The 115,343-nt window shown below is 71.1% G+C and carries 84 protein-coding genes (2 of these 84 only partly in view); 45 read left to right on the forward strand and 39 right to left on the reverse strand.

Annotated elements, in window-relative coordinates:
- Positions 1–1,241, reverse strand: partial view of a hypothetical protein gene (locus tag ACFVT1_RS14880; protein ID WP_389795201.1) — the 5' portion only. Its footprint begins 61 nt before the window's first position; only the first 1,241 of its 1,302 coding nucleotides appear in the window; the start codon lies at positions 1,239–1,241; the stop codon falls past the left edge of the window.
- Positions 1,242–1,992: 751 nt separating this feature from the next.
- On the opposite strand from ACFVT1_RS14880, the gene ACFVT1_RS14885 reads away from it, so the two are divergent.
- Positions 1,993–2,892, forward strand: a complete 900-nt coding sequence (locus ACFVT1_RS14885; protein ID WP_358856453.1) for a helix-turn-helix domain-containing GNAT family N-acetyltransferase — start codon at positions 1,993–1,995, stop codon at positions 2,890–2,892.
- Between the two features lie 60 nt (positions 2,893–2,952).
- Here the strand turns inward: ACFVT1_RS14885 and ACFVT1_RS14890 are convergent, their stop codons facing one another.
- The 3 genes from ACFVT1_RS14890 to ACFVT1_RS14900 all read right to left on the reverse strand — a co-directional run bounded on the left by ACFVT1_RS14890 (position 2,953) and on the right by ACFVT1_RS14900 (position 5,981).
- Entirely contained in the window at positions 2,953–3,864 is a 912-nt protein-coding gene (locus ACFVT1_RS14890; protein WP_389795203.1) for a hypothetical protein, read from the reverse strand.
- 708 nt (positions 3,865–4,572) lie between these two features.
- On the reverse strand, positions 4,573–4,905 hold the full coding sequence (locus ACFVT1_RS14895; protein WP_358856455.1) for a helix-turn-helix transcriptional regulator: 333 nt from the start codon (positions 4,903–4,905) through the stop codon (positions 4,573–4,575).
- Positions 4,902–5,981 carry a tyrosine-type recombinase/integrase gene (locus tag ACFVT1_RS14900; RefSeq protein ID WP_389795205.1) on the reverse strand — a complete coding sequence of 360 codons (1,080 nt, stop codon included), beginning with the start codon at positions 5,979–5,981 and terminating at the stop codon, positions 4,902–4,904. The genes ACFVT1_RS14895 and ACFVT1_RS14900 overlap by 4 nt, the downstream gene beginning before the upstream one ends.
- Before the next feature lie 619 nt (positions 5,982–6,600).
- Between ACFVT1_RS14900 and ACFVT1_RS14905 the strand changes: the two genes are divergently transcribed.
- The 7 genes from ACFVT1_RS14905 to ACFVT1_RS14935 all read left to right on the forward strand — a co-directional run bounded on the left by ACFVT1_RS14905 (position 6,601) and on the right by ACFVT1_RS14935 (position 17,538).
- Entirely contained in the window at positions 6,601–7,671 is a 1,071-nt protein-coding gene (locus ACFVT1_RS14905) for a LacI family DNA-binding transcriptional regulator (protein WP_389795207.1), read from the forward strand.
- 287 nt (positions 7,672–7,958) lie between these two features.
- On the forward strand, positions 7,959–9,131 hold the full coding sequence (locus tag ACFVT1_RS14910; protein ID WP_389795209.1) for a LacI family DNA-binding transcriptional regulator: 1,173 nt from the start codon (positions 7,959–7,961) through the stop codon (positions 9,129–9,131).
- Between the two features lie 14 nt (positions 9,132–9,145).
- Entirely contained in the window at positions 9,146–10,780 is a 1,635-nt protein-coding gene (locus tag ACFVT1_RS14915; RefSeq protein ID WP_389795211.1) for an FAD-dependent oxidoreductase, read from the forward strand.
- A 97-nt stretch (positions 10,781–10,877) separates the two neighbouring features.
- Positions 10,878–11,987: a Gfo/Idh/MocA family protein gene (locus ACFVT1_RS14920; RefSeq protein ID WP_389795212.1), complete on the forward strand. Its 1,110-nt coding sequence runs from the start codon at positions 10,878–10,880 to the stop codon at positions 11,985–11,987.
- Entirely contained in the window at positions 11,984–12,709 is a 726-nt protein-coding gene (locus ACFVT1_RS14925) for a polysaccharide deacetylase family protein (RefSeq protein WP_389795214.1), read from the forward strand. Before ACFVT1_RS14920 ends, ACFVT1_RS14925 begins: the two co-directional genes overlap by 4 nt.
- Positions 12,710–12,755: 46 nt before the next feature.
- Positions 12,756–15,767: an alpha-mannosidase gene (locus ACFVT1_RS14930; protein ID WP_389795216.1), complete on the forward strand. Its 3,012-nt coding sequence runs from the start codon at positions 12,756–12,758 to the stop codon at positions 15,765–15,767.
- A gap of 52 nt (positions 15,768–15,819) precedes the next feature.
- Positions 15,820–17,538, forward strand: a complete 1,719-nt coding sequence (locus ACFVT1_RS14935; RefSeq protein WP_389795218.1) for a protein kinase — start codon at positions 15,820–15,822, stop codon at positions 17,536–17,538.
- A 12-nt stretch (positions 17,539–17,550) separates the two neighbouring features.
- Here the strand turns inward: ACFVT1_RS14935 and ACFVT1_RS14940 are convergent, their stop codons facing one another.
- From ACFVT1_RS14940 to ACFVT1_RS14970, 7 genes are all read right to left on the reverse strand, one after another.
- A complete protein-coding gene (locus tag ACFVT1_RS14940) occupies positions 17,551–18,180 on the reverse strand; it encodes a hypothetical protein (RefSeq protein ID WP_389795220.1) in 630 nt (209 codons plus the stop codon).
- Positions 18,177–18,860, reverse strand: coding sequence for a hypothetical protein (locus ACFVT1_RS14945; RefSeq protein ID WP_389795222.1), 684 nt, complete (start codon positions 18,858–18,860; stop codon positions 18,177–18,179). The genes ACFVT1_RS14940 and ACFVT1_RS14945 overlap by 4 nt, the downstream gene beginning before the upstream one ends.
- A gap of 139 nt (positions 18,861–18,999) precedes the next feature.
- Positions 19,000–19,974 (reverse strand): acetylxylan esterase, encoded by a 975-nt coding sequence (locus ACFVT1_RS14950; RefSeq protein WP_389795224.1) that lies wholly within the window; start codon positions 19,972–19,974, stop codon positions 19,000–19,002.
- A gap of 114 nt (positions 19,975–20,088) precedes the next feature.
- Positions 20,089–22,884: a hypothetical protein gene (locus tag ACFVT1_RS14955; RefSeq protein ID WP_389795226.1), complete on the reverse strand. Its 2,796-nt coding sequence runs from the start codon at positions 22,882–22,884 to the stop codon at positions 20,089–20,091.
- Positions 22,885–23,053: 169 nt separating this feature from the next.
- A complete protein-coding gene (locus tag ACFVT1_RS14960; protein ID WP_389795228.1) occupies positions 23,054–23,980 on the reverse strand; it encodes a carbohydrate ABC transporter permease in 927 nt (308 codons plus the stop codon).
- On the reverse strand, positions 23,980–25,011 hold the full coding sequence (locus ACFVT1_RS14965; protein ID WP_389795230.1) for a carbohydrate ABC transporter permease: 1,032 nt from the start codon (positions 25,009–25,011) through the stop codon (positions 23,980–23,982). The genes ACFVT1_RS14960 and ACFVT1_RS14965 overlap by 1 nt, the downstream gene beginning before the upstream one ends.
- Positions 25,012–25,067: 56 nt before the next feature.
- Entirely contained in the window at positions 25,068–26,447 is a 1,380-nt protein-coding gene (locus ACFVT1_RS14970) for an extracellular solute-binding protein (protein WP_389795232.1), read from the reverse strand.
- Positions 26,448–26,678: 231 nt separating this feature from the next.
- Here ACFVT1_RS14970 and ACFVT1_RS14975 point away from each other — a divergent pair, with 231 nt between their 5' ends.
- Positions 26,679–28,490, forward strand: coding sequence for a hypothetical protein (locus tag ACFVT1_RS14975; protein WP_389795234.1), 1,812 nt, complete (start codon positions 26,679–26,681; stop codon positions 28,488–28,490).
- Between the two features lie 74 nt (positions 28,491–28,564).
- Here ACFVT1_RS14975 and ACFVT1_RS14980 read toward each other — a convergent pair whose 3' ends face one another.
- Complete coding sequence (locus ACFVT1_RS14980; protein ID WP_389795236.1) at positions 28,565–29,569, reverse strand: alpha/beta fold hydrolase; 1,005 nt, start codon at positions 29,567–29,569, stop codon at positions 28,565–28,567.
- Positions 29,570–29,905: 336 nt separating this feature from the next.
- Between ACFVT1_RS14980 and ACFVT1_RS14985 the strand changes: the two genes are divergently transcribed.
- From ACFVT1_RS14985 to ACFVT1_RS15000, 4 genes are all read left to right on the forward strand, one after another.
- On the forward strand, positions 29,906–30,415 hold the full coding sequence (locus tag ACFVT1_RS14985) for a transposase family protein (RefSeq protein ID WP_389795237.1): 510 nt from the start codon (positions 29,906–29,908) through the stop codon (positions 30,413–30,415).
- A 9-nt stretch (positions 30,416–30,424) separates the two neighbouring features.
- Positions 30,425–30,799, forward strand: a complete 375-nt coding sequence (locus ACFVT1_RS14990; RefSeq protein ID WP_389795239.1) for a transposase — start codon at positions 30,425–30,427, stop codon at positions 30,797–30,799.
- Between the two features lie 93 nt (positions 30,800–30,892).
- The gene (locus tag ACFVT1_RS14995) at positions 30,893–31,684 is read left to right on the forward strand and encodes a class I SAM-dependent methyltransferase (RefSeq protein WP_389795241.1); all 792 of its coding nucleotides are present in this window, start codon (positions 30,893–30,895) and stop codon (positions 31,682–31,684) included.
- A gap of 219 nt (positions 31,685–31,903) precedes the next feature.
- On the forward strand, positions 31,904–33,004 hold the full coding sequence (locus ACFVT1_RS15000; protein WP_389795243.1) for a PP2C family protein-serine/threonine phosphatase: 1,101 nt from the start codon (positions 31,904–31,906) through the stop codon (positions 33,002–33,004).
- Between the two features lie 21 nt (positions 33,005–33,025).
- On the opposite strand, the gene ACFVT1_RS15005 is transcribed toward ACFVT1_RS15000, so the two are convergent.
- The 4 genes from ACFVT1_RS15005 to ACFVT1_RS15020 all read right to left on the reverse strand — a co-directional run bounded on the left by ACFVT1_RS15005 (position 33,026) and on the right by ACFVT1_RS15020 (position 37,435).
- On the reverse strand, positions 33,026–34,237 hold the full coding sequence (locus ACFVT1_RS15005) for an aromatic acid exporter family protein (protein WP_389795244.1): 1,212 nt from the start codon (positions 34,235–34,237) through the stop codon (positions 33,026–33,028).
- 117 nt (positions 34,238–34,354) lie between these two features.
- Positions 34,355–35,506, reverse strand: coding sequence for a glycosyltransferase (locus tag ACFVT1_RS15010; RefSeq protein ID WP_389795246.1), 1,152 nt, complete (start codon positions 35,504–35,506; stop codon positions 34,355–34,357).
- Positions 35,507–35,570: 64 nt separating this feature from the next.
- Positions 35,571–36,530, reverse strand: a complete 960-nt coding sequence (locus ACFVT1_RS15015; RefSeq protein ID WP_389795248.1) for a hypothetical protein — start codon at positions 36,528–36,530, stop codon at positions 35,571–35,573.
- 116 nt (positions 36,531–36,646) lie between these two features.
- Entirely contained in the window at positions 36,647–37,435 is a 789-nt protein-coding gene (locus tag ACFVT1_RS15020; protein ID WP_389795495.1) for an SDR family NAD(P)-dependent oxidoreductase, read from the reverse strand.
- A gap of 480 nt (positions 37,436–37,915) precedes the next feature.
- Between ACFVT1_RS15020 and ACFVT1_RS15025 the strand changes: the two genes are divergently transcribed.
- Positions 37,916–38,158 carry a hypothetical protein gene (locus ACFVT1_RS15025; RefSeq protein WP_389795250.1) on the forward strand — a complete coding sequence of 81 codons (243 nt, stop codon included), beginning with the start codon at positions 37,916–37,918 and terminating at the stop codon, positions 38,156–38,158.
- A 252-nt stretch (positions 38,159–38,410) separates the two neighbouring features.
- A complete protein-coding gene (locus tag ACFVT1_RS15030; protein WP_389795251.1) occupies positions 38,411–39,895 on the forward strand; it encodes a PP2C family protein-serine/threonine phosphatase in 1,485 nt (494 codons plus the stop codon).
- A 63-nt stretch (positions 39,896–39,958) separates the two neighbouring features.
- Here ACFVT1_RS15030 and ACFVT1_RS15035 read toward each other — a convergent pair whose 3' ends face one another.
- Positions 39,959–40,546 carry a TetR/AcrR family transcriptional regulator gene (locus ACFVT1_RS15035; protein WP_389795253.1) on the reverse strand — a complete coding sequence of 196 codons (588 nt, stop codon included), beginning with the start codon at positions 40,544–40,546 and terminating at the stop codon, positions 39,959–39,961.
- A 132-nt stretch (positions 40,547–40,678) separates the two neighbouring features.
- On the opposite strand from ACFVT1_RS15035, the gene ACFVT1_RS15040 reads away from it, so the two are divergent.
- Positions 40,679–41,734, forward strand: coding sequence for an alpha/beta fold hydrolase (locus ACFVT1_RS15040; RefSeq protein WP_389795255.1), 1,056 nt, complete (start codon positions 40,679–40,681; stop codon positions 41,732–41,734).
- A gap of 158 nt (positions 41,735–41,892) precedes the next feature.
- On the opposite strand, the gene ACFVT1_RS15045 is transcribed toward ACFVT1_RS15040, so the two are convergent.
- On the reverse strand, positions 41,893–42,882 hold the full coding sequence (locus ACFVT1_RS15045; RefSeq protein WP_389795257.1) for an Lrp/AsnC family transcriptional regulator: 990 nt from the start codon (positions 42,880–42,882) through the stop codon (positions 41,893–41,895).
- Between the two features lie 251 nt (positions 42,883–43,133).
- Between ACFVT1_RS15045 and ACFVT1_RS15050 the strand changes: the two genes are divergently transcribed.
- From ACFVT1_RS15050 to ACFVT1_RS15060, 3 genes are all read left to right on the forward strand, one after another.
- Positions 43,134–44,534: a UbiD family decarboxylase gene (locus ACFVT1_RS15050; RefSeq protein ID WP_389795259.1), complete on the forward strand. Its 1,401-nt coding sequence runs from the start codon at positions 43,134–43,136 to the stop codon at positions 44,532–44,534.
- Positions 44,535–44,794: 260 nt separating this feature from the next.
- Positions 44,795–45,478, forward strand: coding sequence for a UbiX family flavin prenyltransferase (locus ACFVT1_RS15055; protein WP_389795261.1), 684 nt, complete (start codon positions 44,795–44,797; stop codon positions 45,476–45,478).
- Positions 45,479–45,521: 43 nt separating this feature from the next.
- The gene (locus tag ACFVT1_RS15060) at positions 45,522–46,346 is read left to right on the forward strand and encodes a hypothetical protein (RefSeq protein WP_389795263.1); all 825 of its coding nucleotides are present in this window, start codon (positions 45,522–45,524) and stop codon (positions 46,344–46,346) included.
- 18 nt (positions 46,347–46,364) lie between these two features.
- Here ACFVT1_RS15060 and ACFVT1_RS15065 read toward each other — a convergent pair whose 3' ends face one another.
- A complete protein-coding gene (locus tag ACFVT1_RS15065; protein ID WP_389795264.1) occupies positions 46,365–47,936 on the reverse strand; it encodes a glutamate synthase subunit beta in 1,572 nt (523 codons plus the stop codon).
- A gap of 250 nt (positions 47,937–48,186) precedes the next feature.
- Between ACFVT1_RS15065 and ACFVT1_RS15070 the strand changes: the two genes are divergently transcribed.
- The 3 genes from ACFVT1_RS15070 to ACFVT1_RS15080 all read left to right on the forward strand — a co-directional run bounded on the left by ACFVT1_RS15070 (position 48,187) and on the right by ACFVT1_RS15080 (position 49,339).
- Complete coding sequence (locus ACFVT1_RS15070; RefSeq protein WP_389795266.1) at positions 48,187–48,363, forward strand: CsbD family protein; 177 nt, start codon at positions 48,187–48,189, stop codon at positions 48,361–48,363.
- 135 nt (positions 48,364–48,498) lie between these two features.
- Positions 48,499–48,654, forward strand: a complete 156-nt coding sequence (locus tag ACFVT1_RS15075) for a hypothetical protein (RefSeq protein ID WP_389795268.1) — start codon at positions 48,499–48,501, stop codon at positions 48,652–48,654.
- Between the two features lie 193 nt (positions 48,655–48,847).
- Complete coding sequence (locus ACFVT1_RS15080; RefSeq protein ID WP_389795270.1) at positions 48,848–49,339, forward strand: hypothetical protein; 492 nt, start codon at positions 48,848–48,850, stop codon at positions 49,337–49,339.
- 81 nt (positions 49,340–49,420) lie between these two features.
- On the opposite strand, the gene ACFVT1_RS15085 is transcribed toward ACFVT1_RS15080, so the two are convergent.
- On the reverse strand, positions 49,421–50,350 hold the full coding sequence (locus ACFVT1_RS15085; protein WP_389795272.1) for a TIGR03619 family F420-dependent LLM class oxidoreductase: 930 nt from the start codon (positions 50,348–50,350) through the stop codon (positions 49,421–49,423).
- Positions 50,351–50,918: 568 nt separating this feature from the next.
- Entirely contained in the window at positions 50,919–52,013 is a 1,095-nt protein-coding gene (locus tag ACFVT1_RS15090; RefSeq protein WP_389795274.1) for a glycosyltransferase, read from the reverse strand.
- A gap of 369 nt (positions 52,014–52,382) precedes the next feature.
- Here ACFVT1_RS15090 and ACFVT1_RS15095 point away from each other — a divergent pair, with 369 nt between their 5' ends.
- Genes ACFVT1_RS15095 through ACFVT1_RS15105 form a run of 3 tightly spaced genes read left to right on the forward strand, consistent with a single transcriptional unit; the run spans position 52,383 to position 54,912 of the window.
- Positions 52,383–53,198: an SDR family NAD(P)-dependent oxidoreductase gene (locus ACFVT1_RS15095; RefSeq protein WP_389795276.1), complete on the forward strand. Its 816-nt coding sequence runs from the start codon at positions 52,383–52,385 to the stop codon at positions 53,196–53,198.
- A gap of 8 nt (positions 53,199–53,206) precedes the next feature.
- Positions 53,207–54,160 (forward strand): DMT family transporter, encoded by a 954-nt coding sequence (locus ACFVT1_RS15100; RefSeq protein ID WP_389795278.1) that lies wholly within the window; start codon positions 53,207–53,209, stop codon positions 54,158–54,160.
- Positions 54,157–54,912, forward strand: coding sequence for a polysaccharide deacetylase family protein (locus tag ACFVT1_RS15105; protein WP_389795280.1), 756 nt, complete (start codon positions 54,157–54,159; stop codon positions 54,910–54,912). The genes ACFVT1_RS15100 and ACFVT1_RS15105 overlap by 4 nt, the downstream gene beginning before the upstream one ends.
- Before the next feature lie 200 nt (positions 54,913–55,112).
- On the opposite strand, the gene ACFVT1_RS15110 is transcribed toward ACFVT1_RS15105, so the two are convergent.
- Positions 55,113–55,796 (reverse strand): HAD family hydrolase, encoded by a 684-nt coding sequence (locus ACFVT1_RS15110; RefSeq protein ID WP_389795282.1) that lies wholly within the window; start codon positions 55,794–55,796, stop codon positions 55,113–55,115.
- 569 nt (positions 55,797–56,365) lie between these two features.
- Between ACFVT1_RS15110 and ACFVT1_RS15115 the strand changes: the two genes are divergently transcribed.
- The 6 genes from ACFVT1_RS15115 to ACFVT1_RS15140 all read left to right on the forward strand — a co-directional run bounded on the left by ACFVT1_RS15115 (position 56,366) and on the right by ACFVT1_RS15140 (position 60,309).
- On the forward strand, positions 56,366–57,007 hold the full coding sequence (locus ACFVT1_RS15115) for a ScbR family autoregulator-binding transcription factor (protein WP_389795284.1): 642 nt from the start codon (positions 56,366–56,368) through the stop codon (positions 57,005–57,007).
- 308 nt (positions 57,008–57,315) lie between these two features.
- Positions 57,316–57,471, forward strand: coding sequence for a DUF6131 family protein (locus ACFVT1_RS15120; protein ID WP_389795285.1), 156 nt, complete (start codon positions 57,316–57,318; stop codon positions 57,469–57,471).
- Between the two features lie 156 nt (positions 57,472–57,627).
- The gene (locus ACFVT1_RS15125; protein WP_389795287.1) at positions 57,628–58,176 is read left to right on the forward strand and encodes a hypothetical protein; all 549 of its coding nucleotides are present in this window, start codon (positions 57,628–57,630) and stop codon (positions 58,174–58,176) included.
- A gap of 65 nt (positions 58,177–58,241) precedes the next feature.
- A complete protein-coding gene (locus tag ACFVT1_RS15130; protein ID WP_389795289.1) occupies positions 58,242–58,745 on the forward strand; it encodes a hypothetical protein in 504 nt (167 codons plus the stop codon).
- Between the two features lie 155 nt (positions 58,746–58,900).
- Positions 58,901–59,470 (forward strand): type 1 glutamine amidotransferase domain-containing protein, encoded by a 570-nt coding sequence (locus ACFVT1_RS15135; protein WP_389795291.1) that lies wholly within the window; start codon positions 58,901–58,903, stop codon positions 59,468–59,470.
- A 173-nt stretch (positions 59,471–59,643) separates the two neighbouring features.
- A complete protein-coding gene (locus ACFVT1_RS15140) occupies positions 59,644–60,309 on the forward strand; it encodes a Dps family protein (protein ID WP_389795292.1) in 666 nt (221 codons plus the stop codon).
- A 124-nt stretch (positions 60,310–60,433) separates the two neighbouring features.
- Here the strand turns inward: ACFVT1_RS15140 and ACFVT1_RS15145 are convergent, their stop codons facing one another.
- From ACFVT1_RS15145 to ACFVT1_RS15160, 4 genes are all read right to left on the reverse strand, one after another.
- Positions 60,434–61,105 (reverse strand): dienelactone hydrolase family protein, encoded by a 672-nt coding sequence (locus tag ACFVT1_RS15145; protein ID WP_389795497.1) that lies wholly within the window; start codon positions 61,103–61,105, stop codon positions 60,434–60,436.
- 234 nt (positions 61,106–61,339) lie between these two features.
- A complete protein-coding gene (locus ACFVT1_RS15150; protein WP_389795294.1) occupies positions 61,340–62,677 on the reverse strand; it encodes an MFS transporter in 1,338 nt (445 codons plus the stop codon).
- A gap of 173 nt (positions 62,678–62,850) precedes the next feature.
- Positions 62,851–64,194: a 2-oxo acid dehydrogenase subunit E2 gene (locus tag ACFVT1_RS15155; protein ID WP_389795296.1), complete on the reverse strand. Its 1,344-nt coding sequence runs from the start codon at positions 64,192–64,194 to the stop codon at positions 62,851–62,853.
- A 37-nt stretch (positions 64,195–64,231) separates the two neighbouring features.
- On the reverse strand, positions 64,232–66,430 hold the full coding sequence (locus ACFVT1_RS15160) for a thiamine pyrophosphate-dependent enzyme (protein WP_389795298.1): 2,199 nt from the start codon (positions 66,428–66,430) through the stop codon (positions 64,232–64,234).
- A gap of 138 nt (positions 66,431–66,568) precedes the next feature.
- Between ACFVT1_RS15160 and ACFVT1_RS15165 the strand changes: the two genes are divergently transcribed.
- From ACFVT1_RS15165 to ACFVT1_RS15185, 5 genes are all read left to right on the forward strand, one after another.
- Positions 66,569–67,123: a VOC family protein gene (locus ACFVT1_RS15165; protein ID WP_389795300.1), complete on the forward strand. Its 555-nt coding sequence runs from the start codon at positions 66,569–66,571 to the stop codon at positions 67,121–67,123.
- 33 nt (positions 67,124–67,156) lie between these two features.
- Positions 67,157–67,906 carry a GntR family transcriptional regulator gene (locus ACFVT1_RS15170; RefSeq protein ID WP_389795302.1) on the forward strand — a complete coding sequence of 250 codons (750 nt, stop codon included), beginning with the start codon at positions 67,157–67,159 and terminating at the stop codon, positions 67,904–67,906.
- Positions 67,863–68,645, forward strand: a complete 783-nt coding sequence (locus ACFVT1_RS15175) for an SDR family NAD(P)-dependent oxidoreductase (protein ID WP_389795304.1) — start codon at positions 67,863–67,865, stop codon at positions 68,643–68,645. The genes ACFVT1_RS15170 and ACFVT1_RS15175 overlap by 44 nt, the downstream gene beginning before the upstream one ends.
- A 51-nt stretch (positions 68,646–68,696) precedes the next feature.
- Positions 68,697–69,500: an SDR family NAD(P)-dependent oxidoreductase gene (locus ACFVT1_RS15180; protein ID WP_389795306.1), complete on the forward strand. Its 804-nt coding sequence runs from the start codon at positions 68,697–68,699 to the stop codon at positions 69,498–69,500.
- A 397-nt stretch (positions 69,501–69,897) separates the two neighbouring features.
- Positions 69,898–70,293 carry a cupin domain-containing protein gene (locus tag ACFVT1_RS15185; RefSeq protein ID WP_389795308.1) on the forward strand — a complete coding sequence of 132 codons (396 nt, stop codon included), beginning with the start codon at positions 69,898–69,900 and terminating at the stop codon, positions 70,291–70,293.
- 265 nt (positions 70,294–70,558) lie between these two features.
- On the opposite strand, the gene ACFVT1_RS15190 is transcribed toward ACFVT1_RS15185, so the two are convergent.
- The 4 genes from ACFVT1_RS15190 to ACFVT1_RS15205 are packed head-to-tail and all read right to left on the reverse strand — an operon-like array spanning position 70,559 to position 93,937.
- The gene (locus ACFVT1_RS15190) at positions 70,559–90,589 is read right to left on the reverse strand and encodes an SDR family NAD(P)-dependent oxidoreductase (protein WP_389795310.1); all 20,031 of its coding nucleotides are present in this window, start codon (positions 90,587–90,589) and stop codon (positions 70,559–70,561) included.
- On the reverse strand, positions 90,586–92,631 hold the full coding sequence (asnB, locus tag ACFVT1_RS15195) for an asparagine synthase (glutamine-hydrolyzing) (RefSeq protein WP_389795311.1): 2,046 nt from the start codon (positions 92,629–92,631) through the stop codon (positions 90,586–90,588). Before asnB ends, ACFVT1_RS15190 begins: the two co-directional genes overlap by 4 nt.
- 16 nt (positions 92,632–92,647) lie before the next feature.
- Positions 92,648–92,905 carry a phosphopantetheine-binding protein gene (locus ACFVT1_RS15200; protein ID WP_389795313.1) on the reverse strand — a complete coding sequence of 86 codons (258 nt, stop codon included), beginning with the start codon at positions 92,903–92,905 and terminating at the stop codon, positions 92,648–92,650.
- A 3-nt stretch (positions 92,906–92,908) separates the two neighbouring features.
- Entirely contained in the window at positions 92,909–93,937 is a 1,029-nt protein-coding gene (locus ACFVT1_RS15205; protein WP_389795315.1) for an ACP S-malonyltransferase, read from the reverse strand.
- A gap of 227 nt (positions 93,938–94,164) precedes the next feature.
- Here ACFVT1_RS15205 and ACFVT1_RS15210 point away from each other — a divergent pair, with 227 nt between their 5' ends.
- The 4 genes from ACFVT1_RS15210 (at position 94,165) to ACFVT1_RS15225 (ending at position 99,538) form a co-directional block, all read left to right on the forward strand.
- Positions 94,165–97,425: a BTAD domain-containing putative transcriptional regulator gene (locus ACFVT1_RS15210; protein WP_389795317.1), complete on the forward strand. Its 3,261-nt coding sequence runs from the start codon at positions 94,165–94,167 to the stop codon at positions 97,423–97,425.
- Between the two features lie 402 nt (positions 97,426–97,827).
- Positions 97,828–98,883 (forward strand): sporulation protein, encoded by a 1,056-nt coding sequence (locus ACFVT1_RS15215; protein WP_389795318.1) that lies wholly within the window; start codon positions 97,828–97,830, stop codon positions 98,881–98,883.
- The gene (locus ACFVT1_RS15220; protein ID WP_389795320.1) at positions 98,883–99,137 is read left to right on the forward strand and encodes a twin-arginine translocase TatA/TatE family subunit; all 255 of its coding nucleotides are present in this window, start codon (positions 98,883–98,885) and stop codon (positions 99,135–99,137) included. Before ACFVT1_RS15215 ends, ACFVT1_RS15220 begins: the two co-directional genes overlap by 1 nt.
- A gap of 170 nt (positions 99,138–99,307) precedes the next feature.
- Positions 99,308–99,538, forward strand: coding sequence for a hypothetical protein (locus ACFVT1_RS15225; RefSeq protein ID WP_389795322.1), 231 nt, complete (start codon positions 99,308–99,310; stop codon positions 99,536–99,538).
- 136 nt (positions 99,539–99,674) lie between these two features.
- On the opposite strand, the gene ACFVT1_RS15230 is transcribed toward ACFVT1_RS15225, so the two are convergent.
- Positions 99,675–100,595, reverse strand: coding sequence for a LysR family transcriptional regulator (locus ACFVT1_RS15230; protein ID WP_389795323.1), 921 nt, complete (start codon positions 100,593–100,595; stop codon positions 99,675–99,677).
- 181 nt (positions 100,596–100,776) lie between these two features.
- Between ACFVT1_RS15230 and ACFVT1_RS15235 the strand changes: the two genes are divergently transcribed.
- From ACFVT1_RS15235 to ACFVT1_RS15250, 4 genes are all read left to right on the forward strand, one after another.
- Positions 100,777–101,574, forward strand: a complete 798-nt coding sequence (locus ACFVT1_RS15235; RefSeq protein ID WP_389795325.1) for an enoyl-CoA hydratase/isomerase family protein — start codon at positions 100,777–100,779, stop codon at positions 101,572–101,574.
- A 47-nt stretch (positions 101,575–101,621) separates the two neighbouring features.
- Complete coding sequence (locus ACFVT1_RS15240; RefSeq protein ID WP_389795327.1) at positions 101,622–103,259, forward strand: acyl-CoA synthetase; 1,638 nt, start codon at positions 101,622–101,624, stop codon at positions 103,257–103,259.
- Complete coding sequence (locus tag ACFVT1_RS15245; protein WP_389795329.1) at positions 103,256–104,614, forward strand: MFS transporter; 1,359 nt, start codon at positions 103,256–103,258, stop codon at positions 104,612–104,614. Before ACFVT1_RS15240 ends, ACFVT1_RS15245 begins: the two co-directional genes overlap by 4 nt.
- Positions 104,615–104,903: 289 nt before the next feature.
- Positions 104,904–105,554 carry a class I SAM-dependent methyltransferase gene (locus ACFVT1_RS15250; RefSeq protein WP_389795331.1) on the forward strand — a complete coding sequence of 217 codons (651 nt, stop codon included), beginning with the start codon at positions 104,904–104,906 and terminating at the stop codon, positions 105,552–105,554.
- A gap of 347 nt (positions 105,555–105,901) precedes the next feature.
- Here ACFVT1_RS15250 and ACFVT1_RS15255 read toward each other — a convergent pair whose 3' ends face one another.
- Genes ACFVT1_RS15255 through ACFVT1_RS15290 form a run of 8 tightly spaced genes read right to left on the reverse strand, consistent with a single transcriptional unit; the run spans position 105,902 to position 114,450 of the window.
- Entirely contained in the window at positions 105,902–107,290 is a 1,389-nt protein-coding gene (locus tag ACFVT1_RS15255) for a condensation domain-containing protein (protein WP_389795332.1), read from the reverse strand.
- The gene (locus ACFVT1_RS15260) at positions 107,287–108,375 is read right to left on the reverse strand and encodes a hypothetical protein (RefSeq protein ID WP_389795333.1); all 1,089 of its coding nucleotides are present in this window, start codon (positions 108,373–108,375) and stop codon (positions 107,287–107,289) included. Before ACFVT1_RS15260 ends, ACFVT1_RS15255 begins: the two co-directional genes overlap by 4 nt.
- Complete coding sequence (locus tag ACFVT1_RS15265; RefSeq protein WP_389795335.1) at positions 108,372–109,394, reverse strand: phosphotransferase family protein; 1,023 nt, start codon at positions 109,392–109,394, stop codon at positions 108,372–108,374. The genes ACFVT1_RS15260 and ACFVT1_RS15265 overlap by 4 nt, the downstream gene beginning before the upstream one ends.
- Positions 109,391–110,401: a Gfo/Idh/MocA family protein gene (locus ACFVT1_RS15270; RefSeq protein ID WP_389795336.1), complete on the reverse strand. Its 1,011-nt coding sequence runs from the start codon at positions 110,399–110,401 to the stop codon at positions 109,391–109,393. The genes ACFVT1_RS15265 and ACFVT1_RS15270 overlap by 4 nt, the downstream gene beginning before the upstream one ends.
- The gene (locus ACFVT1_RS15275) at positions 110,398–111,720 is read right to left on the reverse strand and encodes a hypothetical protein (RefSeq protein WP_389795338.1); all 1,323 of its coding nucleotides are present in this window, start codon (positions 111,718–111,720) and stop codon (positions 110,398–110,400) included. The genes ACFVT1_RS15270 and ACFVT1_RS15275 overlap by 4 nt, the downstream gene beginning before the upstream one ends.
- A complete protein-coding gene (locus ACFVT1_RS15280; RefSeq protein ID WP_389795340.1) occupies positions 111,717–112,010 on the reverse strand; it encodes an acyl carrier protein in 294 nt (97 codons plus the stop codon). Before ACFVT1_RS15280 ends, ACFVT1_RS15275 begins: the two co-directional genes overlap by 4 nt.
- Before the next feature lie 3 nt (positions 112,011–112,013).
- Entirely contained in the window at positions 112,014–113,189 is a 1,176-nt protein-coding gene (locus tag ACFVT1_RS15285; RefSeq protein ID WP_389795342.1) for a radical SAM protein, read from the reverse strand.
- Positions 113,190–113,196: 7 nt separating this feature from the next.
- Positions 113,197–114,450 carry an MFS transporter gene (locus ACFVT1_RS15290; RefSeq protein WP_389795344.1) on the reverse strand — a complete coding sequence of 418 codons (1,254 nt, stop codon included), beginning with the start codon at positions 114,448–114,450 and terminating at the stop codon, positions 113,197–113,199.
- Positions 114,451–115,161: 711 nt separating this feature from the next.
- Here ACFVT1_RS15290 and ACFVT1_RS15295 point away from each other — a divergent pair.
- Positions 115,162–115,343: the start of a hypothetical protein gene (locus ACFVT1_RS15295; RefSeq protein WP_389795346.1), read on the forward strand. 526 nt of this gene lie beyond the right edge of the window; the window shows 182 of its 708 coding nt (coding positions 1–182); its start codon is at positions 115,162–115,164; its stop codon lies beyond the right edge, outside the window.

Consider the following 115,343-nt stretch of genomic DNA (forward strand, 5'->3'; position numbering starts at 1 on the left):
CGGGTGACTGTCTTGTCGTGGTAGCCGAGCGCCTTGGCGATGACGGGAGCCGGTGCCTGGAGCACGAGTTGGCGGATCGCGGAGGTCCTGCCGCGTTGCGGCGGGACGCCGATCTCCCGCAGGTGGTCTTGGAGGCTGCCCGGGTTCATCGGCTGTCCGGGCCGGCGGCCGGGGAAGAGCCACTGTGAGCTTCTGCTGCTGGCGTAGGGCAGGTGCTGGCGGGACTGGATGTAGGCCCGCATGAGGTCAGCGACGGGCTCCGGGAGCGGGGATGGCGGATCTCCCAACCGGACGGCGACGGTGGCCCCGTCGTCGAGGACGTCGTCGACCCTAAGGCGGACGATGCGGGTGACGGGTTGCGCGTAGAGGAGAACGAGCGCGGCGGCGACTCGGGCCCGCAGGGGCAGGGAGTCGTCGTTGAGTGCCCGCCGGAGAATGGCGAGTCGGCGATGCTGGTGCAGCGGCGCTTGGTCCTGGTTGATGATCTGGGGTGGCAGGGTGAGGCGGGACATCCGGCTCGTCTTCATGCACCAGCGCAGGAACGTCTGAGCTGGGCGCCGGGTGGCCAGCTTCTGCGTGTGCCAGGCGTCGAGGTCGGCCTGCCGGCAGTGTTCGATGGTGCGGCCTCGGTCGGCAAGCCAGGTGAGGAAGGCGCTGGCCTGGGTGATCTCCTGTTTCGTCTGGTTGGTCTGGGAACGTCCCAACGGCCCTTTCTCCGCATTGCTCCGCAGGCGCCGCATCTGGTGCCAGACGGCGAAGTGCTGAAGATGACGACGGTGTTCGGGGTCCTCGATGACGGCGAGCCGTTCAGTCAGCCAACGCTGATAGAGCATGAGCTGCCGGTCGACGCGCGGCAGGACGTCGCTGTCCATCAGCAGGTCACGCAGGTGAACGACAGTTCGCCAGGGTGTTTCCTGGTGCAGCCCGTCGTGGGTGAGCGGGATGGTGCCGGTGGCCAGGTCCCGCAGGAGGCGGACGACGTTGGGGTTGCGGAGCCGGATCAGGCGGCTCTTGGGCCGGTCCATCTCCAGCAGGGCAGTGACCAGCGGTTGCAGTGAAGGGGTGACGTGGCCGGTGCCGTCATCGAGGAGTCGGCCGAGGGTGTCGGCGAGAGTGCAGCGTTCGCATAGGCGCCCGCCGAGCAAGGGCCCTTCGAAGCCGCAGCGGGTGCAGAAGAAGTCGCGGACGATGCCCGCGCAGTCGCGGCAGACCGGTGCACCAGCGTCGTTTCTGCCTGGCAACAGCCGGTCGGTTCGGCAGCCGGGGCAGCAGCCGCGGCCGCGCATCGCGCGTTCGTAGCAGGTCCGGCAGATCGGACCGTCTGACCACTCGGCGGACTTCGCCGCCCGCCGGCCGCAGCGTGCGCAGGTCTGGACGTGCCACCTTTCGTATTCCTCCGGTGTCACTGCTCATCCCTCGGGTGTCAGGCGGACCCGTGTTGGCCGCCGGGCGGCCAGGTTGATCGGCGCCTCCTCGCCGGCGGCGCGTCGGGCTGAAGGCGAGCTCCACCCTGATCCCTCCCGGGGCCACGGTGCACTGCCGTCAGCCCAACTGCCTCATGCGCCACATGTCGCTGAGACTGAACCACAGGCTCCATGAGACAGAAATGAACAGCGGAAAGAACTCATCAGTCAGAAACTCCACCGGCACGAGCGGACCGTAGCCAGCCCCGGCAGCCGCGCGGCGATCTTTCCGCGAACCCCAGCGGAGCCCCAGCCGGTGTGCTGGCCGACCATGATCAATCTCAGCGCCAACCGCTGTACCGATGTTCCCCGCGGCCGGCGAGCCCCGTGGGTTCAGGGAAACCGAAGCTTCTTCAGCGCGAACCCACGGGTCCGCCAGTGTGCTTCAGGCCGCCGCATCCGTGGGTTCGAGTGAACACGAGGATGCTGAACGATCCTGAGGGCTGTGGCCGTGGCCGGATAGCCGATGGTGCGTGCTGTCGCGCACTGCCTCTGGTCGCGCGCGAGGTTCTCTGACTAGAGTCAGAGAGTGGATGGGACACAGATCGATCAGGTACGGCGGTTCAACCGCACCGTCACCGAACGCGTGGGCGTGCTTCACGGCCACTACCTGGGCCGCGGCCGGCCCGTCGGTGAGGCGCGGCTGCTGTGGGAGATCGGCGAGCAGGGCCAGGACGTACGGCGGTTGCGCGAGCGCCTCGGGCTCGACTCCGGTTACGTCAGCCGGCTATTGCGCTCCCTGGAGGCCGCCGGCCTGGTGACGGTGGAGCCGCGGCCCCGGGACAGACGGGTGCGTACCGTCCGGCTCACCGACGCGGGCCGTGCGGAGCGCGTCGCGCTCGATCGCCGCAGCGACGAGCTGGCCGGCTCCCTCCTGGAGCCGCTCAACACCGCCCAGCGCGCCCGACTGGTCGCCGCCATGGCCGAGGTTGACCGCTTGCTGACCGCCGCGACGGTCGCGCTGGACTGTGTCGACCCGGACCACCCCGACGCCCAGCACTGTTTGCGGTCCTACTTCACCGAGCTGCAGGAGCGCTTCGAGGCCGGTTTCGACCCCGCGCGGAGCCTGCTGCCCGACGCGGGCGAACTCCGGCCGCCGCACGGGCTGTTCTTGGTTGCCCGGCTGCACGGCGAGCCCGTCGGCTGCGCGGGTCTGAAGCTGCCGCCCGGTGCCCCGGCCGAGGTCAAGCGCATGTGGGTTGCGCCTCACACCCGGGGCCTCGGCCTCGGCCGCCGGTTCTTGGCCGAGCTGGAGGCGCGGGCCGCCCGGCACGGCTTTGACGTACTGCGCCTGGACACCAACAAGGCTCTCAGCCGCGCGATCGGCCTGTACTACTCCTATGGCTTCCAGGAGGTCACCGCCTTCAACGACGAACCGTATGCCCATCATTGGTTCGAGAAGCGGATCACCACAGTATCGTCGGAGTGAGGGTTCCGACGAACTTCAGGTCCGCTGCCCTGATTCTGGGGAAGGCCCCGTGGGTCTGCGTCAAGACACGGGACCGGCCTCGGCGGCCTGCTCCAGCAGGGCCCGCGCGGAGTCCGCGTAGCGCATCGCGGTCTTCTCGTCGAGCCCGAAGACCTCCGCGAGGTGGAGTGGGTCGGGGCCTTTGACCATGGCCTCTTCGAGCTGGCGGTCGACTCGGAGTCGCTCCAGGGTCGCTTCCTGGCCGCGCATCGCGGTGCTGATCCAGTGGTTGCTGGCCCTGCCGGTCGTGTTGGCGGTCTGGTTGTTGATCAGCAGGTGGAGGTTCGCGGTGTTCGGCCACCGGCGGCGCCGGTGCTCCAGCCAGTCCAGCAGCAGCTTCAGGGTGAGGTCGTCCAGCGGGCGGACGCGGCCGGCGATGGTCAGCCGGCGGTTGCCGAGGTCGACATCGTCGAGCATGAGGGTGGCGATCTGGGCAACTCGGGCGGCGTGGACCGCTGCGAGGGCGAGGATGAGCCGCGTCGCCGGGGTGGTGGCCGCCGCGACGGACCGGTCGACCTGCTCGGGGATGAGCGGTTGCAGCACGGCGTACTCGTATTGCCCCACCTTGATCCGGCTCGTGGGGTTGCGGAAAATCAGTCCGTTCCGCTTGGCCCAAGTGAACAGCGAGCGCAGGGCGACGAGTTGGTCGTGTCGCTGGCGGCCGTGCAGTGTCTTGATGTAGGCGAGGACGTCGTCGCGGGTCACTTCCCGCAGGTGGTCGTAGCGGTTCGACCATTCCATCAAGGCCGGACGGGCCCGGTTGAGGTAGAGCCAGACGGTGCCCTCCCGTCGCGGGAGGCTGCGCGGACCGCCGTCGCGCAGGACACGGGTCCAGCGCTCGGTCTCCGAGCGGATGCCGGGTGCGAGACCCTCCAGCCTCTCGACGAGCCAGTGTTCGAAGGAGGGTTCGCTGTCGTCTTCGAAGATCCCCATCTCCTCCAGGACCGTGATGGTGTGGCCGACCGGCAGGTCCAGGGCCCGCAGTGGGGTGAAGATCTCCGTGTGCCGGATGACGTCGCCGTGTGCCGGATGACGTCGCCGTCGACGTAGCCGGTGCGGACGATGGCCAGGCCGCGGTTGACGGCGAAGCGGATGCCGCGTCCCCAGCCTCGGGCCTCGGCGAGCCGGTGGGCGAGGTACTTCGCCCAGGCCAGCCAGGGGCTGGCGAGGTCGGAGTCAGCGAGGGCGAGTCGGCTGTAGTCACGGGGGATCTGCTCGAACAGCGGCAACTGCCGCCAGCCGGGATCCGGGCGCCAGGTCGGGGCGGGGGGCGGCTTGCGCGGGGCTCCCCGCCGTCCTCCGCGCCGCCGTGCCGAGGGTGTCGGTCTTCTGCGGTAGTGCAGGCCCATGAAGAACAGCTGGTGGTGCCGGACGGCGGCGAGCCGATCCCGCACGTCCGTCTCGTCCGCCGGCTGGCCGGTGACGGCCCTCGCGTTGAGGCGGGCCTGGCACCAGCATAGGCGGCAGCAGTCCCACTTCAACGGCTGGATTCGGCGGCAGCCGGTGCATGCGGCCGCATCGTGACTGCGACCGAACATGTAGCAGGCGGGGCAGAGGCGGCCGCTGAAGTTTCCCCAGGCCAGGCAGCTTCCGCAGGAGTCGGTGGGCTTGACGTAGCCCTTCGGGAACCGTGCCACCGGCTTACTCCGGCGGCAGCGACCGGCCGTCCCGGCGCTTGGGGACCACCGCTCGTGCGCCGGTCCCCGCGCCAGCCGCGGCTCGCTCCGTCCCCTCCGCCTGCCCCGGGCGGCGGACCTTCTCCGGCTCGGGGATGAGCAGGTCACCGATCTCGCAGCCAAGGACCACGCAGATGACGTCCAGGTCCTCCAGCTTGAGCGAGACCGGCTGGCCGGACCACAGTCCGGACATCTTCCCCGCTGAGATCACCAACCCGTGCTCGGCCAGGCTTCGTTGGAGTTCGGACGCCTTCCAGATACCCTTGTTCGCGGCGGTCAGCCGCAGGTTCCACCTCATCGGATCAGCCCTTCCAGCCGCTTCGCGGCCCGCTCGGTCCCGGCGACCCAGGCGTCCTCGACCCGGGCCTGCTGGACGTGGACATATCGCATCGCCGTGGCGATCCAGGAATGTCCCAAAACCTCCTGAATTGCGAGCAAGTTCAGCCCGTTCTCATAGAGTTGGGACGCACAAAAATGCCGCAGGACATGCGGCGTCAGCTTCTCGCCCCACCCCGGCAGATGTGCCTTGGCCGCGTCCTTGAGCCCGCCGCGCAGGGCGTCGTCGCCCACCCGGCGCGAGGAGCCGTCGGCGTTCTTGCGCTCGGAGGGAAACAGCGGGGCGCCGGGGCGGGTGTGGTCGTCGTCGAACTGGCCCCACACGTCCTCGATGAACCACCGCAGCGTGCGGTCAGCGCCGTTGATCAGCGGCACCATCCGCTCACGCGGGCCCGACCCGCGGGCGCCCTTGCCGTGGCGGACATGGAGCTTGCCGAAGCGCCCCAGGTCCCACTTGATGTCCGTCAGGTCGAGCTTGCACGCCTCACTGACCCGCAGGCCGACCTGGGACATCAGCTTGGAGACGGTGTACTTCCTGGCAGCAGGGGCGAACTTGCGGCAGGTGGCCAGCTCGCCGCCCCAGCCGGTGAACAGCATCCCGACCTCCGGCCCGGTCGACGGGATCCGCAGCTGGGCGTCCTTGGCTCCGCGCGGCCGGTTCATCTCGTCGATCGGGCACTCGACCACCCGGCCGGTCATCCGGTGGAGTTCGACCTTGTGCCGCAGCTCCAGGAACAGGAAGTACGTCGTCAGGGCCTGCGACCGGGCCAGCCGGGTGCCGCTGGGTGAGTTCCGCAGCACCTTCCCGAAGTACGCGTCGGCGTCGGCCGGCTCCATGTCCCACAGCGGTCGGCCGAACCAGGTCCTGACCTGCTCCAGGTGCCCGACGTCCCCGCGGATCGTGCCATCCGCCAGACCCGCCGATGCCCGCGCGAGAACGAACCCGGACAGCACGTCAGTCTCGAACCGCTCCAGCTCCTCCGCCGACGCGGGCGCCCAGTGCTCACGCAGGTCCCGTACGACCGCCAGCCCCGCCAACCCGAGCCTCCTCACCTTCGTTCCGACTGTGGATCGGCCGGACGAAATGAGAACGCTTCAAGAATCCCGAAGTTACGTCATAGAGCCGCAGAGCACCCGAAGGAGAAGGAACCTCCTGGCCACGGGGTTGGGGGCTCAGCCGGGCTCAGGGGAACTCACGGGATGTCGCACACTCGGCCTGTACCTGGAGCTGCCGCTCGACGATTCCGGCCGCGCCCCGCTGCGCGGTCCCGGGTCCGGGCCCGTGTGGTTCGCAGTCCGTCGCACGGCTGCGGCTGCTGTCCGGGGCGCGGGTCCTCATGCCGGGCCGGGGGTCCACCGCCCGGAGGTTCGCCGAACCGCTCGTCCCGTTCGGCTGCCCGGTGTCGCACTTCGCCTGCGGGCCGCCTGCTCGCTCCGCAGGCGGCGGGGCTCGGCATCCGGCTCACTCCGGGGACCGGGCAGCGGTAGTCTTCCGCGACGATGCCGCCCACCGCCGCCCGGCCGCGATGCCGCCCACCGCACCGGGCCGGGCCGGTGGAGCGCGGGCCGACCCGGCGGCGGCACGACAGCGCCGACGGGGCCGGATCCTCTTGCGTACGCAATGGGAAAACGCTTTCAGTGCAGCTATCGTAGCCCTATGCAGAGCCAGGTCAATCGACGTTCCGCCCGTCCCCGCCCACCGTCCGCCGTGACGCTCCAGCAGGTCGCGCAGGACGCCGGGGTCTCTCTCGCCACGGCGTCGCGCGTCCTCAGCGACAGCGACCGCAACGTCACCCGGGAGCTGCAGGAGCGCGTCCTGGAGGCGGCCGCCCGGCTCCGCTACGTCTCCAACGCGCCGGCCCGCGCGCTGGTGCAGTCCACGACGTCCATCGTCGGCCTGATCGTGCACGACGTGAACGACGCCTACTACTCCGCGATCGCGGCCGGGGTCATGGAGGTCGCCCGCGACCACAAGCTCCTCGTGATGCTGGCCGGCACCTTCCACGAGCCGGGGCTCCAGGCGGAGTACGTGGCACGGCTGCGGGCGCAGCGGGCCCGCGCCGTCGTTCTCGCCGGATCGGGTTTCACCGGCGGCAGCCCCGCCCTCACCCAGGAGCTGGAGGCCTTCGCGGCGCAGGGCGGCCGGGTGACCGCGGTCGCGCACCAGGACCTGCCGGTGGACACGATCATGCCGGGAAACCGCGAGGGCGGCCGGGCGGTCGCCGAGCACCTCGCCCTGCTGGGACACACGGAGATCGGCGTGATCTGCGGACCGCTGGCGCTGGTATCCGTCCAGGACCGGCTGCACGGTTTCCTGGAGCGGGCGGCGGAGCTGGGCATCTCCGTGCAGGAACGCCACCGTGTCGAGGCCGACTTCACCCGGGACGGCGGACGGGCCGCGGCGGTGCGGCTGTTCCGCGGCTCCCCCGGCATCACCGCGCTCTTCGCGCTCAACGACGCCATGGCTCTCGGGGCGCTCGCGGCACTCCGTGACGACCTCGGGCGGAGCGTGCCCGCCGATGTCTCCGTCGTCGGCTTCGACGACCTGCCGGTGGCGTGCGACGTCACACCCGCGTTGACCACCGTACGGCTGCCGCTCGAAGAGATCGGACGCCGCGCGCTGCTGCTGGCCCTCGGCGACGCGACGGCTTCGCCGCGCACGCTCGCCGTGCCGTCGCGCCTGGTCGTGCGGGCCAGCACGGCGCCGCCGCCCCGTACGACCGGCTGAGGACGGCACCGGCTCCCGCGCCCGCCTCCCCGGCCGGACGCCGTCCCGTGAGCCGAGGAGCGGCGCCGGCACCGCGTCCGTCACCGCCCGCCCCGCGCCCCGCCTCCCCGGGGCCGGCCGGGATCCCGGTCCGAGTCGCTGGATTGACGCGTTGAAGCCACAAGCCGCCCACTTGACGCACTAATTGCCGATTGTTTCGCTGCAACCCTCTTGAAATGATGCGTTAACCACCACCACACTGAGATCAACGCCGATTGACGCGTCAAATCCGAGAGGGTGGTGGCTGGATGGGTACGTCCGGACCCAAGTACCAGCGAATCAAGGACGAGTTGCGGGCCGAAGTGGCACGTGACGAGTACGAGACCAGCGCTCCGTTCATCACCCAGAACCAGCTGCGCGAGCGTTTCGGCGTCAGTTCCACCACCGCTGTCCGGGCGCTCAACGACCTCGTCGCGGAAGGGTTGTTGGTGCGGCGCCGTGGTCTGGGTACCTTCGTCGCCGATCCCTCGGACCGTACCGCGGAACCTTCCCCGGGCAACAGGTCCGGTGTGGTCGCCTGCATCATCAGCGGCCAGGGCCCGTACCAGTCCGAGGTGCTGCGCGGGGTCGAGTCCGGCTGTTCGGACCGTGGACTGCGGCTGTTCTTCTCCGACTCCGTGATCCACATGACGGAAACGGGGCACGCCGACCACGCTGCGTCCGTGGCCCGTCAGGACCAGGCGCTGCGCCAGGCCGTCGAGGACCGGGTCGACGGGATCATCCTCTACCCCGTCCAGGGGGCACCCGACCTCGATGTGCTGGACGAGATCCGGCGCCTGCACCTCCCCATGGTCCTGGTCGACCGGTATTTCCCCGGCCTCGCCATCGACGCGGTCACCGCCGACAACTACAGCGCCGGCTACCGGCTCACCGAGCACCTGCTGGCCGACGGCCACGAGCGCATAGCGACGCTCTGGGGCGAGACGCAGTGCACCAGCGTCCACGACCGGATGACCGGGCACAAGCAGGCGCTGCGCGCTCATGGCCAGCCCCTGCTCCCCCAGTTGACGGCGTTGCGCTCCTACACGGGGCTGTCCGAGAGCGACCGCCGGCAGCTGCTGTCCGAGCTCCTCGCCGCGCCCGAGCCGCCGACCGCCCTGTTGTGCGCGCATGGCTTCGCCGTCGCCACCGCCGCCTCCGATCTGGCCTCGCTCGGCATCGCCGTGCCCGACGAGATCGTCCTGGCCGGCATGGACGACGTGGGCCCCTACGATCTGCTGCCGCTCACCAGCTTCGCCGCCCGGCTGCCCGCCAGGGAGATCGGCAGCCGGGCGGTCGAGCAACTGGTCACCCGGATCGCGGAGCGCACGGCGGGCGAGGACCCGTACCGCAGCGCCGAGCAGATCGTGCTCCCCGTCCGGATCAGGACGCGCGAGTCCGTGCCGGTCCGGCTCCGTACCGTCGCCGCCCGCCGGCCCTGAGGGAGGAGACTCCTGTGTTCGCCGCCCCCGCACCCCGTACCCGCGAACTCGGGACCGACGTCCTGGTGGTCGGTGCCGGTCTCGGTGGTCTCGCCGCCGCGCTGACCGCTGCCCGGTTCGGACACCGCGTCGTGCTCACCGAGGCGACCGACTGGCCCGGTGGCCTGTTCACCGCCCAGGCGGTCCCGCTCGCCGACGGCCACCGCATCGAACTGGACCCCGTCTCCCCCGGATACCGCGATCTGCGCGAACGGATACGCGACTTCTACCGGCGCAACTACCCGCTGTGCCCGCAGCCGTTCTCCGACCCGCTGCTCGACCCCGGCCTCAGTACCACCGGCCACCTCAGCCACGAGCCGCGCGCCGCGCTCGCCGTCGTCCAGGAGCTGCTCACCCCGCATCTCGCCTCGGGCCGGCTCACCCTGCTGCTCCGCCACCGCCCGGTGGCGGCCCAGGCGGACGGGGACCGGATCGCCGCGGTCACCCTGGAGGCCGCGGACGGCGAGCTGCTGACGGTCAGCGCTCCGTACGTCGTCGACGCGACGGACCTGGGCGAGCTGCTCGACCTCGCGGGTGTCGAACACGTCACCGGCGCCGAGTCCCGCGAGGAGACCAGCGAACCGCACGCGGCCGCCGTCGCCGATCCGCTGGACCAGCAGCCGGTCTCCTGGGTCTTCGCGCTGGACCACCGACCGGGCGAGGACCACACGGTCGACCGGCCGGCCGGCTACGACCGGTGGTCCGACGCCTTCTCCTGGGACACCAGGGAACCGGGCGGCGCCCACGCCCGCTCCGTGCCGCTCTTCCTGCACGAGCCGGACGAGGTCCCGCCGTGGGCCGCACCGCCCAACGACCGCTGGCACCAGCTGCGGGCGCTCGCCCGGAGCCGGTACCTGCCCGGCACCTTCGACAGCGACATCACCCTCGTCAACTGGGAGCAGACGGCCTACACACGGCTGCCGCTCGCCGGGCGCGGGGACGAGGTACGCGCCCGTGCCGAGCAGGAGGCCCGCGAGCAGGCGCTGTCGTTCCTCTACTGGATGCAGACGCGGGCGCCCCGGCACGACGGCGGGCACGGCTACCCCGAGCTGCGCCTGCGGCCGGATGCGACCGGCACCGCCGACGGGTTCGCCAAGACACCGCATGTACGCGAATCACGGCGCATCCGGGCCGAGTTCACCCTGCTGGAGCACCATCTGACCGTTGCCGCACGGGCCGGGACGCCGGGCGCCGAGACCTTCACGGACAGCGTGGGCACCCTGCGTTCCCGGATCACCCTGCACCCGGGCAGCGGTGGCGGCGCGGGCCTGGATCTGGAGTGCCTGCCGTTCCAGCTGCCGCTGGGGGCACTGCTGCCGGTACGGGTGGAGAACCTGCTCCCGGCCGGGCGCAACATCGGCGCGACGCATCTCAGTGCGCCCGCGCTCGGCGAGCACGCGGGCCAGTGGAGCATCGGCGAGGCCGTCGGCTCGCTGGTGTCGTACTGCCTGGAGCACCGGCTGCCGCCCCGCGCGGTCCGCGGGACCGAGCACCGGCTCGCCTCCTTCCAGCGCCGGTTGAGCGATTCGCTCGGCCTCGCCCTCGACTGGCCGGACCGGCTCCGCACCGGACCCGTGACCAGTGCCGGGGCGCTCTACGCCACCCTCTGAGACCCACTGCCCTTCCTTCGGGAAGGGCACTTCCCCGACCTGCTGGAAAACGCTTACCAACCTCGGCGGCTCACGCCCTCAGCCTGGACGGCCCCCTGTGACTGCGACTCCCTACCGTGTCCTGTTCGTCGGCGCGGGCAACATCGCCCGCGCCGTCCATATGCCCGCGTTCCTCGAACTCCCCTCGGACTTCTCGGTGGCCGGCGCCGTCGACGCCGATGCCACCGCGGCCCGCTCCTTCGCCACCGACTTCGAACTCCCCCACCACTCCACCGATCTCGCCGCGTCCCTGAGCGAGGTCCGCCCCGACCTCGCCGTCATCGCCTCGCCGCCCGTCGCCCACCGCGAACAGGTCGTCGCCGCCCTCGGGGCCGGGGCCTGGGTGTGGTGCGAGAAGCCGCCCGCGCTGAGTCTCGCCGAGTACGACGCCATGACCGCGGCCGAGCGCGAGGGGGGACCGTACGCCCCGATCGTCTTCCAGCACCGGTTCGGATCGGGTGCCGAGCACGCCAAGGCCCTCATCGCCGCCGGCGAACTGGGTGCGCCGCTGGTCGCCCACTGCCAGACCACCTGGTACCGCGACGACGCCTACTACGCGGTCCCGTGGCGCGGGAAGTGGGCCACCGAGGGCGCGGGCCCCGCCATGGGGCTCGGCATCCACCAGATCGATCTGCTGCTGGAGCTGCTCGGGGACTGGGCGGAGATCCGGGCCATGGCGGGCCGGCTGGCCCGCGATGTCGAGACCGACGATGTCACCACCGCCACCGTCCGCTTCACCTCGGGCGCCCTCGCCACCGTGGTCAACAGCGCCCTTTCACCGCGTCAGCTGAGCCATCTGCGGATCGACCTGCGGGACGCCACGATCGAGCTCAACCATCTGTACGGGTACGGCAACGGCGACTGGACCTACACCCCGGCGCCGGGGGTAGAACCCGGCCGGGCGGCCGGCTGGGCCTCTCCCGCCGAGGACGTCCGCAGCTCGCACAGCGCGCAGCTGCGTTCGCTCCTGGCCGACATGCGGGCGGGCCAGCGGCCCAGGGCGAGCGCCGGGGACGGCCGCCGTTCCCTGGAGCTGATCACCTCGATGTACAAGGCGGCCCTCACCGGCCGCCCGGTCCTGGCCGGTGAGATCGGGCCGGGCGACCCGTTCTACACGGCACTGCACGGCTCCGTGCCCGGCTGGGCGCCCGAGGAGCCGGGGCGATGACAGACCGCGGGGACCACCGTGTCGACCGCGCCCTGCTGCTCACCTTCGACGACCGGCATGTGCGCGAGTGGGCCGCCGCGGCACCGCTGTTCACGCTCCACGACGCCCGTGTCACCTTCTTCGTCTGCGAGCCCGACCGGCTCGACCGGGACGACGTGCGGTTGCTGCGCCAGCTCGCGGACGACGGCCACACCATCGGCTGCCACGGTCTGCGGCACGAGCGGGCGCCCGAGTTCATCGCCGCGCACGGCGCGGGCGCCTACCTCGACCGGGAGGTGGTGCCCGCCCTGGAGTCGCTGCGCCGCCTCGGCTTCCCTGCCCGGAGCTTCGCCTATCCGTGCAGTGCCCGTGACGAGAGCACCGACCGGCTGCTCCTCGCGCTCTTCGAGCGGCTGCGCGGCGGTGTGTCCGCCGACCGCCGCGCCGATCCGTCCCTCGCCGCCGAACTGCACGTCCCGGCGGCCGACATCCCCGCCCGGCGGGTCCTGCTGGGGTGCTCGGTGGACTCCGGGCGCGGGACCGTCGCGTACGGGGACGATCTGGCCGGCGTGGAGGCGGCCCTGCGCCGGACCGCCGATGCAGGCGGCGTCACCACGCTCTACGCCCACAGCGTCGCCGACGCCCACGAGGCCAACCATGTGACCCCGGCCCGCCTGGAGAAACTCCTGGCCCTGGCCGACGGGATGTCACTGCCCTGCGTGGGCTTCGACGAGCTCCCGTGAACCACCACCCCGTCGCACACATTCATCCAGAGGGGCCCTTTCACCCATGCATGACGACCGCACACTCACCGAGGAACGGCTCGACCGCGCCCTGCGCGAGCGCATCCGCCCCGCCGTCCATCCCCGTACGGCACCCCTGGAGTTCGAGGTCTGGCACGCCCCCGGCGAACCGGTGCCGTTCGCCGAGGCGGTGGCCGGCCCCTACAAGCCCGGCGCGCTCGGCGACGACTGGGGACCGGCCTGGGGCACCAGCTGGTTCCGGGTGACCGGCCGCGTCCCGGCCGACTGGGCCGGTGAGACCGTCGAAGCGGTCATCGACCTCGGTTTCGCCCGGGACCGGCCCGGGTTCTCCGCGGAGGCGCTGGCCCACCGGCCGGACGGCAGCGTGGTCAAGGCGCTCAACCCGCGCAACACCTGGCTGCGCGTCGGCGAACCGGTCGCGGGCGGCGAGGAGTTCACCTACTACCTGGAGGCGGCCGCCAATCCGGAGATCCTGGAAGGCGTCAGTGCGCTCGGCGACCGGGAGACCGCGGGCAGCGAACCGCTGTACCGCGTCGAGCGGATGGATGTCGCGGTCTTCGACCGGCAGGTCTGGGAACTGGTCCAGGACCTGGAGGTGCTCGACCAGCTGATGCGGCAGCTGCCGCTCGGCTCCGCGCGCCGCTGGGAGATCCTGCGCGCGGTGGAAGGCTGTCTGGACTCGCTGGACCTGGACGCCGTGGGCGCGAGCGCGACCGCCGCCCGGGAGCGGCTCCGCCCCGTGCTCTCCTCCCCCGCGCACGCCTCCGCCCACCGTCTGTCGGCGGTGGGTCATGCGCACATCGACTCGGCGTGGCTGTGGCCGCTGCGCGAGACGGTGCGCAAGGTCACCCGCACCACCTCCAATGTCGTCGCGCTGATGGACGACCATCCGGAGTTCGTCTTCGCGATGTCGCAGGCGCAGCAGCTGGACTGGCTGCGGGAGCATCAGCCGGCGCTGTACGCCCGGGTCAAGGAGAAGGTGGCCGCCGGGCAGTTCGTGCCGGTGGGCGGGATGTGGGTGGAGTCGGACACCAACATGCCGGGCTCCGAGGCGCTGGCCAGGCAGTTCGTGTACGGCAAGCGGTTCTTCCTGGAGGAGTTCGGGGTCGAGACCGAGGAGGTGTGGCTGCCCGACTCGTTCGGCTACTCGGCGGCCCTGCCGCAGTTGGTGGCGCTCTCCGGCTCGCGCTGGTTCCTCACCCAGAAGATCTCGTGGAACACGACCAATCCGTTCCCGCACCACTCCTTCCTGTGGGAGGGGCTGGACGGCACCCGGGTCTTCACGCACTTCCCGCCGGTGGACACCTATGTGGCGGAGCTGTCAGGCGAGGAACTCGCGCACGCCGAGAGGAACTTCCGGGACAAGGGGCACGCGACGCGCTCGCTCGTCCCGTTCGGCTGGGGGGACGGGGGCGGTGGCCCCACCCGCGAGATGCTCGCGCGCGCCGGGCGGCTCGCGGATCTGGAGGGATCCCCCCGGGTGACGGTCGAGAGGCCCGCGGACTTCTTCGCCGCCGCCGAGGCCGAGTACGACCGGCCGCCGGTGTGGCTGGGTGAGCTGTATCTGGAGCTGCACCGCGGTACGTACACCTCCCAGGCGCGGACCAAGCAGGGCAACCGGCGCAGCGAGCATCTGCTGCGGGAGGCGGAGCTGTGGGCGGCCACCGCGGCGGTGCGGACCGGATTCCCGTATCCGTACAAGGAGCTGGACCGGATCTGGAAGAGCGTGCTGCTGCACCAGTTCCACGACATCCTGCCCGGCTCGTCCATCGCGTGGGTGCACCGTGAGGCGGAGGAGACGTACGCCCGGATCGCCGGGGAGCTCGAAGCGGTGGTCGACGCCGCGCAGCGGGCCCTGGCCGGTGCGCCGGGCAGCGGTGGCACGGTCGTCTTCAACTCCGCCCCGCACGGGCGCGCCGGCGTGGTGGCGGGGGGCGCGGCGCTCGCGCTGGAGGAGCGGGAGCGGCCGGTGGAGGCGGAGGCGTACGACGGTGGCTTCCGGCTGGACAACGGAGTGCTCCGGGTGACCGTGGACGCGCGGGGTCTGGTGGTCTCGGTCGTCGATCTGGTGGCCGGACGTGAGACGGTCGCCCCGGGCTGCGCAGCGAATCTGCTCCAGGTCCATCCGGATCTGCCGAACCGCTGGGACGCCTGGGACGTCGATGCGTTCTACCGCAACACGGTGACCGACCTGACCGAGGCGGACGTGGTGCGCCGCAGCGGTGACGGCGTCGAAGTGGTGCGTAGCTTCGGTTCGTCCCGCGTCACCCAGCTCCTGACGCTGCGGCCCGGGGCCCGGCGCCTGGACATCGACACCGAGGTCGACTGGCACGAGCAGGAGAAGTTCCTCAAGGCGGCGTTCCCGATCGATGTGCGCGCCGATCACTCCACGGCGGAGACCCAGTTCGGGCACGTCCAGCGGCCGACGCACACCAACACCACCTGGGAGGCCGCGAAGTTCGAGATCTGCGCCCACCGCTTCCTGCACGTCGGCGAGCCGGGCTGGGGCGCGGCACTGATCAACGATTCGACGTACGGGCACGATGTGACCCGTACGGTCCGCGAGGACGGTTCCACCACGACCACCGTGCGGCTGTCGCTGCTGCGGGCGCCCCGCTACCCCGACCCGGCGACCGACCAGGGTGTGCACCGGCTGCGGTACGCGCTGCTGCCGGGGGCGACGATCGGTGACGCGGTGCGTGAGGGCTGGCAGTTCAGCCTCCCCGAGCGCAGGGTGCCGGGCAGTGCCGCGGTGGCCCCGCTGGTCGCGGTGGACGACGACGCGGTGGTCGTGACCGCGGTGAAGCTCGCCGACGACGGCAGCGGGGATGTGGTGGTCCGGCTCCACGAGGCCCACGGCGGACGGGCCTCGGCCCGCCTGACGGCAGGTTTCGGGCTGGCCGGGGCGAGCGTCACGGACCTGTTGGAGCGCCCGCTCGCCGACGAGCCCGCCGAGGTGGCGGGCGACGCGGTGCGGCTGCGGCTGCGGCCGTTCCAGATCGTGACGCTGCGGCTCACGCCGAACGACGACGTGTGAGGCGTGCGGGGCGGGTGCGCACTGCTGCGGACCCGCCCCGTACCCTCTTTCCATGAACGCTGGGGGGCCCGTGCGCCGTGTGATCGACGACCGCTTCGAGCTGGTGAGCAGGCTCGGCAGCGGCGGTATGGGCATGGTGTGGCGGGCCCACGACCTGGCGCTGCACCGCGATGTGGCGCTCAAGGAGGTACGGCCCCCGGACCCGGCGCTCGCCGAGAACGATCCGGCGTCGGCCAGGCAGCTGCGTGAGCGGGTGCTGCGCGAGGCCCGCGCGCTGGCCCGGCTCGACCACCCGGGCGTCGTCACGGTCCACCACATCGTCGACGGCGGCGACCACGCGTACCCGTGGATCGTGATGGAGCTGGTGCCCGGCGCCTCGCTCGCGGAACGCCTCGCCGGGGGAACGCTCACCCCCGTCGAGGCCGCCGAACTGGGCCGCGGGGTGCTGTCCGCGCTGCGCGCCGCCCATGCCGCCGGAATCCTCCACCGCGATGTGAAGCCGGCCAACGTACTGCTGCGGGCCGACGGCAGCCCCGTACTCACCGACTTCGGCATCGCGGCGATCCGTGAGTCCACCAGTCTGACGGCGACCGGTTCCCTCATCGGCTCCCCCGACTACATGGCCCCCGAGCGGATCCGCGGCGCGGAGGGCGACCCGTCGTCGGACCTGTGGTCGCTCGGCATGATGCTGTACGTCGCCGTGGAGGGCGTGCACCCGCTGCGCCGGGCCACCACGCTGGCGACGCTGGCGGCCGTGCTCGACGGGGAGATCCCGCCGCCCCGGCGGGCCGGTCCGCTGGCTCCCGTACTGAACGCGTTGCTGACCCGGGACACCTCGGCGAGGCCCGGTCCCGAGGAACTGGACCGGATGCTGGCGTCGGTGGGCGAACCGGGGAGCGGGCCGGCCGGAACACCCCGGCAGAGCCCGGCGGCCCCGCAGGACGCCGTGCCGCGCGGCCAGGAACCGCCCACCCGGCAGGACGCGGTGCCGCCCGGCCACGGCCCGGTCGGCCCGACCACCGTCCTGCCCACCGCCCCCGTCCGGCGACCGGCCGCCGCGCCCGGGACCGGTCGTCGGCCCGTCGCCGCGCCCGCGACGCTGGGGGCCCAGGAGATCCGCCGCCGGGTCCGGCGGGGCCGTGCCGTCGCGATCACCACCGCTCTCGCGGGGACCGCCCTGACCGGGGTCCTGGTGTGGTCGCTGCTGCCCGCCCCGGACACCGGCGCGTCCGGCGGCAAACCGCCGGCGGCGGGCCGTTCCGCCGACGGCCCGGCGGCCGCCGGGCAGAAGGAGAGCACGCGGAAGGCGGAGGCACCGCCCAAGAATCTCCTGACGCCCGCCGGGGCACGGTCCGTCATCGCCGCGCTCAAGCCGGTGATGGGCGGCACCCGGGTCACCTCGTTCACGCTGCACGAGGAGCGCGCAAGTATCGAGGCCCCGGTCGCGAAGAACAAGAGCCTGTACGACGTCTACGCGTACGAGGACGGGAAGGCCACCCGCGACCGGGCGGGCGGCACCCTCATGTCGGGCGCCAGGTCCGTGGACCTGGAGAAGTTCGACTGGGACGCCCTCCCGGGCCTGATCCGCCGGGCGGACAAGGAGCTCGGCGTCACCGAACCCACCAGCCACTACGTGGACATCGATCCGGCGTCCCCGTTCGACGACTACCAGCCGACCCTCAGCGTCTATGTCTCGGACGAGTACGGCGGCGCCTATCTGCGGACCGACATCAACGGCAAGGTGCTCAAGAAGTATCCGCGCAACGGCTGAACCGGGCGCGGGTCAGCCGAGCAGCCGCACCAGCACCAGCAGCACGGCCGCGAGGACCGCGCCCGTCACCAGCGTCCGGAATCCGGCCGGGAACCCGCCGGCGCGCTTCTTGACCTCGGCCGGCGGGGAGGCGCTGTTCGCGCGGGCCAGCCATTCGCGCGGCGGGTTGGCGGGGATGGCGACCCGCCAGGGCTGCTCGGGGTCGTACTCGACGACGGCCCTGGACCGGTGCAGCAGACCCTGCAGGTCGAGGGGGTGAAGGACCTGGACCCGGTACGCGGGGAGCCCGTCGGGCATCACGGTCAGGTCGAAGGCGAACACCGACTCCACCGACCGCCCGTCGAGGACCGGCCGGCCGGTCTTCTTGTCGACGGTCCTCACCCCGTCGACCACGGCGGGCGCGAAGGCCCGCGGCCCGCCGGAGCGCAGCCCCGACATCGCGATGTTCGTCCGCAACGGCTCGGCCGCACCACCGAGAATCGTCAGGACCAGGGCCGTCGCGGGGACGCCGGTCAGCAGCAGCCAGCGGGGGCCGTCCATGGCGCCCTGGGCCAGCGCGGCGAAGGAGAGTCCGGCAAGGAGGGCGGCCACCAGCCGGAGCGAGGAGAAGAACCTGCGCAGGGTCGGTATCGATCGGTTCATGAGAGGCGCAGCAGCTTTCGGTGGGGAACCGCGACCCGGGTGAGGGCGGGGTCGCCGGGGCGGTCGGCGTCGTACACGGCGAGGACGTCTCGTCGCAGGGCGACGCGTTCCACGACGGCCGGGACCTCATGGCGTACCCCGGCCTCGTCCTCGAACACCACGGTGACCTCGCCGTACTTGCGGCCCACCGGCCGCCAGCCCTCCAGCACGGCGTCGGCCGTGCTGGAGCGGCGGGACAGCCTGCGCAGTCCCGCGGTGCGCCGCAGGCTCACTGCCGCGCCCCACCAGGCGACGAGGCAGCCCACGCCCGCCACGGACCACAGGAAGGTGAGCCATTGGGAGACGGAGAACTGGCCGAGCGGCAGGAAGATGTGGAAGCTGGTGACGGTGCTGTACCCGACCTTGCCGTCCGCCACCGCGTCGTACCAGCCGGCGGCGGCCGCGACGGCGGAGAGTGCGGCCATCGCGCCCGGTGTCGCGCGGTGCAGGTAGCGGGCGGAGAGCAGACCGAGGGCGACGGCACAGACGATTCCGAGCATCGGGGACATGGACGCGAGCTGGTCGCTGGCGCAGCCCCCGGCCAGGTCGCAGGCCCATCGCACGCCTGACGCCTCGTAGCTGGAGATGTACCACAGCGTCCAGACCTGCCACACCATCAGCGCGCAGGCGATGGCACGCATCGCCTGCGCATAGGCTCTCTGCCGCACTGTCCGCCCTCGTCCTCGCACGTCACGGGGTACGACGTGCCCCGGTGGACCATATACATGGTGTCCACACTCTGTCCGTGATCCACACCACCCGGCCGGACCCCGGCACCGCTCAGACGGCGCTCTCCAGCGCCCTCGGAACCCAGCGGAGCTGAGCGGCCTCCTGGAACATGGCGCCGCCTTCGTGCCCGTTGAACCGGTAGACCTCGATCTCCTTCTCGCCGCGGTACGCGTTGTGGGCGGCGAAGACCGTGGACGGCGGGCAGACCTGGTCCATCAGCGCGACGGAGAAGAGCGCGGGGGCACTGCCGCGCGCGGCGAACGAGACCCCGTCGAAGTAGGACAGGGTGCGCAGGACGGCCTCCTCCTTGCCGCGGTGCATCTTGAGGTAGCGGGCGATCTCCGAGTACGGGTCGGCGTCGGTGAGGGTGACGGCCCGTCCGAAGTGGCAGAGGAAGGGCACGTCGGCGGCGATGGCCGCCAGGTCGGGGACGAGTCCGCCGACCGCGAGGGTGAGGCCGCCGCCCTGGCTGCCGCCGAGCGCGACGGTGCGGGCGGGGTCGGCGAGCGGGTGGGAGCGGGCCGCTTCCACGGCGCGTACGGCGTCGGCGTAGACCCGGCGGTAGTAGTACGTTTCCGGGTCCTCGATGCCGCGGGTCATGAAGCCGGCGAGGGAGGGGCCCGAGCCGACCGGGTCGGGGGTGTCGCCGACGTTGCCGCCGCTGCCCTGGCCCCGTACGTCCATGATGAAGTGGGCGAAGCCGGCCAGCGGCCACATGCCCCAGCAGTGCGGGAGGCTGCGGCCGCCGTTGTAGCCGTGGAACTGGACGACGAGCGGCAGCGGGCCCTCGGCGTGCGCGGGGGCGCTGAACCAGCCCTTCACGGGGTGGCCGCCGAAGCCGGCGAAGGTGGTGTCCCAGGTGCGCATCCCGGTCAGTCCGGTCTCGACGGGTTCGAAGGAGACCGCGGGGTCGTGGGCGCGGGTCTCGGCCAGGGTCTTCGACCAGAAGGCGTCGAAGTCCTCCGGCTCGTCGATCTGCGGCCGGTAGTCGCGGAGTTCGTGGAGCGGCAGGTCGAACAGGGCCATGGTGCGGGCCTCCTCGCGGTGGTACGCGCAACGGTGTGGCGTGTTGTGGTGTGGCATGGAGCGGCGGGACCGGGTGCTGTCAGGTGCACCCGGCCCCGCCGGTTCATGGGTGGGTCAGTCGGTCAGTTGGACGGCCCGCAGGCCAGTGGCGCTCTTGGAGTTGTTGGTGATGCCCGAACCCCACTCGGACCAGCCGCGCGCCCGGCCGTCGTTGTCGATGTCGTTGACGGCGATGCCGAGTCCGATGGACGCGGTCGGTTTGCCGCTGAGGCCGAGCGAGGCCCACGGCACCGTCACCGTGTAGCTGGTGGTGGTGCCGTCCCGGGTGATCCGGGCAGTGGCACCCGGGGTCGGCCCGGCGGTCTGGCCGGACGGCGGCCGCCAGGTGTAGACCTGCGGCTTGCCGCCCACCAGCGAGGCGCCGGCCTCGACGTACTGCCGGCTGCGGCCGGGCAGCTGGGGGGTGACGGCGAACTGGATGCTGTCGCCCTGCCACATGTTCTCGGCGGTGGTGGCGGGCTGGGCCAGGACGTTGTCGGTGATCTCGCCCTTCAGTACGAGCCCGGCGTCGGTGTACTGGGGCCGGATGGTGCCGGAGAGGTCGGCCGCGCCCTGGTAGCCGCCCGCGAAGTACACGTTGCCCTGAGCGGCGATGTCGATGGGCGTGGTGGTGTCCGTACCGGCGGGCTGCACGGCGCCCCAGCCGTTCCAGGCGCCCACGGGGGTCCTGGTGCCGTCGGGGGTGCTGATGTAGGCGGCCGTCCAGTAGCGGTTCCAGGGCTTGATGTTGCGCGCGTCCACGGTGTACGAGGTGCTGGACCCGGTGCCGACCTTGATCGGTCCGTCGACGGTGCCCCGGTCCACATAGGCGGTGCCCTCGTTCACCTGCCACTCCAGCTTGGTGAGGTCGAGCGCGGAGCGGGCGCGGTTGTTGGTGACGGTGACCTTGAGCCCGGCGGCGAACGGCGCCGCCTTCTTCACCACCGGGTCGAAGGTGACCTCGGTCGGGGCCACCACCTCGGTGTCGGTGGTGATCCGGCCGAGGGTGAGCGGTCCGAATCCGACCGTGCCGCTGATCGAGCGCGGCCCCGTCAGGGCGGATGTGGGCAGCTCGACGGTCTTGCGGGTGACCTGGCCGGGCTTGGCCGTCAGGCCATAGGTCTTCCCCGCCACGCGGAACTGCAGGGGCCACGGTACCGGGAGGTGCCCCTTCGTACGGTCGACCTTGAGCACCGCCGTGACGGGCTCCTCCGTGTTGGTGCGCCGGGGGAGTTCGAGGGAGTAGGCGGGGGCGGCGACGGACTTGACGCCGGTCACCGTGCCCTTGACGTACAGCACCTTGCCGTCGACCCCGAGCTGCACCTTGCCGCCGGACGGGGTGTAGGTCTTCGCGTGGCCCAGCTGGTCGGTGACGGTGAGCGGGCCGGTGGCCGAGAGCTCCACGGTTCCGGGTGCCGTCGCGGTCGTGTACAGCGCCCGGACGGTGTCGGCGCCGGTGCCGAAGCGGTACGAGCGGACGGCGTCGGAACCGGCGTCGTCACGGCCGGTGTAGGCGCGGCCCGCGATCTGGCGGATCAGGACGCCCTCGGTGACCACGGACGGCTTGGGCTGCCAGGCCTGGACGTCGGCGGTGGGGCGCTTGAACCCGCCGAAGTTGTGTTCCTTGTTGGTGACGTCGGTGCCGTCGTTGGTGAGGTCGTACCAGTAGTAGCGGTTGGCCCCCGAGGCGAACGAGAAGATCTGGGCACGCGGCAGGTACTCGGCCTGCAGGGCCGGGGTGACGCCGTCGCTGTGGGTGGGGTACCCGTTCTCCGTGATCCACAGCGGGAAGTTCTTGCCGCCCGCCGCGTCCAGATCGGCACGCACCTGCGGCAGCTTCGCCAGGGCTTCCTCGGGCGGCCTCGGGTAGCCGTATTCATGGACGCTGAGCGCGTCCATGCAGTCCAGCCCGCCGATCGCGTACAGCCGCTTGAGCCAGTCGGTCTGGAGACCGGCCAGGGCGCCGCCCACGACGGTGGCGTCCGGCACCTTGGCGTGCACCTTGCCGAAGCTCGCCTTGAGCAGCTTGAGGTAGCAGTCGGCGGTGATGCCGCAGGTGCCGTTGTTGAAGCCGGTCGAGTTGTACTCGTTGTAGATCTCGACCTCCTTCGTGGACTGCTGGTACTTCTCCACGATGGCGGCGGTGTACTTCCCGTAGGCCTCCAGCGCCGCGTCGGACGCCGGTGTCCGGTTGTTGTCGTACAGGGGGTTGCGGTAGGCGGAGATGGGCAGGGCGGTCAGCCCCTGCGACTTGGCGTACGGGATGTGCTGGTCGGTGGAGTATCCGCTCCAGGTGTACTCGCCGGCAGTCTTCTCGATGGCGCTCCAGTTGATGTCGGAGCGTATCCCGTGCATGCCCATCAACTTGACCGAACGCAGCAGCTTCTGGTCGTCGCCGCCGTTCCACCCGTAGTGGATGCCGGTGCCGAAGCGGGGGTCGTTCTGCTCGTGGCCGGCCAGTGCGGTCAGCACGCCGAAATTGGCGGTGCGGGTGGTGGCACCCGCGGTCGCCGTGAGCGTGTAGTAGCCGCTGCCGAGCTGCGTGACGTCGACGGTGGCCGTGCCGCCCGAGACCGGTGCGGTGCCCGACGCGACGGTCAGGCCCTGGTCGTCGACGGCCTTCCAGGCCACCGAGGCCTCGTCGGAGGCCAGGGTGATCTTCGCCTGTCCCTTGACGAAGATCAGGTCGGGCGAGGTGACGGTGAGGGTGCCGGCCGCGTGGGCGGCCGGAGCCGTACCGGGCAGCGGCGCCACCACCAGCAGGCAGCCGAGCAGGGCGGCGGCGCTGCCCCATGCTGCGGGCCGTCTGGAGCGGCCCGCTACTCTGGCCGGAACCAGTGGACCTGGCCGGATCATGCCGTTCTTTTCCATCGAGGCATCCTCTCGATCGGATCGGCGCGGTGCGTATCGGTGGTTCCCGGGTGGTGGTGTGCTCCGTCGGCTGTACCCCGGCGGAGCACACCGGTCCGTGTGCCGTCGGCGCGCACCGCTGGCGCCGTCGGCCGCGCGGACCGGGTCCGCGCGTGTGCCCGGGTGGAACTCATCCCTTGAGGCCGGTGAAGCCTCCCCCGCCGCGTACGATCTGCCGCTGGAAGATCAGGAACAGCACGACCGGGGGCAGGATGGCGAGCAGCATCCCGGCGATGAGCAGCGACTGTTCCGCCGTTTCCGCAAGGCGCGGCAGCGCGGCGGAGATGGGCTGCTTCTCGGTGTCCGGGATGACGATCAGGGGCCAGAGGAAGTCCTTCCAGGAGTTCATGACCGTCAGCAGGGTCACCACCGCGAGGATCGGCCGCGACATGGGCAGCACGATCCGGCGGAAGATGATGAACGGGCCCGCGCCGTCCACCTTGGCGGCCTCGAAGAGTTCGCGCGGAATGCCGTCGAAGAACTTCATCACGATCAGCACGGTGAAGGCGCTGGCGGCGTGCGGCAGCCAGACGCCCCACGGGCTGTTGGCGAGCGAGATGCCGAGGCCCGGCAGGTCGAGCACGGTGAGGTAGAGCGCGACCAGGGAGATGGAGCCCGGGATGAAGAGGGTGGCGAGCACCATCCAGCGCACGGGCACCGCCCACTTGGGGCGCAGCACGGACAGGACGTAACCGCCGGTGGTGGCGACGACGAGGTGGGCGACGACCGATCCGGTGACCAGGACCACGGTGTTCCAGAGGTACTGGCCGACCTGGAGTTCGTTCCAGGCGCGGGAGAGGTTGCCCCATTGCGCGTGGTCGGGCCAGAGCGCCAGCGGGTCGCGCAGCAGCTCCTGGGTCGGCGAGACGGCGCCCTTGAACGTCCAGTAGAGGGGGGCTGCGCCGAAGGCGAGCAGCAGCAGGAGCGAGAGGGTCTGCACGGAGCGGAGCGAGAGGCGTACGGAGGTCCGCCGCCGGTCGGCGTCGGATATGAGTCCGCGTCCGCTCTCCTCGGAGCGGTTTTTGCGTCGGGTGCGAAGGGGGGTCTGTACGGCCATCAGTTGCTCCAGCTCCTCGTCGCCCGCAGATAGATCGCCGAGAGCACGCCGAGCACGAGGGCCAGCATCACACTGAGCGCGGTCGCGGCTCCGAAGTCGCCGTTCTGGAAGGCGTAGTTGTAGATCAGCATCAGGACGGTGAGAGTGGAGTCCTCCGGGCCGCCGTCCGTCATCACGAAGGGTTCGGTGAAGATCTGCAGGGTGCCGATGATCTGGAGCAGCAGCATGATCAGGATGACCCCGCGCAGGGACGGCAGGGTGATGTGCCAGACCCGGCGCCAGATGCCCGCCGCGTCGATCTCGGCCGCCTCGTACAGTTCGGTCGGTACGGAGCCGAGCGCCGCCAGATAGATGATCACCGTGGAGCCGAAGCCCGCCCAGGTGGCTTCCAGGACGATCGACAGCATGGCGGTGTCGGTGGACTGCAACCAGGGGTACGGGCCGAGGCCCACCTGGGCCAGCAGCTGGTTGAACAGGCCGGCGTCCGGGTCGTAGAACACCTTCCAGAGCAGGACGGAGACGACCGGGGGAATCGCCACCGGCAGGTAGGCGAGGATACGGAACAGCGTGCCGCCGCGCCGCAGTTCGGCGATGAGCACCGCGAGGAAGAGCGGCACCGGGAAGCCAATCACCAGCGCGAGCAGCGCGAAGAGCGCGGTGTTCTTGACGGCCGTCCACAGCAGCGGGTCGTCCAGCACGTGCTGGAAGTTGTCCAGGCCCACCCAGGTGGCGGGCCCGACCAGATTGGTCTGCTGGAAGCTGAGCTGCACGCTCTGGACGATCGGCCACCAAGAGAAGTAGGCGAAGCACAGCACCATCGGCAGGCCGAACAGGAGGGTGGTGACGCCTCCTTGCCCGACCCAGCGGACGATGCGTTCCACGGGGCCGCCGCGACGCGGGGAGGCGGTGCGCGGCGGCCCGTCCGGTGTCCGCGGCGGGGCCGCGGAGGGGTCGGCGGAACGCAGTTTCTGCGTCCGGTTCTTCTGGGTGCGGTTCCCGGCGGGCGCCGCAGGCGCGTGTGACCTGCTCATTGACGTCTCCTCGCCTCTCCTCGTGCTGTACTCATGCCTGATGTGCCGGACACGCTCTAGTTCTGCGCGCGCTCCACCTGGGACTTGATCTGCGAGGCGGCCTTCTTCAGCTGCTCGGCCGGGTCGGCGTCCTGGCGCGTCAGTACGGCCTGCACCGCGCTGTCGAGGGCCTTGTAGACGTTCTGCGCCTCGATGGGCGGCTCGATGGCCAGCTCGTACTCGTCGAGCGCCTTGGTGTACGGGGCGAAGTGCGCGATCGGCACATTGGCCAGCTTGTCGACCGCGGCCTGGACCGGGTCGTTGACGGCCGGCTTGTAGAACGGAACGGCCGGCGCACCGATGACGGCGCCGTCCTTCTTCTTGGATGCCGCGTCCTGCTCGCCGAGGGCGACGTCGTACTTGGGGGCGAGGTAGTAGAAGTCGATGAACTTGGCTGCTGCCTCGCGCTGTTGCGGGGTGGCCCTGGGGCTGATCACGGCGATGGCGCCGCCGGCCAGGGTGCGCTTGCTGCCGTCCGTGGGCATGGCGGAGAGCCCGATGGTCTCCGGGTCGCCCTTGTACTGCGCGATGTAGTGGCCGATGATGCTGGGCCCGGCGATCGTCATGCCGATCTTTCCGGCGGAGAAGTCCTTCTCCATGTCGGTGAGGTTGCGCAGCTGGTTCTTGCCCATCGACTGATCCGTCCAGCGCATCTCCTTGAGCGCCTTGAGGGACTTCTCTGCGCCGCTGCCGGACCGGTCGAAGGTATTGGCCCACTTGCCGCCGGACTCCTCCTGCATGCTGTCGCCGAAGGAGTAGGCCATGGCGGTGAGCATCCAGCCGCCGGCGTTCTCCTTGGTCATCTGGGCGTAGCCGGTGGCATCGGTCTTCTCGGAGATGGCCTTGGCCGCGGCACGGACCTCGGGCCAGGTGGTCGGCGGCTTGTCGGGGTCGAGTCCGGCCTTCTCGAACAGGTCCCGGTTGTAGACCAGTCCGAGTGCGTACTCCTCGGTGGGTATGCCATAGATCTTCCCGTCCAGGCCCTTCGCGGCGCCGAGCACCACCTGGTTGAAGTCCTCGCTGTGCTTCAGCCCCTTGAAGTCCGTGGTGAGATCTGCGATCTGCTTGCGCTTGATCAGGCTCGACATCTCGGTCAGCGGCACCCGGACGACCGTCTCCAGGCTGCCGCCGCCCACCTTGGTCTGGAAGCTCTGCTGGTCGTACTGGTACTCGTTCGCCTTGATCTTGATCTTGGGATTGGCCTTCTCGAACTCCGCCACCCGTGCGTTGAAGACCTTGAGCGCGGCGGCGTTGGTGGCCGGCGGGCGCCCGGAGACCGTGATGGTCACCGTGCCGTCCCCGGCGGTGTCACTGCCGGAACCGGAACACGAGGCAAGCACGCAGACGAGCGCACCCGCGGTGACGCCCGCCAGGGCGATGCGCAGGGAGGGTCTCATCGGGGACTCCATTCAAGGGCAGACCGGAACGTGGCTGGAAAGCGTTTTCCAGCCGGGGTCACCTTGCACCGCCCGATATCGTCACGTCAATGGGTGCGGGGCGGAGTTCCGACCCGGAGGTTTTCCGTATGCCCCTTGCCGGAGCGGTGACGTCGGCTTAGCCTCTGGAAAACGTTTCCCAAGCATTGCCGAAGATCGTCGGGCCGACGATCGCGAGCTGGAGGACATCCCGTGCACCCTGCCTGGTCGGTCGCCGAGTACGACCGTGCCCTGCTGCGAGCAGCCCTTGCCGGGGGCGACCGCCATTGGGACCCCGAGGCGAACCTGCTGCAGGTCGAAGCCCCGTACAACCCCATCCACACCCGTATCAAGGGCGGTCTCGCGCACCCCACCCGCAACTCCCTGCAGTACGCGCTGCTCCTGCTGGAACGGGGCGGCGCGGGCGACGACGAGCGCGCCCACGACGTGATCCTGCGGATCGCCGAGCTCCATGACCGGTCCACGGACAGTCCCACCTACGGCATCTGGGGCTACTACGCCGAGGAGCCGGCGGCGAAGATGGAACCGGCCGACTGGAACTGGGCGGACTTCCTCGGCATCCATCTGCTGCTGGTGCACGCCCGGCACGGCGACCGCCTGCCGCCCGCGGTGCTGCGTGAACTCCGGGAGTCGGTGCGGCACGCGGCGGCGTCGATCGTCCGCCGGAACGTCCCCATGACGTACACCAACGTCGCCGTGATGGGCACCTTCGTCGCGCTCGCCGCCGGGCGGCTCCTCGACGACGAGGCGCTGTTCGCCTACGGCAAGGACCGCATGGTGCGGCTGTGCGAGGCGATCGACGGCACCGGCAGTTTCACCGAGTTCAACAGCCCGGCCTACTGGGGTGTCGTGCTCCAGACGCTGACCCTGATCAGGGAGCACGTCCGGGACGAGGAGGTGCTGGAACTCAACGGCCGGCTGCACGACCGGCTCTGGCTGCACTTCCTGGCCCGCTGGCACCCGCCGACCCGCCAGCTCTCCGGCCCCATGGCCCGCTGCTACAGCAACGATCTGGGCGTGCCGCCGTTCCTGGTGAAGGCGGTACGGGGGGTGCTGGGCACCCCGGAGATCGGCCCCGTCGGTGGGGAGATGTCGATCGGCGTCCATGCCTGTGTGGACTACCGCGTGCCCGACTGGGTGCTGCCGCGGCTGCTGGAGCTGGACGGTGAGCGCGAGCACCGCGAGCTCTTCGTCGAGGGCCCGTCCCCGGAGACGGGAACGACCTGGCTGGACGCGGTCACCACGCTGGGCAGCGTCAACCACCAGGACACCTGGCTGCAACGGCGTCCGCTGTTCGGCCACTGGGTGCGCCCCGACGGATCCGCCGGGCATCTGCACGTCCATCTGGTGAAGGACGACGGGGCGGAGGACTTCGACTTCGCGTCGGGTGTCCTCTCCACCGTGCAGAGCGGCCCGCACGTGGCCTGGCTGGCGGGCTTCGCCTGCCCGGCGGGCGACCGGCACCACCACCTCGACATGATCGAACCGGGTGACACGTTCCGCGCACGGTCGCTGCGCCTGGTGGTCGACGCGATCGGGGCCCCGCCCGTGGCAAAGACGTCCGCGGTCGACGGCGGTGTCGACCTCGACCTGGGTACGGCGCGGCTGGGCTTCAGGCTGGCCGGGGGCGGCTTCGGCGGCCGTACACCGACGGTCCGGCTGGTTCCGCTCGCCGACGGGGTACGGATCGAGGTCGTCCTCTTCGAGAGCGCGACCCCGGTCGAGCTGGACTGGGCGACACTCGGCGACACGTTCGCGGGGGGTTCGCTCTCCCTCGTCCCGGCCGGTACGGAGCAGGACAGGACGCCGGCGCCGGATCCGGAGGTGGACACCTCCGGCGACTGCGCCGAGGTGCGCTGGACGACCCCGCGGGGGCACCGGCTGACGCTGCGCGGTGGCCGGTCGGTGGTCTCCCGCGAGGAGCACGCCGCGCTGTACGGCGCGACGCTGGACGGCGCGGCAGTGCCCTCGCCCCGCCTGTCGGAGTCCCGGCTGGTTCCGTAGCCCACTGGATCCGTGGATCTCCCGGTGATCGGCCACGGATCCACGGATCCCTGGCCGATCACCGCGGAATCGTGTCAGAGGGCCGTGCCGGTCCCGCCGCCGGTGGCGCGGCGCCTGCGGGCCGCCGCCACGAGGCCCGCGCCGGTCAGGACGGTCACGCCCGCGAGTCCGCCGAGAACGGCCAGGAACAGGGCGTTGGTGCCGGTCGGGGCCATGCGCGAGTTCGCCGGTGACCGGTCTCCGGCGGCCTGCCGGATCAAATCGGCGACGACGTCGGGGTGCGAGATCATCGCGGCGTGGGAGGAGTCGACCTCGACCGTATGCGCGCGGGCGCGCTTTGCCTCGAAGCGTTCGAGATCCGGGGCGATGGCCTTGTCCCGGGTCGCGACCAGCGCCCAGGACGGGATGGCCCTCCAGGCCGCCGCCGTCGCCTTTTCCATGAACGCGGCTCCGCTGATGGGGCGTTGGGAGGCCGCCAGCACGTCCGTGGTCTCCGACGGCACGTCCGCCGCGAAGACGTCGTGGAACTCGGCGGGCCGGATGTACAGGTCGATGCCCTCCGTGCCGTCGGCTTCCCGGAACGGCACCGGCTTCAGCGCCGTGTTGAGGTCGCTGCCCGCGAACTTCGCCCCCAGATCCGCCAGCCTCTCCCCCTTGTCCGGCATGAACGCGGACACGTACACCAGCGACTTCACCTGCGGATTCCCGGCGGCCGCGGTGCCGATCACCGCGCCGCCGTAGGAATGCCCGGCCAGCACGATCGGCCCCCTGATGCTCTTCAGCACGTCGGCCATGTACGCGGAGTCACTGGCCGGCCCGCGCAGGGGATTGGCCGGGGCCATGACCGTGTACCCGTCACGCTGCAGGCGTTCCACCACGCCGCCCCAGCCCGAGGCATCGGCGAACGCGCCGTGTACGAGCACCACCGTGGGCCTGGCATCGGCCGGACCGGCGCCGCCGTCGGCTACGGCGGATACGGGGGCCGCGGCAAGGGCGGCCGCGGTGAGCGCTGCGGCGAGGGCCTGCACGCGACGCCCGCGTATCCGTTTCCGCGGGGCGGGGGAGGTGGAGGGGGGCATGCTGTTCTCTCTTCGTCGTGGGCCGGTTGCTGGGCTCAGCGTCGCCAGGCCCGGCCCGAACAGCGCGACACGCAAAGCAGAGGAGTGAAGACGCCCGACCGTCCGGGTGAGTAGTGCACGACACAGAGTGACGACGCGTGCCGGCCGGGCCGGAAGGGGCGGGCCTGATCAGGCGCATGCCGGCTCTTCGAAATTGGTGGGGGTTTGAGCGCCGGACGGGGTTCCACTGTGGACCCTGACCGATAGATGCCGGCAGCTCTCGTAGATCATGTTGTTGTCGAAGCAAGATGATCACAACAGAAGAGCTACGGACGTGGCGAAGATACGACGCGGTTGTTGGGCCTTGACGGCCTGGCCGTGGTCGGGGTCGCCGACGACACCGACGGGCCGGTGGTACACCTGGTCACCGCTGATGAGCGGGCACGCCACTGCCCAGACTGCGGCACCCGGGCGCGGCGGTCGAAGGGCCGGCGGGTGACCCGGCCGCGCGACCTGCCGGTCGGTGGCCGCCGACCACGGCTGGTGTGGGCCAAGCGCCGCTGGCGCCGCGACGAGCTGACGTGCCGGCGTCGCTCGTTCACCGAGTCGGTCCCGCCAGTACCGCCACGTAAGCGGCTGACCACACGATTACGGGCTGCGGCCGGGGCGGCGGTGGCCGATCAGGGCCGCACGGTCGTCCAGGCGGCCCGCGACTATGCGCTCTGCTGGCCGGTCGTTGCGGCGGCGTTCACCAGTCACGCCCGGGCGGTGCTGCCGGCCCAGCCCGAGCCGGTGCAGGCGCTCGGTATCGACGAGATCCGCCGAAGCCGGCCGAGATGGATCCCCGACGAGGCCACCGGGATCTGACAGACCGCCGTGGACCGTTGGCACGTCGGTTTCGTCGACCTGTCCGGCAAGCAGGGCCTGCTCGGGCAGGTCGAAGGCCGCACGGCCCAGGCGGTCATCGCCTGGCCGGCCGACCGCGACCAAGCCTGGCGCGACGCGGTCCAGTACGTCGCGATCGACATGTGCACGATCTTCAAGTCGGCGATCCGCCGGGTCCTGCCGCAGGCCACCCTGGTCGTGGACCACTTCCACCTGGTGCAGCCGGCGAACCAGACCCTCACCGAGGTCCGCCGCCGGGTCACCGTGACCCACCGCGGCCGGCGCGGCCGCAAGGGCAACCGCGAGTGGGAACTGCGCAACCGGCTCACCCGCTCCGCCGCCCGTGGACACCTCGATGCCCGCTAATTTCGTTGAGCCCGCACCCTGCAATCGTGTTGGCTAGCGGCACCGAACTGTCAGTACCGCAGGTGTCCGCCTGGCTGTAGCAGGGAGTTAAACGTGCAGGACATTGTCGTCGACCCGGTTGCCCACAATCGGGCAGCCTGGGACAGGTATGTCCAAGAGGGCAACGAGTGGTCGAGGCCGGTGAGTGCTGAGGATGTCGAGCGCGCCCGCATGGGCGACTGGTCGATTGTTCTCGTCGGGCGTGAGCCGGTCGACCGCTCCTGGCTGCCGACGGACCTGACCGGCAAGGACGTGTTGTGCCTGGCCTCCGGCGGTGGCCAGCAGGGTCCGATCCTCGCCGCCGCAGGGGCGCGGGTCACCGTATTCGACAACTCACCCCGCCAGCTCGGCCAGGACCAGATGGTGGCGGCGCGCGACGGACTCGAGCTGCGCACCGTCCTGGGCGACATGCGCGACCTCAGCGCCTTCGGCGACGCAACATTCGACGTCGTATTCCATCCGGTCTCCAACCAATTCGTACCCGACTTGGCACCGGTGTGGCGTGAGTGCTTCCGCGCCCTGCGACCGGGCGGAACTCTGCTCGTGGGCTTCCTCAACCCTGATGCGTACTTGTTCGACCACGAGGCGCTCGACGAGCGCGGTGAGCTGATCGTCGTGCACAAGCTGCCCTACAGCGATGTCACGCAGTACTCCGCCGAGGAACGCGCCACGAAGTTCGGCGCGGATGCCGCTCTTGAATACAGCCACACCCTCACCGACCAGATCGGCGGGCAACTCGCCGCGGGGTTCGTCCTCACCGGCTTCACGGAAGCGCCGCACCAATCCAACGCATCCGCTCCATACATGTCGAACTATTTTGCGACGCTGGCGGTCAAGCCGGGCTGACCCAGCCGTGGGGCCGGCCGAGACGGCCGTGTCTCCGAATGGCCAAGTGGAGCACTGTGCCGGCCCGGCCCCCACTGAATTCGCTGAGCCCGTATGCCCCGGTGATCGGTCGTACGAGGGGCGGCGGCGGACCGGGTGAGGTATCCCGGAAGCATGGCTTCCCGGCGATTCCTGCAATCGTTCCGCGAGTCCGGAAGGCGCAGGAACGCACTCGTGGTAATGCCGTTCGCGCTGATCACCCTCGTCACGGTGGTGGACATCAACGTGCCACCGGATGTCCATCTCGGCCCCTTCCTGGTGGCGGCGCCCGCGATGGCGGCCTCGTTCACCGGACCGCGCATGACGGCCTTCGTCGGCGCGGTCGCTGTGCTGGCCCAGGCCCTGGTGGCCGCCGCGCGCACCGATCTCACCGACCTCAACCACACCTACCAGATCATCGCGCTCACCCTCATCTCGGCCTTCGTCACCCTCTTCGCCCACCTGAGAGAGCGGAACGAGAAGGCGGTGACGCAACTGCGTTCGGTGGCCGAGGCGGCGCAGCGCGTGGTGCTGCGGCCGCTGCCCGTCCGAAGCGGCCCGCTGCGCATCGCCTCGGTCTATCTGGCCGCGGAGGCGGAGGCGCAGATCGGGGGCGACCTCTACGCGGCCGCCCGCACCACCGACGGAACCCGCCTGATCATCGGTGACGTACGCGGCAAGGGGCTGGCAGCGATCGGTGAGGCGGCCAGTGTCCTGGGCGCCTTCCACGCCCTTTCCCGCCAGGAGTGGCGACTGCCGGATCTGGTGGCGCATCTGGAGGTGAGCGTCGCACCGGACCAGAACTGCGCCTTTCACGAGGGCGAGGACGGGAACGGCACCGACGCCCAGGAGATCGCGGAGTCGTTCGTCACCGCCGCCGTTCTGGACATCCCCGACGGAACCGCCGAGCTCCGCCTGGTCAGCTGCGGTCATCCGCCACCGCTGCTGCTGCGCGCGGGCGAGGCGATCCCGCTCCGGGTGCGGGCGCCCGCCCCTCCGCTCGGTCTGGCGCACCTGCTGGTGTCCGATCACACGGCGGAGACGTTCGCCTTCGACGTCGGCGACACCCTGCTCCTGTACACGGACGGTGTCATCGAGTCCCGGGACCGGTCGGGGGACTTCTATCCGCTCCCGGAACGGGCCGCCTCGCGATGCGGTCAGGCCCCGGACTCCCTGCTGAAGTCGCTCTGCGCCGACCTGGTCCGCCACGCCGGCGGCCGCCTGGGCGACGACGCGGCACTGGTCGCCGTCGAACGGCTCCCGGCCCCCGGGGGCGACACCCGTGTGACCACCGCCGGGTGACGGCCGCCGGTCCGCGCCGTCTCAGCTCCGGCGTCCTCGCAGACGGCGCGACACGGCACGCAGCCAGGGGTGGCGTTCGTGCACCTGCGTCGAACGCCGGTCGAGTTCCCTGCCCAGGCGTTCCGTGCGCTTGTCGATGTCGAGTTCGTCCAGAATCCGGTCGACTTCGGCGAGCAGGGCTCCGTGCAGCTGCCACTGCCGGGGGTGTTCCTGGACGCCGGTCAGGAGCAGGTCCGCCACCCGGTCCCTGGTCGCGCGGCCGGCGGCGAGTGCGCGGGCCAGCCGGTCCTCCGCCCCCTCGGCATTCTCCGCGACCGGAGTGGTGATCAACTCCGAGAAGCTCTCGATGGCGCCGGCCATCTGTCCGAACAGTTCTTTCAGGGCAGCGGCCACGTCTCCGGGGAACAGGGCCTCCTCGGTACGGGCCTTGGCCAGGTCGGTCAGGGTGCGTGACAGCACCCGCAGCACCACGGCGCAGATCTCCAGAGTGTCCAGGCCGGTACGGAGCACGACCCGGTACAGCAGCCCCTGCCGGACGCGTGGATTGAGCGTGAGTCCCTCCTCGGCCTGCCGGAGCGAGGCATCGACCTCCACGATGTCGTGGTCCAGCCGACGGGCCTCATGGAGCCGGTCGGCCGCCCGCCGGACCGGGATGTGCCCCGTCACGTCCTCCCCCATCGCGCGGAACATGTGGCCCATCGCACGGGCCAGACTGTCGATGGAGGCGCCCGCGGACTGTACCCATACGGGCGGCGCGAAGAGCAGGTTGAACAGCAGTCCCACGCCCGCGCCGATGAGTGTCTCCAGCACGCGGTCCCATGCCGTGGAGGCGACCTGGGAGACGCCCAGGACGAGCATCGCGCTGATCGCCACCTCGGGTACGAACTCGTCGACCCGCACCAGCCGCCCGATGATCAGCGAGGCGAAGATCGTCAGTCCGAGGCTCCACCAGCTGAGGCCGACCAGCGCGCTGAGCGCGGTGGCGATGAGCACCCCGACGACGACCGAGTTCACCCGGCGAATCCCCGTGGTGAGGGTCGCGTAGAGGGTGACCTGTACGACGAGGAGCGCGGTGAGCGGTGCCGTGAGCGGTGCCGGATGCGGCAGGGTCCACACCGCCACGGCATAGGCGATGACGGCGGCCGCCGTGGAGCGCAGGGTCTGCGCCCCGACGGGTTCGGTCGTGCGCCGGACAAGCTTGATCACGGGCTCGGATACGGATACTCCTGGCATCTCTGTCCCATGCCCGCCCGTACGCCGTCACAGCGCCTGGGCGAACCGAACCCCACCGTACGGGCGTGCCGGTGCGCGTCGAATGCGCCGGGGGGCGCGGCGCGCGCGGCCCCGGGTTCAGGAACGCGGATCGAGGGCGTCGATCAGCTCCCCGCACATGGCGGTGGCCCGCACCTCGTCGGCCAGGCACTCGGCCCGTGCCCGGTACGAGGGTTCCTTGAGCACGAGTTCGGCGGCCGACCGGATCCGGGAGACGTCGTCGGTGCCGAGCTCCGGCGCATCGTCCGCCGGACCACCGGTCGGGGTGACGGCGAGTCCCGCACCCGACTCGGTCACCAGCCGGGCGTTCGTCGGCTGGTCGGCGAAGAGGGGGACGCAGACCAGCGGGACGCCCGCCGCCAGGGCTCCGAAGGTCGTTCCCGACCCGCCGTGGCAGACCACGAGCGAGGCGTGGTGCAGCACGTCGGCCTGCGGCACCCATGCCTCCACACGGACGTTGGGCGGAATCGGCCCGAGGCCCGACACATCGGTACCGTGTCCCGCCGTGAGCAGCACCCGTACCGGCAGTCCGCTCAACGCCTCCAGTGCGGCCCGGTACAGGCCGGTGGCCGTCGGCAATGCACCCGCCACGGTGCCGAGGCTGAGGTAGACCAGCGGCTCCTCGGATCCGCCCCACCAGTCCGGCAGCACCCCCGGCTCCGGGGTTTCGTGATAGCGGTGGGTCACGGCGTACGGCGAGGGGTCCAAGGAGGCGGGCAGGCGCGTCAGGTACGGGGACTCCCGGAGCCGTTCCGCGATGCGGGGGCCGTACGGGTCGAGCACGGGGCGCAGCAGCCCGTCGGTGGACCCGGTGAACCGCGCGGCGGAGACCGCGACCCGGGCGTGCGGGATCCCCTGCCGCTCGGCGGCCACCACCGACGCGAACTCGAACGCCTCGTGCAGCACGAGGTCGGGCCGCCACTCGCGGCACGCCTCCTCCATCGCGGGCAGCATCGCGGCGACGCCCAGCCGGCCGAACACCTCCCCGACCATCAGGGCGGCCGCGTCGTCCGGGGGCAGTGCCTGGATGCGTGTCATCACCGGCATCACCTCGTCGTCCTTCGGCTGCCCACCGATGCGGTACGGCTGTTCCCGCGCCGCCAGGGACGCTTCGAGTCTCGGCGGTGCGACGACGAGGACCTCGTCGCCGCGTGCCGTGCACGCGTCGATGAGGGGGACGAGCGGGTGGAAGTGGCCCGAGCCGTTGGTCGAGGCGAAAAGTACGCGCATGGCCCGAGCCTAAGGAGGCCCGCCCTGTTCCCACAGGACCACTTTCCGCCTGTTTTCCGGCACGTCAGCCCGCGAATCCCACGTGCACATGGTCGTGGTGGGTGTCGTCGGTGAAGAACTGATGCTCCGTCGCGCCCCCGGAGAGCTGGATCGGTCCGCCGACGTTGTACGAGCCGGCCGCCGCCGCGTCGCGCATGAACGATTCGGTCAGCCGGCGCGGGGTGGCCGGATCGACGACCTGGTGCCCGTCGATCCGCCATACGTCGAAGGCCCGGCCCGGCGGGTGGTCGCTGGGCCGGTCGGTGCCGAACACGTACAGCGGATGCCCGGAACGGAACACGGTGATGTCCATCCGGTACGTACCGGCCAGCCGCAGCAGGGCCCGCAGCACGGTGGGGTGGATGTGCCCGCTGCGGACGTCGGCCTCCGCCGCGGGCGGCAGGCCGATCCGCGGGCTGGCCAGCACCTGCCGTGCCGCGGCGGGCAACGGTGCGACGGCGGCGCCGGGGCGGCCCGGGTGCAGCGCCGTGACCTCCCAGCGGGGCCGCGCCCGGCTCAGTCGCACGTCGACGGTCGTGCCGCCCGTGTGCCCGGGGGTCCATTGGCGGCACACCACCATCACGCCGGCCGTGTCCGCCAGGATCCCGCCGTACTGCGCCTCGATCACCTGAAGCGCGGCCTCGTCCGCGTCGGGCCGCAGCGGGCCCGCCCGGTCCACCAGTGACGGTTCCGCCCCGAGAGCGGCCACCCGCCTCCTCGCCGCGGCCGTGCTCCCCTGCCCGGCGGGCCACGCGCCGATCGCCTCCACCACCTGTACGGCGCGCAGCTTCACGGCGGGGTCCACATCGCCGCGGCCGGGCCGCCAGGCCGTGGTCGCGGGCAGCGGTGAGGGCCGGGACGGGGCCGGGGATTCTGATGGGGACGGACCGGACGCTGTCCGGGAGGCCGCCGAGCAGGCCGTGGTCCCCACGAGCAGGGCGCCGGCGCCGAGCAGCAGGGAGCGTCGGCCGAGCGGTTGTCGCATGCGCTGCTCCGTTCCCGTTCGGGGTCCACGTCACGGGGCCGGGACCCGCACCTCTTCGATGCCCGTCGTTCTCTGCGCCGCTGGGGTACTCGCACCCCGGCAGCCGTGACGCTTCGTCACAGTGTCGTGACGAGCCCTCCGTCGATGACGAAGTCCGATCCGGTGACGTTTCCGGAGCGGCCGCTCGCCAGCAGCAGCACGAGGTCGGCCACTTCTTCCGGCCGGCTGAACCTCCCGGTGGCCGCCCGGTCCGCGGCCTCCTGGGCGACGGAGTCCGGTGCGGTGGCGCCGCCCGCCGCGAACGTGTCCGCGATGCCTCCCTCCCCCAGCCAGAGGTCGGTGGCCACGGGCCCGGGGCTGACGGTGTTCACCCGTACCCCGTGCGGGCCGACCTCCTTGGACAGGGCTCTGCAGAAGTTGGTCAGGGCGGCCTTGCTCGCGCAGTAGTCGATGACCGAGGGGTCGGGCAGAAAGGCGGTGACCGAACTGACCGTCACGATCGAGCCGGAACCGCCCTCGATCAGGTGCGGCAGCGCGGCGCGGGTGGTGCGGACCGCGGAGAGGAAATTGATCGTCAGCGCCCACATCCAGTCGTCGTCGGCGAGGGACGCGAAGCCGCCCGTTCGCGGACGTACCGCCCCTACGTTGTTGACCAGGACGTCGAGCCCGCCGAACCGGGCGACCGCTTCCTCGACCGGTTCCTCGGAGCCGTCGGGCCCGGCGAGGTCCACCTTGACGAAGTGGACCTCCTGGGCCGCCACCAGCTCGGACAGGGGTTCGGTGAGGGTGCGGGAGGCCGCGACCACACACGCGCCCTCGTCGGCGAGCGCCTGTGTCACGGCGAGGCCGATGCCCCGGCCCGCGCCGGTGACCACGGCCACCTTGCCTTCGAGATGCAGATCCACCACGGTCTCCTAGCGTTGAACGGCGGCGAATGCAGGCCCCCGGACGAGGACGAGCCGCCGTACTCAGCGTTGCCGGGGCCGGCGGTGACGGCGCGGCCCGGACAGCAGCGGAGTGACGCGGCCCGACTGTCCGGGTGAACACCGTGCGCGGTCGGCCGAGCGGGGCTCCGCCACGGAGTTTCCTCACGTCCCGTCAACCGCCGCCGACGGGATCTCCGGACCGGAGCGCACCACCCGGCGCACGGTAGACGCCGAGTACGTCACCGAGGAAGGGGGTGCGGAGCCGGCTGGCCGACGGGCGGCCTGGCGGGCTGGGCCTCCTCGCAGGCGGCCCCCTTCCCCGCGGCGGTGACCCTCTCCGTCGTGGTGGCCGAATCGTGAACCGCTCCCGCCTCCCGGAACCGCACCGCACTGCGGAGGGCCGTCGGCGTGACACAGCTCACGACTGTTCACGAGTTGCGCAACCATTAAAGTATGAGCATGGATGCCGACAACGCCGACACCCGGGCGAACCAGCAGACCGCGATGCTCGACGGCGGCCCCGCACACGGGCTGCGGATGCGGGTCACCAGCCCACCGCCGGTCCTCCAGGTCACCTGGCCGTGCGACGTCGAGGGCCCGCCCGAAGGAATGCGCGTCGACGCGCTGTTCGTGTACCGGCTCGACCCCCGGTCGAAGGGCGAACCGCTGCTGCGCTACGGCTTCGACGGGGCCAGCCCCTGAAGGTCCCGGCCCGAGGCGATCGCCCGCACCACCGGTTCGGGGACCGGGGCGGGGGTGCCGTCCGCCCATCCGACGAGGCCGGCGAAAGCCGCTGCCGCCTCATGGATCCGGGCCGGCCGGGCTTGAGCCGAACGGCGCATGCCCCACCCATGGCCGCGGCGCGGTGGCCGGTCTGTGGTCATATGGCCTGATGCTGGATGTTGACGACAGGCGCTCGCCCCGGGCGCCCGGGGCGAGCGGGAGGGGAGGCCGATGGCGCAGGATCCGCAGGACGCGTCCGCCGATGAACCGGGGAGCGTTCCCTACATGTCGCTGCTCAACCTGACGCTCGGTTCCGATCTGGACCGTATCGGCGAGCAGATGCACACCCTGGCACGCACCCAGCGCAGTCTGCAGGGACTGCTGGAGGCCGTCCTCGGCATCAGCAGTGAACTGGAGCTGCCGACAGTGCTGCGCCGGATCGTGCGCACCGCCATGGACCTGGTCGGCGCCCGCTACGGGGCCCTGGGTGTGCTGGACGACAAGGGCGAACTCCTCGCCGAATTCCTCCCGCTCGGGCTCAGCGCCGAGGAGCTGGCCGCCGTGTCCGGGGTGGAGCCGCCTCGTGGCCGCGGCCTGCTGGGGCACCTGATCCGCCACCCGGAGCCCTTGCGAGTGGAGGACATCGCCGGCCATGCGGAGTCGTCCGGGTTCCCGCTCGGGCATCCGCCGATGCGTTCACTGCTCGGGGTCGCCGTCTCCGTTCGCGGTCGCGTCTACGGCAACCTGTATCTGTCCGACCGCCACGACGGGAAGCCGTTCGACCGGCACGACGAGGGAGTGATCCTCGCGCTCGCCGGTATCGCCGGTGTCGCGATCCAGAACGCGCGCCTGTACAGCCAGGTCCGCAACAACGCCGAGCAGTTCCAGCGACTGCTGCTGCCCCAGTTGCTGGACCTGCACCCGTTCGAGGCACGCACGATCTACCGGCCCGCCAGCGCGCCCGGGCAGCTGGGCGGCGACTGGTACGACGCGGTGAGACTGCCGGACGGCTCCTGCGTCGCGGTCATCGGCGATGTCGTCGGCCACGACACGAAAGCGGCAGCCGCCATGTCCCAGACCCGAGGCATGCTGCGGGCGCTGTCGTTCGACGAGAGCACCCCGCCCAGTTCCTCATTGGCCCAGCTCGATCGCATCATGCACATGACGGGTGGCTACCTCGTCACCACGGCGTGCGTGGCCCGCGTCGAGCCCGCCGGCCCCGGCTGGACATTGCGCTGGAGCAGCGCCGGCCACCCGCCGCCCCTGGTGCTGCTCCCCGACGGCACGGTCCGCTACCTGGACGAGGAGCCCGGACTGCCGCTCGGGGTGGACACCGAACCGCCCCGGCCCGGCCACTCCTTCGCCCTGCCGGCGGGCAGCACCGTCATCCTCTACACGGACGGACTTGTCGAGCACCACGACGAGCCGCTGGACCGGGGTCTGGACTCGCTCGCCACGACCGTCCGCCGGCACGCCGGGGCCTCGCTCGATCAGCTGTGCAGCACCTTGGCCGAGCAGCATCCCGGCGACGGCCGCGACGACATGGCCGTCCTCATCCTCCGCATCCCCACGACCGCGGCCGAATCCCCCTCCGACGGTCGGGCACGGAGCCGGGAGCCGGATCCGGCGACGGGGTACGGCGGTCGGCCGCGGGAGGCGGATCCGATGCGTGCGGCGGGGAAGTGCGCGCATTCCACGCATCGACGGTCGCCCTGACCCCCTTCCTCGCTCGGCGCGGCGAGCCGGGACGGCACCCCCCTCCGCCCTTCCCGTCGGTCGTCACGGGGCCCCGAGACCGTCCATGACCAGGTCGGCCAGGATCCGCGGCAGGTCTTCGCCGAGGGGCTCCCGGGTCAGCAGCACCCTGCTGTGAAGGGGGGCGATCAGGGCTTCGAGGGCCACACGCGGATTCACCCCGGGCCGGAGTTCGCCCCGGTCGATGCCGCGTTCGACCATCGTGGCCGCCAGCTGGATCCTCGACTGCCAGAACGCCTCCCGGGCCGCGGCCAGTTCGGTGTCCTCCACCGTGATCACCGCCGCGCGGGCGAGGGCCCGGCCGAGGGGGCTGTTGAGGTACTCCACCACCGACGCGGCGAAGAGGCACAGGTCCTCACGCACCGAGCCGGTGTCGGGGATCGGTACCTGCCGGTCACTGACGGCGAGCAGCGCGTCGGTGATCAGATTCTCCCGCGTACGCCAACGCCGGTACACGGAGGTCTCGTTCACCTCGGCACGTGCGGCGACGTCGGCAAAGCTGAACCTGGTCACGCCGTTCTCGACCAGCGCGTCCACGGCGGCGTCGAGTACCGCTCGGCGAACCCGCGCGCCCCGGCCTCCGGGGCGGCGCCGGATCTCGTCCTCGGTCATGTGCATCACTCCTCGCACCCATACTAACGCCAAGATTCTTGCTTTTATCGCCAAAATGGTCCATGGTTCCTAACGCAAGGATTCATGCTTTTAGCGTCGCTCGCGGTGACGCTGCCGCGTTAGGAGTTCGATATGTCGTACGTATGGCCGCTGGACCCGCGTGACCTGTTCGCCGAGCGGTATCCGCAGATGCTCGGCTTCGGGCTGCCTGCCGAGGACGTCGACGCGACCCGTGCCGCGATCAGTGACATGTGGCCGGACGCACCGGCCGGCTGGGTCCACGAGTGGTCGCGGCTCGCGGCCCGCTACGCCGACGCGGGCCGGCACGACCTGGCGGCGCTCGCCTACGGCTGGGCAAAGTTCCCCACGCTGGCCGACGAGCCCAAGCGGAGCGCGCTGGCCCGGCAGGCCGAGCACTACGAGCTCGCCTCCCCGGGCTTCCCGGTGGACTTCGAGCGCCGGATCCTCACGGTCCCCCACCGGGGCGGCACGGCCCGGGTCGCGATCCACATCCTGGCCGCGCCCGGCCTGCCCGCCGACGCGCCCGTCACACTCGCGAGCGGAGGAGTGGACTCCTGGAAGATGGATCTCCACCCGCTGTGGGTGGATCTCGCGCTCCGGTCCCGTACCCGGATCGTCGCCTTCGACATCGCGGGCACGGGTGAGACCAGCCACGTCCCGATGACTCACGACGGCGGCACCGAGATCATCGAGGGCCTGATCGCCGAAGCCCGCAGGCTCGGCAACGGCAAGGTGGCGCACTTCGGCGTCTCGATGGGCGGCTACTACGCCGCTCGCACCGGACTCTCCGGCGCGGTGGACGCCGCGGTGGTGCTCGGCGGCCCCGTGGAAGCCTCGTTCGCGCCCGGCCGCGGCTTCGCGTTCGGCATGGAGGGGATCGTGGGCAACGCCCTCGGCTTCGACCGGCCCCCGAACCCGCAGGAGCAGTCCGACGCGTTCGCCCGTTTCAATCTGCGCCCGCTCCTCGACCAGGACGTCCACGCCCCGATGCTCGTCATCAACGGCACCGACGACGTCCATGTCCCCGAGCACGACACCCTCGTCTTCCGGCACCGTCGAGACACCCGTGTCGAGCTCATTCCCGGCACGGGGCACTGCGCCATCTCCAAGCTGCCCGAGGTCCTGCCCGTCGTCGTCGACTGGCTCGGGCAGAGCCTGAGGGCCTGAACCCGTGAGCAGCGAGCGCCCCGGCGGGCGGTGTGCCGGGGCGCTCGTTCCCGCGTCTCGCTGTTGTTCCCGCGATTCCCGCCGTTTCCGCGATTCCCCGTCGTCCCTACGGTTCGCCGTCCGGCGGTGTTCCTACGGTTCACCGTCCGGCGTTGTTCCTACGGTTCGCCGTCCGGCCGGACTCGGCCGGAGACGATGGCTCCGGTGCGTTTGAGGGTGCGGATGATCGGGGCCGTCTCGACCGTGTCGATGCCCGGGAGCGCGCCGATGCGGTCGGCGAGGTAGTCGTAGAGGTGCTCGTCGTCCCGGCACAGGACGGTGGCGAGAAGGTTGGTCCGTCCCGTGGTGGCAGCGGCGTACGCCACCTCGGGGTGCTGGGCCAACGCGGCGCCGGCGGCGGCGAGCCGCGCGGGCCGCACCGACATCCACAGGGCGGTGCCGGCCGGGTTGCCGAGTGTGCGCTCGTCGACGTCCAGGACGAAGAAGAGCGCTCCGGCCGTCCGCAGGTGTGCGATGCGGCGGCGCACCGTCGACTCGTGGCAGCGGGCCTCGACAGCGAGCGCGGCGTGCGAGGTGCGGCCGTCACGGGCCAGCACGGCGAGCAGGACGCGGTCGAGGTCGGTGAGGTCCACCGGCGGCGCCTGGGCGTCGGGCGCCGGGTACGAGGGGGCGAGCGCGTCCTTCTGCTCCTGGCTCAGCACGGACGCGGGGCCGTCCCAGGTGGTCGGTCCGCCCTTGAAGAGCCTCAGCAGCCGGTGGGCGGCCACCGAGGTGACCCCGCGGCTCGCGGGGATCCGGTTCATCAGGAGCGTGTCGCGGTCGTGGTCGCTGCGTACCGCGAGATGGCAGATGACCTCCGTTCCGCCGGAGGCGAGCTTGACCCAGCGGGTGTCCTCCCGCCGGGCCAGCGCCCGAGCGAGACCGAGGGCGGCGCTGGGCACGCACTGGAGCCGCAGCGCCCACACGGACTCCCCGACGGGTCTGGGGTTGAGCCGGCCGACGACGCGTAGACCGGCCGTTTCGCGCAGTCCGGCGTAGCGGCGGGCGACCATCTGGTCCGAGACGCCCAGTACCGAGGCAATCCGGCGCAGCGGCGCACGGCCGTCAATCTTCAGTGCGTGAATGAGCTGCAGATCGATGGATTCCACACATCCGGAGTCTATTCGGCGGGAAAACCGGCATGCGGCAACGGACTCGTTGCGCCCGGTCGGGGCCGATCCGGATCCTCGGTGTCACAGGCCCGCGCGCCCACCGAGGGCGCGGAGCCGCATCCCTGTGGCGCTGCTCCAGGCGCAGCTGCCGCTGTCGACGAAGAGGAGGACGGGAGGCGTCGGCGCAACGCCCGCGCCCCCGACGGCACATGAGCACATTCCGTGACCTTCGGCACTACATCGAAAACATGACCGAGACGCTCGGGAAGGACGAGGTTCTCCGGATCGACGGCGCGGACCGGGATCTGGACATCGGCGGTATCACCGAACTGATGGCGGAGAAGGAAGGTCCCGCCCTGATGTTCGACAACATTCCCGGCTTCCCCGCGGGATACCGGGTGTTCACCAACTTCATGGGGACGGCGGCCCGGACCGCGGTGGCGCTCGGGCTGCCGCCCGGCACCGCGAAGCTGGACATCGTGCGGGCCTGGAAGGACCTGAGCAAGCGGATCGAACCGATCCCGCCGGTCGAGATCTCCACCGGACCGGTCCTGGAGAACGTCCTGACCGGCGACGACGTGGACCTCGGTGTCTTCCCGGCGCCCCGGTGGCACGACGGGGACGGCGGCCGCTACATCGGCACCGCCTGCATGGTCATCGCCCGGGATCCCGACAGCGGCTGGGTCAACGTCGGCACCTACCGGGCCTGCGTCCAGGGCCCGGACCGGCTCTCGCTGTGGATGCTCGGCAACCGGCACGCCAGGGCCATCGCCGAGAAGTACTGGGAGCGCGGCCGGAACTGCCCGATCGCGGTGGTGGTGGGCCAGGACCCGATCCTGTCGACCGCCGCGGCGATCGCCGCACCGTCCGGGATGTCGGAGTACGACCTCGCCGGCGGACTCCGCGGAGAGCCGGTCGAGGTGCTGTACCCCCAGGGCAGCGACCTTCCGGTCCCGGCGCACGCGGAGATCGTGATCGAAGGCGAACTGCCGCCGGTCGAGGAGGAGTCCGTACTGGAGGGGCCCTTCGGGGAGTGGACCGGCTACTACACGCACTCGGGCCAGGAGACGGTGGTCCGGGTGACCCGGATCCTGCACCGGAACGCCCCGATCATCCTGGGCGCCCCGCCGATGCTCCCGACCGTCCCGGCCGGCGACCAGGCCGTACCCCTGTACTCGGCATCAGTGACCTGGGACCACCTGGAGGCCTCCGGCGTCCAGAACATCAAGGGAGTGTGGGCCTATGCCCGCCAGCTCCTGATGGTCGTCTCCATCGAACAGACCGGCGCGGGCGACGCCATGCACGCGCTCCTGGCGGCGGCAGGGCGCAAGCGCACCGGCGGCATGGAGCGGTACTTCGTCGTGGTCGACGAGGACATCGACATCACCGACATCAACCACGTCCTGTGGGCAGTGTTCACCCGCGTCGACCCGTCCGAGTCCCTCCAGGTACTGCGCACGCCCACCACCGCCATCGACCCGCGGCTCTCGCCCGAACGGCGCGCCGCCGGCGACCTGTCGATGGGCATCGTGCTGATCGACGCAACCAAGCCGTTCGCATGGAAGGACCAGTACCCGGCAGCCAACCGCGTCGACGAGACGACTCGCGACGAGCTGCGCAAGCGTTGGGAGGACGTCCTGTCGCTCTGACCCGACACCGCGGGGAGGAGAGGGGAGGCAGCGCCGATCCCCTCTCCCCCCTCGCCACCGGAAGGGAAGCCGGGCCTGATCCCTTCTCCCCCTCGCCACCGGGAGAGAAGCCGGCCCTGATCCCCTCTTCCCCCCTCTCCCCCGTCCCCGGGGGCGGACGCACCGCCGGCCCCTCCGTCTCCCCCGCCTCCGCGCGTGGAGGCGGGGCCGCGTCCCCTCCCGGGTGGTCCGTCCCAGTCCCGCCGCAACAGGAGTCCGCAGTGACCACCACACCTCCCACTCGCCTCGTCGTCGGAGTAACCGGCGCGACAGGGGCACCGATCGCCGTCCGCCTGCTGGAAGTCCTGCGGGAGGTGCCGGGGGTGGAGACCCACCTCGTGCTGAGCACCTGGGCCCGCTCGACCATCGAGGTGGAGACCCCCTACACCGGCAGGCAGTTCGCCGAACTCGCCGATGTGAACCACAAGTTCGGTGAGCTGGGCGCCACGATCTCGTCGGGCTCGTATCCGGCCGCCGGCATGGTCGTCGTCCCGTGCAGCATGAAGACGCTCGCGGCGGTACGGCACGGCATCGCCGACAACCTCATCTCCCGCGCGGCGGACGTCACCCTCAAGGAGCGGCGCCCCCTGGTCCTCGTACCCCGGGAAACGCCGCTCAGCGAGATCCATCTGGAGAACATGCTCGCCCTCTCCCGCATGGGGGCCCGCATCGTCCCGCCGATGCCGTCCTTCTACGACGCCCCGGCCTGCATCGACGACCTCGTGAACCACATCGTGATGCGGATCCTCGACCAGTTCCCTCTCCCGGTCGCCGCCGCGGACATCGCCGAGAGGTGGCCCGGCCTGGCCGATGCCCGAGGCCGAAGGGGCCATCGGGGGGAAGCGGACGAAGCGGGTGAAGCGGGCGAGGTGCGGAACCGCTCAGGAGTGCACGGAAGTTGCTGAGGCGCTCTGGTCAACTGTGCACGCGTGGTCTATTCCTTTCCCCATGGATGGTGTGGTGTGGCTCGTCCTGAGCACGGGCGGACTCCTGGTGCTTCTGAACCTGGGCATCGGCGTCCTCGCTCTGTGGAGTCACCGCGAGTCCCTGCGGGCGACGGAGCGGCTGATCGCGTCGGGCGAGCTGGACGTGTATCACGCGGCGTGGCTGGCCGGGCCCGGATACGAGCGGTCGGCGCCCTGGGGCAGAGAGCGTGAGGCGGCCGAGACGTCCCTGCGGTCGCTGGCCGGGGCGGGGCTCGTACGGCTCGACGAGGGTGACTCACGGTTCGTACCGGTCGCCGAGGCGGACGAGAAGGGCGCCCCGCCTCCGGAGCATCCGCTGACCCTGGAGGCCTGGCAGTTCACCTTCGGTTCGTGGTCCACCGGACACGCTGTGACGGTACGGGCGCTGGCCACCCATCCCGCGTTCCAAGCGGCCTGCGTGGCCCATGCGGAACGGCTGTCCGGCTACCTGCCGCCGCACCGCACGAGCCGTGACGACCGTGCCCGGCGCGCACCGCCGGCCGCGGGACTGATCGCGGCGGGATGGGTCACGCTCAATACCTTCCTGGTGCTGGTGCGGAGCGTTTTCGGCGAGGACGGCACCGGGACCGGATGGGACCCGGAGCGTGTCGTCGGCGTGATCGCGGCAACCCTGGCCACCGCCGCCCTCTCCGTGATCGTCCTGATGTCTTCGCACGTCTTCGTCTGGCAGGGGTGGCAGGACCGGTGGCCCCGACGGCTGCGCGCACACTGCCGGAGCGTGATCGAGCGGGAATCCCGCGGCCGGGTCCCTCCGTCACGCCTCCCACGGGGCGACGACGACCGCTGAGATGTGCGCGGGAGGAGCTCAGGCGACCAGGGGCCTGTCATGGGGGCCGACAGGGGCCGGGAGCACAGTGGAACCGGTCAGACAGCGGTCCGCCGCGGCCGCGGCGGACCGTCCCTCCGCGATGGCCCACACCACGAGGGACTGGCCGCGCCCCGCGTCACCGGCGATGAACACCCTGCCCGTCCTGGCGCGGGCCACCCGCTTCGCCCACGCCTCCGACTCCTCCGGCCCCGCTCCCTCGGCCCCTTCGACCGTTCCAGTCGTGTCGGTCGTTTCGGTCGTTTCAGCGGCGAAGCCGGCATCGCGGGCGAAGTTCCCCCGGTCGTCCAGCGTGAGCCCGAGCTGGCGCATGAGGCCGGTGTCCCGTTCGGGGCCGAAGAAGCCGAGGGCTATCAGGACCAGATCTGCCGGGATCACGTGCTCCGTATCCAGCCGCGGACTTCTGCTCCCGGTCTCCGCTTCCGCCAGGCGCAGCGCGCGCACATGGCCCGTCCGGTCGCCTTCGAAGCTGAGGGTGGTGGAGGAGAACAGTCTCGGGTCCGCGCCGTCCCGCCCCCGGGCCTCCTCATGGGCGTGGGACACGCGATAGACCTTCGGGTACACGGGCCAGGGCTCGGCCTCCCGCCGGGCGGCGCCGGGTTCCGGATTGATGTCGACCTGCACGACGGAGGCGGCTCCCTGGCGCAGGACGGTGCCCAGACAGTCCGAACCGGTGTCCCCGCCGCCGATGATCACCACGTGTCTGCCCTCGGCGCTGACGATCGGCACGTCGCGGTCGCCCTCCGCGACCCGGTTCGCCAGGGTCAGGTAGTCCATGGCCTGGTGGATGCCGTACAGCTCCCGCCCCGGGACGGGCAGTTCCCGGCGTCCTGTGGCTCCGACGGCGATGACGATCGCGTCGTATCGTTCCGCGAGCTCGGCGGCGTCGAGGTCGCCGCCGACGTCCACCCCCGTACGGAACTTGGTGCCCTCCGCCCGCATCTGGTCGATGCGTCGGTCGAGGTGGCACTTCTCCATCTTGAACGCGGGGATGCCGTAGCGCAGCAGGCCGCCGATGCGGTCGGCGCGCTCGAAGACGGCGACGGTGTGCCCGGCGCGGGTGAGCTGTTGCGCCGCCGCCAGTCCGGCGGGGCCGGAACCGACGACGGCGACGGTCTTCCCGCTGAGCCGCTCGGGCGGCTGCGGCGGGGCGTACCCGCGCGCCCAGCTCTGGTCGGCGATCACCTGCTCGACATTCTTGATCGTCACCGGATCGGCATTGATGGTCAGCACACAGGCGTCCTCGCACGGCGCCGGGCACAGCCGCCCGGTGAACTCCGGAAAGTTGTTCGTCGCGTGCAGTCGCTCGGCCGCCGCCCTCCAGTCGCCCTTCCTCGCGTACGCGTTCCACTCGGGGATGAGGTTTCCCAGCGGGCAGCCGCTGTGGCAGAACGGGAGGCCGCAGTCCATGCAACGCCCCGCCTGCTCGGACACGAGCGGAAGCCGGGCCTGCCCGGCGTAGACCTCGTTCCAGTCGCTCAGCCGTTCCTGTACCGGGCGCGCCGGGACGGGCCGGCGGGGGGTTCTGAGGAAGCCGTAGGGGTCGGTCATACGCCGCCTCCGTCGCTCACTCGCGGTGCACAGGCGTTACGGCCAGACTACGCCCGCAGTCAATTGCGACCACCCGCTCCGGGGCCGCTCGGCCACGGAGCGAACGCCGCGCAGGACCGGTCGCCACCGCCGCGAGCGACCCCTGATTTCCTCTCGCCGCTTCTCACGCGAGGCGGCCCGGCCCGAGGTGTCCTGGCTCCCGAGGTGTCCTAGCTTGGGAAGAGAGGTTTCGTCCACCCAGGGAGTCGTAATGGCACACGGAAGCGGCAAGGACAAGATCAAGGGCAAGGCCAAGGAAGCCATGGGCAAAATGACCGGCGACCGCCGCAAGCAGGCCGAAGGAAAGGCCGACCAGGCAAAGGGTGAGGTCAAGAAGCAGATGGGCGAAGCCCGTGATCGGACCGCGCCTCAAGAGCCCCCTGATTAGCAACGGCGGCGAGCAACCGTAGCCCCGAGCCCCTGTCCGAGCGGCGGGGGCTCGGCCACGCCCGCAGCCGGGCCGCCGCCCGGACCACGCGATACGCTCGTCTTGTAGGCACGCGTTCCGACCACGGAGGCGGCCATGAGCGAGACCGACGAATACCCCACGCCGTCGCAAGCAGAGGGCGAGAGGCTGGAAGAGGACATGAATCCGGCCGAGGAGCGGCACCCCGCCACGATGCGGACCCAGCCGTCCCAGGCCGAGGGTGAGCGCGCGACGGAGGAGACCGAGAGCTGACAGGGGCGGCGGCCGTACCGTGTCGGCTCCCTGCCGGTTCACTCCGAAGAGAGCCTCCACGTACAGCCGCCGCGTTCAGCGCCTGCGTGAAGGCGGCCCGAGTCGGATGCACGGGTACGGCATGCGCATACGCCGCTGGGGTTCCGTAGGCGCTTCGTACGCGCGCTTCGTACGCGAAGGAGGGCCACGCGGTATGGATGGGGAACGCGCCCGTCGGCTGGTGGCAGCGCTTCGGGACCGTGGCGTGATGGCCCATCTCGTGGAGGCGGGTGTCTACGAGTTCGGAATCCGGGTCGTCCTCGACGAGGGAGTCGAGGCGCTGTGGGACATCGACGGGGCCTCGGGGCTCGACGCGGAGATCGTCGGCGACGGGGTGCTCATCGGCTTCGTCCCTCATGTGCCCGGCTCGGAGGGCTTCACGGAGGAGCAGCTCGTGGCGAGCATCGCGACGACGCGGTACTCGGCGGAGGGCCTCCGCCCGCCCGCCGACACTCCGGTATCCAGCGGCGCTCCCGCCCCGCCCGCCGACGCTCCGGCACCCGACGGCACCCCTGCCCCGGCCGCCGAGGCCGCGGCCCCCGCCGGCACTCCGGCGCCCAGTCCCCCCGTCATCCCACCGGTCGCCCGTTTCCAGCGCCGGGCCCACTGGATCCGGCGGGGAAAGGACGGCGGCGCCCGGCACTGATCCCGCGCTCGCCGCACCGCCGGGCACGCCGGGCGCGCGCTCGGCGCCGCAGAACCGGACGGGTAAGCCGTCGCCCAACCGTCAGACGCCCGCGGCTCGCGCCGCCTCGTACACCTCGGTCGCCACGTCGATCAGCTCCGCCGCGTCGCGCATCGTTCCCTGGAGGTCCACGATGAACTCCGGTACGCCCGTTTCGGCGTGTGCCACCAGGTCCTCGACGATCTGCGCCACGCTCCCGTGGAAGGGCGGCCGGCCCGCGCCTTCGAACGGTTTGGCGCTGTACCGCGCGTTGGCGCGGGCGCAGGCGTCGATGGGACGCTCCCGGCCGCGCTCGGCGGCCGCGTCCTGGACCCGCCGCCACTGCTCGGCCAGCTGAGCGGCGCCCGCGGCGACGGGAATCCAGCCGTCCGCCCGGTCCACCAGACGGCGGATGGTGCGCGCTCCGCTCGCGGGCAGGTGGACCGGGATGGGGCGCAGCGGCTTGGGGCCGACCACGGACGGGGCGATGGTGGTCAGCTCGCCCTCGTACGAGACGGGATCCGGGCCCCAGACGGCCGCGCACACGTCCAGCAACTCGTCCAGGACCGCGCCACGCCTCTCGAACGGCGCGACGGAGGCGGCCGCGTACTCGTCGAGCGACCATCCCGTACCGAAACCGGCGATCATCCGGCCACCGCTCGCGACGTCCAGCGAGGCCAGCGAGCGGGCCAGCTGGAACGGCACGTGCAACGGCGCGACCAGGACGCTGGTGCCGAGCCGCGCCCGGCCGGTGGCCGCGGCGGCCAGCGCGAGCGTGACCAGCGGGTCGGCGACACTGCGGTACTGGTCGGGCCACGGCAGCCCCGGTACGTCGTACAGCCCCTGGGTGGCGGGCTCAGGAAACAGGACGCGCTCGAACACCCACAGGCTCGCGTATCCGGTCTCCTCCGCCGCACGTGCCACGGAGGCCACATCGCGGCCGATGTCGTACTGCTTCATCTGCGGGAGACCGAGACCGAGGGAGACCGGCATGTATGCACTCCTTCACGACGACTGCGTGGCAACCACCGTAAGGCACATCACTGTTGCCCACCCGGCGTCCATCACGGCGTGAGCGGGTGGGTGCAGCGGCACGGGACGCGATCGCCTCCGTCCCCCTTGGCAAAGTCCCCCGATGCGATTCGACCGGACCGGACTCGAAGCGGCCGTCCGGGAGCAGTTCGTCGGCTTCGTCCAGCGGGTTCGCGCGGACCGTCCCGAAGAGCGCGTATACGGTGCGGCGACGGCCGACGGCGGACGGCGCCGGGATGCGGTCCACGCGCGCTACCTGCGTACGGTTGCCAAGACCTGCAAGGCGGCACGGAAGCGGTTGGTCGCCGATGGGGTCGTGGACCGGGATTTCGTCGTCGTGGCGGTGGACGAGGCGTGGGAGCTCGTTCCATTGAGCCTGACACCAGCTCAGATTCGTCGGCACTTGCCCGAGTTGGACGCCGAGCAACGCGAGGTGGACCGGCTGCGGGCCGCGATGACGTGGACACCTCGCGGGCCGGGGCCGCCGAGGGGGCATGCGGGGCGACCGCTGGCAGGTCGTGCGATCGGTTCAGGTCGGTCGCGCAAGGGCCTCAAGAGGCAGCACCCCCGCTCCGGAGAACAGCCCGCGGGCCGCGCCGACACGCCGTTCGCGCGCGGACCCCGGGGCGGTGAGGCGGTCCAGGGCCCGGACCAGTGCCCAGGGGTCTGCTGCGCAGTCGGTGAGACCGTGCTCCGCCATCCGACGAACCCCCTCCTTGCCGTGCCCCGGAATGGCCCGATAGCTGACCACGGGCACTCCGACGGCCATTGCTTCGAGCGCCGTCTGACCTGCCGCGTTGTCGATGAGAGCGCGGGAGGCGCCCATGAGGCCCGGCATGTCGTCGACCCAGCCGGTCGCGCGCACGTGCGCGATGCCCGACAGCTCCCGCCGCAGGCGGGTGTTCGCCCCGCAGAGCACGACCGGTCCGTATCCCGCCGAGGCCACCAGGCGCGCGGTCCCGGCCACGTGGGATCCGGCCCCCCAGGCCCCCGTCGAGATCAGCACGGGCGGACGGCCCGGCGAGTCGAGGCGTTGCCGCCAGTCCGCTGCCGTCGGCACCGGGGCGTGGAACCGGGGTGCCACCATGGCGCCCGACACGACCGCCGGACGCCGGACCGCCCGCCGTACCTGATGCGCGAGATCGGCCGTGAGGCACAGGTGGAGGTCGTTGCCCGGGTGCAGCCATTGGCGGTGAACGGCGAAATCGGTGATGACGACAGCGCTCGGGACCGGGAGCGCGCCGCGTGCGCGGAGTCTGCCGGTGAGCTGGGCGGCGAGGTGGAAGACGGAGACGATCACGTCCGGCCGCTCTTGTGCGACGAGGTCGAGCAGCCGTTGCCGCGCGAGGGCCGCCAAGGGGGAACTGCCGGGCCGGGGGCCCCCTCCGGTCCGGAAGAAGGCCGCGTACAGCGCGGAATAGGCGACGGGCATGCGGCAGATGACCGTCCGGTAGAAGGAGGACAGTCCGCCCCCGACGCCCGGGGGCAGCAGGTCGAGGACGTCCATCGTCGTCGTCCGCCCGCCGCCGGTCTCCAGTCTGCGGGCCAGTTCGGCGGCCACCGCATGGTGACCGGAACCCATACCGGCGCTCAGGATCAGGAAGCGTGCCGGCGCCGCGTTCATCGGCCGTACGCTCCGGGGCGCCCCTGTTCGCCGCCCGGAGCCGGGCCGCTTCCGGGGGGCCTGTCCCCGCAGCACCGGGGGAACTCCGCGCGACGGGGGTCTCCGCACGGGTCCGGTGGCCCAGTCGGACGAGCAGCGGGCACGTGATCACCTCCGGGTCGGCAGCTCTCGGAGTATCCGTCGGAACGGGCGCGGAACGCGGTTCTTTCATCCTGTCGGTGCGTTCGGTGCAGTGAGGTATGGGCTTCGGCGGTTTTACGGGAGCACCCCCGGGCTACCCCTATCCCGACCCGGCGCCCCGAGGCCCCGCGTCTTCGACCTCTGAGGGGTGGGCCACCGTGCCGCACCGTACTGAGACAGGGAGAGGCCATGTCACGTGTTCCGCGCGTCGCACGCCGCAGCGTGCCGGGGGGCGACGCGCCGGACGGTCGGGGCGTCCGGGCCGGGGTGGCCCTGGTGACGGGGGCGTCTTCGGGGATCGGGGCCGCGGTGTCACGCCGGATCGCGGCCGAAGGGGACTGGCGGCTCCTGGTCAGCGGCCGGGACCGGAAGCGGCTGGACGGGGTCGCGGCGACAACGTCCTCGACGGCGCTGTACGCGGACCTGATGTCGCTCGACAGTACGGAGCAGCTGGTCAGGGAGGCCCTCGACACCGCCGGCCGGGTGGACCTGCTCGTCGCGGCGGCGGGGGTCGGCTGGGCCGGCCCCTTCCCCACCATGCCGGCGTCCGCCGCCGACCGGGTCCTCACCGTGGATCTGGTGTCCGTCGTCCATCTGGTGCGGCTGCTGCTGCCGCACATGCTCGCGGCGGGGCGCGGGCACATCATGCTGATCGGATCGGTGGCGGGATCCACCGGTGTCCGCAGTGAGGCCGTCTACTCGGCGGCGAAGGCGGCACTCGCCACCTTCGCCGATGCCCTGCGCTACGAATTGAAGGGAACCGGAGTGCACATCACCCATATGGTCCCCGGTGTGGTAGACACGCCGTTCTTCGAACGGCGAGGGATGCCCTACGCCCGTTCGTGGCCCCGGCCGATGGCGCCGGAACGGCTCGCCGACGCGGTCTGGGATGCCTTCACGGCGGGCCGTGACGAGGTGTACGTCCCCGGCTGGCTCCGCCTGCCGGGTTGTGTGCGCTCCGTGGCCCCCGGGCTCTACCACCGGCTTGCCGCCCGCTTCGGCTGATCGGCGACGTGAACGTCCTCGCCGTGATGCTGGCGCTGTCGGCGGCTCTCGCCAATGGCACGGCGTCCGTGCTGCAGCGGCGGGCCGCCCTGGAGCAGGCCGCGTCCGAGACCGCGGGCGGCAGGCCGGCGGTGTGGCAGGGGCCGCGCGGTCTGGCGCGGTTGGCACGCCGTCCCTTCTGGCTGGCCGGCGCGACGGCGCTCGGGCTGTCCGCCGCCCTCCAGGCGGGGGCGCTGGCGTTCGGGAGCCTGTCGGTGGTCCAGCCGCTGATGGTGAGCGAACTCCTCTTCACGCTCCTGCTCGGCACCGTGGTCTTCCGCCACCGTCCGGGCGGCGGGACCTGGCTGTCGTTCCTGATGCTCGCCGCGGGTCTGGCCCTCTTCCTGGCCGCCGCCGGCCCGGCGGCCGGGGAGGAGACCGGGAAGGCCGGCACGTGGCTGCCGGCCGGACTCTCCGCCGCCGCGGTGGTGCTCTTGCTGGTCCTGACGGCCCGTACGCTCGCCGGTGCCGCCGCCGCGGTGCTGGGGTGTGCCACCGCCCTCTCCTTCGCCTGCACGGCCGCTCTGGTCAAGGAGATCACCGGCCGGATCCCGGAAGGGGCGGCCGAGGTCTTCACCACGGGCTACGTGTACGCGATGTGCTGCGCCGGCCTGCTGAGCCTGTTGCTGCTGCAGAGCACTCTGCGCGCCGGGACACTGGCGGCTTCCCAGCCGGCGCTCACGCTCGGGGACGCGCTGGTGAGCGTGGTGCTCGGGAAGGCGCTGTTCGACGAGCGGATCGCGCTGGGCGTTCATCTGCTGCCGGCGTTGTCCGCTGCGTGTCTGGTGGCTGCCGGAACGGTGGGCCTGTCGCTCTCCCCTACGGTCGCGGGTCACTGGGATTCCACCGGAACGACGCTGCGGGACAGCCGGCCCGACCGGCTGCCGACGGCCGGTGACGACGGAGGAACGGAAGCCCGATGAACCCCCGCCCCCGCAGGATCCCCGCCGCGCTCCGCGGGCCACTGGCCGTGTCGGCGCTGGCGCTGGCCGCTCACGTCGTCCCGGCCGGAACATGGCTGCCGGGCCTGCGCCGGACGTGTTTCCCCTCCCTGGCCGGCCTCGGGGACTCCCGCCATGTTGCCCTGACCTTCGATGACGGCCCGGACCCCCGCTCCACTCCGCTCTTCCTCCACGCGCTGGACCGGTCGTCCGCACGCGCCACGTTCTTCGTGCTCGGGGAGAGTCTTCTGCGCCACCCCGAACTCGGCCGCGACATCGTCCGCCGCGGCCATGAACTCGCCGTTCACGGGTGGACGCACAGCCGCCCATGGCTTCCCGTCCCCGGCCGGGACCTGCGCGAGGTCTCCCGCGCCGCCGAGGCGGTACGAGGCGTCTCGGGCGTCCGGCCGCTGTGGTACCGGCCGCCGTACGGAATCCTGACCGGCGGCCGGTGGACCGCCGCCCTGGCCTGCGGGCTGCGGCCGGTCCTGTGGTCGGCCTGGGGCCGGGAGTGGGTCGACGGGTCGACGGCCGAGGGGGTGCTGGCGACGGTACGCAGCGGGCTCGGCGGTGGCGGCACGGTCCTCCTGCACGATGCCGACCTGTCGGCATCGTGCAGGTGGCGGCCCGTACTCGCGACGCTGCCGGAACTGATCAACGGCCTGCGGGCCGCCGGGCTGACCGTCGGCCCGCTCGCCGACCACGGCCTTGCACCGCTCCGGCAAAGGAGTTGAGACGGGGGCGATCGACTCCCGTGGTGGAGTCCGCGGAACTGTCCCGTCCGCCCGGTTGTCGAGGGGCTCCCGGCGGAGGCCGGGATCACCGAGTCCTCAGCCGGGCGAGCCGCGCCACATCCGAACCGACGGAGGTGACTCCATGCACTCCGGCCATGCGTCCCCGGCGACCCGGTCCAGCCGATCCGCTCGGACAGGATTCAGTCCCCCTCTGCCCCGGCCTGTGCCCACGCCTGGAGTTCCGGATCGGCCAGGGTGCGAACCCACAGGTCGGCCCGGTCCGCCCCGGTTCCGGCCGGCCGGGGTCCCACGCCGAGCACGCGCATGCCCGCGCTCCGGGCCGACTCGATGCCCGTGACCGAGTCCTCCACGGCCAACGCGTCCTCCGGCCGCACACCGCACAGGCGGACCGCGGTGGCATAGACGTCCGGACGGGGTTTCGGCGACAGCCCGTTGCCCGCGACGACGACATGGGCGAAGTAGCCGAGCAGACCGGCCCGCGCAAGGCTGTACTCGACCACCTCCAGCGGGCAGTTGCTGGCGACGGCGAGCGGGAGGTGGCGGGCGGTGACCCGGACCAGTGCCGCCGCACCCGGCATGGTCACCGGGTCCTCGGCGACGAGTGCCGTGAAGTGCTTCAGGAGCGATTGCGTCATGTCGTCGACGAGGTCCGGCTTTCCGGACTCCCTGGCCATGAGGCTGCCGCACTCGGTGTAGTGGACGCCCTTGGCCCGCTCGGCGAATCCGGCACGCGGCTTCAGCCCGAACTCTCTGAAGACCCGGCTGCGCGCGTCCTGCCAGTGCCGCTCGGTATCCATCAGGGTTCCGTCGCAGTCGAAGACGATGGCAGCCGGGGACCAGGAGAAGATGCGATGAGGTGTCATTTCCCTGCCGTTCTCGAAGAGCGTGCCGCCCCGCGCCGTCGGCGGTCGCAATGAGAAGCAGGGCCGCGGAGGGGCTCACTCGGCTACAGAAGATGCGGTGTCGAACGAACCCCGTCGACCGCGCGTGAAGGCGGTTGGATCGCCCCCGGGGTCTACAGCGACGGACATCGTCCGGTCTTTTTCGGATGACCCGAGAAACATCGTGGTGACTACGTTAATTTCGTGACAGAGAAGGGCGCAATCACCATTTCGAGTGTTTGACGGCGCGCCTGTCACGCAGTACTCGCGAGGCGCACGCGGCGTTCGGAGCGGGCCGAAGGGGCCCCATCACCTCGTCAACTCCGTTGAAAGCACGGCGATTTGATGGACCGCATCATGCACCGGCGGTCGACGGCCGCGTTCGAAAACGCCAGATGCAGCGCGAATTTCCTCAATCGGCCGCACCGGCGCCCAGCCGAAGAATAATAATAATCTCCGCGCATTAACGGCTCGTGGCCCCGCCAGTGCGCCCGGCGCACGACTCTCCCGGACAAAAAACGAGGGCACTGTCGAACGAAGGTGGAACATACGTGCAGGAAAGGGCACGTGCGACCCGAAGGTCTCTGCTGGAAGCAGCAGCACGCCTTTTCGTTGAACAAGGGTACGCACGGACAAGCATCAATGAGATCAGCGACCTTTCGGGACGCACCAGCGGAGCCGTCTACTTCCACTACTCCAGCAAGGAGAAGCTCGCACTGGCCGTCGTGCGCGAACAGTTCGCCGCCTGGCCGTTGCTGGCCGCCCGTTACGCCGCCCCCGGGATCCCACCGCTGGAGAAGCTGGTCGCCCTCAGCTTCGACATCGCCACGGCACTGCGCGACGACGTCATGACCCGGGCCGGCGCGCGTCTGTGGGCCGAGCGCCGCACCATCGACGCCGACATACCCACCCCCTTCGCCGCCTGGACTGCCGCCGTCACGCGCCTTCTGGCCGAGGCCCGCGCCAAGGGCGAACTGGCGGGAGACGTCGAACCGTCGGGCGCCGCCACGACCTTGGTGTGCGCGTTCTTCGGGCTGTACAACCTCACGGACGAGATGGCGGAGCACGAGGAGCTCAGCGACCGTGTGCACCGCTGGTGGCTGCTGATCCTGAAGGCGTTGCAGGCACGTCCCGAACCCGCCGCTCTGGTGGCGCGGGCCCGAGCACGCAGCCGGCCGACGTCCACCGGATGAACCTCCTGGCCGAACCGGCGAACCGTCCGGTCCCCCGAACCGTCCGGTCCGCGGGCACGGTGTCCGTTCATCGTTCCCGGCACCGGGCGGACGACGGCTGATCGGGCCGTGCGGCCCGTGTACGCCGACGGCAGGCGGTGCGTACGGCTTCCGGCAACCGCGATCCGCCTGCTTCCCCCGTCCTCCGTGCGGGACCGCAGGCGTTCCACCGACACGGCCGGTGGCACGCTCATCTCGTCGGCAGTTGCCCCGGTCGCCGACGGAGCACACAGTGAAGAGGGAGCACACATACGAGATCGGAGCACGTCGTGATCGTTCTCGGAGTCATCTTGCTTGTCATCGGTTTCCTGACCGGTATCTCGATCCTCTGGACGATCGGGATCATCCTCGCCGTGGTGGGGCTGATCCTGTGGGTCCTCGGAGCGCTGGGGCACGCGGTCGCCGGTCGAAAGCACTACTGGTAGAGCGACGGCGGCACTCGTTCGTCCGCTCCCGGGAGGACACGGCGTCGTCCGCCGAGGACTCCCCAGGACGTGGCGGAACAGTGGCGTGACCGCGGAGGACCGCGGGAACATCTCTCGCCATTCTTCGTTTCTCGGCAATCGGCGAGCGGAGGAGACATGTCGACCGGGACCCTCGTGGCGATCATCGTCGTGGTGGTGGTCGTGTTGGTGGTGTGCGCACTCGTGGCGTGGAGGCTCACGCGCAGACGCCACCTGAAGAAGCAGTTCGGCCCGGAGTACGAGCGTGCGGTGGAAGAGAAGCAGAGCCGCCCCGCCGCGGAACGAGAGCTGCGTGAACGGGAACAGCGCCATGACGCGCTGGAGATCAAACCGCTTGCGGCGGCGGACCGGGAAAGGTACACCGAAGGCTGGAACCGGGCGCAGGAACGGTTCGTGGACCACCCCGACGACGCGGTCCACGAAGCCGACCGGCTCGTGACGGCACTCATGGGCGACCGCGGCTATCCGACCAAGGGGTTCGAGCAGCAGGCCAGCGATCTGTCCGTCGAGCACGGCCGCACGCTGGAGAACTACCGCACCGCCCATGAGGTCAGTGACCGCAGCAGCCGCCATCGGGCGACCACAGAAGAGCTGCGGGGCGCGATGGTCCACTACCGGACTCTGTTCGACGAACTGCTTCACGACGGCGGGCGGCCGCAGGAGTAACGCAAGGGAGCACGAACGCACCTCCTGACGGAGGATCGGTCGGAGGATCGGACGGAGGCAGAGAGATGGCCATGGGACACCGGGACCCGCAGAGGTCCGAGGCGAGCAGCCTGTCCACTGACGATCTGACCGGTGCGGGCGCCTCGGGGGCAGCCCGTGAACGCCCCGCCGAGGCTCCACCGACCTTCCCGGGGGAAGCCGCCACCCCGGCCGGCCGGGGTGCGGGGCCGGGCGGTGCGGACGAGGCGGAACGCGCGGCACGGACCGGCGCCGGGCCGGACGTCGTTGGAGGCGAGGACGGCGACGAGCCTCTTCTCGGCGGCGAGCAGGAAGAGTTCCGCAGGAGGTGGCAGCGGATCCAGGGCGCGTTCGTCGACGATCCCCGGAAGGCGGTCGGCGCGGCGGACACCCTGGTCGCGGAGGTGATGCAGGCACTCGCACGGACCTTCTCCGACCACAAGCAGGGGCTCGAAGGCCAGTGGCAGCGGGGCGAAGAAGTGGCGACCGAGGAACTGCGCGTCGCGCTGCAACGCTACCGTTCGTTCTTCAACCGGCTGCTGAAAACCTGAGCGGCTCGCCCGGTGGCGGGCGCGGGCCTGCGGGACCTGCGCGAGGCCGCGGCACCGGGGCCCGGCCCGTGGACGGCCGGACGTCATCCGCCCCCGGGCAGAAGACCGGCGCCCGCGTTCGGGGAATGCCGAGGCTCTCTCGAAAGGACCCGGGAATGTCTGACGACGACGTGAGCAAGCGCAAGGTACTGGCCATCGTCACGAATTACGGCGTCGAGCAGGACGAGCTCCTGGTGCCCCTGGAACACCTGCGCGGCTGGGGTGCCGAAGTGGACGTGGCCGCCGTGTCGACGGACGACGTCCAGACGCTGGTGGGCGACAAGGCCCCCGGGAAGACGATCCGGCCCGAACTCACTCTGGCCGACGTGGACCCGGCCGGTTACGACCTCCTGCTCGTCCCGGGCGGCACCTTGAACGCCGACACTCTGCGTGGGCAGGACTCCGCCACCGGCATCGTTCGCTCCTTCACCTCGACCGGCCGGCCCGTGGCGGCCATCTGCCACGGACCGTGGGCCTTGGTCGAAGCCGGTGTCGTGGACGGGAAGAAGCTGACCTCCTACCCCTCGCTGCGGACCGACATCCGCAATGCCGGTGGCGAATGGGCCGACGAGCCGGTCGTCACGGACGACACCCGGGACTGGACCCTCATCACCTCGCGCAACCCGGGTGATCTGGAGGATTTCCTCCGTGAAGTGGATGCGGCACTCGCCGTGAGCACTCAGTGAGCGCGGCGGGTCCGCCGGTCCGGCGCCGCCGCGTGCCCTCTGGGCGGCGCCGGTAGGCCGACCGGGCCCTCGCAGCGGTCCACTCAGGTGCTGTCCCCGCGGTCGGGCGTGAAAGGGCCCGCAGCGTGGTGCACATGAAAGCGGGTAGCCCCTCTCTCAGGCACAGGAGCCTCATGTCCCCCAGCGACACCACTCCGCGTTATACCGTCCCGGGCCTCGGCGCCAGACAGGGCGGACAGGTAATCGACTTGTTGAAGTTGCGTCTGCACGCACTCAACGATCTCTCCCTGACCCTCAAGCACATCCATTGGAATGTGGTCGGTCCCCACTTCATCGCGGTGCACGAAATGCTCGACCCGCAGGCAGCCGCGGTGCGCGGCATGGCCGACAGCACCGCCGAGCGCATCTCCACGCTCGGGGGCGAGCCGCACGGCACCCCCGGAGTCCTCGTCTCCGAGCGCACCTGGGACGACTACGGCCTCGGCCGGGCGGGTGCCCTGGTGCATCTCGGTGCGCTCGACCTCGTCTACTCCGGTGTCATCGAGGACCACCGGAAAGCCGCCGCGAAGGCCGCCTCGGTCGATCCCGTCACCGAGGACCTGCTCATCGAGCACCTGCGCGCGCTGGAGCAGTTCCAGTGGTTCGTCCGCGCGCATCTGGAGGACAGCTCCGGCACCTTGTCCCGGGCCGGTGCGCGCGCAGGGAAGGAGACCGCCGAGGCGGCGCCGCCCCCCAAGGCGGCGGGCAAGAAGGCCGCGGGTACGAAGGTCACGGGCACGAAGGCCACGGGCACGAAGCGGGCAGCCAAGAAGACGGCGTCGGGCAAGCGCGCGCGTTGACGTTCGCGCGCGTTTCCCGCTCACACGCGTCCACCGGCGCGTGTGAGCCTGCGGCCCGTCGGTCCGACGCAGAGTTCGTACGCCGGTCACCCGCCAGGGCGGACGCGCGCCGAGCACACACGCGTCACGGTGGATTTCGATGCCGCTCCTCCCCGTGTCCCGGACGGAGGAACCACTGGCTCGCTGCGTCGGCGACGGCTTCCAGGGCACCGGGTTCCGCGAACAGGTGCGTGGCACCGGGGACCACGTGGAGCCTGTGCGCCACCCGCAGGTGCTCGGCCGCCTCCTGGTTCAACCGCAGTACCTCCCGGTCGGCACCGCCCACGATCAGCAGCACCGGGGACCGAACCCGGCCCAACACCTCACCGGCCAGGTCGGGACGGCCGCCGCGGGACACGACGGACCGGACCCGGTCGGGCCGCTCCGCTGCCGCCACCAGCGCCGCAGCGGCTCCGGTGCTCGCGCCGAAGAGCCCGAGGGGCAGCTCCGCGGTGGCGGGCCGATCGCCGAGCCAGTCGACCGCGGACACCAGACGTCGGCCGAGCAGTCCGATGTCGAAACGGTGCTGCCCCGTCACCGCGTCCACCCGCTCCTCCGGCTCGGTGAGCAGATCCAGCAGCAGCGTGCCCAGCCCTGCCTGCCGCAGGGTCGCGGCGACGGCTCTGTTGCGCGGGCTGTGGCGCGAGCTGCCACTGCCGTGGGCGAAGAGCACCACCCCCGCGGCCTGCGCGGGAATCACCAGGTCGCCGACGATCGCCGATCCGTCGACAGGTATGGAAACCTCTTCGGGGTTCACCACCGTGATCGCCTCCTTCCCGGAATGCGCCGCAGGGCGGTCGGACTTCGCCGGGTCGGCGCGGCGGCTGAACGGCTGAGCCGCGCCCTCGCTCCGTCCTGCTTGCGTCCGGCTCGTTCCATCATGCCTGGCCCGGACTCCGCCGGCGCTCCTCCGAGCGGTCGGCGGCCGACGCGGCGGGCACAGGGCCCCTCGGCGTGTCCGGGACCGCCGCGGCCGGTGCCCCGGCGAGCCTCAGCCCTTGGGGGAGAAGCGCAGCCGTGTTGCGGCCAGCGCACCGAGGGCCAGCAGGACGACGGACACCCACAGGCCGGACAGGTGGTTGCCGGTGGCGTCCTCGGCGTAGCCCATGATGTAGGGGCCGACGAAGCCGCCGGTGATGCCGATGGTGTTGAGCAGGGCCAGGCCGCCCGCGAGGGTCTTGCCCGCGAGCCGGGTGGCGGGGAAGTTGAACAGCAGAGGCTGGACGACGAAGAACGCCAGGCCGGTGAAGCAGAAGCCGAGCAGGGCGATGACAGGGCCGGCGACGGCGGCGACGACGAGGCCGGTGAACATCATCAGCAGACCGACCACCACGAAGTTGCGGGAACGCCGGGGTGTGGTCGCGCGGGGCGGCACCAGTACGGCACCGATGGCCGCGGTGAGCCAGGGCAGTCCGGTCAGCAGGCCGATGGTGAACGGCGAGAGGTCGCCCCAGCCGCCGATGATGCCGGGCAGGAAGTAGACGACGGAGTACAGGGCGACCTGGTGCGTCCAGTTGGCGAAGATGGCCAGCAGCATCTGCTTGTCACGCAGCACCGTCAGCAGGAAACCGGATCCGGAGCCGTTGCCGGCCGCCTCGGCGCCCTCGGTCTGCTCGCGGGTGACCGCGTCCTGGACCAGCTGGGCCTCCTGCGCCGTCAGCCACGGCGCCCTGGCCGGGCCGTCGGGCAGGAACCGGAAGATGGCGAACGCCAGGAAGAGGCAGGGAATCCCCTCGATGAGGAACATCCACTGCCAGCCGTGCCAGCCGCCGAACCCGTCCATCTCCATGAGCAGTCCGCCGAGCGGGTTTCCGACGACGCTGGCGATGGAGGCGCCGAGCAGGAGCAGTCCGATGGCCCTGCCGCGGATCTCGGAGCGGAACCAGTAGGTGAAGTAGAGCAGGATCCCCGGCAGCAGCCCGGCCTCGGCGGCGCCGAGCAGCAACCGCATGGCGTAGAAGGACTTCTCACCCTGTACGAAGGCCATGCAGGCGGAGATGACGCCCCAGGTCAGCATGATCCGGGTGATCCACCAGCGGGCGCCCACGCGGTGCATGATCAGGTTGCTGGGCACCTCGGAGATCGCGTAGGTGAGGAAGAACAGCCCCGCGCCCAGCCCGTAGGCCGCGGCGGAGATGCCGAGGTCGACCTCCAGGCGTTCCTTGGCCAGGCCGATGTTGGTCCGGTCCAGGAACGACATGATGTAGGCGGCCAGCAGCAGCGGCATCAGCCGCCGCAGATTGCGCTGGTCCAGCTCGCCGAGCGCATCGCGCGGGGTTTCGTTCGGTGTGGCCGCACCGGGGGTGCGGGAACCGCGGATCAAAGACATCGGTGTCCTCTTGGAGTGCTCTGGCAGCCGCCGGGCGCGGACTGCGGCCCAGGGTCCTTCGTTTGGATCAGGCCGGATCGAGCCCGGCGTGATCCAAACGAGAGGCCCCAGGGGGACGGGGCCGGGCGGCCTGCGGTGGTGACGCCGCGGGCCGCCCGGCCGCCGGGGTGGGTTCAGACGACGAGCCGGACCGGGTTCTCCACGGCCTCGGTGAAGGCCGCGAGCCAGCGTGCCGCGACGGCTCCGTCCACCGGACGGTGGTCCACGGACAGGACCACGCCCAGCACCTTGGCCACGGTGACCGCACCGTCGCGGACCACCGCCTCGTCGTGTGCTGCGCCGACGGCCAGAATCGCGGCCTGCGGCGGGTTGATGATGGCGGCGAATTCCTCGACCCCGTACATGCCGAGGTTCGACACGGTGATCGAGCCGCCTTCGAGGTCCCCGGGCCGGAGCGCCCCGGAGCGCGCCTGCTCCGCGAACGCGCGGGTCCGGGTGGCGATCGCCGACACCGACAGGTTCTCGGCACCGCGCAGCACCGGGGTCACCAGGCCCGTGTCGGTGGCGACGGCGACCGAGATGTCGACCGTGCCGAACCTGCGGACGGCGTCCGGCCGCCATACCGCGTTCATCTCCGGCACCTGCGTGTGTGCCGTCGCGACGGCCTTGATCAGCAGATCGTTGACCGAGACCTTGACGGGGCTGACGGCGTTGATCCGCCGGCGCAGGGCGAGCAGCTCGTCCACGGCGCAGGTCGCCCGCAGGTAGAAGTGCGGGGTGTGCTGCTTGCTCTCGGTCAGGCGCCTGGCAATGGCCCGGCGCATCCGGCTGTGCGGGATGTCCTCGTGGTCGCCGGTGTCGTCGCGGGCGGACGTCTGCGGCGCGGGGGCGGCCTCCCGGGGGACCGGGGCCGGCGCCGCCGCCTGTGTCCGACGGCCCGCGACCGCGGCCTCGACGTCCCGCCTGACGACGCGGCCGCCCGGCCCGGTGCCGGTGAGGACCTCGATGTCCAGGTCCGCTTCACGGGCCAGCCTGCGGGCCAACGGGCTGCTGAAGACGCGGCCGCCGCGATCCGGGCCGCCGGAGGACGGGGCGGCGGAGGACGGGGCGCGCACGGGAGCCGGGGTCGCCGGGGATTCCGGGGACGCCACGGACGCCGGGCGCTCCGTGACCGGCTCCTCCGGCACGTCCCGGCGCACCGCCTGCCGGGCCTCGCCGGGCGCGGTGACGCTGACGCCCAGCTCCGCCAGCAGTGCGCCGAGGTCTTCGGTCTGCTCGCCGACGGCGCCGAGCACCGCGATCGGGTCGCCGACCTCGACCTCCGCGCCGGCCTCGTAGAGCGTCTTGAGCAGCACGCCGTCCCGCTCGGCGGCGACGTCCACCTCCGCCTTGTCCGTCTCGATGGAGACCAGTGCGTCGTCCTTCGCGAACGGCGCGCCTTCCGCCACTTGCCAGGCGGACAGCACCGCCGCTGCCGCGTCCGCGGCCACGGCGGGCATTCGGAACAGTTCTGCCATGATCAACCCTCCTGGGTGTTCGGTCGTACGGGGAGGGTCAGTTCTCGGTGACCCGCTGGAGCGCGGCCACGACCTCTTCGGTGCGTGCGATGGCCGCCCGTTCCAGCACCTTGCTGATGCTGGGCGAGGATTCCCCGGCCTGGACGCGCTGGACCGGCTGGTCGAGCCAGTCGAAGTAGCGGCGCTGGATCTCGTCGGACAGCCACCCGCCGTAGGAGGTGCCGATGGGGCCCTGCTCGGCGATGAGTACGTTGTTGGTCTTCTGGATGCTCTCGCCGAGGGTGTCCCAGTCGAGACTGGCGCGGTCCAGCCAGCGCAGGTCGACGACCTCGGCGTCCAGGCCCAGTTGCTCGACGGCGTCCAGGACGTAGCCGGTCATCGCGAGGTACGTCACGATCGTGATCCGCGATCCGGTACGGCGCACGGCCGCTCTGCCCACGGGCAGGCAGTAGTCGAAGTCGTCGGCCGGGCCGGGACCGACCGAGTTGTACAGGTCGGTGTGCTCCAGCACGACGACCGGGTCCTTGCAGGTCAGCGCGGTGTTCATCAGGCCCACGTAGTCGAAGGGCGTGGACGGTGCGACGATCCGCCAGCCGGGGGCCGTGGCGAGGATTCCGGCCGGGTCCATGGAGTGCTGTGAGCCGTACCCGGTGCCCATGGCGACCTTGCTGCGCAGGACGAGGGGGACGCCGGAACCCTGTCCGTCACCGCCGAACATGTGCCGGGCCTTGCCGATCTGGTTGAAGATCTGGTCGGCCGCGACCCACATGAAGTCGGCGTACATGAACTCCACCACCGGCTTGTACCGGCCGTCGAGCGCGATGCCGCCGGCGAGCCCGGCGAACGCGTTCTCGCTGATGGGCGTGCCCAGGACCCGGTCCGGGTGGGCTTCGGCCAGGCCCTTGGTCGCGCCGTTGGTGCCGCCCTTGAGGCGGTGCACGTCCTCGCCCATGACGACGACCGACGCGTCCTCGGCCATGCGGCGGCTCATCACCTCGGCCACGACGTCGATGAACTTCCGCTGTTCCAGGCGCCCTTGGAAGGCGTCCGGCCCGGTGCCGGTGTCGGCGAGGCGTACGCCGTCGAACTCGCTGAGGTCGCCCCGTACGCCGACGTCGCGGAAGGACGGGTCGGGCCATTCGGCGGGCTTGATGCGGCGGGTGCCCGGCTTGCCCTCGGGGTCCGGTTCCAGCAGTTCGTCGCTGATGGCGGCCATGACCGCCTTGGCGCGCGCGGTGCACTCCTCGATCTCGTCGGCGCTCAGGATGCCGTTCTCGACGAGCTGCCGGGAGACGAGGGCCAGCGGGTCGCGGGCCCGCCACTCCTTCTCCTCGTCCTTGGTGCGGTAGCCGAAGGCGCTGCCCGGGAACGGGCCGTTCTGGTGGAAGTAGCGGTAGACCTCGGCCTCGACGATCGTGGGGCCCTGACCGGCGCGCATGTGGTCCACGGCCTCGCTCATGGCCAGGTACACGGCGAGCGGGTCCATGCCGTCCACGCGCCAGCTGGGGATGTTGAAGCCCAGGCCTCGCGCCGAGAGCCTGGGCTCGGCCGTCGCCTCGTCCACGTGGGTGGAGACGGCGTACCTGTTGTTCTCGATGAAGAAGCAGACCGGCAGCTTCCAGGCCGCAGCGAGGTTCATCGTCTCCAGCACGGAGCCGATGTTGACCGCACCGTCCCCGAAGTAGCTGACCGAGACGGCGTCGGTGCCGGCCTGCCGCGCCGACCAGGCGAACCCGGCGGCCTGGGGCACGCCGCCGCCGACGATCGCGTTGGTGCCCATGGCTCCGGCGTCGCGCCACCGGAGGTGCATGGATCCGCCCCGCCCCTGGCAGAAACCCCTGGCCAGGCCGCAGATCTCGGCCAGGCTGCGCAGCAGGACGGTGCGTACCCCGCCGTCGACGGGCCGGCGCAGGTCGATGCCGCCGGGCGCGACATATCCCAGCGCCTTCGCCAGGAACTGGTGGTGTCCCCGGTGCGAGCCGCCGACGAAGTCGGCGCCGGTCAACGGGAGTACGGAACCGACGGCGCCGCCTTCCTGGCCGATGCTGGAGTGCGCCGGTCCGTGGACCAGTCCCTGGCCCGCGAGGTCGAGGACGGACTCCTCGAAGGTCCTGATCAGCAGGGTCTGGGTGAACATCGAGGTCAGCAGCCGCGGGTCCGCGCCCTGCCAGTCCTTCTTGGTCGCCGTCACCTCGGTCCAGGGTGAGGCGGGGGCCAGTTTCCGGTGTGTGGGCATGAGCACTCTCCTGTGTGATTCGGTGAGCACTGTCGCAGTGAATGGATCCATAGCCAATACCTCGTTACCGGAACGTTACGTTCAGATTTCGCGAGTCCCCATTGACTACGGCCCTTCCGGCGGCGCACTGTGAGAGACATGGCGGATAGATGGATCCATTCCACAAATGACCCGGGGTTCGGGCTTCCCGGTCTGGCCGGTGTCGAACACGTCGGCTTCACCGTTCCCGACCTCGAAGAGGCGACCCGGTTCTTCGTCGAGGTGATCGGCTGCGAGCAGGTCTACTCGCTCGGCCCGTTCCGCTCCGACGGCACCTGGATGAGCGACCACCTCGGCGTCCACCCGCGCGCCGTCATGCGCGAGCTGCGATTCTTCCGCTGCGCCGGCGGCCCGAACTTCGAGATCTTCGAGTACGAGGCCCCCGGACAGGAGAAGCGGCCGCCGCGCAACAGCGATGTCGGCGGTCACCATCTCGCCTTCTACGTCACCGACCTCGATGCCGCCCTCGCACATCTGCGGCGGCACGGCGTACGGATCCTGGGCGAGCCCACGGCCAGCTCGGGCCCGAGCGAGGGGCAGCGGTGGGTCTACTTCCTCACGCCCTGGGGGATGCAGTTGGAGCTGGTCTCCTACCCCGGCGGAAAGCAGTACGAAGCCGACTCGCCGGTACGGCTGTGGCAGCCTTCCGTCTGAACACGCTGCCGTACCGCCGCACCAGGGAGAGCCATGTCACGGAAGCCCGCCACCGAGTCCGACGCGTCCTCGCCCGGCGCGTCCGGCCCCAGCGCCGCCGTCGCCAGTCAGCGCGTCGCGGACCATCTGCGTGCCGCCATCCTGAGCGGTGAACTGCGCCCCGGCACACGGATCATGCAGGAGCAGGTCGCCGCGCAGCTCGGCGCCAGCCGACTGCCGGTGCGCGAGGCCCTGCGGATACTGGCGGCCGAGGGCCTGACGGTCGTGAAGTCCAACAGCGGCGCCTGGGTCTCCAGAATGGACATGGCGGAGTGCGAGGGCGTCTACAAGATCCGCGAGCGCCTCGAACCGCTCGCCCTCAGCGAGAGCATTCCGCACCTGTCCGCCGAGCAGGTCGCCGAACTGGAGACGATCGCGCGGCAGATCGAGCTCACCACCGACGTGGACCGCTTCCTGGCCCTCGACCGCCGCCTGCACCTGCTCACCTACGCCGGATGCCGTGTCGTCCAGATCACCGCCATGGTCGACCGCTTCTGGAACACCACACAGCACTACCGGCGCGCCTTCGCCCGGCTCGCGGGCGACAGCGGCTGGGAGCTGATCCACGCCGAACACCGCCTGATCATCGAAGCGATCAAGCGAGCCGACACCGTCGACGCCGAACGCTTCCTCACCGGCCACATCCGCCGGACGCGGCTGGAACTGACCCAACACCCCGAACTGTTCACCGAGGACGACCATGACACCGACCACACAGCAGACGCAGCAGGCTCCGCGGGCTGAAGCCCGCCCCTTCGAGGGCCGGACCCTCCTCCTGTCGGGCGCGGGCGGCGGCATCGCCCGCGAGGTGGCCCGGCAGTTCCACGCCGCCGGCGCCAACCTGGTGCTCGGCGACCTGGACGCCGGAACGCCGGAGGAGTTCGCCGCGACGCTCGACCCCACCGGCACGACCGTGATCACCCGCACCCTGGACGCGGCCTCGCCGGAGAGCAACAACGCCTTCGTCGCCGCCGCGGTCGAGACGTTCGGCTCGGTCGACTTCCTCGTACCCGCCGCCGGGATCTATCCCGAGCAGGCCGTCGCCGACATGACCGACGAGCAGTGGGACGCCGTCATCTCGGTCAACCTCAACGGCGTCTTCTACCTCACCCGCGCCGTCCTGCCCCACCTCAACGAGGGTGGGAGCATCGTCAATCTGACCTCCATGGCCGGCCACCGCGGCAGCGTCCGGCACGCGCACTACGCGGCGACCAAGGGCGCGCTGCTCGCCTTCTCGCGCAGCCTCGCGTGGGAACTCGGCTCCAGGGCACGGATCAACATGGTCTCGCCCGGAATCATCGAGACCTCCATGACCCGCGACTACGTCGCCACCCGTGGCGACACCGCGCTCTCCACCACTCCCCTGGGCCGCCTGGGCAGGCCGGAGGAGGTGGCCTCCGTCGTCGCCTTCCTGTGCTCGCCCGCGGCGAGCTTCGTGCAGGGCGAGGTCATCCATGTCAACGGCGGCATGCACATGGTCTGAGCGCGCACGAGAACACCGGTGGAGAACGCGGGAGAAGGAACGGAACGGAACATGAAGACCGAAGCGGCGATCTATCCCGACCTGCGCGGCAGGTCCGTGTGCGTCACCGGCGCCGCGCGCGGCCTGGGCCTGGCGGCGGCCGACGCCTTCGTGCGCGCCGGATGCCATGTGCTGCTGCTCGACATCGACGGCGCCGAACTGGACCGGGTGCGGCCCGCGTTGGCGGCGGGCCGGCCGGACCAGGTCATCGCGACGGCCACGGCCCCGGTGAGCGACCAGGACGCGGTGACGGACGCGCTCGCCGGCTTCACCGCCCGGACAGGCGGGCTGTCCATCATGCTCGCCAACGCCGGTGTGTCCGCCAACGCCCCCTCCCTCGACCTCGAACTGGACCGCTGGAACACCGCGTTGGACGTCAACCTCACCGGGGTCTTCGTCTGCGCGCGCGCCGCGGCCCACATCATGCGCGAGGGAGGCGGAGGGGTCGTCCTCACCACCTCGTCGATGTACGGGGTGACCGCCGGCCCCGAGCGCGCGGCGTACTGCGCGACCAAGGCCGCCGTCGCCGCCCTCACCAAAGTCCTGGCCGTCGAGTGGGCCCCGTACGGTATCCGCGTCAACGCACTCGCGCCCGGGTACGTCGAGACCGACCTGGTCGCCCAGCTCTCCGCCGCCGGGCGGCTGGACACGGAGGCCCTGCGTCGCCGCACTCCGCGCGGCCGCCTCGGCCGCCCGGAGGACATCGCGCATCTCGCCCTCTTCCTGTCCTCCGGGGTGTCCGCGAACATCACGGGCCAGGTCGTGGTCAGCGACGGCGGCTGGACGGCCGACGGCTATGCGGTGATGCCGGGCTGAGATGCCCGGCCCGGCACTGGCGGCGGCCGGGCATACCACGCGCCGCCTCCTCCGTGCCGCGGTCGCGATGTGCGCGGAAAACCTCCGCGGATCCGGTGCGGCATGCCCTGGCCATCCCTCGGGTGTCGACAGCGGCGACCCGCCGACGCTATTTTCCTTACGTGTATAAAAACATGGGGCGCCCCGGAGCGGTGTCGACGACGGCGGCCGTCGCCCGGCTGGCCGTCACCCCGGCCCGGTCGGCGGCCGCGCGGGCGATGCTCACCACCCCGTCCACCGAGGGACCGCAGGGCGTGCGCGCCCGGAGTGCGGAGCGGGATGGTGCCCCGCCGACGGGCCACCACACCTGTCCCGCACCCCGCCGCCCCGCGGAGAACCGACCGGAAGGAATACCGTCATGACGGCAACCCCCATCGACATGTTCGCCTCGGCGTTGCATTTCCACCCCGACGGCGGTGTCCGAGCCGCCGAACGGCAGATGACGAACAGTGACTCCGGCGCCTGGCAGATCGCGACCTTCCACGTGGAGACCGACGCCGACGTCCACGCCGACCACTGGGAGATGCACCCGGAGGCCGAGGAGGCGGTGTGCTGCCTGACCGGTGGCATCCGCCTCTACTTCCGCCCCACCGGGCCCGGCGGCACCGAGGAGATGGTTCAGCTGCAGGCAGGCACCGCCGTGGTCGTTCCTCGCGGCCGTTGGCACCGCCTTGAACTGGACGCCCCCAGCGACCTGATGTCGATCACCCTTCGCCACGGCACCCGCCTCGAAAAGCGCACCGACACCCGCTGACCGGAAGGCGGCCCGGCAGACCCGCTGCCGGGCCACCGCCGGCCCCGCCCGCTCCTCACGGCGTTCCGGGCGCGCGCCGTCGGCGGCGGCCGTGCACCAAGCGACCGGGCCGCCGAATGCACCCGGATTCCCGCCCCGAAGGGGCGTGTCCGTCGGCTCTGCCCGATGGCGTGCAGACATATCCTGGGCGCGCCCGCAGGGGGACGAACCGGACCCGTCCCACCCCGGTCGGCACACATCGGGCCGTTTCCCTCTCGTCTCCGCTTCACCCGGTGCGGACGTGCCCGCACAGCCACTGATGCACTGCGAACGCTGTGGGCGCGGAATGGTCCTCAAGCATGGAGAAGTGGTCGCCCGCCACCTCCAGCCGCTCGTGTTCCAGCGGCCAGCCGACGCGCGTCCCGTCGCCCAGCAGGCCGGACAGGGCCCTGACGTCCGCGGCCCCCACCAGCACGGTCCGGGTGGCCACCGGCCGGGGCCGCCAGCCTTCGAGCAGCTGCCCGTACCATGCCATCGCCGTGAACTGCTCGTCGACGACGGGCAATTGCGGGAACCGTTCGAGCAGGCGCCGGGTGATCACCGACATCCCGCGGGCCATGGCAGGACCGGGCGACCTGGGTGTGTCGAGCAGCACCAGCGCGGCGGGCGGGGCCTCGGCGGTCTCCAGCCGTCGTACGAGTTCATGGGCGAGCCAGCCCCCTGAGGAGTACGCCGCGAGCGCGAACGGGCGGTCCCGGAATCGCTTGAGCAGCGTCGTCGCCAGTGCGTCCGCGGCCGCTTCCAGGTTCAGGGGCAGTGGCTCCCCGGCCGCGTATCCGGGGGCGGAGGCCGTCCACACCTGCCGGCGGTCGCGGAGCGCGGAGGCGAACTTCACGTACTGGTACGCCCCGGTGGGAGCGACGAGGGACGGCAGGCAGACCAGCGGCGGTTCCTGCTCGCCGTCCGACAACCGCAGGGTCTCCGGCGCGGGTCCGTTTCCGGCCGCGAAGGTGGGCCGGAGTCGTGCGGCGGCGGACAGCAGGTCACCGGCCTGTTCCGGCGTGCCGGTCTCCACCGCCGTGCGGAAGAGCTGGGCGACGGGGTGTGCCGGTGCCCGTGACGTGTCCGCCCCAGGTGTCCGGGAGGCGGTGGCGGAGGGGGCCGGTCCGGCCGTCTCGGGCCGCAGGCGCGCGATGAGGGCGTCCACGCGGGGACCGCCGGTCTCGATGAAGTGGGCGGTGAGTTCTCCGACCGACTCGGCGGCGAAGAGCAGGGTCGACGAGACGTCGCCGAGATCCTCGCGCAAGGCGTTCGTCAGCTGGAGGACGAGGATGGAATCCATCCCGTAGTCACTGAGCGGGGTCGAGAGAGCGATCCGTTCCGCCGGAATACCGAGGGTCCGCGCCGCCTGTTCACGGAGGTACCCCGCCATCGTCCCGGAGCGGCTCTCCGCGGCGGGAGCGGGCGTGGTCCCCGTCCCGGCCTCGGCCTGCCCCGTCCGGGCCGGCCCGGGTTCCGGGGCGGGTTCCGGGGCCGGCACGGGTTCCGGGGCGGGAACCGGTTGCGGCGGTGTGCCGGCGTCGGGCTCCGGCCGGGGGCGCGATCGCCGCGCCGCGGATGTCCGGTGTCCCGGTGTGGTCCCCGCCTGGCACACGATTCCGTCGCTCTCGGCGGCGATGATCTGCTGCCCGAGCTCGTGGGCCTGCGGCAGTACGAAGACGGACGACCGGAACCCTTCGCTCTCCAGCACCTCGCGCCAGTTGTCGGGCGACAGCGCCGGTGAGCCGGGTACGCGCAGCGAGTCGTCCTCGAAGAGCCACCAGCCCTCCAGCAGTCCGAAGGTGAGATGGCTGAAGATGTCGAAGGCGGCGAGTTCGTTCAGCAGCAGCCAGCCTCCGTCGCGCATGGCCGCCTTCGCGTTGCGGATCGTGTTGCGGGTGTCGCGCGTCGCGTGCAGCACGTTGGCGGCGACGACCAGGTCGTAGCTCCCGCCCTCCACGCCCTGTCCCGCGAGCGGCCGTTCGGCGTCGAAGCGGGCGTACGAGAGGTACGGCGTCCGTGGCCCGTACGCGGTCCGGGCGTGGTTCAGGAACGCCTTCGAGACGTCGGTGTACGTGTAGGTCTCGATGTGCTCCTGGAAGGGACGCAGCGCGGCGAACATGCCGACGCTGGTGCCGCCCGTGCCCGCGCCGATCTCCAGGATGCGCAGGCGCGCGCCCGGGTCCAGCCGCAGCCGCTCGGCGACGACGGCGGTGGCCGCGTCGGCCATGGCCCGGTTGTACATGTCGGCGACCCGGTTGTTCCGGTACGTGCCTTCGACGAGGGCGACGGAGCCCTGCGGGAACAGGATGTCGGTGGGCCGGGTCCTGCCGGTGAGGATGTCGGGCAGTGCCCGCAGCGTGGCGTCGAGGAGGGCGGCTTCGGCCTTCTTGTCGGGGTCGGCGGACCACTGCGCGCGGTACCGGTCCCACTCGCGTCGGACGTCCTCCAGCGGCGGGGCCGACGCCGGCACGACGCGGAGCGCGTGATCGAGCCACGTGTCGTACCTCGTCAGGATTCCGGCGCGGTCACGGAGTTCCGTGACGCGGGTGTCACGACCGCGGGCGTCCGGAGTTCCGGGACCGGGCAGGCCGCCGAGTGCTTCGAGGTGTGCGCGGAGCAGGCGTGCGAGGAGCGGATCGCGTTCGGTCCTGCGCCATGCGGCGACCGCGCGCAGGACCTCGCGCTCGGCGGGAGCGCCGACTCCGGCCACGACCGCGTCGGGTGCGACGCGGGTCCGCGCCCGCTCGTACACGGTCACCCGTGCGCCCGGATCGATGCCCGTGAGGGCGTCGGGCCGCCTCGACCTGATGAAGCCCACCTGCCGCTGGGGACCGCCGAGGAGCGTTTCGAGCGCCCGCATCGCCTCGGGCGGCTCGATCGAGACGAGCCCCCAGCGCGCCATGCTCTCCCGGTGCCGTTCCGACGAGGCGCTGCCGGTACTCCCCCACCAGCCCCAGTTCATCACCTTCACCGGGTGGGTCCGATGCCGGGAGAGGTGGTGGGCGTAGGCGTCGCCGAAGGTGCATCCCGCCGCGTAGTTGCTCTGCCCGGCGGCCGTCGTGAACGACTGGACCGACGAGAAGAACAGCAGGAAGTCGAGGGCGTCGTCCGCGAAGGCCTCGGCGGTGGCGACGCCCGCGTCGATCTTCGCCGTGAGACCTGCGCGGAGTGTCGCTTCGTCCATCCTGGCCAGGCTCTGGTCCCGCAGCACGAGCGCTGCCTGGATCACGCCGTGGATCCGCGGGTGGTGCTCCTTGATCTGTGCGCGGGCGCGGCGCAGCGAGGCGGGGTCCGCGGCGTCCGCGGACACGTAGCGCACATCACCGCGGCAGCTGCGCAGCTTCGCATCGATCTCGGCGTCCTGCGGGCGCCGCCCGATCCAGATGACGTGCGCGCCGTAGCGTTCCACGACGTACTGGGTCCATACGGTGCCCAGTCCGCCCGCGCCGCCGATCACGACGTAGACGCCGCCTTCCCGGTACGCCTGTTCCTCGGCGTTCCCCGGCTCGTCGGGCACCCAGCGTCGCACCAGCCACTGGCCCGCGCGGCGCACCAGGGTGTCGCCCGCCGCATGCCCGGGGAGGGCCAGGAGATCCGCGGGCGGGGCGGCGGTGTCGAGGTCGGTCCGGTGGACCGACCAGTGGGCGTACTCGTGCGCGAGTGACCCGAAGAGGCCGTGCAGCCCCGCGTGGGCAGGCGCCGTCGGCTCCGTGTCGTGCGTGGCCAAAGCGCGCCGCGTGACCAGTGTGACGGCGAGCGGGCGTGCGTCGTGCCCGGTACGGATGAGCGCCTTGATCATGCGGAAGGCCGCGATCACGCCCTCCTCCTGGGCTGCGACGAAGCCGGCGGTGTCCGTCGGTGCGAGTGCCGAGGGGGTGTCCGGTTCCGCGTCCGGCGCCATCCAGACGAGGTGGCTGACCGCAGCGGTGGTCCGGAGCCGGCCGGCCAGCTCGTCCGTCGATGCTCCGGGGACGAGGTCCCATGCCGTGACGCGCGGGTACCGGTGGGCGAGCTCGGCCCGTTGGCCGGCCGTTCCTCCCACCACCAGGACATGGTCCGGGTCCGGGACACGCCCGCCGGCCGGGGGCCCGGGTACGGGTTCCCACACCGGTGCGAACAGGTCCGGCACCGGTTCCTTGGCCCTGCGCGCGGTGTAACCGGTCATGCGGACGCAGACGTCGCCGTCCTTGTCGACGAGGTCCACGTCGAGTCGGCTCAGCGGGGTCACCGCCCGCGCCGCGTCGGCGACCCGGACGACGGCCCACACCGGGGCCGGGCACGGGGCCAGGAGCTCAACGCGGTCGAGCGCGAAGGGCACCACCGTCTCCGGAGGTTCCGCGCCGTCGGTGAGGTGGAGCGCGATCGACGCCTGGACGGCCGAGTCCGTCAGGGCCGGGTGCAGGACGTACGGTGCGGCCGGGTCCGCCTCGGGCGGCAGGTCGAGTTCGGCGAGGACGGTACCGTCACCGACGTATGCCTCGCGGACGGCACGGAGCGACGGCCCGTGGACGATCCCCATCGAGGCCAGTGCCTCGCGGATGCGTTCGGCGGATACGGTTCGCGCGCCGTTCGCGCGAAGCGGCGCGAGTGCGACGCGGGCGGGGCGGGGCGTGCCGGAGACCGATACGCGCCCTGTGGAGCACACGACGGAGTCGGTGGCTCCCTCGGCCCGCGAGCTGATCTCGAAGGTGAGGTCGTCGCCCTCCGCCGTCGCCGGCTTCACCAGGACTTCGACGCTCAGGGGCGCTCCGTCCTGGACGATCGGCCGCATCCAGGCGATGTCGCTCATCCGCAGGGGCGTCGTCGCGTCGAGGCCCAGCGCACGGACCGCGGTCTCCCGTGCCATTTCGAGGTGGACGACGCCCGGGAGGACGCGCTGTCCGCGCACGGTGTGGTCGCGCAGGACGGACTCGTCGCCCTTGAAGACGGTGGTGGCACGCAGCGTGCCCGGCACGTCCGCCCTGTTCTCCACGGCGGACGACTCGTGGATCAGCGGATGCGCCACCACCGGCCGGTGCAGCGCGGCACGGAGCGGCGCGGCCGGGGCGGCCGGAGGCAGGGGCCCCGCCCAGTGGCTCTCCCGGGCGAAGGGGTATGTCGGCAGCGGCACCCGCAGATGGGTTCCCGCCGCGAACACCGCGCCGTAGTCGAGTTCCGCTCCCTGGGCGAAGTAGCCGGCGAGCGCGGTGAGATCCGCGTGGTGGGTCTCGGCGGAGGAGGCCCGTACCGGGTCCGCGCAGCGGCGCAGGCACGCGTCGCCCCCACCCGGTTCCGGGCCCGCCCCGGTCCGGTCCCTCGGCGCCGCGCAGCCGGTGAACGCGTCCGTTCCGTCGAGCCCTGCGTCGAGGATCCTCAGCAGTTCGGCGCGGTCCCGCACCACACAGGCGAACCGGTGGGCGAATCGGGCCCTGCCGACCGCGAGCGTATGGGCGAGGTCCCCCGGATCCGGGGAGTCCGCACGGCGGCAGTGTGCCGCCAGCCGAGCGACCTGCTGGGCCAGTTGCCCGCGCGAGCGGGCCGAGAGGAGGACGAGGTGGGCGGGGCGGGGCGTACGGGTGCGGGAGGAGGCCGGTGCCTCCTCGATCACGAGGTGCGCGTTCGTACCACTCGCGCCGAAGGAGCTGACAGCACCGCGCCGGGGGCCGCCGTCGGGGGGAGTCTCCCAACGGTGGTCGCGCGTGCTCACGTAGAAGGGACTGCCGTCGAGGCCGATGGCGGCGTTCGCGGTCTCGAAGTGGAGCGAGGCGGGGATCCGTTCGTGCCGCATGGCGAGGAGGACCTTGAACACGCCGGCGATGCCCGCTGCGAACTGGGTGTGGCCGATGTTGGTCTTGATCGAGCCCAGCGCGCAGTATCCGGTCCTCCCGGTGCCCGCCCGGAACGCCCGGTCGAGCGCCGAGAATTCGATGGGGTCGCCGAGCGGGGTTCCCGTTCCGTGCGCCTCGACGAGCCGGATGGTCCCGGCGTCGACGCCGAAGGACGCGTAGGTGTCCCGGAGCAGGCGCTCCTGCGAGACGGAGCTGGGCGCCGTGATCCCGTTGGTCGCACCGTCGTGGTTGCTGCCCGTGGCGCGGATCACTCCGTGGATGTGGTCGCCGTCGGCCAGGGCGTCTTCGAGCCGCTTGAGCACGAGAACGCCCACGCCTTCGCCCGGCACGAAACCGTCGGCGCGCTGATCGAAGGTGTGGCACCGTCCGGTCGCCGAGAGCATTCCGGCGCGTCCGGCCAGTTCGTAGAGACGGGGCGTCGACTGGACGAAGACTCCGCCCGCCAGGGCCGTGTCCATCTCGCCCGACCAGAGCCCGCGGCAGGCCAGGTCGATTGCGACGAGCGAGCTGGAGCACGAGGTGTCGACGGCCAGCGCGGGACCCCTCAGGTCGAGGAAGTACGAGACCCGGGCCGGGATGAGGGACGCGTTGTTCCCCCAGAACGCATGTGCGGGCCCGTCGTCCCCGACGACCTCCCGGTAGTCCCCGTTCCAGCAGCCCACGTACACGCCGCAACGGGCTTCGTCCAGTTGCCCGCCGGCGTATCCCGCGTCCTCCAGCGCCTTCCACGCCTCTTCGAGGAGCAGACGCTGCTGCGGGTCCATGGCCGCGGCCTCGACTCCCGAGATCCCGAAGAACTGCGGGTCGAATGCGTCGATCCGGTCCAGGAATCCGCCGCTCGTGCAGCGCGGCGATCCGTCGCTGCCGGTGCCCCGGAGATTCCAGCGGGTCGCCTCGGTGACGAGGTCGTCGCCGTTCACGAGGTGTGTCCAGAGGTCGTCGAGGGTGTCGGATCCGGGGAAGCGCCCGCTCATTCCGACGATGGCGACCGGCGACCGGTCGGCGGCCGGACGGGCGGGGCCCGGGGCGGGCGCGGTCCCGGGGCGGGCCGCGACGGCGGCGTCCGGGGCCGGGACGCCCATGGCGCCGTACTCCGCGAGCAGATGCGCGACGAGGCGATCGGGCGAGCTGTGATCGAAGACGACGCCGGTCGAGAGGTCGAGTCCGAACGCCTCGTTGAGCAGATGCACGAGACGGACCGCGAGGATGGAGTCGAGTCCGTGGTCGGCGAACGCGAGCCCGCCGTCGATCTCGTCCTGCGGCATGGCGAGCACTTCCGCGATCTTCGCACGCACGGTGCGGGCGACGCTCTCGTCACGCGTGGCATCACCCGTGGTGCGGGCTCCGTCGCGAGGGGCGCCGTCCCGGGGCTGCGGTACGGCGGTGGCCGCGGCGCCGACGGTTTCAGCACCCCGAACCGGCGCCAGGTCCCCGATCCAGAACCGGTCCTTCGCGAACGGGTACGTCGGCAGGGACACCCGGCGGGGCAGCGGCGCCGGGTGCAGCTTCCCCCAGTCCAGCTCCACGCCGTCGACCCAGAGAGCGGCCAGCTTGTCGAGCCTCCCCGCTCCGGCCCACCGCTCGACGAGGAGCTCCCGCAGGTCTTCGTCGGCGGCGATCTCGGCGACGGCGCCCCGGGCGGGCCCGGCACCGCCCCGGTGGAGGCCCGGTATCGCCGCCCCGTCCCCCGCCGTCGCGTACTCACGCAGTACGCGACGGAGCTCGGCGAGGGAGGACACGGTCGACGCCAGGCGTTCCTTCATCGCCTGACGTCCGGTCTGCAGGGTGAAAGCGAGATCGGCCAGAGCGATGTCCTCGCGCTCCGGGTCACTGCGTTCGAGGAATGCCACCAGGCGCGCGGCGGCCTGCCGAAGCCGCTCCGGTGTCCGCGCCGAGAGCACGACCAGGTGCTCGGCCCCCTCGTCGCGGGCCACCTGGTGTGCGGCGTCCTTCGCCACGTACTCCTCGATGATGACGTGCGCGTTCGACCCGCCCGCTCCGAAGGACGAGACCGCCGCGATCCGCGGGCCCTTCGACTCCCAGGGCGCGAGGGTCCGCTGGACGAAGAACGGCGTCTCCTCGAACCGGATGCCAGGGTTCAGTTCCTCGCTGTGCAGGCTCGGCACGAGTGTCCGGTGCCGGAGCTGAAGCACGGTCTTGGTGACGCCCGCGATGCCCGCGGCGGCCTCCAGGTGCCCGATCGCCGATTTCACGGATCCGATCGCGCAGAACTGCTTCTCCCGCGTCGACTGTCCGAAGGCGAGCGAGAGCCCCTGCACCTCGATCGGATCGCCCAGTTCCGTGCCCGTGCCGTGCGCCTCGACGTAGCCCAGCTCCCGCGCCGGTATCCCGGCCCGGGTCAGCGCGTCGCCGATCAGCTCCGCCTGGGCGGTCGGGCTGGGCACCGTGTAGCCGTTGGACCGGCCGCCGTGGTTGATGCTCGTCCCGCGGACCACGGCGAGGATCCGGTCCCCGTCCGCGACGGCCCGGCCGAGTGGCTTCAGGAGCACCGCGCCGACGCCCTCGCCGGGCACGAAGCCGTCACCGCCGCTGCCGAAGCTCCGTACGTGCGCCTGCGACGACAGCATGGTGGAACGGCACAGTTCGACGTAGTCGGACGGATGCAGATAGAGGTTCACCCCACCGGCGACGGCCAGCTCACAGGCGCCCCGGCGCAGATGCTCGCATGCCTCGTGAATCGCCGTGAGCGACGACGAGCACATCGTGTCGACCGTGAGGCTCGGTCCTCGGAGGTCCAGGACGTACGAAGTCCGTGCGCTGAGCGAGGCGAAGGAGAGCGACGGCACGATCGTCTCGCCCGACGGCAGGAGCGCCGCGCCGTGCCGGGCGTGGCCGGACTTGGTCACGCCGGCGAAGACGCCGACCCGCCGCTGGTGGCGGCGCGCCAGCTCCTCGGGGGTGTAGCCCGCGTCCTCGATCACTTCCCAGGCGGCCTGGAGGAAGAGGCGCTCCTGCGGGTCCATCGCATAGGCGTCACGCGGGGCGATCCGGAAGAAGCGCGGATCGAACGCGTCGAAGTCGTCGAGGAATCCGCCCCACTTGCTGTAGCTGCGGCCCGTGGCGACGGCTGTGGCACGATCCGGTTCGTAGAAGCCGTCGAGCGGCCATCGGCCGGGCGGAATCTCGGTGACGCAGTCGCGCCCCGCCTTGAGGTTCTCCCAGAACTCCTCGGTGTTCCCGGCCTGCGGATAGCGCCCGCTCATTCCGATGATCGCGATCGCGTCGTCCCGGCCGGGACGGCCGACGGCATCGGGCGCGGTGGGCGAGTGCCGTGGTGCCGGCGCGGTGACCGCTGCGGCCGGTTCGTCCGTCCTTTCGGAAGCGGAAGCGGAAGCAGAAGCGGGCGCGGGGTGTTCCCCGGCGAGTCGCCCGGCGACGGCGCGCAGCGTCGGGAATTCGTAGAAGAGGGTGGTCGGGACCTCGCCGTACAGCGCGGACAGTTCCCTGTTGAGCTGCACGACCATGACCGAGTCGAGCGCGAGGTCGGCGAGCGGCCTGTCCGCGTCGACGACGTCGACCGGGAGCTTGGTGACCCGGGCGAAGAGCTCGACGACGGACCGGAGCGTCTCCCGTGCACGGCCCGCGGTCGGCGTCCTCCGCGGAACAGCGGGCGACGGGGCGGACGCGGGCACGGCCTTCGCCGCCTTCACAGACCCGGGCACGGCCTCCGCCGTGTTCGCAGACCCGGGCACGGCCTTCGCCGTCTCGCCGTGATGGACCCATACGCGGTCCTCGCCGGCCTCGCCGAGCCGCCAGGCGCGCAGGAGCGTCTCGACCCCCTCGTCCGACCCCATGGGAACCAGGCCCCGGTCCTGTCGGAGGCGGGCGCGTGCCGCGTCGTCCACGGTCATCCCGCCGTCCTTCCAGAGGGGCCAGGCGATCGCCGTCGTGCGGCCCGCGCGCTCGCCCGCGGCCACGCGTGTGTTGCGCACGGCGGCGTACGCGTCGAGATAGGCGTTCGCGGTGGCGTAGTCGGACTGACCGGGGTTTCCGGTGACGGCGGCACCGGAGGAGAAGACGAGGAGGAAATCGAGCGCCAGGTGCGCCGTGGCCCGGTCCAGGTGGACCACGCCGTCGACCTTGGGGGCGAGTACCTCGTCCCACTGCTGGGCGGTCTTGTTCACCAGGCGGGCGTCCTGGATCACGCCTGCGGCGTGGACGATTCCGTGGATTCCGCCGGATTCCTCGTCCACGCGCGCGACGAGGTGCCGCACTTCCTCCCAGCGGGAGACGTCCGCGACGGCGTACCGGGCCGCGGCGCCGGCTTCCCGCAGTTCGGCGAGCAGCCGGTCCACGCGTGCGTCCTGCGGGGACCTGCCGACGAGGACGAGCGTCGGGCCGTCGGCGTCCCGTGCGATCCGTCGCGCCACGAGGGCACCGATGCCGCCGGCGCCGCCCGTGATCAGGTACACGCCCCGAGCTCGCCAGGGCGTGCGCGTGCCGTCGGACGTCTTCGGCTCCCAGGTCCGCACCTGGCGTTCGGCGCCGCGGTGAAGCACGAGTTCGTCTTCCGCGTGTCGCGCGTTCATCACGACGATCGCCGCGATCTCGTCCGCGCCGTGTTCACCTTCGAGTCCGAGAACCTGCCCGGCGACCGGGTGTTCGAGCGATGCCGTGCGCAGGAGTCCCGTGAGGGCCAGGCCGACCGCCTCTGCGCCCCCCGCCGGTGTCACCACCTGCACGAACGCGGGTCCGTCGGGCGTCTTTGTGGCGATGTCGCGGATGATCTCGAACACCTGCCGCGAGAGGTCGGTGAAGCGGCTCTCCGGGCGCGTCCTCGTCGTCGTGACGGTGTGGCAGCGCGCATGGGGCAGGCGGCCTCCGACGCTGTCGCGCGCGGTCGCCGCGGCACCGCACAGGATGACGACATGGCGCCGGTACGGGTCCTCGCCGGACCGGTCGGCCGTCGCGGGCTTCGACGTCCAGCGCGGGACCAGGAGTGTCGTCCCGATCGAGGGACCGGGGTCCTGCACCGCGCCGGTGCCGACAGCGCCGGTCCCCGCACCGCCGGCCGGGATCCAGTACCTGTCCCGTGCGAACGGGTACGTGGGCAGATGGGTGCGCCGCGGCCGGGCGGAACCGGCTGCGCGGCCGTACAGCGACTGCCAGTCGACATCGGCGCCCGCGCTCCAGCGGGCGAGCACCTCGGCGGTTTCCGTGCCGCGGCCCGGCCCCGTGCCGTCCTGCGGACCGGACGCTCTGCCCCCGACGAACGCGCGGAGCTCCTCAGCGAGTTCGTCGTGCGATGCGACGGTCCAGCCCACTCGTTCGGCCATGGCCTCGCGCCCGGCCTGGAGCGTCCAGCCGATCGAGCCGAGCGGGGCGGGACGGGGCGTCCTCTCCAGGTGGGCGAGCAGCATCCGCGCCCGCTCGCGGAGTTGCTCCTGTGTACGTGCGGAGAGGGGGACGGCGACGTGCTTCCCCGCGCTGCCGGTGTCCTCGTCGCGACCGGTGTCCGGCGTGCCCGGCCCGGTGTATTCCTCGATGACGACGTGGCAGTTCGCACCGCCGAACCCGAAGCTGCTCACCCCCGCCCGCCGCGGCGCGAGCACGCCGTCGCGGCCGCGGGGCCGCTCCCACGCCTCGCGTTCGCGCACGATGCGGAACGGGCTGCCGTCGAGTGGGACGAACGGGTTGATCTCGTCGCAGTTCCGGGTCGCCGGAAGGGTGGCGTGCTCCATCGCGAGGAGCACCTTGAGGAGCCCGGCGATGCCCGCGGCGGCCTCCAGATGGCCGATGTTGGTCTTCACGGAACCCAGTCCGCAGGTGCCCCGGCCGGTGCTTCCCAGCCGCTGGAAGGCGGTCCGCAGGGCGTGCACCTCGACGGGGTCGCCCAGGGCCGTGCCGGTGCCGTGGGCTTCCACATAGCCGACCGTGCCCGGGTCGACGGCCCCCATCGCCTGCACCACGAGATCGGACTGCGCGGCGCCGTTCGGTGCGGTGAGGGAGTTCGCCCGCCCGCCGTGGTTCTCGGCGCTGCCGACGACGACGCCGAGGATCGCGTCGCCGTCGCGCTCGGCGTCGGCCAGGGGCTTGAGAAGAACGGCGCCGACGCCCTCGCCCCGGACGTAGCCGTCCGCGTCGCTCGCGAAGGTCTTGCACCGCCCGTCCGGGCTCAGCATGCCTGCCCGCCCCGCGCTGACGAACGTGTCGACGCTGAGGAGAAGGTTCACCCCGCCCGCTATCGCCGCGTCGCAGGCCCCGGACCGGATCGCCTCGACGGCCCGGTGGACTGCGACGAGCGAGCTCGAACAGGCCGTGTCGACCGGCTCGCTCGGGCCGTGGATGTCGAGCACGTAGGAAATGCGGTTGGCGAGCATGGAGTGCGCGTTCCCGGTGGAGGTGAACGCGTCGGGCGGGGTGCCGTGGGCGGCGAGGAGCGTCGCGTAGTCGGTCCCCGAGACACCGAAGAAGAGCCCGGTGTTCCTCGGCAGGCCGGAGGGGGCGTACCCGCTGTGTTCCAGCGCGTTCCAGACCGTTTGGAGCGCCAGTCGGTGCTGGGGGTCCATCAGCTCGGCCTCGCGCGGCAGGATCCGGAAGAAGGCCGCGTCGAAGGCGTCCACGTCGTCGAGGACGCCCGCGTGACGCGGGAAGTCGGAGGACTCCACGACGCGCGCGTAGGCGGCGTCGTAGCGGTGGAGGGGGAACGCCGTGACGCTGTCCCTCCCTTCGGCCAGATTCGACCAGTACGCGTCCAGATCGGGGGCGCCGGGAAAGCGCCCCGCGGCTCCGACGACGGCGACCGGCACGGGCGGTGCCCCGGGCTCCGGCCGCCCGGGAACGGCCTCCTCGGCCGCATGGCGCCGGACCGCCGCGGATCGCGGCAGGTTGCCGGGGGCGGGGTCGGGGGCGGGGTCGGGCTCCTCGGGCGGGGCCGCCGGACGCGACCGCTCGTAGGCCGAGCGCAGGGGTTCCCCGTACTCCGCGGCGAGGTGCCGGCCCAGCGAGTCGAACGTATTCAGGTCGAAGAAGACCGCGGGGGTCAGGTCGATGCCGAGCCGGTCGCGCACCTGCCCGGCCAGGGCGACGAGCGAGATCGAGTCGAAGCCGAACGCGTCGAAGCCCGTACGGGCGTCGAGCTCGCCCGCGTCGAACTTGAGGATGCCGCTCGCCATGTCACGCAGTTCGTCCGCCGCGTAGGCGGCGAGGTCGCCGCGGACCTCTCCCGCCGTCTCCGCCGTCTCCGTGCCGGTGCCCGCCGCTCCGTCCGACGCTCGCGCCCTCGCGTCCGGGCCGGTCCACGGCGCTTCACCGTCGCCGCACCACACGTCCGAGAGCACCGCGACCACCCCGCCGTTCCGGTCCAGCAGACCCACACGCCCGCCGAGACCGTCCGGCTCGGCGGTCAGGTCGAAGACGACGTACCTCACCGCCTCCGCGGCACCGCTCCCGTCGGCGAAGAGCCGGATCTCGTCGATCCGGCGGGGTGCGGTCCGTGCCCAGTGCGGTGAGCCCGTCCGCTTCGCTTCGAACTGGAGGCCCTGCGCGACGGCCGCGAGGGTGTGCGGGGCGAGGGTGACGTTCGGCCCCACATGGTCCCGCCGGAGTTCGGGCGGGCCGACTTCGAGCACCAGCCGCCCGTCCGCCAGGCGGTACGCCTGCTCGGTGCCGCTGAGTTCCGGTGCGTAGCCGAGGGCTCCCTCGGCCAGTTCCCTGAGGAACTCGGCGCGGGAGAGCGGGGCCGCGGCGCCGGTCGCGGGTGCTCCGGCCGGGAATCCCGCGAACGGTTCGGCCGGGGACGAGTGGACCGTCGGCGCCCCGGCGGCGCCACCGGCCCGCACGTCGAACTCCGCCACCGCCACCCGCGCTCCCGAGGCTTCCTCCACGAACACCGCGCCGGAGGCCGTCGTGCGGTCGGCGGTGTCGAAGACCGTCACCAGGCGCGCGGCAGCCGTCCAGGCGACCGGCGCGAGGAGGCGGAGCCGGCGCACGACGGCGCCGTCGGCGAATCCGGAGACCCTGGTGACGGCGATCGCCAGCTCTATCGCGTACGTCGGTACGATCCCGGGCGTCCGGTCCTGCCGCTCTCCCGAGGTGTACCCGTAGTCGAGGAGGTCGTCGAGGTGTACGTCGAGTACGTACCGCAGCCCGCTCACGTCCGATTCGTTCCTGCCGAGCAGCGGGTGGAGCTTCTCGCGGAGGGCGAGCGGTGCGACCACGGACGGTGCCCCCTTCTCCTGGGCGACCCAGCAGCGCACCCGCTCGAAGGGGTACGGGGGGAGCGGGACCCGCCGGGGCCTGCGTGAACCCCCCTCCACGTCGCGCCAGTCGGCGTTCTTCCCGTCGACCCACGCGGTCGCCAGCTCGCGCGGGCCCTCGGACCTCGGGTCGGTGCTCGTGAGCGCCGCCCCGAGGTCGCGGTCTCCCGCCAGATAGCGGTCCACGGCGGCGACGGCCTCCTCGGAGGTCTTCGCGAGGAATGCCCAGCGGCGCGGGAGTTCGTTCCTGCCCACGCGGAGCGTGAACGCGATCGACGCGAGATCCGCCTCCGGGCCGGCTGCGAGATACGCGCGGAAACGGGCGAGCCACGCCTCCAGGGTGGCATCGTTCGTCCCGGAGAAGACGAAGAGCTCCTCGCGCCCGTCGCTCCCGCCGTGCGCACCGTCGTCCGTAGGCACGTACTCCTCCACGATGATGTGCGAGTTCATCCCGCCCGCACCGATCGATGTGATCCCCGCGCGTCGTGGATGGGTGATCCGCCGTCCGTCGACCGTCGTCACCACGGGCTCCCAGGCGGCGAGCTGCCGCTGCAGACGGAACGGCGTGCGGGAGAAGTCGATGTCCGGATTGGTCACGTCACTGTGCAGTGAGGGCGCGATCCTCCCCTTCTGGAGCTGGAGGAGCACCTTCGTGATGCCGATCATCCCGGCGGCGTGCAGGAGATGCCCCATGTTCGACTTGACCGAGCCGATCGCACAGAACTCGGTGTCCTGCGTGTACTTCCGGAAGGCCGTCGTCAGTGCCCTGGCCTCGATCGGGTCGCCCAGCGACGTTCCCGATCCGTGCGCCTCGACGTAGCCGATGGTCCGCGGATCGACGCCCGCGTCGTCGATCGCCTTCTCGATCGCCCGCGCCTGCATACGCGGACTGGGGACGGTGAACCCGTTGCGCACACCCGCGTTGGCGAGGGCGGTTCCCTTGATGACCCCGTACACATGGTCGCCGTCGCGCTCGGCCTCGACGAGCGGCTTGAGGACGAGGGCGCCGACGCCTTCCCCGAGGATCGTCCCGTCCGCGCCCAGGCCGAAGCTCCGGATCACGTCCGAGGTCGTCGTCGTGAAGTGCTCGTGCGACGAGGTGATGAGGTTGTACGGGTGCAGGAGGAGGTTCACCCCGCCCGCGACGGCCATCCTGCACTCGCGTGCCCGCAGCATCTGCACGGCCTGGTGCACACAGGTCGAGGACCCCGAGCACATCGTGTCCACGAAGATCGAGGGGCCGGTGAATCCGTAGAAGTACGACAGCATGTTGGGGAGCGTCGCCGTGTAGCTGCCGCTCGCCGCGGAGCCGCGCACGAGGCTGTTCTGGAATCCGTACAGGCCGTAGTGGTTGCTCATCGACCCGGCGAGGACGCCCACGTCGCCGTCGTACTGCCGCTGGATCGTCTCCCGCGAATAGCCCGCGTCCTCCAGGGCGTCCACCGCTGTCCGCAGGAACAGCCGGACCTCGGGCGACATGTTCTCCGCATCGCGCCTGGAGATCCGGAAGTACCGGGGATCGAACATGTCGATGTCCCGGAGGAATGTTCCGGTACGGATGGAACTCTTGCCGAGGACGCTCCGGTCGCGGCTGTAGAGCGCGTCGTGGTCCCAGCGTTCACGCGGTACTTCCCGGAATTCGTGGCGGCCTTCCTCAAGCATCGACCAGAGGTCGCCGAGTGTCTCCGCGCCGGGGTAGGCCCCCGCGACACCGATGATTGCGATGTCGTGGTGGTCGTCGCGCCGCGCCCGTGGGTCGTCGGCGTCCGGCGCGGGGGCGGCCGGCGGTTCGCCGGCCGTTCGGGCTCCGGGTGCGCACCGTGGTGGCGCGGCGGGGGCCGGTGTGCCGTGCGGCGCGTCCGGTGCGGGGGGCGCGGGCACCGGCCGGACCTCGGTGTCGAGGATCGCCCGCAGCCTCTCGCCGTGTTCCGCGATGAAATGGCCGGCGACGCCTTCGAGGGTGGTGTGCTCGAAGAAGATGGTCTTGGGGAGCGGGCCGAAGAGCACTTCGAGCGATGCGGTCGTCTCCAGGATGGCGAGCGAGTCGATCCCGTACTCGACGAGATCGACCGCCGCGTCGATGGTCCGGGGATCACGGTGCAGCACCTCGCCCAGGACACGGCACAGCAGAGCCGTCGTACGTTCCGTCAGCTCCTCCCCGGCGACGGCGGGAGTGGCGTGGGCCGGTGCGGGGACGGGCGCGGCCGGGGGCGTGCGGTCGGGAGCGGCCGTGAGTGTCGCGGAGGCTCCGTACGCCACCACCACATGCGGCGGCCCGTCGCTGAGGGTGCGGCCGAGAAGACGGAGTCCGGCCTCGGTGGGGAGCGGTTCCCAGCCGCGCTCCCTGCGCATCGCCTCCCTCGTCACACGGTCCGCGGACATACCGCCGTCGGCCCACAGCGGCCAGCTGACGGCAACGGTCCTGCCGGTCCGCTCACCGGCGTCGACCAGCGCCTGACGGTGGCGGGCGAAGGCGTCCAGGAAGGCGTTGGCCGCCGCGTAGTCCGACTGCCCGGAATTGCCGAACACCCCGGCCACCGAGGAGAAGACGACGAAGAAGTCGAGCGCGAGGTCGCGCGAGGCCGCGTCGAGGTTGAGCACTCCGTCGACCTTCGGTTCCAGCACCGCCCGGAGGTCGGCCGCGTCCTTGGTGAAGATGTACGCGTCGCGCAGGACGCCCGCCGCGTGGACGATGCCGTCGATCCGCCCGTGCTCCCGTACGAGGGCGTCGACGGCGCGCTGCACCTCACCCTTCACGCCCACGTCGACGGGGAGGTAGTGGGCGTCGACGCCCGACTCGCGCAGTTCCCGCAGGGCCGCCTCACTCGCCGCCCCGGGCGCCGACCGGCCGCTCAGGACGACGGTGACGCCGACGCGGCGTCCGAAGTACCGTGCGGTGTGCAGCCCCAGGCCGCCCAGACCGCCCGTGATCCAGTACACCCCGCCCTTCTTCAGCGGCGGGGTCTCGGGGCCCTCGTCCAGGTCGATGCCGACGGTGCGTGCCACGTGGCGCGTTCCGTCCGGCGCGTGGCGGACCTCGCAGTCGGCGCTCCGGTCCGCCGCCTCCGCGCGGAGGGTCTTCTCGATACGTTCCGGCGGGGCGGCGTCGAGTTCCGCGACGCGCACGACGCGGCCGGAGATGCGCGGGTTCTCCAGGACGACGGTTCTGAACAGCCCGGTGAGCGGCGCGTGCACGTGCCGCGGCACCCGGTCGTCCACCAGGACGACGAACCGGTGCGCCTCCTTGGGGCTCGACCTGACCAGCTCCGCGACGTGCCCGAAGACCAGGTCGGCGGTGGAACCGACGCCGTCGGCGACATGACCCGGTGCGGCGTCGGGAAGGCGTGCGGCCGTGAAGCCGGTCATGCCTTCGACGACGGCCAGGTGCGCGGCGGCCTTCCCACCCAGGTACACGTGCACGGACGGGGCGGCCGCCGCGTCGTCCTCCTGCGGGGCGAGCGGCGACGGCGTCCACCGGACGGCGGCGGTGACGACGTCCGCGCCGGTCCCGGGATCCTGCTTCGAAATGTGCGTCCGCTGGACCAGCCCGCGCAGGCGGGCGCTCACGACGCCCTCGGCGTCGCAGAGATCGATGTCGAACACGTCGAGCGTGCTGTGCTGTCCGCGACGCCGCACCCACGCCCATGTCTCGGACGCGCAGGGACCGTGCACCGACAGTTCCTCGCACACGAAGGGCATCGCCGGACCGCCGGACCGCTCGCCCCCGCTCTCCGCCAGGAGCACGAGCGAGGACTGAAAGGCCGCGTCCAGGACGCTCGGGGGCAGGACGAAGCCCGCCTCCGTGCCCTGGCCGGCGTGCGGCTTCTCGATGCGGGCGATCAGTTCCCGTGCCCCCAGGCGGATCTCCCTCAGCCCGCGCATCGCGGGTCCGTACTCCAGACCCCGGTCCCGGAACGCCGCGTACACGTCCGCCGGCCTGCGCTCCGCCGGGCAGGCGGCCCGCAGCAGGTCGAGATCGAGCCGTTCCGGTTCCTCGGGCCCCTGGATCTCCGCCGTGCCGGAACTGTGCACCACGGCCGATTCCGTACCGGTGGAGACCTCGAAGGCGAGTGCGCCGCCGTCCTGCGGGACGAGGCCCACGCCGACGTCGACGGGCGAGTCCCCCACGACGAGCGGGCGCCGCCAGACGACGTTCCGAAGCCGGACGACCGCCGGCCACGCCGCGTCGCGCCCCGCCGCACGCACCACCGCGGCGCGGACCATTTCCACCTGGGCGGCCGCGGGCAGCACCCGTTGGCCTCCCACCACGTGCGCCGCGAGGAACGGCTCCTGCCCGCTGAAGGTCGCCCCGTAGCGTCCGCCGGTGCGGTCGGCGTCGCCGATGTGCAGAAGCGGATGGGGCACGCCGCCGACGCGCGCCGGCGGCGACGCGACCGCCGCCCCCGCGTCCCGCGACGGGGTCCAGAACCAGTGGCGCTCACGGGCGAAGGGATACCCGGGCAGGCGCACACGTCGTGGCGCCGTCCGTGCGGCACCCCGGTCACCGGCCTGCTCCGCCCGGTCCGCCGTCCCGCCCCGCACCCAGTCGTCCGCTGCCCTCCTCGGCCCGGTCGGGTCCTCGCCCGCGCTTCGCACCGTCTCGCCCAGGTGGACCTGCCCGGCCTCGCCGGCTCCGTCCGCGAACGCCCCCAGCAGTGTGTCGAGTTCCGCCCGGTCCGCCACCACGAACGCGACCCTCGCGGCCATCTGCTCACGGCCGACGCGCAGGGTGTGGGCGATGTCCCGGAGCCTCTGCGAGGGCTGCTCGCGCAGATGGACGCGCAGGTTGCGCGCGACGGCCAGCAGTCGTTCCGGAGTCTTCGCCGAAAGGGGTACGAACTGGGCGCCCCGGTCGGGTGCGCCACTCGCGCCGTCGCCGGTGAGGTGCTCCTCGAGCACCAGGTGCGCGTTCGTGCCGCCGAAGCCGAACGAGCTGACCCCGGCACGGCGCGGCGGGATGCGCCCGTCCGCCGTCGCCGGAGGCGCGGCCCAGGGCTGGGTGTCCCGGACGACGTGGAACGGGCTGTCCTCCAGCCGGATGAGTCTGTTCTGCTTCTCGAAGTGGACCGTCGCGGGCAGCACCCCGCGCGCGAACGAGCTGATCACCTTGGCGATTCCGGCCACCCCCGCGGCCCCTTCGAGATGCCCGATGTTGGTCTTGACCGAGCCGATCCCGCAGCTGGAGGGCCGGGCGACCGTGCCCTGTGCCGCGTGCAGGTTCCGGAAGGCACGCTTCAGGGCCATGATCTCGATCGGGTCGCCCACGGGCGTCCCCGGGCCGTGGGCCTCGATGTAGCTCACCGTCTCCGGACGGATTCCGGCACGGGTGTAGAGGCGTTCGATGAGATTGGCCTGTGCGGTCGGGTTGGTGACGGTGAGGGAATTCGTCCGCCCGCCGTGATTCGTCGCGACGCCCTTGACGACCGCGTGTACGGGGTCGCCGTCTTCGACGGCCCGCGCCAGGGGTTTCAGGAGGAGGACGCCTCCCCCTTCGCCGCGGACGTAGCCGTCGGCGTGCTCGTCGAAAGCCCTCGCGCGACCGGTGCGGGACAGCATGCCCGCCTGGCTGAAGGCGACGAAGTGCTTCGGCGACCAGATCAGGTTGACTCCGCCGGCCAGCGCGAGAGCGCACTCTCCGTTCTGGAGGGCGCGGACGGCTTCGTAGACCGACACGAGCGAGCTCGAACAGGCCGTGTCGTTGGTGATGCTGGGGCCCTGGAAATCGAAGTGGTAGGAAATGCGGTTGGCAATGATCGAGTAGGCCGTGCCGGTGGGAAAATAGACGTCCGTCCTGGTTCCTTCGCGTTCCATCAGCTCCGCGTAGTCCGCGTGGCAGACCCCCATGAAGACGCCGGTGTCCGTCCCCGCCAGTTCGCCCGCCGCGTATCCGGCGTTCTCGACGGCCTGCCACGCGAGTTCGAGGGCGATGCGCTGCTGCGGATCCATGCTCTCCGCCTCACGCGGCGAGATGTTGAAGAAGTCCGCGTCGAAGCAGTCCGCGTGGTCGATGAAGCCTCCCCAGATGCTGTTCGTCTTCTGGGCGCCTCTTCTCGGATCCCCGAAGTAGTGCTCCTTGGACCAGCGTTCGGGGGGAACCTCCGAGATGAGCGATCGGCCGGCGACGAGGTGCTCGCCGAGTTCCTCCAGTGTGCCGGCGCCCGGAAGCCGCAGGGCGAGCCCGATGATCGCGACGTCCTCGGTCGCGGGGGCCGGTTCGACCGTACTCATCGGATTCCTCCTGCCTGGGGGAAGACCTGCCGGAAGGGCTCCGGCCTCCGGCCCTTCCGGTGGTCGTGGATGGTCCGGATCTCCAGGCCGGGCTCCGCCGAAGTGCTCCGGTGGCTGCCCCGTCCCTTCACGAACCGGTGGTCGAGGACGGCGGTCGAGAGCAGGTAGAGAAAGGCCTGGTCTTCTTTCGTACTGATCTGCCGATCGGGTGCGGCCATGACTTTCTCCACCAGTTTCCGCGCGAATACGGGGTCGATGCAGTCGATCTTCTTCAACTCGGAGTCCGAGAGGATCAGGTCCAGATAGTCCGGCCGCTGCTGCTTGAAGACGGTCGCACCGGGTGCGCGGTACGGCTGCTTCCGTCGTTTCAGGCTCGATTCCGGCAGCTCACCGCGGAATGCCTTCTTGAGGATCGCCTTCTCCTCCGAGCCGTCGTCGAACCTCAGGTTCACCGAAGCGGCCGCGCGCACCACGGCCGGATCGAGGAACGGGCAGCGGTTCTCGACACCGTGCGCCAGGCTCATTCGCTCGCCCTGCGTCGAGAGGAGATAGCCCGGGAGAAGGGTCTTGTATTCGAGCCACTGGGCCTTCTGGACCGGGCTCAGCGCGGCGTATCCGGGGGTCGCTCCCGTGAGTGCGAGGAGGTCCGCGAACGGATCGTCACGGCGTTTCAACAGGCGTGCCGCGAAACGGCCGTTCTGGTAACGGAGTTCGTGCGAGAAGAGGCCCGGTAGCCGTTCCACCGCGAACTGCTCGAAGAGGCCCGCCAGCCGTGCCCGGTTCGCGGGATCGAAGTGGCTCAGCTCCGGGTGCAGGCTGCCGATCCTCGTCATCCGCTCGGCGTCCGTCAGTTCGTTCCACGACGCGCGCAGCAGTGTCTCGCGGAAGAGCGAATAGCCGAGGAACGCCTCGTCGGCGCCCTCGCCGCTGAGGACCACCCGTATTCCGGCGTCCCGGACGTGGCGGGAGAGGAGATACATGGGCACGAACGCGGTGCGGAATGCCGGGACTTCGGCGTGGTACACGGCCGCCGGGAAGTTCTCCACGATGTCGGCGCTCGACACCGCGATGGACGAGTGCCGTGTCCGGAGATGCGATGCGACGACATGCTGGCTGCTCGACTCGTCGAAGGCCTCCTCCTCGAACTCCACCGAAAAGGTGCGCACCTCGCGCGGGGAGAGGTCCGTCGTCAGCTTGGTCACGATCGAGGAGTCGAGCCCGCCGCTCAGGTAGACCCCGACTTCGACATCACTGCGCAGCCGCAGCTCCACGCTCTGCCGGAGGGTTTCGCGGACGAAGGCCTCCGCTTCGCGCGCGGTGCCGTCGAACGGTGGTGCCTCCAGGTCGAGTCCGGTGTAGTCGCGCAGGGTCGTCCGGCCGCCGCCCACGGCCATCCAGCTGCCCATGGGGAGCTGGCGGATGTGCTGGAAGGGGGCCCGGTCCGGCAGCGGTGTCCACACCGCGAAGGTGGAGGCGAGTTCGGCGGAGTCGAGTTCGAAACGGAACCCCGGGAACGCCTGGAACGCCTTCATCTCGGAGGCGAAGAGGAATTCCCCGCCCCGGTCGCCTCCGCCGTCGATACGGGTGCGGTCGACGTAGAAGAGGGGGCGCTTGCCGTATCTGTCGCGTGCCAGGAAGAGGTCACCGGACCATGCGTCCCGGATCGCGACCGCGAAGGCGCCGTTGCACCGGGGCAGGCACGCCGGCCCCCATTGGATCCACGCCCGCAGGAAGACCTCGGTGTCCGAACGGGTGCGGAACCGGTGGCCGAGTCCCCGCAGCTCTTCACGGAGTTCGACATAGTTGTACAACTCACCGTTGAAGCAGATCCAGTAGCGCTCCGTCGGATCCGCCATCGGCTGTACGCCCCGGGAGATGTCGATGATCGTCAGCCGGACCGTTCCCATGGCCATGCCGTCACTCAGGTAGTAGCCCGCCTCGTCCGGTCCGCGGTGGCGGATCAGTGACAGCATGGAGGTCATGACCTCGGGCGCGGCTTCGGTATCGAGCGACGGCGAGACGAACCCTGCGATTCCGCACATGCGGGGTCTCCTTGCTTCAGTGGTCGTCGCGCTCGGCGAGTTTTTTTGCCACGAAGGCATCGATGGCATCGAGCGAGGTGAAGACGTTCGCGATGAACTCTTCGTCCGTCATTTCGAGCTTGAAGTCGCTCTCAAGGGCGCTCAGGAGCTGAACGTATCCGAAGGAGTCCATCACCCCGGCCTTGAAAAGATCGCTCGCGGCCGTCAATTCGTCGTCGAATTCCACGAGAAACTGGTCTTCGATCAGTTTCTTTATGCGCCCCGCTCGGTCCATGTCTCACACCATGCTTTCACTGAAATGGTTGCTGGTATCGGATTCCGTCAGACTCCTCACCATGCGAAGAAGGGACTGGCCGCCCACCTCTTCGCACTCCAACCCCGTGTCCCGGGAGAGGAGATGGCGGATGCTGTCGGCCCATCGAACCGGCTCGACGAGCTGTCTGCCCAACATGGCCGGGATCGACGACCGTTCGTGAGGGAGACCGCTCACGTTGGAGATCACATCCGTTCCGGGATCCGCGAACGTGAACCCGGCGAGAAATTTCTCGAACTCGGCGCGGACGGGTTCCATGTGGCGGGAGTGAAAAGCCGCACCGACCCGTAGCGGAGCGAAACGGATACCCCTCTCCTTCAGCGAGGCGTGGGCCGCGCGCAGTTCCGGGTCGCTGCCGGCGATCACGACCTGGGCGTCGGTGTTGAAGGCCGCCAGATCGACTCCGTCGACGCCGTCCTCCGCCAGGACGTCGAGCAGGCGCGCGGGCGGGGTGTCCATGACGGCCGTCATCCCGCCGCCCGTCGCCGCGGCCATGAGCTCGCTGCGCTTCTTGACGAGCCGGAGCCCCGTCTCGAAGTCGAAGACCCCGGCGGCCAGGAGCGCGTTGTACTCCCCGAGGCTGTGTCCGAGGTAGCAGTCGGCACGCCGGTCCTCGCGGCGCTCGCGCTCGAACCCGTGCAGCGCGTTGACGGTGTAGAGAGCCGGCTGCGTGCACTCCGTCCGCGAGAGCACGTCGTCCGGATTGTCGCGGCAGAGGGCGACGAGGTCATAGCCCAGGAGGTCACAGGCATACCGTGTGATGCCGGGATAGCGGCCGAAGACATCCGCGCCCATGCCTCGGAACTGCGCCCCCTGCCCCGGGAAGAGAACCGCAAACACCGATACGCCTCCGTGATCCACGCCGGTCGGCCCACGCCACTGGCGGCGCCGTATCCGAACATGCTGCGTCACCCCCCTTGCAGCACACTGGCCGGAATTCTGATGTCCGGCCTCAGACCTTGCCCGGACGCTTGCCATTCGCTTGCCGATCACTTGCCGGTTCCGTGGATATATCCGAGAGAGTTTTTGATCGCATACCGGCCATCCGGCGGATGCTATTCCCCTGGGGGAACACCTGCTGTTCTAGGATCAATTGGCCGGACGAGTCTCAAGCGTGAGAACGAATGGGGCCCCATATGCCTGTACGTCAGATACGGAGCGCACCGACGCCTCCCCCGTCACCGGCCCTCTCCGGGCCGGTACTCCAGGTCCTGGGGCCCATGTCTGCGCGGTACGGGGGGCGCGAGGTGCCGCTCGGACCGCCGCGCCGCCGGGCGCTCCTGGCTCTGCTGCTCATAAGACTGGGCCGGGTCGTCCCCACCGCGGCTCTCGTCGAGGGGCTCTGGCGGGACGATCCACCGCAGCGGGCGGTGGCCACCTTGCAGAGCCATATCTCGCATCTGCGCCGGTCGTTGGCGCCGGCGGCCGGGCCCGGCGGCTCGTCCGTCCTCCGGTACCTGGCCCCGGGGTACGTCCTCCAGTTGCCGCCGGACCAGGTCGATGCCCACCGGTTCGAGCAACTCGCTTCCACGGGGCAGCAGTTACTGGCCCGGGATCCGCTCGCCGCCCGCGACCGTCTCACCCGGGCGCTCGCCCTGTGGCGCGGCGCTCCCTACGCGGAGTTCGTCGCCCATCAGCCGCTCGCCGACGAGGGCACCCGGCTGGAGCAGGTCCGCCTCACCGCGCTGGAGGCGTCCGCCGAGGCCGCGCTCGCCCTGGGAAGGCCCGCGGAGGTGGTGACCGAACTGGAACGGGAGGTGCGTCAGCATCCGGCTCGGGAGCGCCTGGTGGGCCATCTGATGACCGCTCTGTTCCGGACGGGCCGCCAGGCGGAGGCGCTGGAGGTGTACGAATGGACGCGGGGCCATCTGGTCGAGGAGTACGGCGTGGACACGACCGCCGAACTCCAGCGGCTCCACATCGCGCTCCTGAGACAGGAGCTCGGCGACCAGGAGGCACCCGGCGCGCCGGGGCCCCGGCTCCCGTCCGGGGCCCGCGATCTCGGCAGGCACCTCGGAACGGCCGTCCCCGTCGAGGTCACGCCGATGTCCGGGGCGGCTTCCGGGACCGGAGCGACCGCGGCCCGCCCCGGTGCGGACGGGCCGCCAGGGCGGAGCCGCACCCCCCGCGCCCGGCCCATCTCCTACGAGCCGGCCCCCCGGAAGCCCGGACCGGCACCACTGCTGGCCGGCCGCGACCGGGAGCTGTGGCGCCTGGTCACCGCGACGGGCGGCGCCGCCGACGGCCGTGGCCATCTCGCCTGCGTGTTCGGCTCCTCCGGACTCGGCAAGACCCACCTCGTGATGGAACTCGTCCAGCGCCTTCAGGACGCGAACGGGGACATCGAGACGATCCGAGGCAACTGCTTCTCGGGGGAGGGCGTCCCGCCGTACTGGCTCTGGACGCAGGTGCTGCGTCTGCTGTCGGCCGCACGGCCGGACTCCTTCCAGGCAGCCGCGGCGCCCTTCGCGGCGTTGCTCTCCCCTCTGATGCCCGGCCTGCGGAAGGCCGAGCCGACCGGTGAGCACAGCCGGGAGCCGGACGGCTTCCAGGGCCCCTTCCGCATCCACGACGCCCTCTGCGAGATCCTGCTCGCTCTGGCCGCGCAGCGCCCGCTGGTGCTGCTGCTGGAGGACGTGCACTGGGCGGATACCGTCTCGCTGGAGGTCCTCCGCCTGCTCGCCGCACGCCGCCAGGGCCAGTGCCTCAGTATCGTTCTGACCGGCTGGGATCTGGAGACATGGCCGGACGGCTCGCGGTTCCGGGTGATGACCGAGGTGCTCAAGGGGCCCAACACGCAGACCCTCCGGCTCACCGGGCTGGCCCGTTCGGACGTCGCCGCGCTCGTCGACGCGCAGGCCGGACCCGGCGTCGACGAGCGGGTCGTCGACGCACTGCACCGCCACGGCACGGGAAGCCCGTACTTCGTCCTGCAGATGCTCTCCTATCTCGGTGACGCCGGGGACCTGCGCGATTCCGGTGCCACGGACGAACTCCTCACCCTCGTCACGGCCTATGCGCGCAAGGTCCTGCGCCAGGAGTTCGCCATGCTGCCGGAACCCTTTCTGCAGCTGCTCCGCCTGTGCGCGGTCGTCGCACCCGACATCGAAACGGATGCGCTGTGCCGTGCCACCGACAGCAATTCGGCCCTCGCGATCGTGGAGTCGGCGATCCGGTACGGGCTGCTCTCCCCGGATCCCAACCGCCCCGGCCGGTTGCGCCTCGGCTGCCCCCAGGGGCAGGAGGTGCTCACCGGCGAGCTGAGCGACGCATCGCGCGAGCGGCTGCACGCCCGGTACGCCGAGGCCCTGTCCTCACGGGTGCGCGAAGGGGGGACGCCCGAGGAGGCCGAGCGCGTCGCCCACCACGCCTGGCACGCCAGGGGCGTCATGCCCCCGCAGCGCGTACTGCCCTGGCTGCTGCGCGCGGCCGAGAACGCGGAGCTCCGTCTGGCCTCGGACGACCGTGAGATGTGGCTGCGCCGCGCGGTCCGCATCGTCCGATCACTCCCGGACGACGCCTCCGCCGGCGAGCTGGAGCACCGGCTGCACCTGGAGCTCGGTCAACTGCTGGCCCACGTACGGGGGTTCGGCGACACCGAGGCCGAGGCGGAGTTCAGCCGGGGCCGGGCGATCGACGCGAGCACCTCCCACGACCCGGGGGTCCTGTCGATGCTCGGCGCGTCGCTCCTGGTCCGCGGCTGCTACGACGAGTCGAGGCAACTGGCGGTCCTGCTGAGGGACATCGCGGAGCGGACCGACGAGCCGGCGGCACGGCTCGGTGCGGCGTACGGTGAGGGAACCGTGTTGTTCGTCCGCGGCCGGCTGCCCGAGGCGCTCAAGGAACTGGAGCACGGCGTCGGGCTCGCGGACCGGTTCTCCCGTGAGGGGCGGCTCCCGGAACGGACGTACCAGTCCGACCCGCGCGTCTACTTCCGTTGCTACGGCGTCCTGGCCCGATGGCTGCTGAACGACCGCGACACGGCCGCCGAGCAGCGTCGGAGCCTGCTGCGGCTGACTCAGTACGGCAGCAGGCCCTGGGACCGGATCCACGCGCTCTACATCAACTCGGTCGTGGCCGCGTGGGAAGGCGATGCGGAGACGGCTCGATCCTCCAGCGCCGAGGGCATCGGTCTGGCCGTCGAGCACCGCCTGCACTACTGGAAGACGATGCTCCGGCTGCCGCTGGGCTGGGCCCTCACGCACTCCGGACGGGGTGAGGGGATCGCCGAAATGAGGGACTCGCTGGCCGAGTTGCGGTTGAGCGGCACGCGCATCCGCCTGCCCCTCCACCTGGGCCTGCTGGCCCAGGCCCAGCACCACGCCGGGAAGCGGGAGGACGCGGTGGACACGCTGCGCACCATGGTCGCTGTCGTCGAGCTCCGGCGCGAGTACGTGTATCTCCACGACGCCCTGCCCACGACTCGTCTGCTGCGCGAACTCCTGGGCGGGGACGCGGCCGAACCGCCGCTTCGTGAGTGAACGGCGTTCGGGTGGCCGGGGCGGAGGTCGACGGCCCGCCAGGACCGGCCCCTCTCCTCCGACGCGGCGATCGCCGCAGCGCGCATCCGGACACGCGCGGACCTGTCGGAGACCGGTCGCAGTCGGTCCTCCGCGGTCGGACGGCCGGGGGATCCCGAGTCGTCGCGCCGACCGGTGACTCGGCGAGGTTATGGTAAAAGCACGGCAAAACGCGCTCGTCAAGCGGCTGCCCGGACCACCTGGGCGATCTTTTTCGGACTTTCCCGCCCTCCGGGCCCGTGCCGCTCTCGAAGCCACGCCGCCGGCCCTATGCTTCTACACGCCTGTAGAGCGTGGCTGTCCGTCCTGATGTTTCCGGACACCCCCGCAACCTCGTACGCATGTAAGGGAGTGAACGCCTCCATGGTGTTCAAACGACTGCTCGGCTCACTCGGTGTGGGCGGCCCCACCGTCGACACGGTCCTCACCGCCGGGGCGGCCGTCCCCGGCGGCCTCCTGTCGGGCCATGTCCAGCTGGAGGGCGGCAACGCCGGCTACGACATCGAGCACATCACGCTGGAACTCGTCGCGCGGGTGGAGGTCGAACACGAGGAGGGGGAGCAGGAGGGCTTCGTCGTCTTCGACCGCTTCACCGTCGGCGGCGGCTTCCGGCTGTCCGAGGGCGAGCGGCGCAGCGTGCCGTTCACGGTCGCGCTGCCGTGGGAGACGCCCATCACCGAGCTGTACGGGCAGGGCCTGGGCATCGTCCTCGGCGTACGCACCGAACTGTCGGTGGCCGGGGCCAAGGACAAGGGCGACCTCGATCAGCTCGCCGTGGGACCGCTGCCGGTGCAGGAGGCGATCCTCGAAGCGTTCGGGCAGCTCGGCTTCGGCTTCAAGTCCGCGGACCTGGAGTACGGCCGCATCGGTGGCACCAACCAGCAGCTCCCCTTCTACCAGGAGATCGAGCTGGCCCCGTCCCCGCAGTACGCGCACGCGGTCAGCGAGATCGAGGTGACGTTCCTCGCCACTCCGGGCGGCATGGACGTGGTCCTGGAGGCCGACAAGCGCGGCGGGCTCTTCTCCGGCGGGCACGACGCGCTCACCCGGTTCACGGTCGCGCACGACGGAGTCCCCCACCAGGACTGGCGGGCGCTCGTCGACGACTGGCTGCGGCAGTTGGTCGGGCACCAGTCGTCGTACGCGGCGGCCTCCGTGTACGGACACACCGATCCGTACGCCGGGAACCACAGCCACAGCCACAGCCACAGCCACAGCCATGGTCACGGTCACGGCCATGACGAGGAGCACCATCACGACGGCGGCCGTCGCTCCGGCCCGGGTATGGGCACGGCCATCGCGGCAGGCGCGGCCGGGCTGGCGGTCGGCGTCGTCGGCGGCATGGTCGCCGCCGAAGTCATCGACGAGGTAGGGGACTTCTTCGAGGGCGACGACGAGGACGAGGGCGGCGACGACTGATGTTCGGAATCAGCGAGCTCGCGATCATCCTGATCGTGGCCGTACTCGTCCTGGGCGCCAAGAAGCTACCCGAGCTCGCCCGTTCGGCGGGCAAGTCGGCCCGTATCCTCAAGGCCGAGGCCAAGGCCATGAAGGAGACGCAGGGCTCCGACGGGGAAGCCCGGGGGCCTCGTGTCATCCGCGGCGAGACCGTCGACCGGCAGGGTTTTGACGGTTCGAAGCAGGACACGGGGCGGCCTCCGGGAGGTGCGTGAGGCACCTGGGCCGGTTCGGCTCCGCGCGGACGGGCTCGGTGTCCGGCGGCGCCGACCGGCCCGGTCCCGTGGGCGGCAACCACGGCCCGGTCCCGGGCGCGCCTGAACATCCGTGCCGAGGGCCCCGGTTGCGACGGCTCCGGCTCCGGCGGCGCGCTTCCGGACGCCCGGTGAGCACGCGCACGGCGGGAGCACCGACCCCGGGGGCGCCCTTCAGCCGGTACGTGTACGCCGTACGGCCGCAGCCGCGGACTTCTGCCCGGGACCACGAGCCGGGCAGCCCGAACGAGGCGAGGCCGCCGCTGGTCCGGCGGGAGGTCTCCGGGCTCGGCCCGCACCGGCTCCCCGAGGCCGTCGGGGGGCGCCGGGAGGGCGAGAGTGAGGGCCGCACGGCCGAGTGAGCCGTAGTGTCCGGGTCGGGTCATGGCTCCGGCCGGCGCTCACCGTGGCCATGGACCCGCGCTCCGGTCCGGGCCGTTGCGGGCCACGCGCACACCGTTCACGGGCGCCCGGCGGCCGGGCGGCCGCCGCCGTGCGTCATCCGCCCGAGGCCGTGTCCGCGATGTGGTGGCCGGCCTCGGCGAGGCTCTCCGAGACCGCTTCGGCGAACGAAGCGATCGCCTCGTTGTGCCGGCTCGGCACCCAGACCACCGAGGTCAGCCACGCGAGCGTCGGCCTCTCCAGCGGCCGCCACACCAGCCCGTCGACGAGCGGTGTGGCCGGGGCCTCGTTGAGGTGGATGCCACGGCCCGCGAGCACCAGCCCGTGCACGAAGTTGGGATTGCGCGCGTGCCTGATCGACCCGGGGAGGAAGCCCTCGTCCCGGCAGATGGTGAGCATGTGGTCGTAGAGGCGCGGCGCCATCGCCCGCGGGAAGATCACCAGCGGTGCCCCGTCGAGGTCTCTCAGCCGGACCGTGCCGCCGCCCGCGGCCACGGCATGGTCCGCCCGCAGCACGACGCCCAGTTCGCGCCGGGCCACCGGACCCGATTCCAGGCCCACTGTGTCCGACGGGTGCCGGACCACGCCGGCGTCCAGCTCTCCCTCGCGCAGCCGGGCCAACTGTTCGTCAGTGGTGAGTTCGTGGAGGTCGATCAGCACATCGGGCACCCGTTCGGCGAATCCGGCGGTGAGGGTCCGCAGCACTGTCGGGCCGGTGTCCGGCGGTACGCCGACCCGCAGCACCCCTGCCTCGCCGGGACGGATCCTGCGCATCGCCTCACGCGCCGTGTCCACCCCGGCGAGTACCGGCCGCACATGTTCGAGGAGCAGCGCCCCGGCCTCGGTCAACTGGACGCGGTGCCGCGTCCGGTCGAACAGCCGCACCCCGAGTTCGCGCTCCAGGTCGCGGATGCGCTGCGACAGCGGCGGCTGGGCCATGTGCAGGCGTTCCGCCGCCCGGCCGAAATGCAGTTCCTCGGCAAGGACGGCGAAGTAGCGCAGGTGACGGAGCTCCATGAGCGGACCATATCGCTCCGATATCACCGCGAGTCCCGATTGGTGTTGGCCGGATCACATCCCTCCCTGTTTGCATGACTGCTCACGGGAAGCCCGCTCACGGACATCCGCCCGTCACCCCGGCTCCCCCGCGGCCCCGCCGCCTCCTTCCCCCTGCCCGTCCCGAGAAAGGCATGCCGCCATGACCGAGAACAGCACCGTCGTCGTCACCCACCACCCGGTGACGGCCACGGCCGCCGATGCCTACGTTGCCGAGGTCACCCTCAACCGTCCCGACAAGCTCAACGCCTGGACCGGCGGGATGCGGAGCCGGCTGGTCGCGGCGCTCGACTCGCTGGGGGACGACGAGCACTGCCGTGCGGTCGTTCTCACCGGCGCCGGGCGCGCGTTCTGCGCCGGCCAGGACCTTGCCGAGACGGCGGCGATCGATCCTGGCGACCACGCGGCCGCCGAGGCGTGGATCGACGACTTCGGCCGCCTCTTCCGCGCCGTACGCGGCCTGGACAAGCCGGTCGTCGCCGCCGTCAACGGTGTCGCGGCGGGCTCGGGTTTCCAGTTCGCCCTGCTCGCCGACTTCCGGGTCGGCCACGCCGCCGTCCGGATGGGGCAGCCGGAGGTGCTCTCGGGCATCCCCAGCATCACCGGCATCTGGGCCATGCGGGGCATCCTCGGCCGGGCGAAGACCGCCGAGTTCGCGCTCGGCGGCCGCCTCGTCGACGGCACCGAGGCCGAGCGGCTCGGTCTCCTCACCCGCCTCGTCGCACAGGACGAGGTCAAGGCGGAAGCGCTGGCCGAGGCCGCCCGGCTCGCCGAACTCCCGCCCGGCGCGGTCGCCCTCACCAAGGGGCGGCTCCGCGAACTGGACGACGCGGACCTCGACGACGCGATCGAGGCGGCCAAGAAGGTGCACACCGCCGCCTACGCGACGGGTGAGCCCCAGCGCGAGATGGCCCGCTTCCTGGCCGGCCGCCGCCGCTGAGTCCGCCGCACCCGTCCCCGCCCCTCGTCCGCAGGAGAGGAACCCCCATGACCACGAGCGTCACGCCGCACACCGGCGCGGCCTCCGAAGGCGAGACCGCCTACCGCCGTCTCGTCGAAGAGCACCGGTGGACCGTCCCCGACCGCTACAACATGGCCGCCGACGTCGCCGACCGCCATCCCGGCGACCGGCTCGCACTCGTCTTCGAAGACCACACCGGCCATCGCGAAGAAGTCGTCTGGCAGCAGGTCCAGGACCGCTCCCGGCGGATCGCCGCCCATCTGCACGCGCTCGGCGTGCGCAAGGGCGACCGGGTCGCGGTGCTGCTCCCGCAGCGCCCCGACACCCCGGCGACGTATCTCGGCGTCCTGCGCACCGGCGCCGTCCTCGTGACGATGTCACTGCTGTGGGCCGACGAACCCATCCGCTACCGGCTGGCCGACTCCGGCGCCGCCGTGCTGGTGACCGAGACCTCCGCCCTCGATCGCGCCGCCGGTTTCGACGGCACGGTCGTGAACGTCGACGACCCGGCGATCGGTGCGCTGCCCCCGGTGTACGCCACGGCCGACACCGCGCCCGACGACCCGGCGCTGATCTTCTACACCTCGGGCACCACCGGCGCCGCCAAGGGCATTGTGCACGCCCACCGCACCCTGCTGGGTCACAACGAATTCCGCTACTGCCACGATCTGCGGCCGGGCGACGTGTTCTACGGAGCCGGCGACTGGGCCTGGTCCATGGCCAAACTGATGGGTCCCCTCCGCGCGGGCGCCGTGCACCTCGTGTACCGGCCGGGCGGCGGCTTCGACCCCGCCGGGCTGCTGGCCGCCATGTCCCGTAACAAGGTCACAACGGCCCTGGTCAACCCGACCTTCCTGCGTAAGATGATGCAAGATGTCCCGGATGCGGGCAGTCGTCACCCCCAGTCGCTGCGGGTGGTGTGCTCTTCGAACGAGCCTCTCACCCCTGATCTCATCGAGTGGTTCCGTGCCCAGTTCGGCCTCACCCTGCTGGACTACTACGGGTCGACGGAGTCGTACCCGCTGCTCGGCAATTTCCCCGGCGTGCCGGTCAAGCCCGGCTCGATGGGCCGTCCGCTGCCCGGTTGGGACGTCGCGCTGATGGATGCCGACGACCACGAGGTGCCGGTCGGGCAGCCGGGCGAGATCTGTCTGCGCGCCGGATCCAACCCCCAGTTCCCGCTGGGCTACTGGAACCGGCCCGAGGCATCTGCCGAGTCGTTCGGCGGCACCTGGTACCGCACGAAGGACCAGGCCGTCAGGGACCAGGACGGGTACTTCTGGTTCCTCGGCCGGACCGACGACGTCATCAAGACGTCCGGCTACCGTGTCGGGCCGTACGAAGTGGAGGCGGTTCTGCGCGGTCACCCCGCGGTCGCCGACGCCGGAGTCGTCGGCGTCCCCGACCCGGTGCGCGGCCAGGCCGTCAAGGCCTGGATCGAGCTCAGCCCCGGCCACGAACCGGACGAAGCCCTGGCACGGGACATCACCCGCTTCGCCCGTGAAGCGCACTCCCGCTTCGCCTATCCGCGCCTGATCGAGTTCGTCGAAGAACTGCCCCGCTCGGCCACCGGAAAGATCCAGCGGGCCGCTCTTCGCGCCCGTGACCTCAGCCCTGTCGGACCCGACACCGCGGCACCACCCCGGAAGGACGGACGGACATGACGACCGACAGCAGTGCCCCGGTGTCCCCTCCCCTGCCTGCGAAGTCCGCGGCACCCGAATCCGCCGACGCCCCGGGCGTGCGCCGCAAGGTGGCCACCGCCACGGCCATCGGCAACTTCGTGGAGTGGTTCGACTCGGGCGCGTACGCCATCATGTCCGCGACCATCGCCGGGCTCTTCTTCCCCCAGTACGACAAGACCGCGGCCCTCCTCGCCACGTGGGCCGTCTTCGCCGGCGGCTTCATCGCCCGCCCCCTCGGCGCCGCGTTCTTCGGCCGCTACGGCGACCGCATCGGGCGCAACCGCATGCTCGCGCTGAGCGTGCTGTGCATGAGCGGTTCGACCCTGCTCATCGGTCTGCTGCCCAGCTACGCGACGCTCGGCATCGCGGCACCGGTCCTGCTCTTCCTGCTGAGGGCCATGCAGGGCTTCTCCACGGGCGGCGAATACACCGGGGCGTCGGCGTTCATCATGGAGTACGCCCCCGAGGGGCGCCGGGCCCGCTATGCCAGCGTGGTGCCGCTCACCGTCGGATTCGCCTCCGTCGCCGGTGCGTTGACCGGCCTGCTGATCACCACGTCGCTCGACGACGCGGCGCTGAACAGCTGGGGCTGGCGCATTCCGTTCCTGCTGGCCGGACCGCTCGGCCTCATCGGCCTGTATCTTCGCAGCCGCATCCAGGACACTCCGGTCTTCCGGGCGCTGGAGAAGGGCGACGTGGTCCAGGAGGCACCGCTGCGCGAGGCATGGCGGGTCTGCCGCCGGCAGGTACTGACCCTGTTCGGCTACAGCATCACCAACGCCGTCGGGTACTACCTGATGAGCAGCTACATGATCGCCTACATGTCCGAAGAGGTCGGCTACACCAAGTCGCAGGCCATGCTGACCAGCGTGGTGGCCATGCTCGCGTACAGCCTCGCCTGCCCGCTGATGGCCGCGGCCAGTGACCGGTTCGGCCGCAAACCGATGCTGCTGTTCGCGTGCGGCGGCTTCACCGTGGCCACCCTGCCCGCCTTCTGGCTGATCGGTAGAGGGCTGGGCGGCGCGATCGCGGGCACGGTGGTGCTCGCCGTACTGGTCGCGGTGATCGGCACCTCCAATGTGCCCGCGATGGTCGAGATGTTCCCCGGCCAGCTGCGGGCGAGTGGTTCGGCCATCGGCTACACGGCTGCGTACGTCCTCTTCGGTGGCACCGCACCCTTCGTCGCGACCGGTCTGGTCTCCCTCGGCGGAACTCCCCTGGCACCCGGCTTCTACCTGATGGGGCTGGGGCTGGTGTCGGCGCTGGTGGTGCTCTTCTCCTTCCGGGAGACGCTGCACCTGCCGCTGACGCGCACCACCGTGCTGGAGAAGTAGCACCGTCCCGACGAGCGGCGACGGCACGGCCCGGGACTCCGGACCGGCCGCCGCCGCTCGGCGCAGTCCGTCCGCCGGTACGCCGCCGCGAGCAGCAGCCGGTCCTCCGGCGGAAGAGCCCACGGGCGGCCGCTGCGCACCGGGGCTGCGCTTCGGTGCAATACCACTTGAACCACTGCACGCCCATACGCATTGCCACTAGCGGCCAAATCGGCTGCGCGACTGAACTGAGCCTTCGGACAACTGTATCGTCCATAATCATCCACATGAACCAGGGGGATAACTTCGAATGTCTCAGAAAGTTCTGTCACTGCTGCATGAAAAGTCGCCCTATGAAGGTTTCCCGGAGGACAGGGTTTCCTATGATCCGCAGGGCTGGGGATCCGATCACCCGGTGTTCGAGCGCGAGATCACCCGACTGAAACCGAGCCTGATCGTCGAGGTCGGGACATGGAAGGGGGCATCCGCGTTGCACATGGCCAAGATCGCGCGCAGCCTGGACATCGATTGCGAGATCGTCTGCGTCGACAGCTTCCTCGGCAGCAGAGAGCACTGGCTCGTTCCGCGCTGGAAATCCGAACTGCGCTTGGAGCACGGTCAGCCGCAGGTCTACCGCCAGTTCCTCGCGAACGTCGTCCACGACGGCTTCGAGGACGTCATCACGCCATTCTCCTGCACGAGCAGTCATGCCGCCAAGATCCTCGCGCATCACGACGTCGTGTCCGACATCGTCTACATCGACGCCGGACACGAGTACCGCGACGTCCTGTACGACATCGATCTCTTCTGGCAGATCATCCGCCCCGGTGGTGTCATGATCGGCGACGACTTCGCTTCCTATTTCCCCGGGGTGATGCGCGCGGTCAGGGAGTTCGGCGACACGATCTCGACATCACCCGAGATCGACGGCGACAAGTGGATCTTGCGCAAGAACGCATAGATCGACGGAGCGGAAATCCCCGCCGGGTAAATAGAATTGCGTCGTCGAAAGAAGGCCGGCCAGGCAGTCGTCCTCTTGTTCCCGTGACTTCGGAAGGAAATTGATCCCGGCTCTCCGGTCACCTCGGTGAAGGCATACACCGCCGCCTCCGAAGCGGCAGGTGCGGCAATGCCCGGCCACGCGGCATTGGCCCGCCCCGGCCGTCGGCCGGTGCGGAGCGGTGCGGTGCGGAGCGGTGCGGTGCGGAGCGGTGCGGAGCGGAGCGGAGCGGGTGGCGCGTACAGGGTCCTCGCGGCCACCAGGCGCTCCAAGGCCGAGCGCCCGGTGGCCGCCGCTCTCGTTCCTGCTCAGCGGCTCACAGCCGCCGCCACCCGGGTACCCGGGTCGGTGGCGAAACAGCGCAAGGCGCTCATGTAGGTGGTCAGGAACTCCTCCGCCCACTCCTCGCGGTACTCCCCTGCGTCCGTCCGCAGCTCCACCAGCGCACGGTCTCCGCTGTCACGGATGTGCATGCGCATCCCGCCCCGGGGCACCTCGTCACGAGCAATGCGCGTGGTGGTCACGGTCAGTCCGTCGGCCGTGAGTTCCCAGGAGGAGCCGCCCGAGGCGACGTCGAAGTTCACATACCGCGGCCCGTGGCCGGTCGCGGAGGAGTAGCGAATCCCGTAGTTACCGGGGTCGAGTTCCTTGACCATCAGGGCGTGGGGCAGCTCCTGGTGCCGAAGGGCCCCGAAGATCGTACGGCTCTCGCTCTGCGCCACGTCCGCGAGCGAGTCCTCACCCGAGAACTGGGTGCGCAGCACGCAGGGCGTGGCGAAGTAGCCGACGGCACGCCGTAGTTCATGGTGGGTCCGGTTGGCCAGCGAGCCCATGATCGCGACATCGGAGGCCGTCCCGTCGTCCTCGCCGAGTGCGAGCCGTCGCTGCCGCACGGTGACCTTGAGGGCGGCCGCGCACACCGCGGTCAGGGTCACGCGTTGCTGACGGACGCTGTGCATCAGCTGCGCGTGCAGGTGCGGATCGACGGCGAACCGGTGTATCCGCAGCTTGCGTTCCGCTCGGTCCTGAATCCCCGGGTCCCGGAGCCTCGACGGGGGAACGGCGGCGACACCGTCCAGCTTGCGACGCCAGTAGCTCAGCAGCCTGTCGCGTTCCGGGCCGGTCAGGAAACGGCGCTCGGAGTGAGCGAAGTCGAGGAATTGGAAGGGAAGACCGGGCAGTCCCGGGCGGCCGCCCGTGCTGCCTCTCGCCGCATAGAGGGCGAACAGGTCCTCGGCGAGGATCCGGCACGACTCGCCGTCCGCGATGACGTGGTCCAGGACGAACCCCACAAGGTGGTGCGCGGGTGCGACGCGGATGCATCGCACCCGCAGGAGCGGGCCGGCGGCCAGGTCGAAGGGGACGGCGGCGGTGTCGGCGACGAGCCGCTTCGCGGCCTCCAGGGGCGCTTCCGCCTCGGCCCCCGCCACGGACAGGACCGCGAAGTCCAGTTCGTCCGCCGGACGCAGTGCGATGTCGTCGGCACCTGCGGGAAAGACGATCCGCACGCTCTCGTGGCGCAGCTGCAGATCGACCAGGGCCGCTTCCAGCCGGCCGGTGTCGAGTTCCCCCTCGACTGAGCAGGCGAAGACCAGCACATTGCTCTGCTGGCTCACCCCGCGGCCGTGCACCAGGCGTTCTTCCTGAGTGAACGACGCGCGCTGGGTCTGCTCGCGGTCGGCTTCATACAACTTCATTCTGAACACAGGGAGACCTCACTGCCGGAAAGGGCTGCCGCGAGGTCCCTCGGACCTTCGGCGGCACTGAGCAGGGCGCGGTGCATCTTCTCCAGCAGGCGGGGGGAGAACCTGTCGGAGCGCCAGTCCTCGTAGCGCACTCCGAAGCCCAGGTCGCACCACAACTGGGCGTTGTGGCCCTCGTGTTCGCCCGAGGGCTCCAGCAGCACGAGAGGGGTGGCCGACCACAGCGAGTCCAACAGGGTGCCGCCGCCGGGCTTGCTCACCATGGCGCGTGCCGCGCGTGCCAGATCGAACGACGAGTGGTGCGCACTGCCCCGTGCGTAGGTGACGTCCGTCGGGGACCGGCCCGGCAGCAGACGGCCGAGCGGAGGGTATCCGTCGTCCAGCCACGGATGCCACGCGGGGTTCAGTGCGAAGTGGCGGGTTCTTCCGTGCGCGGGACCGGTCTCCTCGGCGGCGTGCACGACGAGGTCGATGTCATGCCCCGCGTCGACGAGCCCGGCGGCGCGGTCGCGGTAGGTCCCCATGCCCCACCCGCCTCCGTGCACCAGAAGGCGGGGGTCACGCCGGTCCCACGGCAGCGGTCGCTCCTGGGTGACCGGGATCGTCCAGGGCAGTGCGGTGTTCGCCCGCGAGGCGAGCCAGACCTCCTCGGTACCCGGGAGCGGGGGCCCGGCCCTCCGGAAGGACGGCGAGGCCACCGAGTCCACATGGCAGACGACCACGCGCAGGGCCCGGCCCGTGCGCTCCATGAAGCGCCGGACCAGGCTCAGCCAGAATCCGGAGAAGACGACCACGGTGTGCACTGCGCTCTCCTCCCAGCGGCGTACCCATGCGTCCTGTACGTCGGCGGAGATGGCCGGCACCGGGTCGGAGGCGATGCGCTGCCCCACCCGTGCCGCGCGGAAATCACGGTGGAACACATCGCGCGAAGCGGTCACGGCGGCGAGCCGGTCGGGGGGCAGCAGCCGCTCCAGCACCTCGACCGTGACGGGAACGTCCCGCTCCCGCAGCCGTGACGCGAGCAGCAGCCCCGGTACGTGCACTCCCAGCGCGACCCCCGACGTGAGCACCGCGATCACCGGCAGCCGCCGCGCAGTCCCGATTCCACGTCGTCCAGGGCCGATTCGAGCTGAGGGCCCACGTGGGTCCACACCCACGCCCGGTCGGTGGCCGAGGCCTGCCGGGGCTCCACCTCCACCAGCATGATCAGGTAGAGGTAGGCCCGGTAGAGCGCGAGTCGCAGGCGCACCGAGTCGTCGAACACGGCCGCTGCGCCGGCGCTCGCGTAGCCGGTCAGGAATGCCTTGTCGTCCTCCATGTCGGCGAAGAGCGCCAGCGAGACGAAGTCGGCCACCGGGTCGCCCCAGAACATCCGCTCGCCGTCGATCAGACCGCTGAGCCGGCGGCCGCCGGGCGGCCCGGCGAGCAGCAGATTGCCCTGCCACAGGTCGAAGTGGACCAACGCGGGCCGAGTGACATCGTCCAGTACGTCCGATGCGGCGGCGAGCGTCTCCCGGATCGCGGTGGTGGAACGCGGCAGCCGTGCCGCATACCGCTCCGCGTCGTCCAGGACGGCGCCGGTCATCGTGGTGAACGCCTCCCGCCAGGTGGGCGCCAAGGGCCCCAGCGGCTGCGCGGGGTAGCCGAACCCCGGTCCGGTGACCGCGTGCAGGCGCGCCACCAGTCGACCCAACTCCTCCCGCAGCCGCAGCCGTTCGCCCTCCCCCAGGGAGTCGGCGGCCTCGTGCCAGGGGGCCCCGGGGCACGCCGTCATGATCAGGTAGGGGCCGATGCCGGCGTCGACGTCGGTCTCGCTGCCGACGACCCGGGGCACGACGCCGGCGTCCGCGGCCGTCGCGGCCGACTCGTAGAAGGTGACCTCGCCGGTCAGCAGCGCGCGCTCGTAGGCCAGACCTGCCGCCGAACGCGGCGGGAGCTTGAGCACCCAGTCGCGGCCCCGGTCCAGAGCGACGCGGACGACCGTGTTGTACGTGCCGCCGGACAGCGGTGTGTACAGGGCCGTCTCCCTCCCCCGTACACCGGCCTCCCTCAGGACGGCCTCGGCCGCCGCGACCGTCTCCTCGTACGACGTGCTCAATTTCGCTCCTCCATGACAAGACCGGATGTCCGTTGCCGTGCCGTCGCATGGATCTGGTCCATGAGCGCGATGCGCGGTTCGCAGGCGCCGAGCTCGGCGCCCCACTGCTCCCCCTCCCCTCGCACCAGCGCACGGATACGTGCGAACTGCTGTGTGTAGTACGACACCGCGGGGGTCCTGGTGACTGTTCTGCTGCCGTCGGGCGCAACGACCGTGATGTTGAGGGGAACGGCTCCGGCGACGGGGAGCAGGACGCCCCGGACCCTGACGGTGGCCTCACGGAACGAGTAGACGTGCTCGGCGGTACGGATCGTGCCGAAGGAGCACTCCAGGGTGGCGCGCTGCCCGGTGGGCAGCAGGAGGGCCGCGGAGAAGCGGCGGTCCACTCCTCCGGCGCCATCGAAGTCGGAGTGCCCCGTCCCCTGGGCATCGGTGATGCCCACCGTGTCCTGGAGGGCCTGGAGCCAGTAGCCCGCAGAGTCGTAGAAGCATCCCCCACCGAGGTCGGGACGCCAGCGGTAGCCCTGCCCCGGCCGCACGGCGAAGGCGAACCGGCTGTGCACGCCGACGAGTTCACCGTAGGTCCCTGCCCGCAGCCAGTCGCGCACCCTGTGGTGCCACGAGTGGCCGAGCGTGGGCAACGCCTCCAGTACGTGCCCGCCCCCGTGCTGCCGCGCGGCGGTGATCGACGCGTGCTCCTGCCGGGTCAGGCACAGCGGCTTCTCGACAACGACGTGCTTGCCCTCCCGCGCCGCACGTTCCGCCCACCGCGCGTGCGCCGCGGTGTGCAGGGAGATGTAGACCAGGTCGACCGCGGGATCGCAGACCAGGTCCTCGTAGCCGGTGTGGACACGGGGGATCGCGTGGCGGTGCGCGTAGTCCTTCGCCCGGTCGGGTGCGGATGCGGCCACGGCCCGTACGGTGACGTCGTCGTACTCCTGGCTGGGGCGGATCATGGTGCGTTCGGCTATCCCTGTCGCCCCGATCAGTCCGATGCCCAGGCTCATGCCGGGACGCCTCCTCGCTTCGCGTGGATCCCCGCCCGCCCGGCACAGGCCAGGGTGCGGGCCCGGAGCAGCGGGAACTGCTCCGGGGCGCAGAACGCGGCACAGAACAGGCGTCCCGATGCGGTGCGGAGCGACCCGCCGACGAGCGGGAGCACACCGGCCCCGGTTCCCTCCGCGTAGAGCAGCCCCTCCTCGGAGAGGGCGCGCAGCAGCCCGTCGACACCTGCTCCCGGCTCCACGGAGACATCGCTCTGCCAGAGGTGCGCGCTCAGCCCGTGGCCGGCCGCTCGCCGGTCCAGGCGGAGGCTGAGCAGGCCCAGCGAACTTCGCGCGTTGACCTCCAGGAGCGGAACCCACCCGCCGCTCTCCGTCAGCATCGAGTCGACTCCTACGGGGCCGAAGTAGCCCTCCGCCACCAGGGCTTTGGCCACCTCGTCCAGGACCGCGGTGTATTCCCCGCGCTCCGCGGCGCGCGTCACACCGGGCGTCGGTGGCCCCGAGGCGTGGTGCCGGTAGCCGTCGTTCGTCATGCCCTGCAGGCCGAGGTGGTCCCATGAGCCGTCGCGTCCGACTCTGAGGTGGCCGGAGAAGTCCGCGCGCCGCGCGTGACGCGGCTGCACCACGAACCGGACCCGTCGCCCGCGCTCCTCCTGGCGCCGGACGTGCCGGACCAGTCGGGCGCACGCCCGGGGCGTGACGACCTCCACAGTGCCCTGGCCGGCGACCCCGTACGCGTCCTTGACCAGAGCCGCGTGGTTACCCACGGCCAGTGTGCGGGTCACCGCGGCCTCCAGCTCCGCCGCGGAGCACACGATGTCGCCCGCCCCGGGGAGCCCGAGGCGCTGCGCCAGCGCCGTCGACCACGCCTTGCCGTTGACCCGGGCCACCGTCTCCGCGGGCGGCACCAGGGAGGACCGCCCCATGTCCGTCAGCAGCCGCTGCGTGGCAGGCACCACCGCGAAGGGGAGGACGCGCTCATGCCGGGCCATGGCACGCACCAGTTCCTGGTCCTGCGCGAGCAGCCCCTCGACAGCCGGTTCGTCCATGGGGGCCGCCTCGTCGCCGTCCGCCGCGAGCGGGGGCAGGCAGCGGTACTCGAAGTCGAAACCCGCCGTCGCGATCGCCTCCCGGTGCGGCGCGGTCAGCGCGCTGCGCGTGACCAGCAGGTCGCCGGGCGAGGTGAAGCCGAAGAGCATCTCGTCCATCCTGCCGACCACGGGGTCCGCCCCCGACAGCGCCAGCCGCGGCAGCTCTGCCAGGTCGTGCGGGCGCCAGTGACGCTCGGCCCCGAACGTACCGAAGTGGACAGCAGTAGTCACTTCTGCAAATCCTGCGGTTGCGATCCTTGGCTGCCGCAGGCAGGCTGGACGATCTCGGCACTGAACTGCCGCACCGAGCGCAGGGTCTGGAGGCTGAGGTTCTCGTACTCCAACTCGATATCGAACTCCTCCTCGACACGCAACAGGAATTCGATTGCCTGGAGGGAGTCGAGACCCAGTTCCTCCACGATGTCTGCTTCCACAGATATCTCGTGCGCCTCGAACTTTCCCTTGAACACATCGACAAGAACCTTCTTGACACGCATTTCGATGTCGGTCTCCGGCACCACGACTCACACTCCGTTCAGATAGAGGAGAATGCACTTCGAGCAGACCGGCATCATCCCGGTCTCGGCGAGGATCGAACGAACCCGCCGGAATTTTTCGCTCTGCCAGAGGTCGACCACGGGGGTGTCGTAGAGATTCCCCACCACGAACTCCGGAAAGAACTTGCAGGAGCTGACGTTGCCGTCGGCATGGACCTCCATGCGGTTGGTGACGGCCAGGCAGCGCTTGCGCTGCTGGGCCGGCTGCGAAGTTCCCCGGATGAAGGACTCGACCTCGTTCTCCTCCAGCTGCGGCTGGTAGCGGACACGCGGTCCCCACACCCTCCCCGCAAGCCGCGCCATCGAGTCCCGCAGCACCGGGATCAGCTCTTCGGGCAGTCGATAGGTGTACGAGTGCCACGTCGGCTGCGCCGTTCCGGTTTCGGGCTCCAGCCAGGCGAAGTGCTCGCGGTACACCTCGTCCATGGAGTGCGCCACGTCCGGGCTGATGTACCAGGGAAACTGGAAGTAGACGGTGTTGACGCCGACCTCCTCGGCCCACTCCATGAACTCGTACATGCGGTGCACGGTGGCTTCCGACACCATGCAGGAGACGGACACCTCGCCCAGGAACTTCCCCTGCCGCTTCAGGTCGAGCATCGCCTGGATGTTGCGCACGGTCCGTCCGAACGTGCCCTTGCCCCGCAGCAGTTCGTGGTCGGCTCCCAGCCCGTCGAGGCTGACCAGGAGGTTCATGTGGCTGCCGATCCTCAGCAGGTCGTCCATCTTGCGCTCGAAGAGGAGTCCGTTGGTGCACATGTTGACCGTTCGCGGATAGCGCTCGATGAGCCGGGAGACCTCGTCGAAGCGCTGGTGCATCAGCGGCTCACCGCCCCACAGGAACAGCTTCCCCCTGACTTCCGCCGTCGCCGAGAGGACGTCCTCGACCACGCGCGTGTCCAACTCCGTCCGTTGCTTGGCGACATCCCAGTCACGGAAGAAGCCCTGGTCGTTCCACTGGTAGCAGTGGGTGCAGCGCAGGTTGCAGCGGTAGGTGAGCTGCAGGCTCACCTCGCGCGGCACCTTCGAGGCGTAGGAGGCGTCGGTGCGCAGCCGGGCCCGCGACTTGGACCGGATCGACACCGTGTGCTTGATGTCGGCGAACTCTTTGTCGGTGAGCGTGCGACGTGTCTGCGGATACACGGAACCCCTAAGTTCGACGGGAATCAACGGTTGGTTCGACGCCGTGCGCGACCGGTCCGGCTCCTACGGGCCGGCGCAGGCGGACGACGGCGGGTACGAGCAGCAGGGCCACGCACCCCGCCAGGAGAAAGGCGGTGGAACTCAGCAGCACGGCCGACGCACCGATCCCCGCCGCGACGGGACCCGCCAGGGCCCGCCCTGCGGGGACCAGGCCGATCGAACCGATGACGTCGTAGGAGTGGATGCGGCTGAGTGCGTGCGGCGGGGAGTGCGACTGGACGGTGGTCGCCCACATCACAGCCCAGAAGGCGTTCGCCGCTCCGCCCATGACGAAGAAGAGGGCGAGCAGGAAAAGAGGAGCCCGACAGGCGATCCCCGCAGGCAGTGGTGCGAATGCCAGCAGGCCCAGCACGCCGACCGCCAGGGGTCTGGCGGGCTTGAACCACCACGCGAGCATGCCACCGACCACAGCCCCGAGGCTGAAGGCCGAGATCAGCACCCCATAGATCGTCGCCCCGAATCTCTCGATGAGCAGAACTGCCTTGAGCACATCGAAGGGACCGAATACCAGAAGTCCGAACAGTGCGAAGACGCACACCGTCGACCACAGCCAGGGCCGCGCCGAGAACTCTCGCCAGCCGACCTTGAGTTCGCGTCGGACATCGGGCCGGCCCACCGGCTTCCGGACGGCCACCAGACGAATGCGCCATAAAAGCACAGCGCTGGCCGCGAACGAAAGCGCGTCCAGTGCGATGACAGCCGGAGCCGAGGCCGCCATGATGACGAACCCGGCTGCCGCGGGTGCCGCCAGGGAAACGACGGACTCCGCCGACCGTACGGCGGCATTGGCCGGCTGGGTGTCACCCTGAACAATCTGCTTGAGCAAACTTCCCGCCCCGGGCTGGAAGAGAGCCTGGGCCACTCCGGTGCACAGGGTGATCACGACGATCTGCCACAGCGCCGGCCTGCCCGCGAGGAACAGCAGGGAAAGAACGGCCTGCAGCGCGAACCTCGCCGAGTCCGCGATCACCATGGGAGTCCGGGGCCGGAAGTGGTCGAGCAGGACTCCGCCGACGAGCATCAGTGCCACGACCGGGACCAAGGAGGCGCCCAGTACGAGGCCCACGGCCGACGCGCTGAAGTCCTGCTCGACCATGACCGCGGTGAGCCCGATGGGGAACACGGCGTCACCGGCCCGGGAGAGCGATCGCGCGAGGATGAACCGTCTCAGGTTCGGATCGCGCAGCAGCGGCTTCACCATGCGCCGACTCCTTCCTCACTTGCCCGGGCGTATCCGGGGCGGACCGGGGCACCGGCCGACGCATCGGTGTGGCCACGCGGACCGCTGCGTAGAGACAGCGGCACAACGCCGATCGTTCGGTACGGCCTGCGCGCACATCTGGCCACTGACAGGTTTCAACCCAAGGGAAGACCCGGCTCACAACGAAGGAAGCGGGCCCACGCCCCAGAACTCCCAACGCCGGGAACCGACCCGGCGAACGGGCACGGCTCCAGGACGCGGCGCACCCACGAGACTCGCTCTACGTGGAGATTTGCCCTGCACTGGCATATGCGCGATGAAGAGTGAAGCGCACCCCCGACTCGGTGTCAACAGCATCCAACTCGCCCCGCGCATAGGCGTGCCGACTTCTCCACCGCGCCTCCGACGGCCTTATCAGGACCGCTTGACCGCCATTCACCTGCAACTTTCGCGGTCATGGCCGAATATCAACCACCGGGTACACCACCGCCCGCCCCCACTCCGCGGCGCCGACAGGTCACCTCATTCTTTTCAATAAACACAGTACTTTCAGCCTTCCTGGTACACCAAACCTGACCAACAGGCACGTCGAGTTACATGTCAGGCATTCAACTTGATCTTCCCTGCTATCGCCCACTCCGCAGCCTTCAATGCCACCGAGTGGCCGAAATCCCCCCATTGCGGCGCACTGAGCTCTGCTAACATGCAGCCATGGTGGAATTCGTGAATCCTCGTTATGGCGTCAATAAATCCCCTTCCGACAGAGCCACCAGTGACACCCTGGATCTTTCCGATCCCGAAGGCCTCGGCGCCGACCATCAGGAATCAATTCCGGAGAGCCACCGAAAGAGTCACCACTGTCAGTCGATTCACAAGAACGTCGACTCCAGCCC

The organism is Streptomyces sp. NPDC057963 (assembly GCF_042887155.1).
Lineage (GTDB): Bacteria > Actinomycetota > Actinomycetes > Streptomycetales > Streptomycetaceae > Streptomyces.

Coding starts and splice junctions, on each gene's coding strand:
- ACFVT1_RS15070 (WP_389795266.1), top strand. CDS start 48,187: ATGGCACACGGAAGCGGCAAGGACAAGATCAAGGGCAAGGCCAAGGAA.
- ACFVT1_RS14930 (WP_389795216.1), top strand. CDS start 12,756: ATGCATGACGACCGCACACTCACCGAGGAACGGCTCGACCGCGCCCTG.
- ACFVT1_RS14955 (WP_389795226.1), bottom strand. CDS start 22,884: ATGGAAAAGAACGGCATGATCCGGCCAGGTCCACTGGTTCCGGCCAGA.
- ACFVT1_RS15125 (WP_389795287.1), top strand. CDS start 57,628: ATGTCGACCGGGACCCTCGTGGCGATCATCGTCGTGGTGGTGGTCGTG.
- ACFVT1_RS14960 (WP_389795228.1), bottom strand. CDS start 23,980: ATGGCCGTACAGACCCCCCTTCGCACCCGACGCAAAAACCGCTCCGAG.
- ACFVT1_RS15200 (WP_389795313.1), bottom strand. CDS start 92,905: ATGGACCGAGCGGGGCGCATAAAGAAACTGATCGAAGACCAGTTTCTC.
- asnB (WP_389795311.1), bottom strand. CDS start 92,631: ATGTGCGGAATCGCAGGGTTCGTCTCGCCGTCGCTCGATACCGAAGCC.
- ACFVT1_RS15035 (WP_389795253.1), bottom strand. CDS start 40,546: ATGACCGAGGACGAGATCCGGCGCCGCCCCGGAGGCCGGGGCGCGCGG.
- ACFVT1_RS15030 (WP_389795251.1), top strand. CDS start 38,411: ATGGCGCAGGATCCGCAGGACGCGTCCGCCGATGAACCGGGGAGCGTT.
- ACFVT1_RS15185 (WP_389795308.1), top strand. CDS start 69,898: ATGACGGCAACCCCCATCGACATGTTCGCCTCGGCGTTGCATTTCCAC.
- ACFVT1_RS15175 (WP_389795304.1), top strand. CDS start 67,863: ATGACACCGACCACACAGCAGACGCAGCAGGCTCCGCGGGCTGAAGCC.
- ACFVT1_RS15255 (WP_389795332.1), bottom strand. CDS start 107,290: ATGAAGTTGTATGAAGCCGACCGCGAGCAGACCCAGCGCGCGTCGTTC.
- ACFVT1_RS15025 (WP_389795250.1), top strand. CDS start 37,916: ATGGATGCCGACAACGCCGACACCCGGGCGAACCAGCAGACCGCGATG.
- ACFVT1_RS15140 (WP_389795292.1), top strand. CDS start 59,644: ATGTCCCCCAGCGACACCACTCCGCGTTATACCGTCCCGGGCCTCGGC.
- ACFVT1_RS15015 (WP_389795248.1), bottom strand. CDS start 36,530: ATGCGACAACCGCTCGGCCGACGCTCCCTGCTGCTCGGCGCCGGCGCC.
- ACFVT1_RS15170 (WP_389795302.1), top strand. CDS start 67,157: ATGTCACGGAAGCCCGCCACCGAGTCCGACGCGTCCTCGCCCGGCGCG.
- ACFVT1_RS15105 (WP_389795280.1), top strand. CDS start 54,157: ATGAACCCCCGCCCCCGCAGGATCCCCGCCGCGCTCCGCGGGCCACTG.
- ACFVT1_RS15005 (WP_389795244.1), bottom strand. CDS start 34,237: ATGCCAGGAGTATCCGTATCCGAGCCCGTGATCAAGCTTGTCCGGCGC.
- ACFVT1_RS15090 (WP_389795274.1), bottom strand. CDS start 52,013: ATGAACGCGGCGCCGGCACGCTTCCTGATCCTGAGCGCCGGTATGGGT.
- ACFVT1_RS15240 (WP_389795327.1), top strand. CDS start 101,622: ATGACCACGAGCGTCACGCCGCACACCGGCGCGGCCTCCGAAGGCGAG.
- ACFVT1_RS15290 (WP_389795344.1), bottom strand. CDS start 114,450: ATGGTGAAGCCGCTGCTGCGCGATCCGAACCTGAGACGGTTCATCCTC.
- ACFVT1_RS15065 (WP_389795264.1), bottom strand. CDS start 47,936: ATGACCGACCCCTACGGCTTCCTCAGAACCCCCCGCCGGCCCGTCCCG.
- ACFVT1_RS15080 (WP_389795270.1), top strand. CDS start 48,848: ATGGATGGGGAACGCGCCCGTCGGCTGGTGGCAGCGCTTCGGGACCGT.
- ACFVT1_RS15190 (WP_389795310.1), bottom strand. CDS start 90,589: ATGAGTACGGTCGAACCGGCCCCCGCGACCGAGGACGTCGCGATCATC.
- ACFVT1_RS15235 (WP_389795325.1), top strand. CDS start 100,777: ATGACCGAGAACAGCACCGTCGTCGTCACCCACCACCCGGTGACGGCC.
- ACFVT1_RS14910 (WP_389795209.1), top strand. CDS start 7,959: ATGGGTACGTCCGGACCCAAGTACCAGCGAATCAAGGACGAGTTGCGG.
- ACFVT1_RS15230 (WP_389795323.1), bottom strand. CDS start 100,595: ATGGAGCTCCGTCACCTGCGCTACTTCGCCGTCCTTGCCGAGGAACTG.
- ACFVT1_RS14950 (WP_389795224.1), bottom strand. CDS start 19,974: ATGGCCCTGTTCGACCTGCCGCTCCACGAACTCCGCGACTACCGGCCG.
- ACFVT1_RS15180 (WP_389795306.1), top strand. CDS start 68,697: ATGAAGACCGAAGCGGCGATCTATCCCGACCTGCGCGGCAGGTCCGTG.
- ACFVT1_RS15085 (WP_389795272.1), bottom strand. CDS start 50,350: ATGCCGGTCTCCCTCGGTCTCGGTCTCCCGCAGATGAAGCAGTACGAC.
- ACFVT1_RS15160 (WP_389795298.1), bottom strand. CDS start 66,430: ATGCCCACACACCGGAAACTGGCCCCCGCCTCACCCTGGACCGAGGTG.
- ACFVT1_RS15245 (WP_389795329.1), top strand. CDS start 103,256: ATGACGACCGACAGCAGTGCCCCGGTGTCCCCTCCCCTGCCTGCGAAG.
- ACFVT1_RS15110 (WP_389795282.1), bottom strand. CDS start 55,796: ATGACACCTCATCGCATCTTCTCCTGGTCCCCGGCTGCCATCGTCTTC.
- ACFVT1_RS15165 (WP_389795300.1), top strand. CDS start 66,569: ATGGCGGATAGATGGATCCATTCCACAAATGACCCGGGGTTCGGGCTT.
- ACFVT1_RS15220 (WP_389795320.1), top strand. CDS start 98,883: ATGTTCGGAATCAGCGAGCTCGCGATCATCCTGATCGTGGCCGTACTC.
- ACFVT1_RS15130 (WP_389795289.1), top strand. CDS start 58,242: ATGGCCATGGGACACCGGGACCCGCAGAGGTCCGAGGCGAGCAGCCTG.
- ACFVT1_RS15250 (WP_389795331.1), top strand. CDS start 104,904: ATGTCTCAGAAAGTTCTGTCACTGCTGCATGAAAAGTCGCCCTATGAA.
- ACFVT1_RS14940 (WP_389795220.1), bottom strand. CDS start 18,180: ATGAACCGATCGATACCGACCCTGCGCAGGTTCTTCTCCTCGCTCCGG.
- ACFVT1_RS15095 (WP_389795276.1), top strand. CDS start 52,383: ATGTCACGTGTTCCGCGCGTCGCACGCCGCAGCGTGCCGGGGGGCGAC.
- ACFVT1_RS14905 (WP_389795207.1), top strand. CDS start 6,601: ATGCAGAGCCAGGTCAATCGACGTTCCGCCCGTCCCCGCCCACCGTCC.
- ACFVT1_RS15060 (WP_389795263.1), top strand. CDS start 45,522: ATGGATGGTGTGGTGTGGCTCGTCCTGAGCACGGGCGGACTCCTGGTG.
- ACFVT1_RS14970 (WP_389795232.1), bottom strand. CDS start 26,447: ATGAGACCCTCCCTGCGCATCGCCCTGGCGGGCGTCACCGCGGGTGCG.
- ACFVT1_RS15010 (WP_389795246.1), bottom strand. CDS start 35,506: ATGCGCGTACTTTTCGCCTCGACCAACGGCTCGGGCCACTTCCACCCG.
- ACFVT1_RS15155 (WP_389795296.1), bottom strand. CDS start 64,194: ATGGCAGAACTGTTCCGAATGCCCGCCGTGGCCGCGGACGCGGCAGCG.
- ACFVT1_RS14980 (WP_389795236.1), bottom strand. CDS start 29,569: ATGCCCCCCTCCACCTCCCCCGCCCCGCGGAAACGGATACGCGGGCGT.
- ACFVT1_RS14925 (WP_389795214.1), top strand. CDS start 11,984: ATGACAGACCGCGGGGACCACCGTGTCGACCGCGCCCTGCTGCTCACC.
- ACFVT1_RS15210 (WP_389795317.1), top strand. CDS start 94,165: ATGTCTGCGCGGTACGGGGGGCGCGAGGTGCCGCTCGGACCGCCGCGC.
- ACFVT1_RS14935 (WP_389795218.1), top strand. CDS start 15,820: ATGAACGCTGGGGGGCCCGTGCGCCGTGTGATCGACGACCGCTTCGAG.
- ACFVT1_RS15215 (WP_389795318.1), top strand. CDS start 97,828: ATGGTGTTCAAACGACTGCTCGGCTCACTCGGTGTGGGCGGCCCCACC.
- ACFVT1_RS14895 (WP_358856455.1), bottom strand. CDS start 4,905: ATGAGGTGGAACCTGCGGCTGACCGCCGCGAACAAGGGTATCTGGAAG.
- ACFVT1_RS15075 (WP_389795268.1), top strand. CDS start 48,499: ATGAGCGAGACCGACGAATACCCCACGCCGTCGCAAGCAGAGGGCGAG.
- ACFVT1_RS15040 (WP_389795255.1), top strand. CDS start 40,679: ATGTCGTACGTATGGCCGCTGGACCCGCGTGACCTGTTCGCCGAGCGG.
- ACFVT1_RS14945 (WP_389795222.1), bottom strand. CDS start 18,860: ATGCGTGCCATCGCCTGCGCGCTGATGGTGTGGCAGGTCTGGACGCTG.
- ACFVT1_RS15270 (WP_389795336.1), bottom strand. CDS start 110,401: ATGAGCCTGGGCATCGGACTGATCGGGGCGACAGGGATAGCCGAACGC.
- ACFVT1_RS15050 (WP_389795259.1), top strand. CDS start 43,134: ATGACCGAGACGCTCGGGAAGGACGAGGTTCTCCGGATCGACGGCGCG.
- ACFVT1_RS15135 (WP_389795291.1), top strand. CDS start 58,901: ATGTCTGACGACGACGTGAGCAAGCGCAAGGTACTGGCCATCGTCACG.
- ACFVT1_RS15150 (WP_389795294.1), bottom strand. CDS start 62,677: ATGTCTTTGATCCGCGGTTCCCGCACCCCCGGTGCGGCCACACCGAAC.
- ACFVT1_RS14890 (WP_389795203.1), bottom strand. CDS start 3,864: ATGGGGATCTTCGAAGACGACAGCGAACCCTCCTTCGAACACTGGCTC.
- ACFVT1_RS15000 (WP_389795243.1), top strand. CDS start 31,904: ATGCCGTTCGCGCTGATCACCCTCGTCACGGTGGTGGACATCAACGTG.
- ACFVT1_RS14965 (WP_389795230.1), bottom strand. CDS start 25,011: ATGAGCAGGTCACACGCGCCTGCGGCGCCCGCCGGGAACCGCACCCAG.